99 protein-coding genes, 1 other RNA gene, 1 pseudogene and 1 riboswitch (1 of these 102 running past the window's edge) are annotated in these 115,343 nt (G+C 40.6%); of the genes and pseudogenes, 79 read left to right on the top strand and 22 right to left on the bottom strand.

Annotated features, from left to right (window positions below; all coding sequences use genetic code 11):
• The 3 genes from AC4J95_RS05505 to AC4J95_RS05495 form a co-directional block, all read left to right on the top strand.
• Nucleotides 1-1,095: the 3' end of a PBP1A family penicillin-binding protein gene (locus AC4J95_RS05505; RefSeq protein WP_494548963.1), read on the top strand. The gene continues 1,107 nt to the left of window position 1, outside the view; the window shows 1,095 of its 2,202 coding nt (coding positions 1,108-2,202); the start codon falls outside the window, past its left edge; its stop codon occupies nucleotides 1,093-1,095.
• Nucleotides 1,096-1,163: 68 nt separating this feature from the next.
• The gene (locus AC4J95_RS05500) at nucleotides 1,164-1,505 is read left to right on the top strand and encodes a YlbF/YmcA family competence regulator (RefSeq protein ID WP_494548962.1); all 342 of its coding nucleotides are present in this window, start codon (nucleotides 1,164-1,166) and stop codon (nucleotides 1,503-1,505) included.
• 185 nt (nucleotides 1,506-1,690) lie between these two features.
• Nucleotides 1,691-2,830 (top strand): serine hydrolase domain-containing protein, encoded by a 1,140-nt coding sequence (locus tag AC4J95_RS05495; RefSeq protein WP_494548961.1) that lies wholly within the window; start codon nucleotides 1,691-1,693, stop codon nucleotides 2,828-2,830.
• A 50-nt stretch (nucleotides 2,831-2,880) separates the two neighbouring features.
• Here AC4J95_RS05495 and AC4J95_RS05490 read toward each other — a convergent pair whose 3' ends face one another.
• Nucleotides 2,881-3,063: a hypothetical protein gene (locus AC4J95_RS05490; RefSeq protein WP_494548960.1), complete on the bottom strand. Its 183-nt coding sequence runs from the start codon at nucleotides 3,061-3,063 to the stop codon at nucleotides 2,881-2,883.
• A gap of 388 nt (nucleotides 3,064-3,451) precedes the next feature.
• On the opposite strand from AC4J95_RS05490, the gene AC4J95_RS05485 reads away from it, so the two are divergent.
• The 10 genes from AC4J95_RS05485 to AC4J95_RS05440 all read left to right on the top strand — a co-directional run bounded on the left by AC4J95_RS05485 (nucleotide 3,452) and on the right by AC4J95_RS05440 (nucleotide 16,273).
• A complete protein-coding gene (locus AC4J95_RS05485; RefSeq protein WP_494548959.1) occupies nucleotides 3,452-4,633 on the top strand; it encodes a metallophosphoesterase family protein in 1,182 nt (393 codons plus the stop codon).
• Complete coding sequence (locus AC4J95_RS05480) at nucleotides 4,623-7,253, top strand: ATP-binding protein (protein ID WP_494548958.1); 2,631 nt, start codon at nucleotides 4,623-4,625, stop codon at nucleotides 7,251-7,253. Before AC4J95_RS05485 ends, AC4J95_RS05480 begins: the two co-directional genes overlap by 11 nt.
• Complete coding sequence (locus AC4J95_RS05475; protein WP_316404132.1) at nucleotides 7,250-8,194, top strand: 3'-5' exoribonuclease YhaM family protein; 945 nt, start codon at nucleotides 7,250-7,252, stop codon at nucleotides 8,192-8,194. The genes AC4J95_RS05480 and AC4J95_RS05475 overlap by 4 nt, the downstream gene beginning before the upstream one ends.
• Before the next feature lie 248 nt (nucleotides 8,195-8,442).
• On the top strand, nucleotides 8,443-8,952 hold the full coding sequence (locus tag AC4J95_RS05470) for a GNAT family N-acetyltransferase (protein ID WP_494548957.1): 510 nt from the start codon (nucleotides 8,443-8,445) through the stop codon (nucleotides 8,950-8,952).
• Nucleotides 8,953-9,100: 148 nt separating this feature from the next.
• Entirely contained in the window at nucleotides 9,101-11,521 is a 2,421-nt protein-coding gene (locus AC4J95_RS05465; protein WP_494548956.1) for an HAD-IC family P-type ATPase, read from the top strand.
• Nucleotides 11,522-11,624: 103 nt separating this feature from the next.
• Nucleotides 11,625-13,118, top strand: coding sequence for a phosphohexomutase domain-containing protein (locus tag AC4J95_RS05460; RefSeq protein WP_494548955.1), 1,494 nt, complete (start codon nucleotides 11,625-11,627; stop codon nucleotides 13,116-13,118).
• A gap of 78 nt (nucleotides 13,119-13,196) precedes the next feature.
• Nucleotides 13,197-13,550 (top strand): iron-sulfur cluster biosynthesis family protein, encoded by a 354-nt coding sequence (locus AC4J95_RS05455; protein ID WP_494548954.1) that lies wholly within the window; start codon nucleotides 13,197-13,199, stop codon nucleotides 13,548-13,550.
• 71 nt (nucleotides 13,551-13,621) lie between these two features.
• Nucleotides 13,622-14,293, top strand: a complete 672-nt coding sequence (gene sapR, locus AC4J95_RS05450; protein ID WP_316404139.1) for a two-component system response regulator SapR — start codon at nucleotides 13,622-13,624, stop codon at nucleotides 14,291-14,293.
• 9 nt (nucleotides 14,294-14,302) lie between these two features.
• Entirely contained in the window at nucleotides 14,303-15,325 is a 1,023-nt protein-coding gene (gene sapS, locus AC4J95_RS05445) for a two-component system sensor histidine kinase SapS (protein ID WP_494548953.1), read from the top strand.
• 84 nt (nucleotides 15,326-15,409) lie between these two features.
• Nucleotides 15,410-16,273: a GRP family sugar transporter gene (locus tag AC4J95_RS05440; protein ID WP_494548952.1), complete on the top strand. Its 864-nt coding sequence runs from the start codon at nucleotides 15,410-15,412 to the stop codon at nucleotides 16,271-16,273.
• A 114-nt stretch (nucleotides 16,274-16,387) separates the two neighbouring features.
• Here the strand turns inward: AC4J95_RS05440 and AC4J95_RS05435 are convergent, their stop codons facing one another.
• A complete protein-coding gene (locus tag AC4J95_RS05435) occupies nucleotides 16,388-17,578 on the bottom strand; it encodes a toxic anion resistance protein (protein WP_494548951.1) in 1,191 nt (396 codons plus the stop codon).
• Nucleotides 17,579-17,641: 63 nt separating this feature from the next.
• Nucleotides 17,642-18,298, bottom strand: coding sequence for a 5-bromo-4-chloroindolyl phosphate hydrolysis family protein (locus AC4J95_RS05430; protein ID WP_494548950.1), 657 nt, complete (start codon nucleotides 18,296-18,298; stop codon nucleotides 17,642-17,644).
• 206 nt (nucleotides 18,299-18,504) lie between these two features.
• On the opposite strand from AC4J95_RS05430, the gene AC4J95_RS05425 reads away from it, so the two are divergent.
• The 4 genes from AC4J95_RS05425 to AC4J95_RS05410 are packed head-to-tail and all read left to right on the top strand — an operon-like array spanning nucleotide 18,505 to nucleotide 20,675.
• Nucleotides 18,505-19,080, top strand: coding sequence for an NUDIX hydrolase (locus AC4J95_RS05425; protein WP_494548949.1), 576 nt, complete (start codon nucleotides 18,505-18,507; stop codon nucleotides 19,078-19,080).
• A complete protein-coding gene (macP, locus tag AC4J95_RS05420; RefSeq protein WP_316404146.1) occupies nucleotides 19,077-19,361 on the top strand; it encodes a cell wall synthase accessory phosphoprotein MacP in 285 nt (94 codons plus the stop codon). The genes AC4J95_RS05425 and macP overlap by 4 nt, the downstream gene beginning before the upstream one ends.
• A gap of 37 nt (nucleotides 19,362-19,398) precedes the next feature.
• Nucleotides 19,399-20,091 carry a 5'-methylthioadenosine/adenosylhomocysteine nucleosidase gene (locus AC4J95_RS05415; RefSeq protein ID WP_316404147.1) on the top strand — a complete coding sequence of 231 codons (693 nt, stop codon included), beginning with the start codon at nucleotides 19,399-19,401 and terminating at the stop codon, nucleotides 20,089-20,091.
• 38 nt (nucleotides 20,092-20,129) lie between these two features.
• A complete protein-coding gene (locus AC4J95_RS05410) occupies nucleotides 20,130-20,675 on the top strand; it encodes a cysteine hydrolase family protein (RefSeq protein ID WP_316404196.1) in 546 nt (181 codons plus the stop codon).
• Between the two features lie 49 nt (nucleotides 20,676-20,724).
• On the opposite strand, the gene AC4J95_RS05405 is transcribed toward AC4J95_RS05410, so the two are convergent.
• The gene (locus AC4J95_RS05405; RefSeq protein WP_494548948.1) at nucleotides 20,725-21,399 is read right to left on the bottom strand and encodes an HAD family hydrolase; all 675 of its coding nucleotides are present in this window, start codon (nucleotides 21,397-21,399) and stop codon (nucleotides 20,725-20,727) included.
• Between the two features lie 138 nt (nucleotides 21,400-21,537).
• On the opposite strand from AC4J95_RS05405, the gene crcB reads away from it, so the two are divergent.
• Together crcB and AC4J95_RS05395 are read left to right on the top strand one after the other, a co-directional pair.
• Nucleotides 21,538-21,918 carry a fluoride efflux transporter CrcB gene (gene crcB / locus AC4J95_RS05400; RefSeq protein WP_494548947.1) on the top strand — a complete coding sequence of 127 codons (381 nt, stop codon included), beginning with the start codon at nucleotides 21,538-21,540 and terminating at the stop codon, nucleotides 21,916-21,918.
• A complete protein-coding gene (locus AC4J95_RS05395) occupies nucleotides 21,915-22,268 on the top strand; it encodes a fluoride efflux transporter FluC (RefSeq protein WP_494548946.1) in 354 nt (117 codons plus the stop codon). The genes crcB and AC4J95_RS05395 overlap by 4 nt, the downstream gene beginning before the upstream one ends.
• Nucleotides 22,269-22,434: 166 nt before the next feature.
• Here AC4J95_RS05395 and AC4J95_RS05390 read toward each other — a convergent pair whose 3' ends face one another.
• Nucleotides 22,435-23,400, bottom strand: coding sequence for an AraC family transcriptional regulator (locus AC4J95_RS05390; protein WP_494548945.1), 966 nt, complete (start codon nucleotides 23,398-23,400; stop codon nucleotides 22,435-22,437).
• Between the two features lie 121 nt (nucleotides 23,401-23,521).
• Between AC4J95_RS05390 and AC4J95_RS05385 the strand changes: the two genes are divergently transcribed.
• The 7 genes from AC4J95_RS05385 to fucO all read left to right on the top strand — a co-directional run bounded on the left by AC4J95_RS05385 (nucleotide 23,522) and on the right by fucO (nucleotide 30,844).
• Complete coding sequence (locus AC4J95_RS05385; protein ID WP_494548944.1) at nucleotides 23,522-24,532, top strand: purine-cytosine permease family protein; 1,011 nt, start codon at nucleotides 23,522-23,524, stop codon at nucleotides 24,530-24,532.
• Nucleotides 24,493-25,239, top strand: a complete 747-nt coding sequence (locus AC4J95_RS05380) for a hypothetical protein (protein WP_494548943.1) — start codon at nucleotides 24,493-24,495, stop codon at nucleotides 25,237-25,239. Before AC4J95_RS05385 ends, AC4J95_RS05380 begins: the two co-directional genes overlap by 40 nt.
• Nucleotides 25,240-25,250: 11 nt before the next feature.
• Nucleotides 25,251-26,705 carry a rhamnulokinase gene (gene rhaB / locus AC4J95_RS05375; RefSeq protein WP_494548942.1) on the top strand — a complete coding sequence of 485 codons (1,455 nt, stop codon included), beginning with the start codon at nucleotides 25,251-25,253 and terminating at the stop codon, nucleotides 26,703-26,705.
• A 224-nt stretch (nucleotides 26,706-26,929) separates the two neighbouring features.
• On the top strand, nucleotides 26,930-28,213 hold the full coding sequence (gene rhaA / locus AC4J95_RS05370; protein WP_494548941.1) for an L-rhamnose isomerase: 1,284 nt from the start codon (nucleotides 26,930-26,932) through the stop codon (nucleotides 28,211-28,213).
• A gap of 48 nt (nucleotides 28,214-28,261) precedes the next feature.
• Entirely contained in the window at nucleotides 28,262-29,095 is an 834-nt protein-coding gene (gene rhaD, locus AC4J95_RS05365) for a rhamnulose-1-phosphate aldolase (RefSeq protein ID WP_494548940.1), read from the top strand.
• The gene (locus AC4J95_RS05360) at nucleotides 29,092-29,367 is read left to right on the top strand and encodes an L-rhamnose mutarotase (protein ID WP_494548939.1); all 276 of its coding nucleotides are present in this window, start codon (nucleotides 29,092-29,094) and stop codon (nucleotides 29,365-29,367) included. Before rhaD ends, AC4J95_RS05360 begins: the two co-directional genes overlap by 4 nt.
• A 319-nt stretch (nucleotides 29,368-29,686) precedes the next feature.
• Complete coding sequence (gene fucO, locus AC4J95_RS05355; protein ID WP_494548938.1) at nucleotides 29,687-30,844, top strand: lactaldehyde reductase; 1,158 nt, start codon at nucleotides 29,687-29,689, stop codon at nucleotides 30,842-30,844.
• A 60-nt stretch (nucleotides 30,845-30,904) separates the two neighbouring features.
• Here the strand turns inward: fucO and AC4J95_RS05350 are convergent, their stop codons facing one another.
• From AC4J95_RS05350 to ssrS, 3 genes are all read right to left on the bottom strand, one after another.
• Nucleotides 30,905-31,375 (bottom strand): universal stress protein, encoded by a 471-nt coding sequence (locus AC4J95_RS05350; RefSeq protein ID WP_494548937.1) that lies wholly within the window; start codon nucleotides 31,373-31,375, stop codon nucleotides 30,905-30,907.
• Between the two features lie 176 nt (nucleotides 31,376-31,551).
• Complete coding sequence (locus AC4J95_RS05345; protein WP_494548936.1) at nucleotides 31,552-31,836, bottom strand: hypothetical protein; 285 nt, start codon at nucleotides 31,834-31,836, stop codon at nucleotides 31,552-31,554.
• Nucleotides 31,837-31,901: 65 nt separating this feature from the next.
• Nucleotides 31,902-32,095, bottom strand: a non-coding RNA gene (ssrS, locus tag AC4J95_RS05340) — 6S RNA.
• A gap of 393 nt (nucleotides 32,096-32,488) precedes the next feature.
• Here ssrS and AC4J95_RS05335 point away from each other — a divergent pair.
• The 3 genes from AC4J95_RS05335 (at nucleotide 32,489) to AC4J95_RS05325 (ending at nucleotide 34,379) form a co-directional block, all read left to right on the top strand.
• The gene (locus AC4J95_RS05335; protein WP_494548935.1) at nucleotides 32,489-32,674 is read left to right on the top strand and encodes a hypothetical protein; all 186 of its coding nucleotides are present in this window, start codon (nucleotides 32,489-32,491) and stop codon (nucleotides 32,672-32,674) included.
• Nucleotides 32,671-32,913: a hypothetical protein gene (locus AC4J95_RS05330; RefSeq protein ID WP_494548934.1), complete on the top strand. Its 243-nt coding sequence runs from the start codon at nucleotides 32,671-32,673 to the stop codon at nucleotides 32,911-32,913. The genes AC4J95_RS05335 and AC4J95_RS05330 overlap by 4 nt, the downstream gene beginning before the upstream one ends.
• 386 nt (nucleotides 32,914-33,299) lie before the next feature.
• The gene (locus AC4J95_RS05325) at nucleotides 33,300-34,379 is read left to right on the top strand and encodes a hypothetical protein (RefSeq protein WP_494548933.1); all 1,080 of its coding nucleotides are present in this window, start codon (nucleotides 33,300-33,302) and stop codon (nucleotides 34,377-34,379) included.
• 223 nt (nucleotides 34,380-34,602) lie between these two features.
• On the opposite strand, the gene AC4J95_RS05320 is transcribed toward AC4J95_RS05325, so the two are convergent.
• Entirely contained in the window at nucleotides 34,603-35,883 is a 1,281-nt protein-coding gene (locus AC4J95_RS05320; protein WP_494548932.1) for a replication-associated recombination protein A, read from the bottom strand.
• Nucleotides 35,884-36,306: 423 nt separating this feature from the next.
• Between AC4J95_RS05320 and AC4J95_RS05315 the strand changes: the two genes are divergently transcribed.
• The 14 genes from AC4J95_RS05315 to AC4J95_RS05250 all read left to right on the top strand — a co-directional run bounded on the left by AC4J95_RS05315 (nucleotide 36,307) and on the right by AC4J95_RS05250 (nucleotide 50,532).
• Nucleotides 36,307-36,933, top strand: coding sequence for a DNA-3-methyladenine glycosylase (locus tag AC4J95_RS05315; RefSeq protein ID WP_494548931.1), 627 nt, complete (start codon nucleotides 36,307-36,309; stop codon nucleotides 36,931-36,933).
• A 2-nt stretch (nucleotides 36,934-36,935) separates the two neighbouring features.
• Nucleotides 36,936-37,412 (top strand): DUF3013 family protein, encoded by a 477-nt coding sequence (locus AC4J95_RS05310; RefSeq protein ID WP_494548930.1) that lies wholly within the window; start codon nucleotides 36,936-36,938, stop codon nucleotides 37,410-37,412.
• A gap of 13 nt (nucleotides 37,413-37,425) precedes the next feature.
• Nucleotides 37,426-38,373: a 50S ribosomal protein L11 methyltransferase gene (gene prmA, locus AC4J95_RS05305; RefSeq protein ID WP_494548929.1), complete on the top strand. Its 948-nt coding sequence runs from the start codon at nucleotides 37,426-37,428 to the stop codon at nucleotides 38,371-38,373.
• Nucleotide 38,374: 1 nt separating this feature from the next.
• Nucleotides 38,375-39,118 (top strand): 16S rRNA (uracil(1498)-N(3))-methyltransferase, encoded by a 744-nt coding sequence (locus tag AC4J95_RS05300; RefSeq protein ID WP_494548928.1) that lies wholly within the window; start codon nucleotides 38,375-38,377, stop codon nucleotides 39,116-39,118.
• A 72-nt stretch (nucleotides 39,119-39,190) separates the two neighbouring features.
• Complete coding sequence (locus tag AC4J95_RS05295; RefSeq protein WP_494548927.1) at nucleotides 39,191-41,398, top strand: RelA/SpoT family protein; 2,208 nt, start codon at nucleotides 39,191-39,193, stop codon at nucleotides 41,396-41,398.
• 9 nt (nucleotides 41,399-41,407) lie between these two features.
• The gene (dtd, locus tag AC4J95_RS05290) at nucleotides 41,408-41,854 is read left to right on the top strand and encodes a D-aminoacyl-tRNA deacylase (protein WP_494548926.1); all 447 of its coding nucleotides are present in this window, start codon (nucleotides 41,408-41,410) and stop codon (nucleotides 41,852-41,854) included.
• 255 nt (nucleotides 41,855-42,109) lie between these two features.
• Nucleotides 42,110-43,492, top strand: a complete 1,383-nt coding sequence (fumC, locus tag AC4J95_RS05285) for a class II fumarate hydratase (RefSeq protein ID WP_494548925.1) — start codon at nucleotides 42,110-42,112, stop codon at nucleotides 43,490-43,492.
• The gene (locus AC4J95_RS05280) at nucleotides 43,479-44,648 is read left to right on the top strand and encodes an NAD(P)-dependent malic enzyme (protein ID WP_494548924.1); all 1,170 of its coding nucleotides are present in this window, start codon (nucleotides 43,479-43,481) and stop codon (nucleotides 44,646-44,648) included. The genes fumC and AC4J95_RS05280 overlap by 14 nt, the downstream gene beginning before the upstream one ends.
• Nucleotides 44,649-44,750: 102 nt before the next feature.
• On the top strand, nucleotides 44,751-45,266 hold the full coding sequence (locus tag AC4J95_RS05275; RefSeq protein WP_494548923.1) for a helix-turn-helix domain-containing protein: 516 nt from the start codon (nucleotides 44,751-44,753) through the stop codon (nucleotides 45,264-45,266).
• 18 nt (nucleotides 45,267-45,284) lie between these two features.
• Nucleotides 45,285-45,629 carry a DUF2200 domain-containing protein gene (locus AC4J95_RS05270; protein WP_494548922.1) on the top strand — a complete coding sequence of 115 codons (345 nt, stop codon included), beginning with the start codon at nucleotides 45,285-45,287 and terminating at the stop codon, nucleotides 45,627-45,629.
• A gap of 103 nt (nucleotides 45,630-45,732) precedes the next feature.
• The gene (locus AC4J95_RS05265; protein ID WP_494548921.1) at nucleotides 45,733-46,152 is read left to right on the top strand and encodes a hypothetical protein; all 420 of its coding nucleotides are present in this window, start codon (nucleotides 45,733-45,735) and stop codon (nucleotides 46,150-46,152) included.
• Nucleotides 46,153-46,447: 295 nt separating this feature from the next.
• Nucleotides 46,448-47,362: a CAP domain-containing protein gene (locus AC4J95_RS05260; RefSeq protein WP_494548920.1), complete on the top strand. Its 915-nt coding sequence runs from the start codon at nucleotides 46,448-46,450 to the stop codon at nucleotides 47,360-47,362.
• Nucleotides 47,363-47,595: 233 nt separating this feature from the next.
• Entirely contained in the window at nucleotides 47,596-48,213 is a 618-nt protein-coding gene (locus AC4J95_RS05255; RefSeq protein WP_494548919.1) for a hypothetical protein, read from the top strand.
• 21 nt (nucleotides 48,214-48,234) lie between these two features.
• Entirely contained in the window at nucleotides 48,235-50,532 is a 2,298-nt protein-coding gene (locus AC4J95_RS05250) for a MucBP domain-containing protein (RefSeq protein WP_494548918.1), read from the top strand.
• A 248-nt stretch (nucleotides 50,533-50,780) separates the two neighbouring features.
• Here the strand turns inward: AC4J95_RS05250 and AC4J95_RS05245 are convergent, their stop codons facing one another.
• Complete coding sequence (locus tag AC4J95_RS05245) at nucleotides 50,781-51,014, bottom strand: type II toxin-antitoxin system Phd/YefM family antitoxin (protein ID WP_494548917.1); 234 nt, start codon at nucleotides 51,012-51,014, stop codon at nucleotides 50,781-50,783.
• A gap of 159 nt (nucleotides 51,015-51,173) precedes the next feature.
• Between AC4J95_RS05245 and metG the strand changes: the two genes are divergently transcribed.
• Nucleotides 51,174-53,183 (top strand): methionine--tRNA ligase, encoded by a 2,010-nt coding sequence (gene metG, locus AC4J95_RS05240; RefSeq protein WP_494548916.1) that lies wholly within the window; start codon nucleotides 51,174-51,176, stop codon nucleotides 53,181-53,183.
• A 44-nt stretch (nucleotides 53,184-53,227) separates the two neighbouring features.
• Here metG and AC4J95_RS05235 read toward each other — a convergent pair whose 3' ends face one another.
• Genes AC4J95_RS05235 through AC4J95_RS05220 form a run of 4 tightly spaced genes read right to left on the bottom strand, consistent with a single transcriptional unit; the run spans nucleotide 53,228 to nucleotide 56,102 of the window.
• The gene (locus tag AC4J95_RS05235) at nucleotides 53,228-53,941 is read right to left on the bottom strand and encodes an Rv2686c family ABC transporter permease subunit (protein ID WP_494548915.1); all 714 of its coding nucleotides are present in this window, start codon (nucleotides 53,939-53,941) and stop codon (nucleotides 53,228-53,230) included.
• 15 nt (nucleotides 53,942-53,956) lie between these two features.
• The gene (locus AC4J95_RS05230) at nucleotides 53,957-54,658 is read right to left on the bottom strand and encodes a hypothetical protein (protein WP_494548914.1); all 702 of its coding nucleotides are present in this window, start codon (nucleotides 54,656-54,658) and stop codon (nucleotides 53,957-53,959) included.
• A complete protein-coding gene (locus tag AC4J95_RS05225) occupies nucleotides 54,655-55,512 on the bottom strand; it encodes an ABC transporter ATP-binding protein (protein ID WP_494548913.1) in 858 nt (285 codons plus the stop codon). Before AC4J95_RS05225 ends, AC4J95_RS05230 begins: the two co-directional genes overlap by 4 nt.
• 2 nt (nucleotides 55,513-55,514) lie before the next feature.
• On the bottom strand, nucleotides 55,515-56,102 hold the full coding sequence (locus AC4J95_RS05220) for a TetR/AcrR family transcriptional regulator (protein WP_494548912.1): 588 nt from the start codon (nucleotides 56,100-56,102) through the stop codon (nucleotides 55,515-55,517).
• A 289-nt stretch (nucleotides 56,103-56,391) separates the two neighbouring features.
• Here AC4J95_RS05220 and AC4J95_RS05215 point away from each other — a divergent pair, with 289 nt between their 5' ends.
• The 4 genes from AC4J95_RS05215 to AC4J95_RS05200 all read left to right on the top strand — a co-directional run bounded on the left by AC4J95_RS05215 (nucleotide 56,392) and on the right by AC4J95_RS05200 (nucleotide 64,179).
• Complete coding sequence (locus AC4J95_RS05215; protein WP_494548911.1) at nucleotides 56,392-56,889, top strand: hypothetical protein; 498 nt, start codon at nucleotides 56,392-56,394, stop codon at nucleotides 56,887-56,889.
• Between the two features lie 1,106 nt (nucleotides 56,890-57,995).
• A complete protein-coding gene (locus AC4J95_RS05210; RefSeq protein ID WP_494548910.1) occupies nucleotides 57,996-61,826 on the top strand; it encodes a SpaA isopeptide-forming pilin-related protein in 3,831 nt (1,276 codons plus the stop codon).
• A 2-nt stretch (nucleotides 61,827-61,828) separates the two neighbouring features.
• Nucleotides 61,829-62,542 (top strand): pilin N-terminal domain-containing protein, encoded by a 714-nt coding sequence (locus AC4J95_RS05205; protein ID WP_494548909.1) that lies wholly within the window; start codon nucleotides 61,829-61,831, stop codon nucleotides 62,540-62,542.
• On the top strand, nucleotides 62,542-64,179 hold the full coding sequence (locus AC4J95_RS05200; RefSeq protein WP_494548908.1) for a SpaH/EbpB family LPXTG-anchored major pilin: 1,638 nt from the start codon (nucleotides 62,542-62,544) through the stop codon (nucleotides 64,177-64,179). The genes AC4J95_RS05205 and AC4J95_RS05200 overlap by 1 nt, the downstream gene beginning before the upstream one ends.
• Before the next feature lie 43 nt (nucleotides 64,180-64,222).
• Here the strand turns inward: AC4J95_RS05200 and AC4J95_RS05195 are convergent, their stop codons facing one another.
• A complete protein-coding gene (locus AC4J95_RS05195; protein WP_494548907.1) occupies nucleotides 64,223-65,746 on the bottom strand; it encodes an AcpB/EbpR/MafR family transcriptional regulator in 1,524 nt (507 codons plus the stop codon).
• A gap of 437 nt (nucleotides 65,747-66,183) precedes the next feature.
• Between AC4J95_RS05195 and AC4J95_RS05190 the strand changes: the two genes are divergently transcribed.
• The 4 genes from AC4J95_RS05190 (at nucleotide 66,184) to AC4J95_RS05175 (ending at nucleotide 69,671) form a co-directional block, all read left to right on the top strand.
• Nucleotides 66,184-67,314, top strand: coding sequence for a tyrosine-type recombinase/integrase (locus tag AC4J95_RS05190; RefSeq protein WP_494548906.1), 1,131 nt, complete (start codon nucleotides 66,184-66,186; stop codon nucleotides 67,312-67,314).
• Nucleotides 67,315-67,643: 329 nt separating this feature from the next.
• Entirely contained in the window at nucleotides 67,644-68,348 is a 705-nt protein-coding gene (locus AC4J95_RS05185) for a winged helix-turn-helix domain-containing protein (RefSeq protein WP_494548905.1), read from the top strand.
• A 173-nt stretch (nucleotides 68,349-68,521) separates the two neighbouring features.
• Nucleotides 68,522-68,671 (top strand): hypothetical protein, encoded by a 150-nt coding sequence (locus AC4J95_RS05180; RefSeq protein ID WP_494548904.1) that lies wholly within the window; start codon nucleotides 68,522-68,524, stop codon nucleotides 68,669-68,671.
• 718 nt (nucleotides 68,672-69,389) lie between these two features.
• Nucleotides 69,390-69,671: a hypothetical protein gene (locus tag AC4J95_RS05175; protein ID WP_494548903.1), complete on the top strand. Its 282-nt coding sequence runs from the start codon at nucleotides 69,390-69,392 to the stop codon at nucleotides 69,669-69,671.
• Nucleotides 69,672-69,766: 95 nt separating this feature from the next.
• Here the strand turns inward: AC4J95_RS05175 and AC4J95_RS05170 are convergent, their stop codons facing one another.
• A complete protein-coding gene (locus tag AC4J95_RS05170; protein ID WP_494548902.1) occupies nucleotides 69,767-70,279 on the bottom strand; it encodes a type 1 glutamine amidotransferase domain-containing protein in 513 nt (170 codons plus the stop codon).
• A gap of 585 nt (nucleotides 70,280-70,864) precedes the next feature.
• Between AC4J95_RS05170 and licT the strand changes: the two genes are divergently transcribed.
• On the top strand, nucleotides 70,865-71,707 hold the full coding sequence (licT, locus tag AC4J95_RS05165; RefSeq protein WP_494548901.1) for a BglG family transcription antiterminator LicT: 843 nt from the start codon (nucleotides 70,865-70,867) through the stop codon (nucleotides 71,705-71,707).
• Nucleotides 71,708-71,803: 96 nt separating this feature from the next.
• Complete coding sequence (locus AC4J95_RS05160; RefSeq protein ID WP_494548900.1) at nucleotides 71,804-73,699, top strand: beta-glucoside-specific PTS transporter subunit IIABC; 1,896 nt, start codon at nucleotides 71,804-71,806, stop codon at nucleotides 73,697-73,699.
• 39 nt (nucleotides 73,700-73,738) lie between these two features.
• On the opposite strand, the gene AC4J95_RS05155 is transcribed toward AC4J95_RS05160, so the two are convergent.
• Complete coding sequence (locus AC4J95_RS05155) at nucleotides 73,739-74,656, bottom strand: MurR/RpiR family transcriptional regulator (protein ID WP_494548899.1); 918 nt, start codon at nucleotides 74,654-74,656, stop codon at nucleotides 73,739-73,741.
• A gap of 217 nt (nucleotides 74,657-74,873) precedes the next feature.
• Between AC4J95_RS05155 and AC4J95_RS05150 the strand changes: the two genes are divergently transcribed.
• From AC4J95_RS05150 to AC4J95_RS05100, 11 genes are all read left to right on the top strand, one after another.
• Complete coding sequence (locus tag AC4J95_RS05150; protein WP_494548898.1) at nucleotides 74,874-76,265, top strand: 6-phospho-beta-glucosidase; 1,392 nt, start codon at nucleotides 74,874-74,876, stop codon at nucleotides 76,263-76,265.
• A 16-nt stretch (nucleotides 76,266-76,281) separates the two neighbouring features.
• Nucleotides 76,282-77,712 carry a 6-phospho-beta-glucosidase gene (locus AC4J95_RS05145; protein WP_494548897.1) on the top strand — a complete coding sequence of 477 codons (1,431 nt, stop codon included), beginning with the start codon at nucleotides 76,282-76,284 and terminating at the stop codon, nucleotides 77,710-77,712.
• A gap of 420 nt (nucleotides 77,713-78,132) precedes the next feature.
• Nucleotides 78,133-81,345: a vWA domain-containing protein gene (locus tag AC4J95_RS05140; RefSeq protein ID WP_494548896.1), complete on the top strand. Its 3,213-nt coding sequence runs from the start codon at nucleotides 78,133-78,135 to the stop codon at nucleotides 81,343-81,345.
• A gap of 761 nt (nucleotides 81,346-82,106) precedes the next feature.
• Complete coding sequence (locus AC4J95_RS05135) at nucleotides 82,107-83,600, top strand: AcpB/EbpR/MafR family transcriptional regulator (RefSeq protein WP_494548895.1); 1,494 nt, start codon at nucleotides 82,107-82,109, stop codon at nucleotides 83,598-83,600.
• Nucleotides 83,601-83,917: 317 nt separating this feature from the next.
• Entirely contained in the window at nucleotides 83,918-87,235 is a 3,318-nt protein-coding gene (locus tag AC4J95_RS05130; protein ID WP_494548894.1) for a SpaA isopeptide-forming pilin-related protein, read from the top strand.
• 2 nt (nucleotides 87,236-87,237) lie between these two features.
• Nucleotides 87,238-87,963, top strand: a complete 726-nt coding sequence (locus tag AC4J95_RS05125; RefSeq protein ID WP_494548893.1) for a pilin N-terminal domain-containing protein — start codon at nucleotides 87,238-87,240, stop codon at nucleotides 87,961-87,963.
• Nucleotides 87,964-87,968: 5 nt separating this feature from the next.
• Nucleotides 87,969-89,609: a SpaH/EbpB family LPXTG-anchored major pilin gene (locus tag AC4J95_RS05120; protein WP_494548892.1), complete on the top strand. Its 1,641-nt coding sequence runs from the start codon at nucleotides 87,969-87,971 to the stop codon at nucleotides 89,607-89,609.
• Nucleotides 89,610-90,412: 803 nt separating this feature from the next.
• Entirely contained in the window at nucleotides 90,413-94,285 is a 3,873-nt protein-coding gene (locus AC4J95_RS05115) for a SpaA isopeptide-forming pilin-related protein (RefSeq protein ID WP_494548891.1), read from the top strand.
• Nucleotides 94,285-95,082, top strand: coding sequence for a pilin N-terminal domain-containing protein (locus AC4J95_RS05110; RefSeq protein ID WP_494548890.1), 798 nt, complete (start codon nucleotides 94,285-94,287; stop codon nucleotides 95,080-95,082). The genes AC4J95_RS05115 and AC4J95_RS05110 overlap by 1 nt, the downstream gene beginning before the upstream one ends.
• Entirely contained in the window at nucleotides 95,072-96,664 is a 1,593-nt protein-coding gene (locus tag AC4J95_RS05105) for a SpaH/EbpB family LPXTG-anchored major pilin (RefSeq protein WP_494548889.1), read from the top strand. The genes AC4J95_RS05110 and AC4J95_RS05105 overlap by 11 nt, the downstream gene beginning before the upstream one ends.
• 129 nt (nucleotides 96,665-96,793) lie before the next feature.
• Nucleotides 96,794-96,880 (top strand): hypothetical protein, encoded by an 87-nt coding sequence (locus AC4J95_RS05100; RefSeq protein WP_494548975.1) that lies wholly within the window; start codon nucleotides 96,794-96,796, stop codon nucleotides 96,878-96,880.
• A 268-nt stretch (nucleotides 96,881-97,148) separates the two neighbouring features.
• Here AC4J95_RS05100 and AC4J95_RS05095 read toward each other — a convergent pair whose 3' ends face one another.
• The 4 genes from AC4J95_RS05095 to AC4J95_RS05080 all read right to left on the bottom strand — a co-directional run bounded on the left by AC4J95_RS05095 (nucleotide 97,149) and on the right by AC4J95_RS05080 (nucleotide 99,839).
• Nucleotides 97,149-98,024, bottom strand: a complete 876-nt coding sequence (locus AC4J95_RS05095) for a PocR ligand-binding domain-containing protein (RefSeq protein ID WP_494548888.1) — start codon at nucleotides 98,022-98,024, stop codon at nucleotides 97,149-97,151.
• An 80-nt stretch (nucleotides 98,025-98,104) separates the two neighbouring features.
• The gene (locus tag AC4J95_RS05090) at nucleotides 98,105-98,719 is read right to left on the bottom strand and encodes an ECF transporter S component (protein ID WP_494548887.1); all 615 of its coding nucleotides are present in this window, start codon (nucleotides 98,717-98,719) and stop codon (nucleotides 98,105-98,107) included.
• The gene (locus tag AC4J95_RS05085; protein WP_494548886.1) at nucleotides 98,667-99,074 is read right to left on the bottom strand and encodes a DUF4430 domain-containing protein; all 408 of its coding nucleotides are present in this window, start codon (nucleotides 99,072-99,074) and stop codon (nucleotides 98,667-98,669) included. Before AC4J95_RS05085 ends, AC4J95_RS05090 begins: the two co-directional genes overlap by 53 nt.
• Nucleotides 99,075-99,269: 195 nt before the next feature.
• Entirely contained in the window at nucleotides 99,270-99,839 is a 570-nt protein-coding gene (locus AC4J95_RS05080; protein WP_494548885.1) for a cob(I)yrinic acid a,c-diamide adenosyltransferase, read from the bottom strand.
• Nucleotides 99,840-100,086: 247 nt separating this feature from the next.
• Here AC4J95_RS05080 and orr point away from each other — a divergent pair, with 247 nt between their 5' ends.
• From orr to AC4J95_RS05040, 8 genes are read left to right on the top strand one after another with little or no spacing between them, the layout of a single operon-like run.
• Complete coding sequence (gene orr, locus AC4J95_RS05075; protein ID WP_494548884.1) at nucleotides 100,087-101,163, top strand: ornithine racemase Orr; 1,077 nt, start codon at nucleotides 100,087-100,089, stop codon at nucleotides 101,161-101,163.
• Between the two features lie 14 nt (nucleotides 101,164-101,177).
• Nucleotides 101,178-102,599 carry an amino acid permease gene (locus AC4J95_RS05070; RefSeq protein ID WP_494548883.1) on the top strand — a complete coding sequence of 474 codons (1,422 nt, stop codon included), beginning with the start codon at nucleotides 101,178-101,180 and terminating at the stop codon, nucleotides 102,597-102,599.
• A 24-nt stretch (nucleotides 102,600-102,623) separates the two neighbouring features.
• Complete coding sequence (gene ord / locus AC4J95_RS05065) at nucleotides 102,624-103,679, top strand: 2,4-diaminopentanoate dehydrogenase (protein WP_494548882.1); 1,056 nt, start codon at nucleotides 102,624-102,626, stop codon at nucleotides 103,677-103,679.
• Nucleotides 103,680-103,701: 22 nt separating this feature from the next.
• Nucleotides 103,702-104,001: a 2-amino-4-oxopentanoate thiolase subunit OrtA gene (ortA, locus tag AC4J95_RS05060; protein WP_494548881.1), complete on the top strand. Its 300-nt coding sequence runs from the start codon at nucleotides 103,702-103,704 to the stop codon at nucleotides 103,999-104,001.
• Nucleotides 104,001-105,401 carry a 2-amino-4-oxopentanoate thiolase subunit OrtB gene (gene ortB, locus AC4J95_RS05055; protein ID WP_494548880.1) on the top strand — a complete coding sequence of 467 codons (1,401 nt, stop codon included), beginning with the start codon at nucleotides 104,001-104,003 and terminating at the stop codon, nucleotides 105,399-105,401. Before ortA ends, ortB begins: the two co-directional genes overlap by 1 nt.
• Before the next feature lie 12 nt (nucleotides 105,402-105,413).
• On the top strand, nucleotides 105,414-105,773 hold the full coding sequence (locus AC4J95_RS05050) for an ornithine aminomutase subunit alpha (RefSeq protein WP_494548879.1): 360 nt from the start codon (nucleotides 105,414-105,416) through the stop codon (nucleotides 105,771-105,773).
• 1 nt (nucleotide 105,774) lies between these two features.
• Nucleotides 105,775-108,000 (top strand): D-ornithine 4,5-aminomutase subunit OraE, encoded by a 2,226-nt coding sequence (gene oraE, locus AC4J95_RS05045; RefSeq protein ID WP_494548878.1) that lies wholly within the window; start codon nucleotides 105,775-105,777, stop codon nucleotides 107,998-108,000.
• On the top strand, nucleotides 108,000-109,397 hold the full coding sequence (locus AC4J95_RS05040; protein WP_494548877.1) for a GlmL-related ornithine degradation protein: 1,398 nt from the start codon (nucleotides 108,000-108,002) through the stop codon (nucleotides 109,395-109,397). Before oraE ends, AC4J95_RS05040 begins: the two co-directional genes overlap by 1 nt.
• Before the next feature lie 26 nt (nucleotides 109,398-109,423).
• Nucleotides 109,424-109,555: riboswitch (cobalamin riboswitch) on the top strand.
• A gap of 114 nt (nucleotides 109,556-109,669) precedes the next feature.
• On the opposite strand, the gene AC4J95_RS05035 is transcribed toward AC4J95_RS05040, so the two are convergent.
• Complete coding sequence (locus AC4J95_RS05035; protein WP_494548876.1) at nucleotides 109,670-110,557, bottom strand: LysR family transcriptional regulator; 888 nt, start codon at nucleotides 110,555-110,557, stop codon at nucleotides 109,670-109,672.
• A gap of 382 nt (nucleotides 110,558-110,939) precedes the next feature.
• Here AC4J95_RS05035 and AC4J95_RS05030 point away from each other — a divergent pair.
• The 6 genes and pseudogenes from AC4J95_RS05030 to AC4J95_RS05005 all read left to right on the top strand — a co-directional run.
• Nucleotides 110,940-111,089, top strand: a pseudogene (locus tag AC4J95_RS05030) (IS256 family transposase); the annotation flags it as partial.
• Nucleotides 111,090-111,112: 23 nt separating this feature from the next.
• Nucleotides 111,113-111,946: an SLAC1 family transporter gene (locus AC4J95_RS05025; RefSeq protein WP_494548875.1), complete on the top strand. Its 834-nt coding sequence runs from the start codon at nucleotides 111,113-111,115 to the stop codon at nucleotides 111,944-111,946.
• Nucleotides 111,947-112,982: 1,036 nt separating this feature from the next.
• The gene (locus AC4J95_RS05020; protein ID WP_494548874.1) at nucleotides 112,983-113,354 is read left to right on the top strand and encodes a hypothetical protein; all 372 of its coding nucleotides are present in this window, start codon (nucleotides 112,983-112,985) and stop codon (nucleotides 113,352-113,354) included.
• Nucleotides 113,354-114,022, top strand: coding sequence for a restriction endonuclease (locus AC4J95_RS05015; protein ID WP_494548873.1), 669 nt, complete (start codon nucleotides 113,354-113,356; stop codon nucleotides 114,020-114,022). The genes AC4J95_RS05020 and AC4J95_RS05015 overlap by 1 nt, the downstream gene beginning before the upstream one ends.
• A gap of 183 nt (nucleotides 114,023-114,205) precedes the next feature.
• A complete protein-coding gene (locus AC4J95_RS05010; RefSeq protein ID WP_104876116.1) occupies nucleotides 114,206-114,421 on the top strand; it encodes a hypothetical protein in 216 nt (71 codons plus the stop codon).
• Nucleotides 114,414-115,022: a Fic/DOC family protein gene (locus AC4J95_RS05005; RefSeq protein ID WP_494548872.1), complete on the top strand. Its 609-nt coding sequence runs from the start codon at nucleotides 114,414-114,416 to the stop codon at nucleotides 115,020-115,022. Before AC4J95_RS05010 ends, AC4J95_RS05005 begins: the two co-directional genes overlap by 8 nt.
• Nucleotides 115,023-115,343 lie beyond the last annotated feature (321 nt).

Here is a 115,343-nt window from a genome sequence, read left to right as displayed (position 1 = left end):
CAGTCAGCTTCTGTTGCACTTGACCCCAAAACAGGTGGTGTGCAAGCGTTAGTAGGTCGTCGTGGTGAGCATATTTTCCGTAGCTACAATTTTGCGACACAGATGCGGCGTTCACCGGGTTCTACAATGAAACCATTGAGTGTCTATTCTTCGGCATTAGAATCTGGCTATAAGCCGGATAGTGTTTTAAAGGATGAGCCGCAATCTTATTATGAAGCGAAAAATTATGATGGGACCTTCCAAGGAGAAGTGCCAATGTATCAAGCCGTAGCACAAAGCTTGAACCTGCCGGCGGTCTGGTTATTACATGAGATGGGATTAAGCAAAGGCTACAACAAAGCCGAAGAGTTTGGCATTCCTTTAAGCAAATCAGATAAATATTATGGATTGGCACTAGGCGGTCTGGAAAAAGGGACTTCACCGTTGAGGATGGCGGCAGCTTATGGCGCATTTGCCAATGAGGGAAAAATGTACGATCCGCATTTGATTACGAAAATCATTGATTCAACCGGGGCTGTGATCGAAGACAATAGTTCACCGAAATACGAACAGGTGATTTCAAAAGAAGTAGCGAACGAAATGACCAGCATGTTACTAGGAACTTTTTCTAATGGAACAGCGACTCAAGCTGCTCCCGCTGGATTTACCGTTGCCGGTAAAACTGGTACGACTGAAACAAACTTCGATGCGAATAAGGTCAACGACCAATGGATCATCGGCTATACACCGAATATCGTGATCTCAACCTGGTTAGGTTTTGAAAAGGTTAGTGAGACGCATTATTTAAGCGGGACAAGTGGTTCAGAAGTCGGACAAGTATTTAAAGCGGAAGCTGAATCAATCCTACCGTATGCTGGACAGTATTCCTTTGAGGTGGCGGATGCCTATGTCACAGGCGGAAAAGTTGTGGCGGCTGATCAGGTCAATCAAGGCGTGCAAAACGGCGATTCCAGCAAATGGCGGGAAGAGTTGAAGGATATTGGCGGCAAGGCTAGTGAAGGGGCAGCCAATTTCTTCGAAAAGGCCAAAGAAGGCGCAAATAAACTGAAGGACAAGGCCCAAGAATTGTGGCAGCAATACCAACCAGGAAATTAGGGTGTGAACCCGTTTCCATTCATGTTACAATAGAAAAGTAACTTTTATAGAAAATGAGGGAATAAAAAATGGCAAACATTTACGATTCAGCGAACGGATTGGAACGCGAAATCCGCGAGCTACCAGAATTTAAATCTTTAGAAGCAGCTTTTGCAGAGTTAAAGAAGAATGATGCAGCGTATGCAGCATTCAAAGATTTCCAAGCATTCCAACAAAGCTTGCAAGAAAAGCAAATGCGTGGCGAAGACTTCAGCGATGAAGATGCAGAAAAAGCGCAAGCGTTAGCTGAAAAGGTTCAACAAGAAGAGTTGATCAACGAATTAATGGTGAAGGAACAAGCTTTCAGCGTAATCATTAATGATTTGAACCGTATCATCATGACCCCAATTCGTGAATTATACGAAGGCTAATAAAATAAGACAAGAAGACTGAGCCAATTCCGATTGGTTCAGTTTTTTTTGCGAGTTGCTCTTCGTGCTTTAGTACGAAGAGAGAAATCGTATGCGAACGAACAATAATGTAAGATAGGAAAAAATATACAGTTTTTTTTCTTAAAAATTGCTATACTTCAAGCCATAAGGATGGCGAGAATAAAATGAAAAAGATCGTTATTGGAGGCAGCGGTATACTGCTGCTGTTAGTGACCTGTTTGTTGGCTTGGTATGTGCACTCACAAGCGTTTCAAGCTACAAAAACATCAGAATCTACAACCAAATCAACTATTACTACCAAGACTACATCAACTGAAAAAATTGAAGTGAAGCCAGAAAAGAAAGCACCAGTTAGTTTACCAGTGACCACCAATCAAGAGTTGGACAACTATTTGATTGGTCAGCATTTTTCAGGGACTGCTTTAGTAGTTCGCAAGGGTAAAGTGATTTTGAATCAATCATACGGCTTGGCTAATCAGGAAAAGCAGATTAAAAATACTCCGAACACACGATATTATATCGGCTCAGCACAAAAGGCAATCATCGCGACTGCGATTTTGCAATTAGAACAGGCTGGGAAAATAAAAATTGAAGATCCTGTTGCAAAATATATCAAAGATTTTCCCAATGGTCAGCAAATCACATTGAAAAATCTGCTCAATCACACTAGCGGATTGACAGGACGAACAGAGGGGAGTAAAGAAATACTTCCTCAACAGATCATTCAAGAAATTGAAGCAGCAGGCAGCGATTCAACCATAGGAACTTGGCATTATTCGGATAGTAACTATGCAGTGTTGGCTTATATCTTGCAACTTGTCAGCAAGCAAGATGCGCAGGAGTATATTCAAGAGCACATTTTTGAAGCAGTCAATATGCAGAATACAGGCTTCTTTCAAAACGATGCTGCGGTGGAGAATCTCTCAGAAAGCTATAAAGAGAAGAATGGTCAGATCGAAAAAGCGCAGCTGCCGAATCTTTCACAATTATTCGGGGCTGGCGATATTTATACTACTGCGACTGATTTCTATTTATTTGATCAGGCATTGATGCAGGGGAAATTGATCAATGAAGTCGAAAAAAACAAGATGATGACGAGTGGTAGTGACTCAACCTATGGAATGGGCTTTTATGTTAATCCCGGCAGTTATTCCAGTCATGGCGTCTTAGGAGGATTCAATACGATTAATACATTTACACATACCGGATTAACCTATATCATTTTATTGGCCAATACGAATCAAGTGCAGTCATTAGGACAAACGGCCGATGCTATTTATGGGATGCTTAATCAGATGGGATAAAAAAAGTTAGAGAGGCTTACTCGCAGGAGCAGCATCTCTAACTTTTTTGGTTAAAAGAATTTTTTGAATTGATCCATCAAACCGTCAAATTTCTCAGACTTCAATAAGACCTTGACTTTGTCGTAGTAATCGCCTAATTCGTCTTTATGGTCCTCAATAAATTCCTTGGCCTTCTCAATATTGCCTTCGTTCATTAAATCCTTGGCTTTCTTGATGAGTTCATCTGTGTTCATATACAAGTAACCTCCCTTTTACAGCCATAGTTTAAACGATTTTCGCTGTTTTGACGAGAATTAATACTCGAAAATTAAAGCTCCGAATAATCCATCAAACCATCCAGCATGATATGGACTGTTTCAGTCAGATGACTTTCGATCATCATCTCTTGATGAACGTTATAAAACCTAGAAAATGGCTATAATAGTATATCTCAAAGGATTTCATCCTGACCATGTAGCTATTCCATTCACACTGCTATTGATTTGAATAGTTGTATAGTTTTTTTTAAACGTATTAAGCAGAGTTGACGATATACGAACAAGCTTTCGTTTTTTTATGGTAAAATAAACGGGATTGGATTTATTGGAAATTAGTCCAATACTAGGATGAGGAGGGGAGAAAATGAAATTTTTACACGCAGCTGATCTTCACCTGGATCGTTCCTTTGAAGGCTTAACAAACGTACCCGAGTATTTTCAAAAGCAATTAGTGACGGCGAATCAAAAAATGTTGAAGAATATTGTTGATACGGCGATCACTCAAGCGGTAGATTTCGTTTTACTAGCTGGGGACACGTTTCATCAAAACCGTCCTACCTTGAAAACTCAGCGTTATTTCTTTCAGGAAATGGATCGTTTAGCTGAAGCGGACATTCCGGTTTTTATGAATTTTGGCAATCATGATTTTTATCAAGCAGACCGGTATTGGTTTGCTTTTCCAGAGAATATTCAGTTATTTGACGATGAGTGGGTGGAAACGAAGAAGCTTGTGACAAAGGCCGGTGAGCAGGTCGCCATCACCAGCTTTAGCTACCAGCATCCAACGATCGAAGCAGCGATGCTTGAAAGCTTTCCTCATAAAGGTGCGGTTGATTTTCAAATCGGAATGTACCATGGAGGGCAGCTGCCTTATGCGCCGTTTCAAGTAACAGAGCTGGCAGCAAAGGGCTACGATTATTGGGCATTGGGTCACATCCATGTGCCGCAGGTTTTATCTCAACAGCCCTATGTGATTTATCCAGGGACACCCCAGGGGCATACTCAAAAAGAAATAAATCTGGCTGGAGTGACGATTGTTGAAAGTCAGGGCAACCAGCTGCTTCCGCAAGCAATTCCAGTTGAAGTGATTCGTTGGGAAAGACGGACACTTTCTTTGGCAGGTATTCGGCAACCCCGTGAGTTATTTCCGCTAGTGCGAAGATTAGCGGTAGACAAGCCGACGTTGCTGCATTTAGAATTCAGTGATACTGAGAATTTAGGAGAAGAGCTGGCGTATCAAGTAGCTTCTGGAGAACTATTGGAAGCTTTGCAGGAGGAAAGCTCGCAGGAAATCTGTCTATGGCAATTAAGCTTAGCCGATTCACCGACAGAACGTCCTTATCTGACAGTTGATGAGAAATTAGTGGATCAGCTGATGGCGACGTATCAAACACCGGAGATTTTTAGTGAACTGCTGAATGAGCTGGAACAAAATCCGCAGCTCCACAGTCTGATGAATCAAGAATTTAGAGTCGATACGGTGGCGCTGTTAAAAGAGAAGATGGCACAAAGCTATCGGTTTAGGGGGAACGCTGATGTGGATTAAAAAAGCAGAGATTACCAGCTTCGGCAAATGGCGTCAGCAAACGTTTCTTTTTGAAGCGAAAAACCAATTAGTCTATGGGTTGAATGAAGCAGGGAAATCAACGCTGTATCAGTTCATTCAAGCGATTCTATTTGGTTTTCCTGCAAAACGGAAAAAAGGTCAAGATTATACACCGAATGACGGCAGCGGTTTTGGCGGACGCTTGCTAATTGTCCACCCGACTTATGGTGCGGTAACGGTTGAACGATATAAAGCCAAAAATAAAGGAAAAGCTCAAGTTTTACTGGAGGATGGACAGCGGGGGGAAGAAGATTTATTGGAAAAGATTCTCTATCCACTGAATCAACAGCTGTTTCGTCAGGTTTTCACCTTTCAACAGGAGCAGCTTCAGCAATTAGATGCGCTAAGTGAAGAAAATCTGCACGAAGCGCTGATTTCTTTAGGTTTATCCGGCAGTAATGAACTGTTTGAGCAGAGAATCCGGTTGAAAAATAATTATGAAGGAATTTATCGACCGCGGGGACGTAAGCAACCGTTGAATCAAGCCTTAGTGAGCTATCAAAGTTTACAGCAAAAGATCAAAGAAAAAGAGGCGCAAGAGGCAGGCTTTCAGCAGCTTGTTCGTCAAGCGGATAATGAAAAAAGACAGGTTACCCAGCAGGCCGCCCAGAATCGCAAATTGCAGGAACGGCAGCTAGTTTTGGAGCAGCAGCGGATGAATTGGTCAGGCTATGCAGAATATCTAGAACTGCAAAAGATGGACTTGCACCAATCCGCGACTGAAGCAGAACAAGCGGAACTTCAATCCTTCCATCAAGAGTATCAGCAGTTAATGAAGGAACAGGAAAAACTGCATACGGCTCTGCAGCAGCATAGCGGCAATCAAGAATCGGCCCGTTATTATTTTTATTTAGAAAATGAAGCACGGATCCAGCAGCTGCTAGCTGAAAAAGTCGCCATCACCCGTATGTTGGATGAAGAGCAGCGAATCGCAATCAAGCTAGCTCAAACGGATACAAGTCCATCAAATTGGCAACAAAACCCACCGCGGCCATTTGCTGATGAAGCCGCGCTTCAGAAACTTTTTGCGCCGCTTCAGTCCCAGCAAAAGGAGCTGGAGGAACAAAAAATACGTCTAGGCTTAGTCAAGGAGCAACGAGATCAAGCAGAGGCTAGTCTGAATGCTTATGAGCAAAAACATCCTGAACTGTTTAATAGTAAGAAGAATTCGCCGTGGCTGTTTATTGCAGCAGGTGTTGGACTGATAGCCGCTTTCTTCTTACCTGCACCATTGCGCTATATTTTGATAGTTGCGGCAGCTTTATGTGGAATTGGCGGTGCTCTTAAGCAAAACAAGCCGGCGGATAAAGACACATGGCAGGAAAAATTAGGACAATTAGATGTGTTTGAAGGCCAAGTAGCAGCAATGACAGAAAAGACTGTCAAGAACCAGCAAAAAGTCCAACGACTATTTGACCAGATTCAAAGTGAGCTGCGTCAAAGAAATCTTTCGAATGCTGAGAACGAATTTGCGGCGATCCAAGACAATCAGCGAGCACAGAATTATTTGGCGCAGCTTCAAGCTAGTAAAGAGCTGCAGGAGCGTCAATCGGTGTTACGCCAAAATCTGATGCAGCAGGAGCAGCGTTTTGAGTTTTTGTCAGAATGGTTGCCGCTGCAGGAGAAAAATCTGTCGGAAAAGTTCGAGACATTAGAGCAATTTGCCAAGGAAATGGAGCAGATTCGCTTTGCGCAAACCTATCAAGAGAATACTGTTCTGCAGCAGCGCATTCACGAAACGCAAAAGCAGCAGCAACAACTCTTAGATCGGTATCAAGCCTTATTGGAGCAATTCCGTTTGGCCTATCCATCAGAGATTCCGACCTTTTTACAGCGTGAGACAGAGGTTCGCCAAAAGCAAATGCGCTTAAAAGAGTTATCGGAAAGTGTTGCGCCGCTGTTTGAACAGGAGACAACACTTGCAGAAATTGAGGCTGCCTTACGTACCTTACAACAGGAGATTCAAACAGGTGAGCAGCAGCTCCATCAATTACAGGAGCAAGAGCAGCGATCCCGTTTGCAAATCCAGCAGATGCAAGCAGATGGCACACTAGATAGTCTTTACCAGCAAGCGAGTCAGCAGCGAGCATTGGTAGAAAAATTGATGACTGATTATGCGGTGGCGAAATTAGAGAATCAATTATTACAGGATATCGCGACAGAATTGTCAGAGCAGCAACTGCCGGAGCTATTAAGGCAGGCGACCAGCTATTTTCAATTGCTGACTAACAATGCCCATGGCCGGTTGGATTTTTCAGAAGGTCTGTTGACGGTCGATCAACTGAGTCTGTACAATCTTTCGACTGGAACGAAGGATCAGGTCATGATGGCTTTTCGCTTTGCTTATCTGGCTTTGCAGCAAAAGCATCCACTGTGTCCAGTGATCATCGATGATGGCTGGCTGCATTACGATCATCAGCGCAAGTATCAATTTGCCAAATTATTACAGCAATTTAGTGAAAAATATCAAGTCATTTGTTTGTCATCTGACCAAGAAATGGTAAGCTATTACCAAGAGCTTCACCAGCCAGTCTGGGAATTGAAGGGAGTCCAACGATGAAAAAAATCAAAGAGTTAACGGTCGATGAGCAGTTTGAGATGTATGTATTGATCAAAAATGCCGATGTTCGTTTAGCCAAAAACGGGAAAAAATTTATTGCCTTTACGTTCCAGGATACTTCTGGAACTGTCGATGGTAAGTTTTGGGACGCGTCTGAAGAAGAGATCAAGCGCTATAAAGCAGGACAGGTCGTCTTTCTGAACGGCAAGCGGGAAATCTATCAGGGAAATCCGCAGGTCAAGATTATGCACCTTCGCACAACAAAGCCAGAAGAGCCTAATGATCCTGCATTATACATGGAGCGTGCGCCGATCAAGCGGGATGAGATGGAAGAAGAAATCAACAAAACCTTGTTTGAGATCACGAACGCTCATTGGAATCGGATCGTCCGCTTTTTACTAAATAAATACCAAAAGGAATTTTTTGAGTTTCCAGCAGCAAAACGCAATCACCATGCGTTTGCCGGCGGACTCGCCTTCCATACATTGACGATGCTGCGACTTGGCAAAGCGATCGTGAAGGAATATCCGCAGCTGAATGCGTCATTACTTTACGCGGGGATCATTATTCATGACTTAGGTAAAGTGATTGAGCTGACAGGTCCTTCTTCAACTGAATATACTGTTGTTGGGAATTTAGTTGGTCATCTGGTTTTAGTGGATGAAGAGATCACCAAAGCCTGTGCAGAATTAAAGATCAGCGATGCGGATGAAGACATCGTGGTCCTGCGCCACATGGTGTTGTCTCATCATGGTTTGTTAGAGTATGGTTCACCAGTACGCCCAAGAATCATGGAAGCCGAGATCCTGCATCAAATCGATAATATCGATGCATCAATGCAAATGATGTCCAGTGCCGTGAAAAATGCCGAACCAGGCACCTATACGGAACGGATTTTCGGGATGGATAATCGTAGTTTCTATGTACCAAAAGATATATAAAGCCTAAGCCGCGAATTTTCGCGGCTTATTTGCGAGTCCAACTTTTCGCAGTTTATTCTGTTTGAGACAAGTACAAACTTTTGATAGCAAACTATAGAACACGAAGTATAGTTGGATCGTATGCGAAATGAAAATAAAAGTCATTTTTCTGGTGTTTAGAAAAATGAATACTTTAAAATGAATTAGCTGCTTTCTTGAGTTTAGAAAAATGGCTACTTTAAAATGAACTAGCTGTGAGGGGTGAAAAGATGATTATTGAAACAGAAAGACTTTATTTGCGGGAATTACAGCCATCAGATCTTGGCTCCTTAAGCAAGATTCTGCAGGATGATCAAACAATGTATGCCTATGAGGGAGCCTTCAACGATCAGGAGGTTCAAGACTGGTTAGAGAAGCAAATCGGAAACTATCGTCGCAACGGATTTGGTCTATGGGCTGTAATTCTAAAGGAAACAGAAGAAATGATCGGACAGTGCGGGCTGACCTGGCAGGATTTTGCTGGCCAGCAAGTTCTGGAGGTCGGCTATTTATTTCAGCGAGAGTATTGGCACCATGGTTATGCCAGTGAGGCAGCTATCGCCTGTAAGAACTATGCTTTTGAACAGCTAAAGGTGACCGAGGTTTTTTCGATCATCCGAGATACGAATCTGGCCTCGCAAAAAGTCGCTGAAAGAAATGGGATGACGCGTTGTGGTAAATTTATAAATCATTATCGAGGAGTGAAGATGCCGCATTATGTCTATTCCATTCGAAGCTAAGACGTCGATAACTGCTTGTTCCACATATAGAATCAATAGATTACGAGTTGCTTAAGTGAAACGTTCAGGCCCGATTAAAAAGGGGAGTAGTGGTAAGATAAACATAGAAATAAATTTTATTGTTGTAAATGAGATGAGGTGAAACCGGATGAAAAAAAAGAAAGACGTTCAAACGGTGGAAGAAAATTTTGATGAGGTGGAGATTCCATCTGACATTGAAGGGTTATCAGCTTCTGAAGTTCAACTAAAAATTGAACAAGGTCAGACCAATCAAGTTGAAGAAAACTTATTGAAATCAGATAAAGAAATTGTCAAAGAAAATACGATCAATATCTTTAACATTCTGAATTTAGTTTTGGCATTATTAGTGCTACTAGTCGGCTCACCCAAAAATACCTTGTTTTTCGGAGTAGTGATCATCAACACGTTGATTGGAATCATTCAAGAATTACGGGCGAAGCACACCATTGATAAATTATCAGTCTTAGCAAAGACAAAAGCGGTCGTTTTACGAGAGGGAAAATTAAAGCAGATCGATCAGGAAGCGATCGTTTTAGGCGATGTGCTCTATCTACGCAACGGTGATCAGGTTCCAGTGGATGGGAATTTGCTGGCTGGTGACGGCATTGAAGTCGATGAATCGTTGTTAACCGGCGAGGCGGATCGGGTTCAAAAAGCGAAGCGTGACAAGCTGTTTAGCGGCAGCTTTGTTACGGCTGGCGAATGCTTCTATCGAGCTACGGCAGTTGGGAAAGACAATTTTGCTGAGCAATTAACGAGTGAAGCAAAAACGAAAAAAACTGGCAGCTCCGAGTTGACCAAAGTATTGAGCCGTATGATCGCTGTTTTGACGATTGTGATCATTCCGGTGGGATTAGGATTGTTCTATAGTCAATATCAAGCTTCAGATTCCATCAAGCAGGCAGTATTAGGTACAGTCGCGGCATTAGTCAGTATGATTCCTGAGGGCTTAATGCTGCTGACAAGTGTCGCCTTCGCTGTAGGGGCGGCGAATTTAGCACGGAAAAAGGTGCTGGTGCAAGCATTGCCCTCCATTGAAACGTTAGCGCGTGTAGATGTGATCTGTTTGGATAAGACTGGCACGATCACTGACGGCACATTGAAGTTTGAAGAAGCCTTACTTGAAGGAATCTCTGATCATCGTCTGAACACGGTCATGGGAGCTTTAATGGATCAGTTAAAGGATCAAAATGCCACTGCAAAAGCCTTACGCGAAGCCTTTCCAGCTGTGGCTGATTGGCAGGCGGAAAAAATTGTTCCCTTTGCTTCTGCACGGAAATGGAGCGGTGTAACATTTAAAGAACAAGGTAGTTTTGCCTTTGGCGCCCCAGAGTTCATTTTTAAAAATATGTCCGCTGAAATGCAAACGAAGATTCAGCCTCACCTTGAAGCAGGTCAGCGGGTCTTGGTGCTAGTGGAATATCCCGGAACATTAGAAGAAGAGATGGTCTACGAACCGCGTTTATTGGCGACGCTGATTATTTCAGATAATCTGAGAGAAAATGCGCGGGCGACGTTTGGTTACTTTGCGAAACAGGATGTGCAATTAAAAGTGATTTCAGGAGACCATCCCTTGACCGTCTCAAAAATCGCTCAAAAAGCCGGCATAATAAATGCGGAAGCTTTTATTGACATGTCCAGCTTAGAAGAGCCGATTGATTACAAGGCTTTAGTGGATACTACTACCGTCTTTGGTCGAGTGACACCCAAACAAAAGCAATCCTTGATCCGCGCGTTAAAGGGAAATCACACGGTCTGTATGACCGGTGATGGCGTCAACGATGTGCTGGCATTGCGTGAAGCAGATATCGGTGTGGCGATGGCAAACGGAAGCAGTGCCGCACGCGCTGCTTCAGATGTAATTCTGTTGGATTCAGACTTTGCCCGAATGCAGAATGTGTTAAACGAAGGTCGGCGAGTGATCAACAATATTGAGCGTGTGGCTTCAATGTATCTAGTCAAGACAATCTATTCATTAATGTTAGCGGTGATCTTCATGATCCTAACTAGCCCTTATCCCTTCGAACCGGTTCAGCTAACGCCAATCAATGCATTGACGGTAGGGATTCCTTCCTTCTTCTTGGCGTTGAAGCCAAGCTATGAACGAATCAAAGGAGATTTCTTAAACAATATTTTGCGTGTCTCACTCCCCGGAGCGTTGACAGTCGTCAGTTCGGTAATGATCATCCAACTAGCAAATGCATTATTTGATTTGGATTATCAAGCAACTTCTACTATGTCGGTCTTTTTAACAGGCTGTGTTGGCTTGCTTGTGTTATACAAAGTTTCGTTTCCGTTAGATAAGAAGAAAATTGCTTTGATCGCTGTCTTGAGTACCGCCTATCTAAGCTGTTATCTATTCTTAAGAGCGTTTTTCGATTTTGACAAGCTTTGGAATCGAAATTTGTTCTTTGTGATTCCGTTGACCTTTGGGATTTACTGGCTGTTTAAAGGGTTAACGTTCGTAATGGATAAATTAGTAGATTGGCGAATTCGCTGGCAGAAGAAGCGACAAGCGAAAAAGAACCCTAAATCTCGTGTCATTTAAAACAGTAAGAATTACTTAAATTGATAAAATTTCCCGGAAAAGGCTTTCTTTTTCGGGATTTTTGGTATAATGAACTAAAAGTAGGATTGAAGGAGGTTCATCAATGGAGTTAACGAAATTGCAAAATGGTTCAGATATTCGTGGAATCGCTATCACGGCTGAGGATAAGGTAAAAAATTTAGGTGTGGAAGAAGCTCGCGTGATTGCACAAGGGATTCTTAATTGGTTAACAGATAAAGGTGTGCAACGTCCTTTTAAAATTGGGATCGGACATGATAGTCGGCTGACTGGACCAGAGCTAAAGGGGGCACTGGTATCCGTTTTTGAGTCAGCGGGTTGTGAGGTATTGGATTTCGGTTTAGCGACGACGCCGGCTTTGTTTATGGCGACGCAGTTTGACGAGTTTGCTTGCGATGCGGGGATTATGCTGACAGCGAGTCATTTGCCGTTTTATTTTAATGGTATCAAGATATTCAGCCAGGCAGGCGGCGCGGAGAAAAGTGATATCGCCTACATTTTGACCCATACCGAAGCAAGTGAAGCAGCGGCTGGCAGTGTGAAGCAAGCGGATTTGTTATCGCGTTATGCGGCTGACTTAGTTGAAAAAATCCAACGCGGCAGCGGTAGTGATCAGCCATTGAAGGGGTTGAAGATCGTTGTTGATGCGGGTAACGGGGCAGGCGGCTATTTTGCGGATAAGGTGTTGGCGGTTCTAGGTGCGGATACCAGCGGCTCACAATTTCTGGAGCCTGACGGGAATTTTCCAAACCATATTCCGAATCCTGATAATAAAGAAGCGATGGCGAGTATTAAGCAGGCAGTGCTTGAGAACAAAGCCGATCTTGGTGTGATCTTTGATACGGATGTCGATCGTTCGGCAATTGTTTCTAAAGATGGTCAAATGATCAACCGCAATAACTTGATCGCCGTACTATCTGCGATCGTTTTACAGGAACATCCCGGCAGTACGATCGTGACAAATTCGCCGACATCGGATCATTTGAAAAACTTCATTGAAGAAAAAGGCGGCAAGCAATACCGTTATATCTCTGGTTATCGCAATGTCATCAATAAAGCGATCGAATTGAATGAGGAAGGGATCGATTGCCAATTAGCGATCGAAACCAGCTCTCATGCGGCCTTCAAAGAAAATTATTTCTTGGATGATGGGGCTTATGTCATCGCGAAAGTTTTAATGCTGTTACCGAAATTACAAAAAGAAAACCGCGAGCTGACTGACTTGATGGCTGAACTGGAGCAGCCGGTGGAAACCTTAGAAATTCGCTATACGATCAACGGTGAAAACTATAAAGAAGTCGGCCAGCAAATGATCGAAAAATTCCGTAGCGAGCTGCCGAAGCAAGCTGGGTTTGCGGAGAATCCTGAGAATCAAGAGGGCGTGCGCTTTTCTGTGACAGAACCTTACGGAAAAGGCTGGATGCTGCTGCGTCTGAGCTTGCATGAACCATTGTTAGTGATGCAGGTGGAAAACGATCAAGCCGATCAAATACAAAAACAATTACCAATCTTTCGTGAGATTTTGGCGCAAGATTCGCAAATTGAATTAACGAAACTGGATCAACAATTGAATAAGTAAGAATCCTTGCAAAATAAGCCCCTTCGTTCGATGATAAGAGTCAGAACGAAGGAGCTTTTTTCAGGAGGAAAGATTATCATGAGAATTACATTTGATGAAGCAGCAAAAGAAAAACTTTCTACTTATTTAGGAGCAGATAAAGTATTTTTGTTAACATTTGAAGACGGGGTAGGTCCGTATTCGCAGCATGCCATGATTCACATGCAGACACAGTTTTCCATTAACATTATTTCCAACGAAATGAACAAAACCGACTATGATGAAAAAATTCCATCAGAGATCGGTGATTTTTGGATCAAAGGGTATTCGAAGGAAGATTTGCAGGAGGAAATGCGAATCAAATTTAATCCGCGTCTCAGCACCTTCAGCTTATCTGGTGAAGGCGGCATGATCGATGATAACTTAGGGGTTATCGATTTTACCAAAAATTAATTTATAAAGGATCGTCTTTCTTTTTTTTCTTGATTTTTGATATGATGAAAAGAAAAAAGCGGGGGAATAAAATGGCAAAAATCATGATCGTGGAAGATGAAGCAGTGATTCGTCAATTGATTGGTGAAGAGTTAACGAAATGGCGATTCGACGTTTATCAGACCACGAATTTTAATCAAGTCTTTGAGGAATTCGAACAAATTGCACCGCAACTAGTTTTGTTAGACATCAATCTGCCGGTGTATGATGGCTATTATTGGTGTCAGAAAATCCGTGAAGTCTCCAAGGTACCGATTATTTTTATCTCTTCCCGAAATACGAATATGGATCAAATCATGGCGATGAATATGGGAGCAGATGATTATATTACCAAGCCGTTTCAGGTCGATATCTTAGTAGCTAAGATTAACGCGTTGCTGCGGCGTTCATACAACTATGCGGAAAGCGGCGAAGAATTAGAGCACAACGGAATCACGTTAAATATCGACAACAGCAGTATGACGATCAATGAAGAGGTGGTTGATCTCAGTAAAAATGAGTACCGTCTATTGTTTATCTTGATGAAGCAGCATGGGAAAATCTTGAGCCGGGACAAGTTATTGCGTGCGCTTTGGGATGATGAACGCTTTGTTGATGATAATACATTGACGGTCAATATCAATCGGCTGCGTCGAAAGATCGAACAAGCCGGGATTGATGATTATATCCAAACGAAAGTCGGACAAGGCTATATCGTCCCATAAGGTGCTGCTATGACATTTATCAAGTATTTAAAAGATCGGCTGCTGGTCTTATTAGGCTGGGCAGTTTTGAGCTTATTGCTGGTCTTTATGGTTTGGCTGACGCCGGATTTGCATGGCTTTTGGGACAATCTCAGTTATTTGCTGATTCTGCAATTATTTTTGGTTTTCCTCTTTTTTACGATTGATTTTTATCGTCGAAAAAAGTGGTTCCGAACCTTTGATAAGCAAGAGGAGTCGCATCTGCAGCATTTTGTAGAATCTGCCGCCAATAACGAAGAACAGCTGATTCAGGAGTATGTAAACCAGCAAGTGCGCGAGCATCATCTAATGGTTGAGCAATTGCTAGACAGCCAAAAGGATCAGAAGGATTACATGGATTCATGGATCCACGAGATCAAGGTGCCGTTAGCGGCGGTTGATTTGATCTTGAACTCGATTGAATTTGACATTCCTGATGACAAGTTTGTGCTGCTGCAGAATGAGATTCAGCAGATTGACGAGTATGTCGAGCAGGTTCTCTATTATTCTCGTTCCGATGAATTTGTAAATGATTATTTGATTCAGGAGTATTCATTGAAAAAAATCATTCAGCCGATCATTCGCAGTCAAGCCAACTATTTTATTCAAAAAAATCTGCAATTAACCCTGACAGAAGAGGATGCAAAAGTACTGACGGATGCGAAGTGGATCGAATTTATTTTCCGGCAGCTTTTAAGTAATGCGATCAAGTATACACCGGATCACGGTCAGATCAATATCACGATCGAGAAGAAAAGCGGCGGGATCGCCTTGAAGTTGCAAGATAGCGGAATCGGCATCCCTTCAGAGGATTTGGGAAGAATCTTTGATAAGGGCTTCACTGGTGAAAATGGACGTAAAGCACAACAGCATTCGACAGGACTAGGGTTGTATCTAGCCAAAACGTTAGCAGGAAAACTTGGGGTCGAACTCTCCGTAGAATCGACGATGGATGTGGGGACGACGATGACTTTATTTTTCCCTCGATTAGATTATTATCATGAAGAACGGTAATTTTTTTAAATTTTTTGTTTTTGATTGCTAAATTTCCTTTTTTTCGCTAAACTATTCCAGTTGTGAATTGAAGGGAGTAAGTTTATGAGTATTTTGATTGCCCTAATACCGATGGTAGCATGGGGAAGCATTGCTTTGGTGAGTGGAAAATTAGGCGGCGACGCCAATCAGCAAACCTTAGGAATGACGATGGGTGCTTTTGTTTTTGCATTAGTGACCTATTTTATCGTACAGCCGGCAATGAGCGGTTGGATTTTGTTAATTGGTTTCTTGTCAGGTCTCTTTTGGTCAATCGGTCAGAACGGTCAGTTTCACGGGATGAAATATATGGGCGTTTCGGTTGGTCTGCCGATCTCAACCGGGTTTCAATTGATTTTGAATACCGTCGCCGGTGCCGTATTCTTTCATGAATGGACAAAGACCAAAGATTATGTTTTTGGTTTTATCGCATTAGCATTACTTGTCTTGGGTGCCTACTTAACAGCGCGTAAGGATGACGAAAGCGGTGTAGAGACAGAGGACACCATGTTGAACTTCGGCAAAGGTTTCCGATCATTGATCTTCTCGACACTAGGTTATGGCGTCTACACGATCATCATTACTTGGGCAGGTCTTGATCCGTTGGCGATCATCTTGCCGCAAAGCGTCGGCATGTTAGTCGGAGCCAGTTTCTTTGCCTTTCGTAAAGCGAAAGTGGATCGTTATGTTTGGCGCAATATGGCTTCCGGTTTATTGTGGGGCATCGGGAATGTCTGCATGCTTTTAAGTGTTCAAAATATCGGCCTTGCAATTGGTTTCTCCTTGTCGCAAATGGGGATCATTATCTCAACGTTAGGCGGGATCTTCCTGTTGGGCGAACGTAAGACAAAAAAAGAAATGTACTATGTCATTATCGGCTGTCTGCTGATCATCGTCGGCGGTGTCGTGTTAGGCTATATGAAAGCATAATGCAGCGGCAAATGTAGTTGCTGCTGAGCATTGACCTGTCAGCTTTGAGCCGGCGGGTCTTTTTTTGAAAATAAAAAAATCGGATACCTCCAGAGAGATATCCGATAAAGCTTTTTATTGTCCGGAATTCAATTCCATTAGTTTTTGCTTCAAGTCGTTTTCCATATGACCGATCTCGATCTCGGCCATTTGGCGACGTTCGCGACCTTCTTTTTGGATACGCAAGGTTTCTTCCAGTGTTTCCACCAGGTCGTTTTGAGTTTGCTGCAATGTTTCCAGATCGACGATGCCGCGTTCGTTTTCCTTGGCAGTCTCGATCGTCGAAATCTTCAGCATCTCTGAGTTCTTCTTCAACAAATCGTTGGTTGTTTCAGAAACTTGACGTTGCGCTGTAGCAGCGTCTTTTTGACGTAACAGGGTCAAAGCGATCGCTACTTGGTTCTTCCATAAAGGAATCGCTGTATTGATCGAAGCTTGGATTTTTTCAGCCAATGCTTGGTTGGTATTTTGGATCAAGCGAATTTGCGGTGCTTGTTGGATCGTAATTTGACGAGCCAATTTTAAATCGTGGGTTCTCTTATCTAAACGATCTAAGAATTGAGTATAATCATTAACGATTTGAACATCCATTTGGTCGCCAGTACTTTGCGCTTTTGCTGTTGCTTCTGGAATCGTCGTTAGCTTCATTTCTTCGACCTTCAATTCAGCTGCGGCGATATAGATGTTCAACGCATCAAAGTAATCTTTGTTCTTATTGTAAAGAGTTTCCAGCATTTGGTTGTCACGTAACAAACCGTCTTTTTCGACGTTCAATTTTGTTGCGATCTTGTCGATTTGTGCACCGATTTTTTGGTATTTCGTCGTGATTTCATAAATCGATTGCTTCACTTTACCAAACATTTTTTGGAAAATATTGCCTTCGCCAACACGTAATTCATCAGGATTGGCTTCATTTAAGCGATACATTAATTGGTTCAGTGAGTCGCCGATCGGACCGATGTCTTGTGAAGATACGGTATTCAACATTGATTGCGAGAATTCACTCAATTTGGTTTGAGCGGTTGAACCGTAACTGATTACGGCCTGTGAGTCGTTGACATCGATTTTTTTGGCAAGTTCCCGCGCTTGTGCTTGTCGTTCTTCAGGCAATTTATCCACTAAACGGTCTGCTTGTTCTTGCGACTGCAGGTGGGAGATTTCTTGTTGCTGAACGGGGGTTAAGGCGTCGGTGCCAAAAGGGTTGCTAAGTAGATCGTCTAAAGTGCTGTCGACCGGTTTGGTCTCTGGTTTATTTTCTGGTTCCACTATGTGTCCTCCTGTTCGAAAAAAATCTAGCTTAAGCTAGATTTTTTGTTTAGCTTTAATTTTTTATTTTGTGGTCAAATCAGGATCTTGGTCAAGATTTTTCTTCGCGATCGAGATTTCAACATCCATGTCTTCTAAATCTTCGGCCACGAATTGTTGATAGTCTTTTACGATTAAATCCGCCATCTGATCAATGATTTGAGCGCTTTCCTCTAGTTTACCATAAACTTCTTTTGACTTGACCTCATGTCCGTTAATTTCGACATAATTGTCCGTTAAATCCACGATGTTCGGCAAGTGCGTATAAAGAAACTGACTTGCTTCTGGTAAACGCTTTGGATCTTTTACCAATTCTTTAAACAAAGCTTTTGCCGCCTTCAATGTTTCATGTCGAAGGTCAATGGCTTTAAGTTTGGCATTTTTTTGGATATTTTGCTGCAATTGCAAGACTTGCTGCTTCGAAAGATTCATTGTTTCGCGGAACAATTCGATCTCGCGTTCACTCATACCCAATTTTTTATAATAAGCTTCTTTTTCTTTAGTAAGAAATGGTAATTCTTCTTTTTGTTGTGGACGGATTTTTCTTCCTTTGAATCCACGATAAATCAACCAAAAACCAACGACCAGCATTAATAAGACGATAAAGTCGCCAAAGTCTCCTTCAAAAAAGGAGAGAATACCGATTGCTGCGATGATGATAGGGAATATTTTCCTTCGCATAATAATCCTCCTAGTCTAGTAATAACCCTTCACATTATTTATTCAAATTACTTGATTTCTTTACACGCTCATCATAGCATGAATTTCTATAGAAATAGTATCGGACTAAAGATGGATTTTTCAGATTTAGAAAAAACATAAGAATTTTCTGTGATACAATAAGGCAGAACCGTTGAGTTAAGGCTACTTGGAGGAAAGGTGTCGCTATGTTAGAGTATAAAGATTTTGAAGAGAAGACGTTAAATCGTAAAGAATTGTTTAAGGGAAAGATTATTGAAGTTTATTTGGACGATGTTGCCTTGCCGATGGGCGGGACAGCAAAGCGTGAATTGGTTTTTCATCATGGCGGTGTGGGGATCATCCCGATTACTAAAGAAAATAAAATCATTATGGTGAAGCAATTCAGAAAGCCGTTGGAAAAAGTTGTTTTGGAGATTCCTGCTGGAAAAATCGATCCTGGTGAAGGTCAACATCCGGAAAAGACAGCGTTGCGGGAATTAGAAGAAGAGACTGGTTATCACACAGAGAAATTAACCTACATAAATGAAATGTATCTATCACCGGGATTTTCAAATGAGAAATTATATATCTATGCTGCGACCGATCTGGTCAAAGTAGAAAATCCGCGACCACAAGATGATGATGAAGTATTGGAGCTTTATGAATTAACGATGGAAGAAGCGAAGCAGGCGATTCAAGAGGGATTGATCTGTGACGCGAAAACAATCTTTGCAGTCAATTATTGGGAATTGCTGCAATTTAGAAGGGGAGATCACGCATGAGCCAATCACCCTTGGTGACGCGCAGCGAGTTGAGAAAACGAAAAGAAGAACAGGAACGTTTGGCAGAAGAACAACGCAAAGCTGCGGAACAAGCCTATGAAAAAAGAGAAAAAGAAATCAGCAACGTGTATCGCAAAGAGCTGAAAAAGAACAAACCAGTCACAAAATCCCGCAGCAGTGAGCGGGTAAAGCAAAAGGAACGCAGCAGCTTTTTGAACAAAGCGATAATCATAGTATTACTATTGTTGATCGTGGTCATGCTGGCTGTTTTCTTCATTTAAGCTGTAAAATGAAACTAAAAGAAATTGAGGGATAATTATGAAAATCGGTATTATTGGTGCAATGGAACCAGAAGTAAAGGCATTACGCGAAGTCTTGGAGCATCCATTATCTTGGGAACAATCAGGCGCACTGTTCATTTCAGGAAGTTTAGGCAACCATGAAGTGATCGTCGTGCAATCAGGGATCGGTAAAGTATTGGCTTCAATCACGACCTCTGTTTTGATCCAACAATACAAGGTCAATATGGTTATCAACACAGGGACTGCCGGCGGGATCGGTGCGGGTCTGGCGGTTGGAGATTTAGTTGTCGCGGATAAGGTAGCTTATTATGACGTGGATGCCACGACCTTTGGGTATAAAATTGGTCAAGTGCCGGGAATGCCGTTGTATTTTGAAAGCTCGACCTATCTGAAAAGCGAGATGCTCGAAGCTACCAAAAAAATGAATCAAACTGCCCACGTTGGGTTGGTAGTTTCAGGTGACACATTTGTCAGCAGCCCCTCAAAAATCTATGAGATCAAAGCGGCCTTTCCGGATGCGTTAGCCGTTGAGATGGAGGGAGCAGCGATTGGGCATACGGCTGCTCAATTTGGTATTCCATTCTTGATCGTGCGAGCGATCAGCGACACAGCCGACAGTGAAGCGACGGAAACCCATGAGGAATTTGTTAATCGCACGGGCGAATTGTCCGCTCAATTAGTGATTGAATTTGTTAATCATTTAGTTTAAGGATAAGTGAAATGTTTTAGATCAAGGAGGAGCTTATGATGCGTGCATTACTTTCAATTGATTACACGAATGACTTTGTTGCCACTGACGGGAAGCTGACTACAGGTGAAGCGGGTCAGGCGATTGAACAAGATTTAGTAGCTGTGACGAAGGAATATTTTGATCAAGGCGATTTCATCGTTTTTGCGATTGATGGTCACGATCCAAGCGATCAGTACCATCCTGAGAATAAACTTTTTCCCCCACATAATGTGATCGGTACGGCCGGTCGCGATTTATATGGATCACTAGCTGATTTTTATCAAGCAAACAACGCAGAGAAAAACGTTTATTGGATCGACAAGCGTCATTATTCAGCCTTTAGCGGGACTGATCTGGACATCCGGTTGCGTGAGCGGGGGATTACTGAGCTTTGCCTGACAGGAGTCTGCACGGATATTTGTGTGCTGCATACCGCGGTAGATGCTTATAATCTGGGGTATCAGTTAGTGATCCCAGAAAAAGCAGTTGCCAGCTTCGATGCAACGGGTCATACGTGGGCGCTGAGTCATTTCAAAAACACCTTGGGCGCAAAAATCGTTTAATAAAAGCCGTAAGAGTTAGATTTTGTAATCTTACTCTTACGGCCTTTTTCTATTTTAAATAGTCTGCTATAAAGGTGGTGAAATCCTCAATGATCCCATCCTGTGCTAAGCCCTCTGCTTTAAAGACTCCGCGGTTTTTTCCTTCTGGATCAATTGCGACGATCGTGCCGATCTTGGCATTATGAGCCGCCTGCAAGCCTGAATAAGAATCTTCGATCACGAGACAATTTTCCGGCTTCATCTTGATCTTTTCTGCTGCGATCAAGAACATATCCGGCGCGGGTTTGCCCGGAAATTCACCGTTGAAGTAAACGATTTTTTCATAATCGAACCATCTTCCTAAGTCCAAATAGTCATAATAGAAATCCAGATTGACCTTTGGCGATGCTGTCGCGATCGTCGTTGGGATTTTTTCTGCTTTCAAATAGTCCAATACTTCCTCAATCCCTTTCGTAAAATGTTTACGATCAGGAGCGGCGATGAGTGCTTCACGATAATAGCTCTCTTTTTCGTCCGATAATTTTTGAACCTCTTCGTTTGTCAGCGTTGACGAGACGAACTTACGCAAAATCACATCGTTGGTCTTGCCATGGAAATTTTTCATGATTTCTTCTTTGGTCACTTCTTTATCCGCATATTTCTGGATCAATTTCAACCAAGCTGCTTCATGTAAATCGGAATCTAAAAACATTGTCCCGTTAAAATCAAAAATAATGCCTTTCATAAATACCCCTCACTTTTTTCCAAAGATAACCCTAGTTTAGCATGTTTTGCAAAAAACAGATGAAAAAGATAGGTTTGTTTGCAACTTCAAATCAATCGTTTTATAGTAGGTAAGAATAAAAAGATGGAGATGAAAAGCATGTTGGACTACTTAGTCATTGCACTCTTTGCTTTTATCGGCGGTACAGCACGCTATTGGTTAGGCGTGTGGATTCCTGCTGTGAACGGTTTTCCATTAGGGACGCTGCTGGTGAACTTATTAGGGTGCTTCATTTTTAGCTGGATTGTCAAACATATCCTAAGTGATATCGATGTTTCGGCTCGTTTAGTTTTAGGAATCGGCGTTGGTTTTTGTGGTGCTTTGACGACATTTTCGTCATTTGCCTTGGATACGATGAAACTAGTCCAATCAGGACAAATCGGATTGGCGTTTCTTTATTTGGTTCTATCGTTTGTCGGTGGATTTGCCATGACCGTACTAGGTGAAGCAATCTACCACAGAAAGGTGGCGGATCAATGATCGAAACACTGTTAGTCGGCAGCGGTGCAGCGATCGGTGCGATGCTGCGTTTTACCTTAAATAATTACTTTGAACCGCAGACGAAACGCTTGCCCCGGTCAACATTCTTTATTAATTTGACGGGAAGCCTGTTATTAGGAATCTTTTTTGGACTGCACTTATCTGATCCAGTTTATTTATTTTTAGGCACAGGAATCATGGGTGGCTATACCACTTTTTCTACCTACAATTTTGAATTGTTTGTCTTATGGAAGAATGATCGTTCCATGTTTTATCGTTATTTTTTTGGTTCTTATGGATTAGGCTTGCTGTTGAGTTTTATCGGCATCGTGATTGGAACAGCAATTTGAAATAGTCGGATGAGAACAAGTTCATAGAGTTTTTTGAGTAGAGTAATCTACTCTTTTTTTGTTTTCTACTATTCGAAACAGTTACTTTCATTCTGTTTTTTTTGGAACTGAAAGAAGTCCATAAGAACTCTTTATTCTGCAATAATATAGAAAAGTTGGATAGTGATTACCGCATTTGGCGAACCTTTTGAGGCGTTTGATGGAAATAGTCTTTGAATTTCTGATAAAACTGGGTCTTGTTTGAAAAGCCAACGTATTCGCTGATCGCTTCGATGGGAACTTTGGTAGTCAATAGTAAGCGATGGGCTTCGTGAAGACGTTGTTCGATGATTAGCTGTTTAAAATTTTTCCCCGTCTCTTTTTTTATTAGATTGGATAAGTAGTTACGGTTATAGCCGAGCTCTTCAGCAAGTGTCTGTAAGGAAAGATTGTTTGAGTTTTCTTCGATTTGCTGAAGTATTTTCAACATAGTGACTGTACTTGTATCCTTCTGATAAATCGTTGATAATTGCGCATGATACACCCGGGAAAGCTGAAGAAACAATACCTGAGAGTGAGCATTCATGATTTCATTGCTCAAACGAGTGTCTAAGAAAAATTCACGAATCATCTGTTCAAAGGTTGCTTGGATCTCTTTATTATTGACTAAGTCAAGTAGTAAATAATTTTCGCTAAGATCAGAATCAAAAACACTATTGATAAGAAAATCATAAGTAACACCTGTATTTTCGACATCTATTCTAGTGAACGCTGAAAGATTGATGTCGGAGGTTTTGAATAAAAAATTGATCAGCAAATCTTGTTCACCCAGTGGCATCAATTCATGCTGAGAATTTGGATCCAAAAGTAGTAAATGTTTTTCTGGTAATAAGAGTTCTTCCCCATTAACAATCTGCTTTGATTCCCCTTGAAGCATATAGTTAAATTCCATAAATTGATGAGAATGTAGAGGATAGTGAGCGAAACGCCTGTGTTTTCGAATTAAGATCACTTTGTTTTCGAAAAAAAGTTCATTCTTGATTTTTAAATAGCTCGATTTTTCTTCGTTAAATTCATCCAGCCATTTTCCTGTTTTTTTTTGTACTTTTTCAGCCTCATCCAAAGGTAAAAAGTAGTCTTCAATTTGTTTCATTTTTTCATCACCTGTATTTTTGATACTCAGATACTAACATTTTGTCATTGTTTCGTAAACGGTATCATCGTATTCTAAGCCTGTAAGTTGCAGCGCAAGAAAACAATTAAAGGAGAGAGTCATGGAAAAACAGTATCTAGAAATGGCTAAACAGATTCCAATTGAGGATCGGCCGATTTCAAACAAAAAATTGTCTGGATTAGGAAATTTCTTTGGATTATACGGTGGGGAGCATATTGCAGCGACCGAATTTGTTATCGGCGCAACCTTGGTCACTTGGGGAGTCAGTGCAACGAATATTTTTATTGGACTATTAATTGGTAACTTGTTAGCGACACTCACGTATGCACTTGTTTGTGCGCCGATAGCTGTAGATACACGATTGACTCTATATTCCTATTTGAACAAAGTATTAGGACCCTACATGCAAAAAATATATAACTTCATTTGGGGAATTGCTTCGATTGCAATGGCGGCTTCAATGTTAACAGTATCAGCTTCTGCGGTGCGCGAGATTTTTAACGTACCTCTGCAGACAGAATGGTATCCAACGAGTATTACCTTTGTTTTGATCGTGATCGTTTTAGGTGTGATCGTGACAGTTGTTGCAGCTAACGGTTTTGATGCGGTAGCAAAATTTGCTTCAGTCAGTGCTCCTTGGATGATTTTAGTCTTTTTTGTAGGCGCTTTATTGTCGCTGCCGACATTACTTGAGACAGCAGGAACACAAGGAATACATTCCTTTGGCGACTTTATGAACTTAATGAATGCAACCGTTTGGACAGGCAATCCTCTGCCTGGTAATCCACAGTTGGGCTTACCCCATGTGATTGCTTTTGCTTGGATGTGTAACTTAGCTTACCATGGCGGTTTAAACGATATGTCCTTGTTCCGTTTTGCACGGAAATCGACTTATGGTTATGTATCAGCAGTCGGCATGTATATCGGTCATTTCTTTGCTTGGGGATGCGCCGGCATCATGGGTGCAGCTGCTGCATCTATGCTAGGAAAATCCTTGATGGTCTTGGATTCAGGAGCGGTAACAAACGCGGTTGTCGGCGGTATGGGCTTATTAGCAGTCATTTTTGCTGGGTGGACAACAGCGAATCCAAGTATTTATCGGCAGGACTAGCCTTCCAAACGATTTTCAATGTAGATTTGAAAAAATTAACTTATGTCGTAGGAATCGTCATGACACTGGCGGCTTGTCTGCCAATTACGGCTAACGTAATGACGATTGTTAATATTATTGTTTTAGTTGTTCCATCCATCGGGGCGATCGCGATAACGGAGCATTGGATTTTACCCAAATTAGGTGCGACGCGTTACTGGTCCATGTACCGTAAAGATCAAGTGAATAAAGCAGCGCTGATTGCATGGCTGATTTCGCTGGCCTTTGTAGTCATCATGACAGTGACTAACGTGATTCATTCGTACTTTTTGTTCTTGCCGACCTATTTGCTGGCAATGGGTGCTTATGCAATTTTAGCTTTATCAATGGGCGCGAAGGAAGATTACTCCGTAGAGGCAGCAGAAGAAGAAAAAATTCAGCAAGCCCTACAACAATTGATCCAAGAAGATGAGAAGGATATCGTGGACAATCGTCAGGTGAAAGTCCCTAAATTATCTCGGGCACTGCAAGGAATGTCCTTTGTATTCTTAGGTGTGATCCTTATCATCACGTTTATGCGCTCAAGCGGAACGATGGATGATCCAACCTTTAGAACGGTCTCTTTACTATTGACTTTATTATACTTTGTTTTTGGCGCAAGCGGCATGTACGTGAGAGAAAAGGCATTTGAAAAAGTAAACGCAGCACAGGTGAAAGAAGCATCATAAGGAGAAGACAAATGACTGAAAACTATATCGCCATTGATATTGGCGCATCCAGCGGTCGGTTAATGCATTCACAGGCGATCGACGGAAAAATATCATTGAAAGAGCTTCATCGATTTAAAAATGGTTTTTCCTCAATCGATGGAACGGATCATTGGAATGCCGATCATTTAGTGAAAGAAATTTTGCTTGGTTTGGAAAAGGCCAAGCAGAGTGGGATAGACAAGTGTTATGTAGGCATTGACACATGGGGAGTTGATTATTGCTTATTAGACGAAAAAGGGCAAGCATTGAGTCAACCGATCAGTTATCGTGATAGCCGTACAGAAAATGTACTAGAAGAATTTTCTCGTGAGTTTTCATTGAAGCAGTTGTACGAAAAAACAGGAATCCAACTGCAGCCATTCAACACTGTCTTCCAATTATTGAAAGAAGACCAAAAAAAGTTGGCGCAAGCAAAACAATTATTGCTGATGCCAGATTATCTTGGTTATGTTTTGACTGGGAATGCGGTATTAGAAAAAACCAATGCATCAACCATGCAGCTAATGAATTTGAAAACGCGCAAACTTGACGAAGATGTGTTGACAGCGATCAACCTTGATAAGACGCTATTTCCTAATACAGTTGAGCCGGGTTCTATCCTAGGTACGATCATAAAAGAAAAATTCCCAACATATGATTTACCAGATGCAACGTTCATCACGATTGCTTCGCATGATACGGCTTCGGCAGTCGTAGGGACGCCAGGAAAAGGTGAAAATTGGGCGTATATAAGCTCAGGTACATGGTCCTTGATGGGGGTTGAGATTGATGAGGGAATCTCGACTCCAGAAGCATTTGACGCAAACTTTACTAATGAGTGGGGCGTACAAGGAACGATTCGCTTTTTAAAAAATATTATGGGGATGTGGTTGATCCAAGAAGTGGCGCGGATGCAAGAGTATCAATATTCGTATCCGGAACTGGCGAAGCTGGCAAGTCAAGAAGAGGCCTTTGTAAGTGTGATTGACGTAAATGATCAACGATTCTTAAATCCACAGAATATGATCACAGCGATTCAAGAGTATTGTCACGAATCCAATCAAAAAATTCCGAAAACTCCCGGTGAACTCGCTCGCTGTATCTACGACAGCTTAGCACTTTGTTATGCGAATGAACTGGACAAGTTAGAAAAAATCACTGGACGAATAATCACGCAATTACATATTGTCGGAGGCGGTTCGAATAATGACTTTCTAAATCAATTAACGGCGGATATTTGTGGTGTCAATGTTCTAGCAGGACCGAGCGAAGCAACAGCGATCGGGAATATTATCGTTCAGATGGTAGCGACCAAGGGCTTTGGTACACTGGCGGAAGGCCGCGAGGGAATCAAACGTTCATTCTTAATAAAAGAATTTCAACCAAACAAAAATTATTTAGAAGCTGTGACAAAATTTCAACAACTAGCAAAGGTATTCGCGTAAGAATCTTTTTGCAAGGACATTAGTTGCAAGAACTGCTTTGCGTACAGGTATAAAAAATAATGAATCTACATGCTTAAAGGAAACTAAGAACTATGAAAAGGATAACCGTTCGGTTTTGAACAAGCCACAAACGAATTAGCGAACGGCGAGATGTTTTGAAAAATCAAAATAGTTTTTCTATATGGAAAACCAATACATTGAAATGAAAAGGAGAAAAACAAAAAATGACAAAAACAGTTGAAGAACGCTACGAAGAAGCAAAAGCACGCTACGCAGAGATTGGTGTCGATACCGATGCGGCTTTGAAGAAATTACAAGACGTAAAAATCTCAATGCATTGCTGGCAAGGTGATGATGTAAAAGGCTTCTTGAATCCAGATGGAGAATTGACCGGCGGGATCATGGCTACAGGAGATTATCCTGGAGCGGCTCATACCCCGGATCAATTACGCCAAGACATCGAAAAAGCCTTGTCATTGATTCCTGGCAGCCACAAATTGAATTTGCATGCGATTTATCTAGATACAGATGAACCAGTTGACTTGAATGAAATTGAACCAAAACATTTTGAAAACTGGGCTAAATGGGCCAAAGAGCAAGGCGTTGGTTTGGACTTCAATCCAACCTTCTTCTCTCATCCAATGATGAAAGACGGTATGACTTTGGCTCACCCCGATCAAGCTGTACGCGACTTCTGGATTGAGCATGGCAAACGCAGCCGCAAGATCGCTGAATACCTTGGGAAAGAAACGGGTCAAACATGTATCAACAACTTCTGGATGCCAGATGGCATGAAGGACAATCCAATCGATCGTTACAGTCCGCGGAAACGTATGATGGAGTCATTAGATGCGATTTTTGCAGAGGATTTAAACGAAGAATATACCCAAGAAGCCGTTGAAAGTAAATTATTCGGTCTGGGTGCAGAAGCTTACACAGTTGGCTCTCATGAGTTTTATATGGGCTATGGCTTGACTCGCGACAAATTGATCTGTTTAGATGCTGGTCATTTCCATCCAACAGAAGTGATCTCAAACAAATTATCTTCCCTAGCACTGTTCTCTAAAGGTATCATGCTTCACGTTTCTCGTCCAGTTCGTTGGGATTCTGATCATGTAGTGATTATGGACGATGAATTGCAAGAAATCGGTAACGAAATCGTTAGGAATGATCTATTAGATAAAACCAATATTGGGTTAGACTTCTTTGATGCAACCATTAACCGAATCGCGGCTTGGGTCGTTGGTACACGCAATACGCAAAAAGCTTTACTAAAAGCGATGCTTGAACCAATCACTGATCTAAAAGAAATGGAATTGGATGGTGATTATACGAAACGCCTAGCATTGACAGAAGAATTGAAGGACTTTCCTTATGCGGATGTATGGAACTACTTCTGTGAAATAAACAATGCACCTGTTGGTATGAACTGGTATGACGAAGTGATGAACTATGAGCGTGATGTATTATCTGCTCGCGAAAAAGAATTGGTCACATCAATCGGCTAATTCATTGGCGGGTCAGTAGTTGTAGATAAAATCTTGGAGGAATTAATCGTGAAAAATATTTTAGAAGCACCTTTTGTACAAGAAATGGTGGAAGTAACCAGCAATCTATATCGCTTAGGCTGGGATGAGAGAAATGGCGGGAATATCTCGTATTTGCTAGATGAAGAAGCTGTCAGCGCTTATTTAGATACAACGAATATTCTACGCAATATTCCAATGGCTTTTGACGGTTCGGCGCTTAAAGGGAGATACTTTATCGTTACAGGATCAGGCAAATATTTCAAAAATATAGCTGTAGATCCAGCAAATAATCTAGGGGTGCTGCGTGTGTCAGAAGACGGACAAAGTGTTGACCTGCTCTGGGGCTACACAGATGGGGGAGTACCAACGAGCGAATTACCCGCACATCTGATGAGTCATAGTGCGCGTTTAGAGGTTGATCCTGAAAATAGAATCGTGATGCATTGCCACGCAACGCATTTATTAGCGATGACTTTTACCCATGAATTAACATCTAAGGCAATCACCCGTACACTTTGGGAGATGTGTACGGAATGTCTAGTCGTCTTTCCTGAAGGAGTACAAGTTTTGCCTTGGCTCATTCCAGGCTCTAATGAAATCGGAAAAGCAACTGCCGAAAAAATGAAACAGGCTCGTTTGGTCTTGTGGTCGTTCCACGGTGTATATGGCGCGGGACGTACGATGGATGAAACATTCGGCTTGATCGAAACGGCGGAAAAAGCTGCTGAGGTCTATACTTACGTACAAGCACAAGGTGGTGTGAAGCAATCGATCACTGATGAAAACTTTATCGCGTTAGCAAAACAATTCGGTATCACGCCAAATCCTGAATTCTTTGAAGCGCAGGTTTCGACTGTATGATAAAAAAGGCTGTACGAATGAAACTATATCCAGGATTAAAAGAGGAATATGCGAAGCGTCATAACGAATTATGGCCTGAGATGCGCGCGATGTTAAAAGAACACGGAGCTCAAAGCTATTCTATTTTCTATGATCCAGAAACAGATTACCTTTTTGGGTATCTTGAAATCGAGGATGAAGAAAAATGGGCACAAACAGCAGATGACATTGCCATTCTTTCAAATGATGGAATGGTAATGTTCCAAAGGGGTAGGCAAGACTTCAATTTCTAAAAATATGTGAAAAACGGCACATAGGATAATAAGAAGCGATCTATGGAATATCTTGTACAAGTTATGAGGCTGACTGAAAAGAAACAGGAGAAAGATTTTTAAAATTACCGCGAAGTTGTATGCTCGCCTCAAATTCAGCAAAGGAATCCGGCCGGGCGGAGTTATTTACGAATTGAAGATTTAACTTTTATTATGGGAAACTTTTCTGCTAAATGAGTATTATTTCTTAGCAAGAATTTACAATTAGAAGTCATGGAAAGCAATTTCTTTTCGTGCGATAATCAATTGTGAAACAAAACACAACAAAAGGAGAGATACTATGGTAGTCAATCGAATGATTTTGAATGAAACGTCTTATTTTGGAAAAGGCGCGATTCAAGAGGTGGCCAACGAAGCCAAAAAACGTGGGTTCAAAAAAGCATTAGTTGTGACAGATAAGGATTTATTGAAATTTGAAGTAGCAACGAGAGTCACAGCGATTTTAGACAAGGCGGGGTTAAGTTACGAGATTTTTGACGGAATTGTACCGAATCCTTCTATTGAAGACGTTCAAGCCGGGGTCAAGGCTTGTCAAGCAGCCGGAGCAGATTATATTGTAGCCATTGGCGGCGGTTCACCAATCGATACAGCAAAAGCAATCGGAATTATTACGACCAATCCTGAGTTCTCGGATGTCATCAGTCTTGAAGGAGTAGCTGAGACGAAAAAACCATCTCTACCGATTTTAGCAGTACCGACCACTTCTGGGACAGCTGCCGAGGTAACAATCAATTATGTGATCACTGACAAAGCCAATTCACGTAAATTTGTTTGTGTCGATCCCCATGATATTCCAGTCGTAGCCTTCGTTGATAGCGATATGATGATGGGAATGCCAACTGCATTATGTGCCGCAACCGGTATGGATGCTTTGACGCATGCGATCGAAGGCTTCATTACCAAAGGGGCTTGGGAAATGAGCGACATGCTCCACATCAAAGCAATCGAAATCATCAGCCATGCCTTACGCGATTCTGTTGCTGGAAATCAAGAGGCGAGAGAAAAAATGGCGTTGGGGCAATATATCGCCGGCATGGGCTTTTCTAACGTTGGATTAGGTTTGGTTCACGGAATGGCGCATCCATTATCTGCTTGGTATGATACACCTCACGGGGTGGCGTGTGCGACCTTGCTACCATTGATCATGGACTTTAATAAAGATTATACTGGTGAAAAATACCGTGAGATCGCCGTTGCCATGGGCGTAGAGGGCGCAGCGGATATGCCGTTGGCAGAAGTTCGCGATGCGGCCGTTCAAGCAGTGAAGCAATTAGGGATCGATGTTGGTATTCCGCAAAGCCTGACTGAGATCGGTATGAAAGAAGCCGATGTCCAAAAAATCGCAGATGATGCTTTCCGCGATGTCTGCTCACCAGGGAATCCGCGGGATGCGACAGTGGAAGAGATCGTTGGACTTTACAAATCAATGCTGGATTAAACTTATATTCAAGAAAAAGAGGGTGTGCCAAGTGGCACACCCTCTTTGATCGTTTTAAAACTAATCTTCCTTTTCAGGAACCTTGTTGTCTAAGTCTGTCCGGACAATCAATACATCACAGTCAGCGTTGCGAATGACATATTCAGAAACTGAACCGATAAATAAGCGTTCAACAGCATTTAAACCAGTTGCTCCCAGCATGATCAGATCAATTTGATTGTTTTCAGGGATTTGATTGGCGATCATCACTTTTGGCGCGCCATATTCAATGACTTTACTGATATTTTTCACACCAGCTTTTTGAGCCTCAGCTTCATAATCATCTAAGGTTTGTTTCGCCATATCTGTGGCTTGTTCAGCAAGTACATTATCAAAAGAAGAAACTGTTTGAAACGCGCGTGTATCAATGACATGAGCAAGTAATAATTCCGCTTGGTTTCGCTTAGCGACATTCACTGCTTTTCTAAATGCTAATTCTGCTTCATTAGAACCGTCGACTGCTACCATGATTTTACTGTATTCTTGATCCATCGTTTCCAACTCCTTTTTCTTTTCAGAGTATTTGTTTTTCCGTTTAGAAAAATAAATCTCAAATTCAAGATGCATATCATTCAACTTTTTTACAAGTACATATGAAAATGTAAACAGTTAGTCTGATATTCTTTTCATATCTTTATTTTAAATCAAATTTCTTGAAAATGGTACTGTTAACCTTTTTTTGTTTTTGAACCCATCAACAAGGCAAAGACAGCTGCGACCACCAAGAGCAGGATTAAATACATCATTGAATAGGAGCGGTTATTTATTACGCCGACCAAAATTGCCATAATTCCTAATACGGCATAAATCATTCCGAATTGGCGCAAAAAGCTGCGGGACTCAGTTTGTGTCTCTTTACTGAAGAGAACGAGCAATCCCTGTGGCTTTTTAATCAAATAATAGCTGCAGAATAATAAAATAAGTGCTAGTAAAAATAATAAAATGCGGACCATTTTTTTCCTCCTATACAATAAAAAGCAATTTGCAGTACGCAAATTGCTTTCATTCCATAAAAATGGAAAATTCCGTCGATGCCGTTATTCACCCGATAGTATTGATCCCGCAAAATCTAGCAGGTGGGTTCCATGGTCTAAGCATTGAACTACCAAATGTAAAGGCATGTTACCAACTTTGACACAAGACAGATCCCAAGATATCAATAAAAATGTTCGGTCAACACTGAAATAGGCAACGCGCACATCACAGAATTTCCATCTCAATCATAGCACAGTCATTATTGAGACGCAACGAAGTGGCCTCCATCGATAAAATCGAATCAACTCAAACTACTTCCGTCTTCTATAGGTACATTGTATAAAAAAAGAGGCAAGTCTGTCAAAACAAATTACTTATTTTTCGCTTTGGATAAAAATCTTTTTGTTCGTTTTTTTTTGAGGCGAAATAGAAAGAAAAAATGTTACCTACTTGCGTCACTCCTACGGGCTATTATAGAGAGCGATGCTGGAGAATATTGAATAATTTTGTTGAAAAAGAAACAAAAACAATCTAGAATGGTCTTGCGCTTAATCGAGAAACAAAGCGGATAAAAGTTCGTTTGTTCTTTTTAGAGAAATAAATTCATTATTATATACTAGGAGAAAAATTATGAATAAAAAAAAGGAAGTCCTAGACGGTTTTGCTGAGGTGTTCAATAAGCGAGCATGGCTGGATAAGGTCAAGATGGAGAAGGAGTTAGCCGGATATGCAGCCTCCGAGGTTCATTGCATTGAGTTTATTGGGAAGCATAAAGATCCGAATGTCACGAAGATGGGGGAATCAATCTGCCATTGACTGATGAAGAGCTGCCGGATGCTGGCGTCGGCATCAATATTATCGAAAATCTAGGTTCAAGCTTCGGTTCAGCGATGATTGCAACAGTCGTGGCGACCGCATTACAGGGTACACAACCGACCATTGCCCACGAACTATCTGCTTATCATGCCGGCTTTTTCGTTTCAGTCGTTGTTCTGGCGTTGATTTTTATTCCTAGTATTTTTCTGACGAATAAGGTAAAAAGCATTTGTGAATGATGTCAATTTTTTTAATGTTTGAAGAGCCAGTAGAAGTCGACACTTCTTGAGTGATCATCTCTCTTGCGGATGATCACTTTTTTATCAAAAAAATTATAATAATCATGGATACATAGTCATCAGTACAGATGTAAAAAAATATAGTTAAAAAGCCACGATTACCAACTGTTAAAAATAGAAATGTTATTGTTAGTTATTTTAACTTTTATTTATCTGCACAAAAATGATAACAGTAGTCAGAGATAGGGCGTATTACCCAAAGCATTTAATTTTTCTAAAAATGTTTGCAAACTCAGGCTATTTACACATTAGTTATTTGGCGTTATTCTATTTATATAAAAATGTAATCGTTTTCTTATAGAGTGAAAGATGAAAGGATGTTCAGCATGGAAATAGTCAAATTGGATTTTATTCAGATTTTTGGAAGAATGACCAAAGAGAATCTTATGAAGAGAGTTCGCCAGTATTTCGAGCAAACTCAAAATGCCTCAAAAGTTGTGGAAGTTCTTGTTGCTATCCTACTGAGAGAAGCTGTGTGTCGTAAAGATTACTCTATTGACCTGCTGACAGACCTCATCCACCAAATTTTCCTTACGGCCGAACCCAATAATACTTTGCGGAAGCATTGTGTATATTTTGAAAAATTCTTTACGGGCAAAGCGGCGGATGGTAAGGGAGAATGGACAACTGTTATCGACCGACTTTTCGCTAATGAAGCAGAATATCGCGAATTTACCAAGGAATCGCGTAGATATAAAGAGCTTTTAGAGAAAATAACCAGTGAGGAACCTGGATCATCTGAATTTACATTCGATATCGTATCGACTTTTACAGACGCGAGTGGGAAAAAATATAAATGGATCTTGCGAGATACGAAGGAAATTTCCGAAGATTCACCTAATAAAGCTGATGAGGTTGCTGAATTATTGCCTATTATGACAACTTTAACGATCTTTCAGAATGCTAAAGGAATTCGTCGCTTTACGAATTTTTTTGAATATGAATGTCCTCTAAGACGCAGCGGCGTGAAGCGCAAAGCGAAAAAGGCGCAATCAGAATCGGAGGAATCTGCCCAAGATCCGCAAATTGCAAGCACGTCAGAAGAAACACATGCAACGCCAGATTCTACTATTAATACTGGCAATATGCTTCCAAAAGAAACTACTACCATAGCAAATGGCACAGGAAAAAGCACATTATCCTATGAGAAGTACATGAATAAAGCAGAGGCGATGTACCAGCTAGCGCAAGCAGCGCCGCACACGGAGCCAAAAGGATGTTCCGCCGCACCTAATCCAGCTGCAACAGAGCAGCCGCCTACCTCAAAAGTCGCCGACAAGCCGCAGAATAAAGCCTCCACTTCTCAGAGTAAGGGGAAAAGTAAAGGGCAGCCCCAGCTAGATCCTAAGAAGAAAAAGAGGAAAAAGAAAAACAAAAAGAATAAGAAAGGCAAGAAATGGAAGTGATACCTAGGTGTTAGTGCTTCTATAAGTGAATATTCAGAGTGTTCAGTGAAAAAATCGCAGGATGATCACGCTTATTTAGTATGGGTAAAGTTCGAATGCGCTAGGTTTATTTGTGCTGATCAAAAGCAGACATGATTTGAATAATGTGAAAAAGCGAGTATTCTGATACCCGCTTTTTGTAATGTATTCATATTTTGAGAAGGAAATCTAACTGACCGAACAATTACTTTTTCTTCTTCTTCCACTCTTCAATCCGCTGATATTGCTGACCAAGTGCTTGTTCATATTTACCAGTGGATTTTGGTTCGTAATAATGCGCGTCTTTGATCTTGTCAGGTAGATATTGCTGATCGACCCAAGCATTTTCAAAGCTATGGGGATATTGATACCCAACACCGCGATTCAAGGCTTGGGCTCCTTTGTAATGACTGTCGCGCAAATGATCCGGCACCTCGCCAGCATTGCCCATGCGAATATCTGTGATCGCCGCGTCCAATGCTGAGTAAGCTGAATTGGACTTGGGCGAGAGGCAGAGATCAACGACAGCGTTTGCCAGAGGAATCCGTGCTTCAGGAAAGCCTAATTTTTCGGCGGCTTGGACTGCTTGCACCGTTCGAGCAGCAGCGGCTGGATTTCCTAAGCCGATATCTTCATAGCCGATCACCATTAAACGGCGACAGATAATTGGGAGGTCGCCCGCTTCGACCAATCGTCCCAGATAATGCAACGCCGCGTTAACATCACTGCCGCGAATCGACTTTTGAAAGGCTGAGATCACATCATAATGGGCATCGCCATCTTTGTCATGGGTCAAGGCTTTTCGTTGGACACACTCTTCAATGATAGAGAGTGTCAAATGGATCTTACCTTCATCATTTTTTGGCGTGGATTTTGTTGCTAATTCTAAACCGTTCAAGGCACTTCGCAAGTCACCGTTTGTTGCCCGAGCTAAATGCTTCAATGCCTCTGCATCCAGTTCAACTGGATATTCTCCGAGTCCGCGTTCCTTATCTTCCAATGCCGACTTGACGGCTGTGATAATATCATCCTCATCTAAGGGTTTTACTTCAAAAATTTGTGTCCGGCTGCGAATCGCGGGATTGATCGTGATATAGGGATTTTCTGTAGTGGCACCGATCATGATGATCCGACCACTTTCTAAATGAGGCAGCAGAAAATCTTGTTTAGTCTTGTCTAAACGATGGACTTCATCTAGTAATAAAATGACTGTGCCGCTCATTTTGGCTTCTTCGGCGACAATCTGCAAATCTTTTTTGGTATCGGTTGCCGCATTCAGCATCCGAAAAGCGTAATTGGTTGAACCTGCAATGGCACTAGCGATACTAGTTTTTCCTGTGCCTGGGGGTCCATATAAGATCATGGAAGAAAGCATCCGCGCATCGACCATCCGGCGAATGATTTTCCCTGATCCAACTAATTGCTGTTGTCCGACAACTTCATCTAAGTTGCGAGGACGCATGCGATAGGCTAAAGGCTGTTGCATGAGGAACCTCCTATGTATTTAATGTATTCGATATAGTTTTTATATATATACGTCCTATTAATTGGCGGCTAGCTCAAAACTAAAGAAGATATTTTTCGGAAGAACTCGAAAAATATCCTAATCTTCGTACGCATACCATTCTGCTAAACAACGCAAGCTTAATACTTTCAAAGTTTAAAACTAAGAGATACTGATCAAGAAAACTGCGAAAAGCAGAGCCAACGACAATCAGAAAATTTGAAGCAAATTTTCTGATTGTCGTTGGCATACGATTCCACTAATCGTACTAGAAGTACGAAGTGGAACTCGCAATTAGCAAATGTATGTTCTCATTATAGCATTCTTCCTTTGTGTTTGCTGAGTTTTGATTGCTGGGCGTAGCGTGTGGCAGAATTATTGTGTATCATGGAGAAGGTGAGAAAAATGGAGCAGGTAATCAATTATTTTAAAACCGAAACAACTGAAAATATCGCCCAATATTTACTGGGAATGTATCTGGAACACGAGACACCAGAAGGAAAACTAGGCGGCTATATCGTTGATTGCGAAGCGTATCTAGGTCCTGATGATGAAGCGGCTCACAGTTATGGCATGCGTGATACGCCTCGGGTTCGAGCGATGTACGAAAAACCGGGAACGATCTATTTATATACGATGCATACACATTTGATCTTGAATATGATCACACAGCCTGTTGGGATGCCGCAGGGAGTGATGATTCGCGGATTCGAACCAGTGGAAGGCATTGAACAGATGGTTCTGAATCGTCATGGTAGAATGGGTGCTGCCGTTTCGGATGGCCCAGGCAAATTGGTTGAAGCGCTGGGAATCACTCGTGACTTATATGGCGAATCGATTTTTTCTAGTTCGCTGCATCTTGTTCCAGAAAAGAGACGGCTGCCTAAGGAAATTTTGGCACTTCCCCGCATCGGTATTCCCAATAAAGGAATCTGGACGGAAAAGCCGCTGCGCTTTGTCGTTCGCGGAAATCCTTACATAACCAATCAACGAAAGAGTTTAATAGAAGAAAACAATGGCTGGAGGAACTAAATATGGCAAAAGAGACCATGATTACTTACTTAGATAATTACTTGAACAAAAAGATTCCTGACTACGAATTAGCGTTAGACTGGGACATACGGAATCGCAGCTTTGAGATTGCTTTTCGAATTTACGGCGAAAATAAGGGACAAGTCGAAATCGATGATGTGGATGGCGTGGCTTCCGAAGAAGAGATCATTGAATTTGAAGACGCGATTTTACTAGTTGATCCTGACAAATCGAGCTACGATCCAGATGACTTTTTAGCGGTGATCCCTTATGAGGGCAAAAAAGGCATGAAGAAAAACGAACTGACAGCGGTTGTCGATTATTTGAAAGATGTGATCGAAGAAGGACAGAGTGATCTGCTGGACTTTTTGGCAGATGACAGCGACGATGCGATTTTTGAAATGAATTGGGACGATGCAGTATTCAAAGCGACGATTAAACCAACTGACAGCAGCTATTTACCTTATCCAAGCTATTAAAGGGGCGAAAAAGATGAAATGGAATGAAGTCAAAGTAACAACAGAAAGTGAAGCAGTCGAAGCTGTTTCGAATATTTTAATGGAAGCAGGCGCATCAGGTGTTGCAATCGAGGATGCTTTGGATTTTGAAAACTATCAAGAGGATCAATACGGCGAATTATTAGATAAGGAAACTTTTTCTAGTCTGGAAGAAGGGGCGGTCGTAATGGCTTATTTTCCAGAAACGATCTTCTTGCCGGAAATCCTACCATTCATTAAAGATCGTATCGCAGAGCTGCCGGAGTTTGGCTTGAATATCGGCAAAAATATCGTTGAAGTTAGTGAAGTGGAAGAAAGCGATTGGGCAACTGCTTGGAAAAAATATTATCATCCGGTTCGCGTGACCCGCTATTTAACGATCGTACCAAGCTGGGAGAAATACGAAGCACAGCATGAGGATGAAAAGATCATTACCTTAGATCCAGGGATGGCTTTCGGAACAGGCACCCATCCGACAACGAATCTGACCTTGCAGGCGCTGGAAACAGTTTTGCGCGGCGGTGAAACGGTCTTAGATGTGGGAACCGGCTCTGGCGTATTGAGTATCGCCAGCTCTATTTACGGCGCGAAAGATATTTATGCTTATGACTTAGATGAAGTAGCCGTTCGTTCAGCCCAAGAAAATGTCGATCTAAATGCGAATACTGAAAATATCCATGTATCGGCAAATGACTTGCTAGTTGGCGTAGAGCAAGAAGCCGATGTGATCGTGGCGAATATCTTAGCGGACATCATCGTTTTAATGATCGAGGATGCGTGGCGTTTATTGAAATCAGATGGCACATTGATTGTTTCAGGGATCATCGAAGATAAAAAAGATATGGTGCTGGAAGAAATGTACACGCAAGGCTTCGAAGTCGATCGGATCTTCCAACAAAAGGATTGGTTCGCGATCATCCTGAAGAAACCAGAGGAAGATTAAGATGCAGCGCTATTTTATTGATCAAGCCTATCAATCAACCATCGAAGTTAGCGGTGAAGCGCATCATCACATGTCGCGAGTAATGCGCATGTCCGTGGACGATCAAGTTTTTCTCGTTTTTAATGATCAAACGGCCATCAAAGCCAAGATCACTGCAATCGATAGTGACAAGGTAACGTTAGCCGAAGTTGAAAAAGAGAGCTTGCTGCGAGAGTTGCCGATACAGATTACGATTGCCAGCGGTTTTCCTAAAGGTGAAAAACTGGAACTGATCGTGCAAAAGGGAACGGAGCTTGGGGCACATGAGTTTATTGCCTTTCCTGGAGAAAGCTCAGTAGCAAAATGGGATACGAAGAAGCAGCAAAAGAAACAACAACGATTGAATAAAATTGCCCAAGAAGCAGCGGAACAATCCCATCGTCAAGCACTGCCTACAGTCAACTTCACTTCAGAAAAAGAATTGACCGCAAGCTTTGCTGACTACGATGCGGTTTTGATCGCTTATGAAGAATCTGCGAAACAAGGAGAGCAAGCACAGTTAGTCCAAACCTTGCAGGCGCTTGAGGCTGGTCAGAAGCTATTGGTCGTTTTCGGTCCAGAAGGCGGTTTAACACCAAATGAGATCGAAAAATTCCAAGCTGCTGGCGCGCTGCTTTGCGGTTTAGGACCACGAATTTTACGGACAGAAACAGCTCCATTCTATCTTTTGAGTGCGGCGAGTTTTTATTATGAATTAGAACACTGATTTGATTGAAAAAGCCTACTAGAGTTTGTATAATGAGAGCAATCATTTTCAGAAAACAGGGGGGAACGTCACATGGCAAAAGAAGTTGAATTGACCGGTCCTGACGTCATTAGGATGGTTAGTACCTACATGGGAAAAGAGCACGTGGCGTTTGTACAAAAGGCTTACGATTTTGCTTATGAAGCCCATAAGCCTCAGATTCGTAAATCAGGGGAGCCTTACATTATTCATCCAATTCAAGTAGCAGGGATTTTAGCAGATTTACATATGGACCCTCACACCGTTGCGACAGGTTTTTTACATGATGTTGTAGAGGATACACCTGTCACCTTAGATGATCTAAAAGTCGAATTCGGGGAAGACGTGGCCTCATTAGTCGACGGTGTAACCAAATTAGGGAAGATCAAATACAAGTCTCACGAAGAACAATTAGCGGAAAACCACCGAAAAATGCTATTAGCGATGGCCCAAGATTTACGGGTTATCATGGTTAAATTAGCCGACCGCTTGCACAATATGCGGACGTTGAAATATTTGCGGGATGACAAGCAACGCCGAATCGCTCGTGAAACACTGGAAATCTATGCGCCATTAGCGGATCGACTAGGGATGAGCCGGATCAAGTGGGAACTAGAAGATACCGCTTTGCGTTATTTGAATCCAAAGCAATATTATCGGATCGTTCACTTGATGCGCAGCAAACGTGACGAGCGTGAAGGCTTTGTCGCAGAAGCTGTGGATGAAATTAAAGAAGCCACGAAAGAACTGGGAATTGAAGGGGATATTTACGGACGTCCCAAGCATATCTATTCAATTTATCGCAAAATGCGGGATCAAAAAAAGCAATTTGATGAAATTTATGATTTGCTAGCAATTCGTGTGATCGTGGATTCCATCAAGGATTGTTATGCCGTCTTAGGGGCAATTCATACTAAATGGAAACCGATGCCAGGCCGCTTCAAAGACTATATTGCGATGCCAAAGGCGAACATGTATCAGTCACTGCATACGACGATCATCGGACCAAGCGGCAATCCTGTTGAAGTTCAGATCCGTACCCATGAGATGCATCAAATCGCTGAGTTCGGGGTTGCGGCTCACTGGGCTTATAAAGAAGGTAAAACAGAAAAAACGGAAGCAACACAAGACAATAAACAATTGGACTGGTTCCGTGAAATTATTGAGCTGCAAGACGAAAGCTATGATGCTTCTGAGTTTATGGAAAGTGTTAAAGGCGATATTTTCAGCGATAAGGTTTACGTATTCACACCAAAAGGCGATGTGACTGAGCTGCCAAAAGGTTCTGGTCCATTAGATTTTGCCTACAGTATTCATACTGATGTCGGTAATAAAACCACGGGTGCCAAAGTTAACGGCAAGATGGTGCAGTTGGATTATAAGCTGAAAAATGGTGATATCATCGAGATCATGACCTCAGCCAATTCCTTTGGACCAAGTCGTGACTGGCTGAATTTAGTCAAGACCAGCAAAGCTAAAAATAAGATCAAACGCTTCTTTAAGACTCAAGATCGAGAAGAAAATGTCACGAAGGGTCATGACGCGGTCGTTAAATGTATCAACGATTTAGGCTTTGTGCCGAAGGAAATGCTGACAAAGGACAAGCTTTCTGAAGTGTTGGACAAGTTCAATTTTCATAGCGAAGATGATCTGTATGCAGCGATCGGTTTTGGTGAAATGAGCGCGCTGACTTTTGCCAATCGTTTAACGGAAAAAGAACGCCGTGAGCAGATGAAGAAGAAGCAGCAAGATGCTGTGGATGAAATGGTCAACAATCCGAAAGAACCAGAAAAAATCAAGGTTCGTCATGAAGGTGGCATCGTCATTCAAGGAATCGACAATCTGTTGATTCGGATCAGTCATTGCTGTAATCCGGTCCCCGGCGACAATATTGTCGGCTATATCACTAAAGGTCGTGGAATCTCGATTCATCGTGCCGATTGTCCAAATATCACGAAGCAAAAGGATATCCAGCAACGCTTAATTGAGGTGGAATGGGAAGATACCTCCAATTCCGTTCAAGAGTACAATGCGAGTCTGGAAATCTATGGCTTCAATCGTGATGGTCTATTGAACGATGTCTTGAATATCGTGAGCGGTATGACCAAGAAGCTAGTTAGTGTTGAGGCCAAACCAACGAAGGATCGTTTGGCAGTCATCAATTTGACGTTTAAGATTCAAAACCTGAATCACCTGTATTCCATCGTGGATAAGGTCAAAACCGTTCCTGATGTCTACAGTGTGAAACGGATGAAAGGCTAGGAGGTTTTTATGCGAGCAGTTATTCAACGAGTGAGTCAAGCCAGTGTAACGATTAATGAGCAGGTCATTGGCAAGATCAATCGGGGATTTATGATCCTTTTGGGGATTCACGAAGAAGATACACAGGAAGATGCGGATTATCTGATTCGAAAAATCCCTTTGCTACGGGTCTTTGAAGATGACGAAGGAAAAATGAATCAGTCGCTGCAAAGTATCGGCGGAAGCGTATTGAGCGTTTCGCAATTTACATTGTACGCGGATACGAAAAAAGGCAACAGACCAAGTTTCATTAAAGCCGCTCGACCAGAAACAGCAATTCCCTTATATGAATATTTCAATGAGGGGTTACGACAAACAGGTTTGACGGTCGAGACCGGAGAATTCGGCGGCGATATGGACGTGGCGCTGGTCAATGATGGCCCAGTTACGATCCTTTTCGATACAAGAGATAAATAACGAACGAAAGACAAAAATCTACGGGTTTTTGTCTTTTTTTTCTACCTTTTAGATGAAAAATAAGGGATAATTGAACAAAATGAGAGAATAAGGATCTCAGTTCCTCTTTTCGCAGGATCGTGGCTAGATCAGTAAGTATCAAAAATGAAATAAGTTAAATCCACTGAAGTATAGAGGAATGATATACGGATGAAAATCGAACGATTTTTTCTGGAAGAAAAATTAATACATTAATATGAAGAAGGAGTCGAATGTATGGAAACGCGGATCGAACATGATTCAATGGGCCCAATTGAGGTGCCAAAAGAGGCCTGGTGGGGAGCACAAACTGAACGGAGTCGGCAAAACTTTAAAATTGGCGGGGAAAAAATGCCGCCAGAACTATTACGCGCTCTTGTATTAGTGAAGAAGATGGCGGCAGTTGCCAATCAAAGAACCGGCAAATTAGCTGCGGAAAAGTCTTTGGCGATTCAAAAGGCTGCTGATTTATTATTAAAGGGCGAAAATTGGGACGAGTTTCCATTAGTTGTTTGGCAGACTGGCAGTGGGACGCAAAGCAACATGAACGCCAATGAAGTGATCGCGCATTTAGCAAGCCAAAAGGATCTGGCAGTCCATCCGAATGATGATGTGAATATGTCGCAAAGCTCCAATGATGTCTTTCCGACTGCGCTGCACATTGCTGGAACGTTTGTGATCGAGAAGAATTTACTGCCAGCCATTCATGAGATGATTGGCGTGTTAGAAGAATTGGAAGAAAAGAATCAGCACGTAATCAAGATTGGTCGGACGCATTTGCAGGATGCGACTCCGGTAACCTTTGCTCAGGAAATCAGTGGGTGGCGTTCTGCGCTGGAGCATAATGAAAATATGCTGATCAATAGTTTAGCTGAGTTGCGTCAATTGGCTATCGGCGGGACGGCTGTAGGAACAGGTCTGAATGCTTCAAAAGCCTATGAAAGAGCTTTTATTGAAGCATTAAATGAAGAAACTGGGATTCATTTTATTGGAGAAACAAATAAATTTCATGCTTTAGCTAATCGTGATGCGGTCGTTTATGTCAGCGGAGCACTAAAAGCTTTGGCAGCGAATAGTATGAAAATGGCGAACGATATTCGCTGGTTAGCAAGCGGTCCTCGTAGCGGATTAGGCGAAATCACGTTGCCGGCGAATGAGCCTGGCAGTTCGATCATGCCGGGGAAAGTCAATCCAACCCAATGCGAAGCCTTGGCAATGGTTGCTGTGCAGGTGATGGGAAATGATACGGCGATCGGTGTTGCTGCGTCGCAAGGGAATTTTGAACTGAATGTTTATTTACCATTAATCGCTTTTGATCTATTACAAAGTGTTCGTCTGTTAACAGACGCGCTGCATTCCTTCAGCGATCATTGCTTGAAGGGCTTGGTGGTCAACGAAGGGCGAATGGCAGAATTATTGGAGCAATCCCTCATGCTAGTAACAGCCTTGAATACTCACATCGGGTATGACAAAGGGGCAGAGATTGCGAAGAAGGCATTTAACGAGGGAACAACCTTGAAGGAAGCCGCCTTAACTTTAGGTTATGTGACTTCAGAAGAATATGATGCATGGGTTCGACCGGAAAAAATGATTGGAGATAATATTGATGACTATTTATGATGAAGCAATCACAGCACACAAAAAATGGCGCGGCAAGATCGAAGTGACGAGCAAGGCAAAGGTACACAACAAAGATGATCTTTCTTTAGCCTATACTCCTGGTGTGGCAGAGCCTTGTCGCAGAATCGCCGAGGATAAAAATAAGGCCTATGACTATACTTGGAAGGGAAATAGTGTCGCAGTTGTGACCGATGGAACGGCTGTCTTGGGCTTGGGTGATATTGGACCAGAAGCCGCTTTGCCTGTAATGGAAGGAAAAGCGCTGTTGTTCAAAGAATTCGCTGATATTGATGCGGTACCGATTTGCTTAGATACGAAAGATCCGCAGGAAATCATTCAGATTGTTAAAGCGATCGCCCCGACATTCGGTGGCATTAACTTGGAGGACATCAGTGCGCCGCGCTGTGTTGAGATTGAACGTGCGTTGATCGAAGCATTGGATATTCCCGTTTTTCATGATGATCAACACGGAACAGCGGTTGTAGTGACGGCCGCCTTGATCAATGCGTTGAAGCTGGTTAAAAAAGAAGCCCAAGATTTGAAGGTTGTCATCTCAGGGACAGGTGCGGCTGGCAGTGCGATCATTCATATGTTAGTCGATCTTGGTGTGAAGCATATCATCGCTTTTAATAAGGATGGCGCGTTGAATGATGCGATGACGACAGCGACCTTTGTTGAAAAGGAAATCTTGGAATTGATTTCGCCAACCGATTTTTCTGGTACGATGGCAGAAGCTTTTGTTGGCGCGGATGTTTTCATCGGTGTCTCTGCGCCAAATTTAGTAACCAAAGAAATGGTCGCTTCGATGAATGACGGCAACATCGTTTTTCCAATGGCGAATCCAGAACCAGAGATCACGTATGCTGAAGCGATCGCCGGCGGAGCTTCAGTCGTTGGAACAGGTCGTTCAGATTTTCCAAACCAAATCAATAATGTTCTCGCCTTTCCAGGATTGTTCCGCGGCGCATTTACAGCTGAAGCGAAAAAGATCACACCGCGAATGAAATTAGCCTGTGCCCATGCGATCGCTGATTCGATTCCTTATGGTGAATTGAATTCTGATTACATTATTCCATCTGCTTTTGATGAAAATGTGGTGGATTTGATCACGATGAAAGTAGTCGAAGCTGCCAGAAAAGATGGCGTGACACGTTAAACAAAACGTTGTCATATCAAGGATGGAAAGAACTTTCTATCGACATTTACAGCCTGCAGCAGTAGTTTGGTATTAATAAATCCAATTATTGAAGGTGATCAAATGGAAATCAGCCAACGCATCAAAACAGAGCGTCAGACAGCAGAATGGACACAGGAGCAATTAGCCGATAAAATTTTTGTATCAAAGCGGACAATTTCAAATTGGGAAACAGGCAAGACCATTCCTGATATCGAAAGTGTCCTGCGCTTAGCAAAAGTTTTTCACGTATCGCTGGATGATCTGCTGTTGGAAAATTCAACTGTGGTGAAGGAAATCAAGCGAAAAGAGAAAATCGCGAAATTGTCAGCTTTATACTTTGTAGCTCCCATACTAACAGCGGCTATCTTATTAGTGATTATTTTTTTGCCAGAAGAAACTACTCATCGCGAATTGACTTATTTTGTTTTGGCGGCAGCTTCGGCGAATTTTGTTACGATGTTTGCCTTCAAATTTAAGCTAGATCGGTTAAAAGGAAAAGAAATTGACTCTGACAAACAACTTAAACAAGGACTCATTGTGGGAGTTGCTTTGTCAGTATTCTTTTGTATTTTTCTTGTGGTATTACATTTTATTTAGAAAAAAGGTGGTCAGTAAATGAGTAAAATATTCAAAATGAGTTTCGCCTCGATTTATCCCTTGTATCTTAAAAAAGTTGAGAAAAAAGGACGAAGCAAAGAAGAACTGGATCAGGTTATTTATTGGCTGACAGGATACGATGAGGAAGGCCTGCAAAAGCAAATTGATTCCGGCAATGATATGGAAACTTTTTTTGCGAAAGTTCCAGAACTGAATGAGAATGTTTCCTTGATCAAAGGTATGATCTGCGGCTATCGAGTGGAAGATATCGAAGATCCGTTAATGCAAAAAATTCGTTACTTGGACAAGTTAGTGGATGAATTAGCCAAAGGTAAAAAGATGGAGAAAATCTTACGAAAATAGTTATTACAGCGAGTCTATTAGGATTCGCTGTTTTTTATCCCTTTTTTGTCTAAAGGGGCGGTGGTAAAATGGATTAGGTAGATTTTGAGGAGAGAAGAGAAACATGAAGATAATACAAAAGTTTTCTGGGTTAATGCTTATACTAGTTGGTCTAATGTTGTTCTATTGTGCTTATTCCAATTGGCAGATGGATCAGGAGTTTGCAGCAAGCGCTAAAGGTCGTTCGTTGGGAACTGTTCATATTGATCGATCCGGTGTTCAAACCATCAATTTCCCGGAAAATAGTTATGGTGTTGCTATGGATGATAAAGAACGAAAGGAAGGAGAACAGGTTTATATTTACTATCAAAAGAATAAGCCTTATCGTATCTCCACTACGCCGGATCATTATGGAGCGAAAAGTGATATTTATAAACCAATCTTAGGCGGAATCTTTTTCATTTTCTATGTTTTTTTGACGGACGCAATACTACCACACCTGGCAAAGAAATTTACTAAAAAGAATCAATTATTGAAGAGCTAATTAGTCGAACGTGTATTTTAATTATTGAAAATCGACAACAAATAAATAGGTGATATTGAACAGCAGGTCGTCATGAGCTGCTGTTTCTTTATATGCTCTAGTAAAAGATAAAAATTAGGATAGATAGAAACGCTTTTTTTTGATAAATAAAACATTTATTGTTTATATCGATTTATTTACAATGTTGATTAATGTGAAAATATAAATTTTAATCTTTACAATTAAACGAAATGTATTTAAAATGAATAATAATATCTATTTTACAATTGTTAAAAAAACATAAGGAGGTAAGTTGATGAAAAAGGTTAAGTTGTTGGTCTTTTTGGTATTGTCTCTATGTTTTTCAGTTTTTGTCGCATCGGCAGAGGAAGCAAATGCGGCAGATATGCATCGTCTCTATAATCCAAATTCGGGTGAGCACTTTTATACGGCAAATGTGAATGAAAGGAATCATTTGGTAAAGGTTGGTTGGAAGTCAGAAGGAATTGGCTGGATCGCGCCCGAAAATGGAAACGCTGTCTATCGGCTGTATAATCCCAATGCTGGTGATCATCACTATACGCTTCATGCTTACGAGAAGAATCATTTGGTGAAAGTTGGCTGGAAATATGAAGGAATCGGCTGGTATTCTGATCCACAAAAGGCCGTTCCGCTGTATCGTGCTTATAATCCGAACGCCAAAGCTGGTTCACACAATTATACGGTGAATTATGCCGAGCAAAAGAATTTACTTCGAGTCGGATGGCGAGATGAAGGAATCGCTTGGTATGGGATTAAAAAGTCATCAAATACTAATACAGCCGCGGAAATGCAAAAAATGCAAAATAAGATCATTCAAAAAGTAAATGAACTGCGGCGCAAAGCTAATGGCTGCAACGAGCTTAAGTTAGATTCGACTTTGACTGCTGTGGCGAACATTCGTGCCAATGAGTTGGTCAAGAAGTACAGCCATGATCGGCCGAATGGAAGCGGATATATTACGGCATTAACTGAAAATAAACTTACGTTTACGATTTGTGGTGAAAATATTGCGATGCTGAGCTCATCAGAAACATCTGGCGATAAACTGGGAGAACAAATGTATAGCATGTGGTTCAACAGTAGAAACCGTTACTTAAATATGATAGATCCTAGATTTACACATATCGGTGTAGGGGTCGCTCGGTCTGGTTCGAATGTGTATGGCGTGCAGCTGTTCATCACCAAGTAGAATCACGATAATTTAAGAAGGTCTTAGATAAAATGAATCAGGGTGGTAAGGTCCTTTGCTTATCACCTTTTTCTCTTAACAAGCAGTGAAAAATTAATTTAGGTTGGTTGCCACAGGAATACATGTGATTATATTCACATCTAGAAAGGAAGGTCCTTTTATGAATGCATTCAAAAAGAAGTATCTCGTTTTAGTTCTTTCATTAAGCATGTTTGGAGTAGCAACAGGGATGTTTGCTACTACTGTGTCTGCTGATGCCCCCCCTGTTAAGAGTTTATAATCCAAACTCAGGTGAGCATCACTACACGATTGATGTCAATGAGCGAAACCATCTAGTTAAAGTTGGTTGGCGCAATGAGGGGACCGCGTGGCAGATTCCAGAAATTGGATTTCCCGTTCATAGGCTGTATAACCCTAATAATGGTGGAGATCACCACTATACCCTCGATACAAATGAGCGGGATCATTTAACACGTGTTGGCTGGCGCTACGAGGGTACTGCATGGAATTCTAATGGGGATTATCCTGTTTATCGCCTGTATAATCCGAATGCTAAAACGGGATCACATCACTATACACTGCATGCCTATGAACGTGATGACTTGGTTCGTGCGGGTTGGCGTTATGAAGGGATCGCTTTTTACTTAAGCAAGTCTGCGACAGATCCAGCTCCACGATACACGGTTTGGTACACCCCCGATAATTCAAGAGAGCACCATAATGACATCGCAAATGGCATCAATTTTTTTAAGAGCTATGCGGAGGCTGAAAAATGGATCAAAAATTATTCTAATGAATCATTGGCGCAAGGGATAAAAGGCACTTATGGAGTTACGAAAGTGAGTTACTAATCGTTACAAGGAGGTAAGGTAATGAAAAAGGTAAAAATGTTTGTTTTCTTGGTATTGTCTTTATGTTTTACCATTTTCATCGCATCGGCTGAGGAAGCAAATGCGGCGGACATGCATCGTCTCTATAATCCAAATTCGGGTGAGCACTTCTATACGGCAAATGGGAATGAAAAGAATCACTTGGTGAAAGTCGGTTGGAAGTACGAGGGCATTGGTTGGACCGCCCCGGCAACGGGAAATGCTGTGTATCGGTTGTATAATGCGAATGCAGGCGATCATCACTACACTCTAAATGCCAACGAAAAGAATCATTTGGTAAAAGTCGGCTGGAAATACGAAGGTATCGGCTGGTATTCGGACGTAAAGAAGACTATTCCACTTTATCGCGCCTACAATCCGAATGCAAAAGCAGGGTCACATAATTACACGGTTAATTACGCGGAGCAAAAGAATTTGATTCGGGTGGGCTGGAAAGACGAAGGTATTGCTTGGTATGGAATAAAGAAAACAACGCCAGTTACTAAATATTCTGTTACAGTGAAGCATGTCGGATCAGATGGGAAAACGTTAAAGACCTCTACAGCGAGCGTTGAAAAAGGAAAATCCTATACAGCAAAAGCAGGTAGTTTGAGCGGCTATACCTTGAAAGGAAGTAACTCTCAAACCGTCACAGTGAATGGAAATAAGACGATTACGTTTAACTATACGAAGAATGCGGCACCAGTGAAGTATAAGGTGACAGTCAAACACATGGGTTCGGATGGGAAAACGTTAAAAACTACTACAGATACTGTAGAAAACGGCAAATCATATACAGCTAATGCAGAGAGTTTCACAGGTTATACACATCCAAGTGATAAAACACAAAAAGTTACAGTAACCAAAGATATGACGCTCACATTCACTTATACAGTTAATAAATATAATGTAACCGTCGTGCATAAGGGTAGTAATGGAAAGATATTAGAGACTGAAAAAGCAGTGTCAGTCGAGTATGACAAAGAGCATACAGCGAAATCGAAGACCTTCACAGGATATACTCTATCTGGCAACAATACCCAGAAAGTAACAGTGAAAGGCACGACAACACTCACATTTACTTATAATCCAATCAAGTATAATGTCACTGTCGTACACAAGGGTAGTGATGGTAAAATTTTAGAAACCGAAAAAGTGGTATCGGTCGAATATGACAAAGAGCATACAGCAAATTCAAAATTTTTCGCTGGCTATACACTATCTGGCAATAAAATTCAGAAAATAACGATAAAAGGAGCAACAACACTCACGTTTAATTACACGAAAAATGTAGAAAATTACAACGTCACAGTCGTTCATAAAAGCAGCGATGGTAAAATATTGGAAACTGAAAAAGCAGTGTCGGTTGGAAGTGGAAAAAGTCACACTGCGAATTCGAAAACATTTGTTGGCTATACGTTGTCTGGTAATAAGACACAAACAGTGACAGTTACTGGCAACATGACGATTACATTCATTTACACACTCAATGATTATACGGTTACAGTCAATCACAAAGGCAATGACGGAAAAAATTTAAAGGCTGAAACGGCTACCATTAAATATGGTAAAGTCTATACGGCAACTGCAAAATCGTTCTATGGATATACGCTATCGGGAAACAACACTCAAGTTGTGACAGTCGATGGAAATATGACTCTGACGTTCAATTATAATTTAAACCAATATACTATTACGATAATCCACCAAGCTGACGATGGAACTATCTTGGAGGAGGAGACAGCAACAGTCCAACACGGCGAGAATTATACTGCTAGGTCAAAATTATTTACCGGTTATTTAGCAGTATATAACTCTTTAACAGCAATAAAAGTAAGTAGTAATAAAACAATGACTTTAGATTATTCGAAAATCGTTCCTTTGCCAGAGTCTGAATTAACAATCATGAAACAAACAATATTGGCAAAAGTAAATGAACTGCGTAGATCGCTTAATCTAAGTGAGTTTAAGCAGGATGCTAAATTAAATGTGGCTGTTAATATTCGCGCCAATGAATTAATGGAAAAGTATGACCCAAATCACCTAAGACCAGATGGAAGTAGTTGCTTTACAGTATTAGGAGAAGTAGGCGTTAGTTACAAAGGAGCAGCTGAAAACATTGCGTGGAGTCAGTCTAGAGAGACATCAGGGAAAATATTAGGAGAAAAAATGTATCAATCGTGGTTCGATAGCCCAGGTCATAAAAAAAATATGGTAGATCCTTCTCTCCAATATATTGGCATTGGTGTATCTAGCGACGGAGAAAAAGTGTACGGTGCTCAACTATTTATCAGTAGATGATTTTCCAATGAAAGAAAAAAATGTTCAAAAGCTAGTCATAGTTTTTGGACATTTTTTGTAGAAGTATTTCGATGGTGAATAATGATTTCATCGCTAAAGGTAATTTGAGAAGACTTGAGCTTAAAAAAACACATTCTAAACCAATTTTCGACTATTTAGAGAAAGTGTGAAACTCCTTTTAAATCATCTTAAGTGCTATTTGAACTTGTCTCAAATTTTCAGCATTAAAGTCAAAAAGCATAGTTAATTCATTTTCCATAACGTGCGGCGGCTTCTTGGATAGTGGCTACACCACTATCTTTTGCCTCTTTAACAATTTCTAAGAGTTCTAAGCCCGCTGTGAAACGTTCATATTCTTCTAAATTAATAACAGCGTATTTTCCATAACCGTTTTTAGTTAAGATCACAGGTTCATTCGGCTTTACTTCTTCCAATAGCTTTGAGTAGTTTCGTAGTTCTGAAATGGGTTTGATATTCAACATTTGAATCAGCTCCTTTTTTTTATTGTACATCATTCAATGTTGAATTTACAGCACGCATGTTTACCAGCTCTTCCCTGACAAATAAATACCCCCATGACTCAATCCATTCAGCATTTTATGGTATACTACGTAGGAATCTATTTTTAAAGGAGGAGCCTTATGGCAGAGAAAGAAACGTTTTATATCACCACGCCTATTTATTATCCAAGTGGCAAACTGCACATTGGGAATTCTTATACAACGATTGCCTGTGATGCGATTGCTCGCTACAAACGCATGATGGGCTTTGATGTGTTCTATTTGACTGGGGTCGATGAACATGGACAAAAAATTGAGAAGAAAGCCGATGAGCTTGGCGTGGACCCGCAGGAATATGTGGACAAGATGGCGACGGACATCAAGAAACTATGGAAGACGTTGGACATCAGCTACGACAAATTTATCCGCACGACGGATGATTACCACAAGGAAGCGGTCAAAAAGATCTTTGATCAATTATTGGATCAAGGGGATATATATCTTGGCGAATACGAAGGCTGGTATTCAGTTTCTGATGAAGAATACTTTACAGAAACACAATTGGATGAAGTTTATCGCGATGAAGAAGGCAATGTGATCGGCGGGAAAGCACCAAGTGGTCACGAAGTTGAGTTGGTTCGCGAGGAATCTTACTTCTTCCGTATGAGTAAATATGCGGATCGTTTATTGGCATATTACGATGAACATCCTGAATTTATCCAACCAGAATCACGCAAGAATGAAATGATCAACAACTTTATCAAACCTGGTTTGGAAGATTTGGCTGTTTCTCGTACCACCTTCAATTGGGGAATCCCAGTCAATGCGAATCCTGAACACGTCGTCTATGTATGGATCGATGCGTTATCAAACTATATCACGGCTCTAGGCTACGGCTCAGATGATGATAGCTTATTCAAGAAATACTGGCCGGCGGATGTCCAAATGGTCGGCAAAGAAATCGTTCGTTTCCATACGATTTATTGGCCAATCATGTTGATGGCTTTAGAGATTCCACTACCGAAGAAAATCTACGGTCACGGCTGGTTGATGATGAAAGACGGCAAAATGTCTAAATCAAAAGGCAATGTCGTGTATCCTGAAATGCTTGTTGAACGTTATGGCTTAGATGCGGTTCGTTACTACTTACTAAGAGCAATCCCATTTGGTTCAGATGGTGTATTCACACCGGAAGATTTTGTTGCTCGCGTAAATTATGATTTGGCCAATGACCTTGGAAACTTATTGAATCGTACAGTTGCCATGATCAATAAATACTGTGAAGGTGTTGTACCGGCATATAAATCGTTGGTTACGGACTTTGATAGCGAACTATCAACAACCGCTGCGAATGTGGTCAGCCGGTACCGTGAAGCGATGGACAAAATGGAGTTCAACAATGCTTTAGCAGAAGTTTGGACATTGGTCTCTCGTGCGAATAAATACATTGACGAAACAGAACCATGGGTATTAGCTAAAGATGAAGAACGCAAAGCGGAACTAGACAGTGTAATGGTTCACTTGGCAGAAAGTCTGCGGATCGTAGCGATTCTATTGCAACCGATTATGACTCAAACACCGAAACGTATTTTTGAACAATTAGGTTTGAATGCGGACCAGATGAACTTAGCGACGATTCATTTCGGCGAGTTCCCAGAAAATACAAAAGTAACACCAAAAGGCAAACCAATCTTCCCTCGTTTGGATATGGAGGAAGAAGTTGCGTATATCAAAGATCAAATGTCACAAGGCAGCAAGCCTGAAGAAGAAAAAATCAAATGGAATCCTGAAGAAACTGAACTTGTTTCAGTTAAAGATAAAGAAATCAAATTTGATGTCTTTGATAAGGTTGAATTAAAAGTCGCTGAAGTGATGGAATGCAAAAAAGTCGAAGGTGCTGACAAGCTATTGCAGTTCCGCTTAGACGCAGGCGATAAGCAAGACCGTCAAATCTTATCTGGGATCGCAGAATTCTATGCTGATCCAGAAAGCCTGGTTGGTAAAAAACTGATCATCGTAGCTAATCTGAAACCACGCAAAATGCGCGGTGAAATCAGCCAAGGAATGATCCTTTCAGCTGAAGCTCCAGATGGTACCTTGAAGGTCGTAGAAGCACCAAAAGATATGCCGAATGGTGCGGTTGTAGGCTAAATGAATAGAGCAAAGGTCGAAACTCTCGCGAGTTTCGACCTTTTTTAATGATTTATTTTTAGCAAAAATCTTTTAGTAAAGAAAGCGATCCAGAGTAGACTTGTCACGATTCCTAAAAATAGATTAAGTCCTAATGCTGCTCCTTGTGATAGTCCTCCTATCCAAAAAGTTGGGAGAATTCCAACGATCCATCGCCATGAGTCGGAAATGAACCAAGGGATCAAGGCACCGATTAATGTGATTCCGGTTAGTTTAGAGATGGCTAATCCTTCCACACGATTGGCTGCCAGGGTGACGATCATCATAGCAACAGCACAGCTAAATAAAGTAGCAATAGAGGAAATCGCAAGGATATTCAAAAAAGAGAGCGTTGATAAACCAAACATGTGCCCTATCACAACACTACATAAAAATCCCCAAAGTGAAGGAATTCCAATTCGTGCCATTAAATAATGCAGCCGACCTGCTGGTGTGATCTGATAATAACTGCTGATCCCTTCATCACTTTCTTCTAAGAGCAGGAAGGCACTCGACATAGTAAGCAATGTAGGTGATAAAAGGATCATCAAACTATCCGTCAGGGCATAATAGTTTTCAAAAGAAAACGCGAAACGCTTGGTCAGAATCAGATTCAGCCAGGGTAGTAAGAACCGAAAAGCAATTCCAACCAGAAAAGGTGCAGGAATCAAAACTAACATGATTGCATCCCGCAAAATGATTCGTAAACCAATCGAAAAAACGGTAAGTGTTGAGCGCATAATTTTCCTACTTTCTTAGTGAGCGGATATCCTTGAAGGTTCAAGATCCTTAGCGACACTTCGACAAACGCCCACGAATAGTACAACGGTCCAAAAGAATAAGCTGGCAAAATTTAGAAAAATAGATTCAGTCTGATTACTTAAGACAGCACTGATTAGATTAAAGACCAGCGTTCCTGGGATTATTGCAGCGAAAGGTACATTGATTCCAAACAGCGATAGAACACCTGGACTCAACAACACTAAAGCCGGTGGCACACTGATCATTAAGTAGCCGTTGACCGTTTTCGCCAAAGTCGCTAAAAGCAATCCGATCAAGGTAAAGAAACAAGAAGATAGAAAGACAGTGCCAGTGAGTAAAAAGAGATTGACCCAAGGCATAGTGATTCCAGTGATGATTGTTGCAGAACAGGTTGAAACGAATCCTAAAGAGATTATCTTGCTTAAGACATACTCCGAATTTTTCAAAGGAGCAATCGCGGTATAGCTGTGCAGTCCCTCTTCTTTTTCAAGTAGCCAAATACCACCGATAAAGAAATAGCCTAATACAGCGGGATCGCTAAGAATGATCAGGGTTCCGACAAAACTCTTGATCACTGGATCATTTATTTGATGAAGGATTAAAATATACACGACCGTCAGAAGGAAATAAATGAAGTAAAAACCGTACCGAACTTGATAGCGGATATCATTTTTGAGTACATGCAGTCGTCTCATTGTAGCCGCCTTCCTGTTAATGAAAGAAAGATATCCTCTAGATTCGTTTCTCTGGAATGAATTCGAGTGATTCTTTTCTCTGTCAGTAAACGCAGAAAATGTTGATCTGTATGCAGCTCATCCAACGGTACCTGATAATCTTCTTCAATCTTTTCCTGATTGAAAAAAGTACACGTGACCAGATTTTTCTCGCTAGAATGGCGAAAAGCCGCCGGAGTATCCAGCGCTCGAATCTCGCCATCGACAATGAAGGCGACCCGATCACAGAGTTCTTCTGCATCATGCATATTATGCGTCGTCAGGATGATTGTTTTTCCTGCCTGTTGCAGTTCCTTCACCATATCCTTAAGTATTCGTGCATTTGATGGGTCCAGCCCGCTCGTTGGTTCATCCAGAAACAAAAGGTCAGGATCATGGAGCAGACAACGGATAAAACCCAATCGCGTTTTCATTCCTTTAGAAAACCGATTGACAGGCTTTTTAGCATCCTCCAACAAGTTCATTTGTTCCAGAAAAGGACGAGGATCTAAAGTCTTTCGCCTATACAACGAAGAAAAATAAGTAAGATTTTCCAAAGCAGTGAACTTCCCATAAAAATTTGGAAACTCAAAATCAACGCCGATTTTTTCATAGTAATCTTCCCCTAAATGCCTGAGAGAATGATCCATCACTGATACCTTTCCGCGATAACCAGTCAGAGTTCCCGTCAAAATCTTCTGCAGCGTGCTTTTTCCCGCACCGGATGGACCTAAGAATCCAAAGACCTCGCCTTTCTTTACTTCGAAATGAATATTTTTCAACGTGTCTTTGTCGTTCTTGGGATACTGATAAAAGAGATTTTCAACACTAATCATCGTTATTCCTCCACTAGTTCATTGACCAGACCATTCATCATGACAGACAAAACTTGCCAACGCAGCTCCTCATTCTCCTCATCTAATAGAACGACTACGCCATAAAGAGCTTGAAAAGCTTTCGCGACAACTTCGATTGGTTGGGTGAAGCGTACCCCGTAATTTATAAAAAGATTCAACGCTTCCGCATCTTCGCCAGAATGCTTTTCCACCACATCTGCAGGCAACTTGCGGAACAAGACAGCCATTGTTTCGCTGTCTGTTTTTTGTATAAGGGGGTAACGCTGCATTAGCTCAAGCATATAAACCATCGTCTTTTTTACTAAATCTCTAGGTTTTAAGGTACTGTTTTGTGTCAAATAGCTGTCCATCTTTTGCCACATGTCCTTCTGACAATTCACTAAGATAGCAAAATAAAGTTCTTCTTTACTGGGATAAAAAGCATAGAAAGATCCTTTAGCAATCGCTGCTGCCTTTGCGATCTCTTCAACAGTGACTTTCTTGAGTCCATATTCACTAAAAAGCTTTTCCGCGGCAGTCACTAATTTTTGAGCGATAACTAGGCGTTCCTGTTCACTAAATTTTGGCATATCATTCTCCTGTATATTTATATGACTAATAAAATCATTTGGTCATATAAATATATCTTGTTTTAATCGTGTTGTCAATCCACGGTGAACAGAGCAAGTCCTTCTGCTACTAATCATTATGATCGGTTATCACGGAAAGGAATACACTGGCTATTCGTATTAGTCGTAATCATCTTCCTGTTCCTAGATGAACGGATGTCATTGATCTTGCCTTTTATTCCTTTGTGTATTTGAAATGACCAGCCCTACAATGCTAAAATAATTAGACTATGATAAGTGAGGTGTGGTAATGAAATTTAGAATGATTGAACTTCCTTCCTTTAAAGCTGCTTCATCCGGTTCTGATCCTGAATTTGATTTTTCCGAACAGGGAATTCTTGGCCGATTTGACGCTTACTTCTCAAGGCTCTCACCTAGTCCGCGTGATGCTTTCATGCCTAGAGACTTCTTGTATTTTGATCCATCAAAAGGTGGGATGGTATGGATCTATGCATTGACGGACGACATGGAGGCAGAAGATCATGAGGTCATTGATTTTGAAGGCGGTTATTATTTGACTTATGCCTATAAAGACGGCGATGAGGAAGTCGGTCAAAGATTATTCGAAGAAGCGAGAAAATATATTGAAGATCATGAACAGCTTGAGTTAGACGTTACGGACAAACGTTTTTTAATGGGACACATCATTACACCCAAAGAGATTATCGAGCAGCAGGGCTGGGCACAAATGGAGAGCTTTATCCCGATAAAATTATTAAATAATCGGAAAGAATCGGAAAATCGCTGATTTCAACATTATTATTTACTAAAAAAGTATGTTATAGTATAAGAACACGAAAAATATTTTTATGCGACACTTTAACTCATTTTGATGAAATTTAATCAAACTGGCGTAACTATAGGGTTACAAGGATGTATTAGAAGGATTTGGGAATACATCGTTTAAACGAGAAATAGTTAATTTTTAGTAATAGTCAACACCCTCAACTTTAGAATAATAAATATTGATTAGTTAGATAGCCCGCTCTTAATTGAGCGGGCTATCGTTCATTTAACGATGGATGAGGTGGAGCCTTTACATAGCATGCAGATTGTTGTAAATATCGAACAGGTAGCTAAAGGATTTTTTGCAATTGTTCGTGCATCGACTCGCTTTCAAAATAAGAAATGGTTTGGCCATTGAAGCCTCTTATATAATAGAAGCTTTTTAGGTCTTACAGTAAAGTAATTCGTTGAACAACTCAACTTGTGATCGTTCAAGGTTGATTTGAGAGATACGCAGGATAGAACGTATTTGGAATGAGTGACGGGCCTCAAGGTTTTTCTTGAGGCTCTTTTTTGTTCCATAAAATGGGATGAAAACAAAAATAAAAAACGATATTAAGCGTTTTTTGGAGTTGGAAAAATAAATGGAATTACAAAATAAAAAAACGATACGATTATTTTCGCGCAATGTAAACTACAATTTTAGAATAACGTAAAAAAATAAGTTTTCGGTATCGGAATATAAATTATATCGTGTTTTCGTACCATAATCCGACTATATTATTGAGTGAAAAAACCTAATGAATAAACCCTGGTTTATTTTGTTATAGACATAAACCGTAATATATAAGCGTTTATTTACGTTTCTTCTAAAAAAGCTTGCTTATAAAAACCATATAATTAACTTAATTTAAACTAAATAAATAGTCATTATTTTTAAGGGGAATAAAAGAAATGGGTCTAATAACGATGGACAATAACAAACATATATGATACTACGCATTTCTTTGTCATTTTAGCCTTAATAAATAACTAAAATTGAATTAATTTTAAATTTGAAAAGACTTATTTTATTTAATAGAATGATAACACCGATGGAGGTATTTTCGGGTGAAGGGAGGTTAAAAGATGCTTAGGGGAAAACTACAGTTTCTAATTGTGTTAGGGGTCATTTTTTCAAGCTTAGTAGGTTTGTTGGATGTGAAAACACAGACATTTGCAGAAACAAGTTCAAACGTGTTAATTGACGAGCCATTTCTGAATGTTTCTTATGATACAGAGCAAACGGAAGAAGGAAATGTTTTTCGAGTCAATTTAAAACGAGAAGCTGACGGTGAGCAGAAAGAAAGTCGTTTGAAGTTAAAGCTACTAACGGAAAGCAACGAAGTGATTGAGTATCCTATGGTCAACGGGATGGAAAAGAAGGATGACTGGTTCATCGAAAAAGAATTTACCTCTTCAGCAAAATATGTTTTAAAAGTTGTGCTTCCTAAGAAAGAGAAAAAGCTTCAATTGTTCATCGAACTAAATGAACAAAGTTTGAACAATCAAACAAAAGAAAAAAGTCCAAAGGAATCGAATACGGATGTTCTTGGGCTAACAGAGCCTTTAGTGTTGGAGATGGGAAAAACAGAGAATTCAAAAAGCTCTAAAAAATCGGCTTCTAGTAGTTCAGCTAATCAAGAAGCTCCAGTTACGGCAAACAGTTTTTCGCTCTATTCTGATCAGAATAGTCAATCACAATTGGCTGGTGTATCAGCTGCAAGAAGTTCTAGAAATTTAGTTCATGAAAATTTTTATACCAACAAAGTACCAAGCTACAAAACAGATAATGGGAAATATCCGGAATATTCATGGCAGCCGACTGGACAGACCAACGTCATCAATCATCAAGGGGGAAATGAAAGTGCTGCTGGCTGGGATGGGTTAACCAGCTGGAATGTCCAAAGCGATGATCGAACGAACTCTTATATCCATTATGGTGATGCGAGTAATCCCAACTTATCATTGCGGAAGCTGGCAATGGAAACGAACAAAAAGGACGAATTCGATGTTCGGTTAAATGTTCGCGGAAATTACAATTATAAACCGGGTGTTGATATTGTTTTTCTACTGGATGATTCAGGTTCGATGACTACCAAGAAAAAGAGTGACGCTGTAGCTTCGATCGAAAAATTAATTACTGAAGTGAAAAAGATCCATGTTCCAGATGCCGATAATATCCGTATGGGGGCACATGTCTTTTCAGATTATCTACCTGGCAGTCCAGATGCCACAGTAGCGATCTCAGGTCAGGAAAGCGATTGGGACAATATTGTTAATCAATACAGGAATCTTACACCAAGTGGAGGGACATTTACCGAGCGTGCCTTGATGGTCGGTAAAGATATATTGGATGCGGCTGATCCTAGTGGGACAGATGGTCGAAAAAAATTGATGTTTATTCTGACAGACGGGGCACCGAATCTCAGCTTTTATCCAACGAACTCAGTAGCGGATACAAGTATGTATTTTGATGAGGTTTTAGTTACTGAGAATATTCCAAAATATACAACAGGAGCAAATGCAGGGCAATACAGAGGTGGTGACCAATTAGGAAATTGGGAATATTCTGTTGGGCTTAAAGAACCGTGGAGAGTTGGTAGTTTGGATATCACAAGTCACATTACCACGACTAATTCAACCGCACGAAAACTCAAAGATGCAGGAGTAGAGATTCATTCGTTAGCCTTCAATATCGGGCCAGAAAGTACAGAATATCGTCATACAAAAGCAGATATGATCAAGGGCCTATATAAAATGTCTTCGAAAAAAGCTAACGCTACTGGCGAAACGCAAAATGATTACTTCTTCTATGAAACGGATAATAGTGAGGAATTAACGGAATATACCAAGAATTGGTATCATACGATTCTGCGAACAGTCGATGCAGGGAAAATCAATTTTTCTATCGGGAATATGGTGGAACTTATTAGTACCCCCGTTGCGAGCTCAGTCGGAGAAACATCCGTTGAGTTACCGACAGTGACCAGCAGCAATGGAAAAATTGAAGTGAGTAATATCAATTTGTTCGGCGGTCAGGAAATTCAGCTTGATTACAAAGTTCGCCTGAAAACTGAGGATGCAAGTTTTGTGTCGGGAAGATGGTATCCGGTCAGTACAGATTTTGTTGAATTGACACCTACGCCAACACGTACAACTGATTTATTGCATTTTGGTATTCCTTCGGTTCGAGCTGTTAATGAAGATTTTGTCGTTCCAGTAAAAAAGGTTTGGTCAAATGATTCTGAAAATTACTGGCAAAAACGTCAAGAAGTAACTGCTGTTTTACAAAAGAAGAATGATAGTCAATGGACAGGTGTCCATCAAGTCAAATTGAATGCAGAGAATAATTGGACTGCTAATTTTCCGGCAGTTGATGGGAAGACAGATATTGTTTATCGCGTGATTGAGAAGGTTGGCAATCTGGATAAAGTACCAGGCTATGCGAAGCCGGAATACAGCAAGACAAGTTTCAGTTCCAATAATTTAGGAACCAATGGAATCGTCATCACCAACCGCTTAATGACCACGGACTATACGTTTACCAAGTTGAAAGAAGATGGAACAGCCTTTACGGGAACAAACAAACCTGAGTTTACGGTTGAAGATGCTAAGGGAAATAAACTCACGGGTATTAAACCGAATGATGCCGGCTTAGTTAAGATTGAGGGTTTGCCAATAGGGACTTATACAGTGAGTGAATCTGTTGTTCCTACCGGCTATAAGAAGATGGCTGATTTTACGATCGTCGTCACGGAAAAAGCGGATGGAACTGGTGTTGTCGCCAAGGTCAATGGCAAAGAAGAAAGTATCACTGTTATCAATGAGCTTAAAGAAATCGTTATTCCAGTCGAGAAAAAATGGGTAGATGAACGAGCTGGAACAGCGAATTTCTGGAAGTTGCGGCAAACGATAACTGCCGTTCTGCAAAAAAAGGATGGAGAAAATTGGATCGATCTTCATCAAGTTTCATTGAATGCTACAAACAGTTGGAAAAATTCTTTTCCAGCGGTGGATCGAGATTCCAATATTACTTATCGAGTGATTGAACGAGTTGGAAATGTCGAAAAAGTGTCAGGGTATGAAAAACCAAGTTATAGTCAAACCTCTTTTCAATCAGCAACGCTGGATGCAAAAGGAATCCTTATTACTAATAAACTGATGACCACTGATTATTCCTTTAAGAAAGTGATGGAGAATAACCAACCTTTTTTCGGTGATAGTTTGCCAAAATTCAAACTTACAGAAACAACAAAAAACATTGAAGTTATAGACAATGTTGCGCCAGATGCAAGTGGAATCGTTGAATTCAAAGATCTGCCGATCGGCACGTACCGAGTAAGTGAAACCTTTGTTCCAGAAGGCTTTAAAAAGATGGATGATTTTACGTTTTCAGTGACTGAAAAGGCCGATGGTACAGCGGTTGTTGCTGATTCAACGAATAAAACAGTCGTAAATAAGTTGGATGAGTTCAAGTTGAAAGTCATAAAGACGAACGAGCAAGGAGCAGAAATCGAAGGTGCTGTCTTCCGCTTGCGAAATTTATCAGGCACTTACAATAAAACAATCTCTTCAGGATCGACCTTTACTTTTACTGGTTTGAAGTCAGAGCTCTATTTCTTAAAAGAAGTCACTGCACCAGACAGCTATGTCGGTTTAGAAAAAGAGATTGCTGTTGATATTTTTGAGAGTGGTCATGTAGGGGTCGAAAGCCATCCTCTGGTAACGAGTTCAACCAAACTAGGTGAAACAGAAAATGTAATTACTTTAAAGGTGAAAAATCGCAGACAAACGGGTGTACTCCCTAGAACTGGAAGTTTCGGGAATCGGTACTTCGTTCTATTTTCTATTATTTGCTTAGTAGCAGGCAGCGGATTGGGTGCAGTCTACTTATACATTAATAGAAGGAGGGACTAGACATGAAAAAAAAGCGACTACTTTTCTTGTCCCTTCTAGCAGTCTTGATTGGAGTTAACATGTTGACGAGTTCCGTTTCAGCAGTTACAACAAATGAGAAAGTCGAAATCATCATCAATACAAGACCAAAAGAGGGAGAAAAAGTTCAAGGAACCGATAATTTGAACTTTACGATCTATGATTTAACGAATTGGCGTCACTCAAATGTGATGACAGAAAAAGAAGCTAAGGAATTCTTGCTAGATAAAAATGCAACCAAAGAAGAGATGCAGAGCTTTATTCGAACAGAAGGATTGAAACCATTAAGTGAAGAGGTATTGACAGTCAATAGTGAAGGGGAAGCTAGGACCTCACTTCCACGATATCAAGAAAACAAGGATGCGGCTTATCTGATTTTAGCTAATGGAGAAACCGGAAAATTTCATTTTCTGCCAGTTGTTTTATTCTTTCCGCAACACGATGTTGACTCGGAGTTAGAGATATTCAAAGTGATGATTTATGGAAAGTATGCAGAAGAAAAAGAACCGTTAGTAGTCACACCGCCAACTGAAACGACTGAGCGACTGGTGGTTCCTAAAACACCAGTAGATACTTCCGGTAAATCATTTCCACAAACGAACGAGCTTGTAAATAGCTACTCAGTGCTTGGCGGTCTCATTTTTATTCTGGCAGTTATGGGTCTAAAAAGACCCAAAAAAAATAGGGGGGAAAAATAATGAAACATAAAGTAAAATGGACAGGATTATTAACAGCAATTGTGTGTCTCGTACCACTATTAACAGGGTTGTTTGGTTTGAGTGAGAATGCGGCAGCTGCAGAAACAGTGGCAGTAACCTTGCATAAAAAGAAAATGGATGAATTTCCAAATGAGGCAATTACAAATACTGGTAAAGAAATGAATGAATTCAGTCATTACGAGGGCTTACCAGGTGTGGAGTTTACCGCGTGGGATGTAACTGCAGATTTTTATGCTAAACTGGCATTGACAGGAAATGAATCAGAAGCCGAAGTAAAAACAAAAACGGAAGCATTGATGAAATCTTTTACTTTAGATAAATCAAAAGCCACTGAAAAAGGAAAGCAAACAACTAACGGTAACGGCGATGCAACGTTTGATGCATTGGAGAAACGAGCAGCTGACGGAACCTATAACGTCTATTATTTTGAAGAGAAATTACCAACAGGCTATCAAGGCTATTCAAATCCAACCATTCTGATTTTGCCAGCGATGGATGGAGCGACTGAGTTAAGCACGATCCACTTGTATCCAAAAAATAAAATCGTTGATAAAGAAGTGCCTGAGAAAATCTTAGTAGATGAGAACGGAAATAAATTACCTGATGTTCCTGCAGGAGAAAGTTTCTATACTTTTGAAGTTGGGAAACAGATCAACTACAAAGCGTCATTTACTTTCCCAAGTCAAATCGGTGAGATTATTACTGATAGTGCAACGAGCACACAACAAACTCGTTACAATAGATTCGCATTTGTCGATCAGTTGACCAAAACAGGAGTAAAATTCGAAGGAATTTCAAAAATTGTGATTGATGGCCGTACAATTGAGGGCAATGATTTAACTGAATTCTATAGCCATATGACATTGACACCGCAAAACACTGCTTCTCCTTATTCAGACTATGCCGGCTTTACTTTAGCCGCTAATTTCAATGCTGAAACAAGTGTTTCTAGTGCGGCTGAATTTGCTAAGTCGAAGGCTACAGCTGATTATTTAAAACAATTTGCCGGCAAGAAAATTGAAATCACTTATGGCGTCAGTATGACAGAATTTACGCCTGTCGATGAAAAAATTGACAATGATCTAGTTGTAGAAATCACACGTGATGGTGATGTGAATGATGACCGTAACATTCTTAATCCGCCTCCAGGTTTCGGAACCGGTGGTCATAGATTCTTGAAACATGAAAGCGGCAAGGAGACTCAAACGTTAGGCGGAGCAGAGTTCGTCGTAGGACGTGATAACGGTGGTAATGATGAGTATCTAAAACAAGATGTGGAAGGTGGAACTCCGGTCTGGGTAAGTGACCTATCTGCTGCAACGAGATTCAAATCAGGCGCTGATGGGAAAATCAAGGTAACTGGTTTGGAAATGGGCAGCTACTTCTTGAAGGAAACGAAAGCACCAAACGGTTTCGTTAAGCTAGTAGAGGATACTTCATTTGAAATCAAAAATGGTTCTTACGCTGAATCAACAACACTGAAAATCCCGAATGCGCCAAAAGGCTTCTTACCATCAACCGGTGGAAAAGGGATCATCGCCTTCCTAATCGTAGGTTTAGGCTTAATGTTGATCGCAATCACTAAGTATCGTAAAGTTAGCGAACAAGCAGTATAATCCATAGAAGGTGTCGTATCAGTGATGATACGGCACCTTTGTATTATTTTTGCGAGTCTAAACTCTCAATATACTTGGTTAAAATGTCATTGATTTTGGTGATATCAGAAAGCGTGATCTGTGGTTGGAAAGTATATACTGGAACACCTTGATAAGGACTATCTTCAACATTTTGAATAATCGAAGAGAAGACCATGTCGAATTTGTGTTCTTCGTTTTTTTCCACTTCAATAAATGACAGAAAACGAACGTTGAAGAAATTCTGAAAGATCTGTTCCAGCTTTTGAGCCAAGATATATTCCAATGCCATCGTTAGGTTGGTATCAATTTTTACAACGATCTCCGGTTCAAACTTAGTAAAAATATTAATGGCCGAGAAGGCTTCGCAAAACCTTGGAATGAGAAATTCGTCATTCTCCAACACGGACGATTCCGACTGGTCACGCATTTTTTTTAGCGTGTCTTCCATATAAGTATATAGATGAGGATATTTTGTCTGATAAAAGAATAAAAGATCGTAGCCAGAAGCGACAGAAATAAAATTTTTAAAAAAAGTCGCATGTAAAAAGGTCGATAAAATGATCGCATGGCAGAGTTTTAAGTTCAGTTCTTCTTTGACTGGCGTATACATGACGTTGGTTTCCTCGGTGAAGAGGGTGTATAGCTGATAGATCGGCGTATCAAGCTCTCTGTGTAGCTGAATCACCTCTTGGAGATTATCCTTGCGAATATAAAACTGTGGTCGACACTGAAAAAGCAACCCGATATAATTGATCTCGTGTTCCGATAGGAAAAACTCTTTTTGAAAGTCCTGATAAAAGGCCGAACGTGGAAAAAGCTGCCGCTGATTGATCTCTTTGACATAAGCTGGAATATCTTCCGGTGTTATCGGATGTTTAGCATGAAAGCGCGAAACATTCAGTGCAAATAAGTAAGAAAATTCCAACGACAAAGTATTCTTTTTAGCTAGATCATAATTTTTCAGTGCGTATTTCACATAGTGATCAATTTTTTTTTGTTCAACATTTTTGAAGGGCCAAGTGATGCCAGTATAAAAAGTCCAGAAAAATTGATAGCCCAAGTATCGGATATTGATTTCTTTACCAGTGATTTTTAGTTGTCTGGCACTATACTTCAGGGATAAATGATAACTCTCGATAAAGTTGTTAATTTGTAACACCTTGCGTCTCAATGTGCTCTCACTAACAAAGTAATTGTTGAGGATAGCTGACGTCGCTAATTGATTGTTGAGAAACAATTCCTGTAGTAGATTAAAAATCAAAGATTGTTTCAAAATATATAATGAAAGTTTTTTGTAATTAAGTTCCTCTCCATTGAAAAAGAATCCTTTTCCCTTGATAAAATCAATCGTTCCAGAAGCTTCCCCTAAAAGATTCATTTGAATCAAATCTTCCTGCAATTCTTCCAGATACTTCACGACATTTTTCTCGCCTATATCCGTTTTAAAGCATAACGTTGGTAATTTCACCCAATCCCCTGCACGATAGAGCAGATCTAACAATGAAAGCTTGTTTTTGATCGTTGGTTCAAATAATTCGTAATCCAAAAAGACTTCCCCCTATTCTTATGCTTTATCACTTGATTATAGCATCTAGAGAGTAAAACGTAGTGCTTGGTGACCCAAGACGCTTCAGAATTGACGGGATTAACCAGTCGATTTTGAAATATTTGTATCCTTTTATTTGCTATACTTTTGCCAATGAAAAAAAACCTCTTTTTTCTGATTAGATTAACTAACGAGAAAAAATGAGGTTTAGATTATATTTTAAATATGTTATTTATTTTCAAGTTAATTATATTAACAAAAATGGTGAAGGTCAAACGCAAAAAAATTTTATAATATTAAGAAAAAGAATATTTAACGGGAAATTCGCTATATTTCTTAAAAATCTATTTTTAAGTATTGGAAGAAACCTTGATATCAAGGTGTTTCTTTTCTAAAAAAATAAGCCGTCAAAATCACCGTCAGAAAGGAAGAAAATAGTGTCCCGCAAAGGAGAAAATATTTATAAACGAAAAGATGGACGCTGGGAGGGACGTTATATTAAATCTCGAGATTTGAACAATAAGATTTCTTATGGTTATATCTATGGCAAAAATTATCGAGAAGTAAAGGAACGTTTATTAATTGTAAAGGCGAAGCATCTTGAAACAGCCTTGATCAGAAGTCCTAAAAGTAACGAAACGTTAGAAATATGGATTCGGGAATGCATGACCACAAAAATAAAAAAAGAGGTTAAACCCTCTACCTACGCCAACTATTCTCGTTTATTGGTTAATCATGTTTTTCCAGCTTTAGGAACTATCAAGGTCGGAAAATTGACCAAAGAGAATGTTCAGATGTTCATCGATATGCTCAGTTTTAAGGGCTTATCTGTTGGAACGATCCACCTGATCTATACGATTTTAAACTGTCAGTTGAAGCTAGCTGTAGAGGAAGGCTGTCTGTTGAAAAATCCCGCTGAACACGTTGTGTTGCCGAAGAAAATCAAAAAACGGGTGCATGCTTTGACCGTTCAGCAACAAAAAGAAATGGAAAAGCTGTTCATAGGAACACCGGTGGGGGTGCCGATCATCATAGCGCTATATACCGGTATGCGCATCGGTGAAATCTGCGGACTAAAATGGACGGACATCGATTTTGATGAACGGATCATTGAGGTTCGGCGGACGATTGTGCGGATTCCTGATGAAAATTCCTCCCAACAGCGAACGCAAATTATTGAAGAGCGGCCTAAAACAGAGGAATCAAATCGCGTGATTCCAATGGCAGAAAAACTATGTACATATTTGTTTCAACTAAGTCAAGCTAAGAATTCCGAGTATGTCGTGAATTATCATGGCAGACGTGTTGAACCAAGAACCGTCAATTATCGCTACAAAAAGGTTCTTGCTGGTACAGGGCTAGAAGACTATCATTTCCATGCCTTGCGTCATACCTTCGCTACCCGTTGTGTCGAAAATGGCGTGGATATTGCCAGTGTCAGCCGCTTATTAGGGCATTCATCGATCAAGATGACCTTGGATACATACACCGATTCAATGATGGAGAAACGACGAGAAGCGGTTCAAAAACTGGATTATCTCTTTAAAAATAACTACGCAGCAAGTTAAAAAGCTCAAGCCGAGCTTTTTTATTTGGAGTTATAAGCCGTCACAAACAACGTCACGCTATTCCATTAATGCTGAATTCTCAAGTATGCGCGAGTTTTTTTCTTATTAGTTAATCTAATAGGAAATAAACTGTCTAAGTTAGTTATTATAGTGAAGATTTTAAAAAAAACAATAAAAATGAAGGCAGACTTGATAGAAATAAAGAATGAGATTAAAGAGAGATTTTGAAAGTCTTTTAAATATTTTCGTTATTTTTTGAAGAGCAGATGAGCACGCCACTAAAAGACCACAGACTAGCCGCAAAGTATTAATAGAAAGAAGTGATAGGGATGAAACCATTCTTGATTTTAACGAAAAATATACTGTTTGAACAAAAGCTGCAGAATCAATTGCAATGCCTAGGTTATGAGGTATATTGTTCAAAAGTTGTTTTCGAGAAGCTGCTTTATAAAATGGATGTAGATCAGATTGATGAAAAATTTATAGCAGTCATTATTAGTGAAACGATCAGTGATAAGGAAGCCCAGCAATTGTTCCAAAAGCTGAACAAAACAAGCTATTTCTTCCGTAAAACATCCTTTGAACCAGAGGAAGAGGCGCAGAAAATGCTCAAGGAAATCGGTTTTTGCGGGTGGATCAGTGACGGCCAGTCGATTGATCGCTTAAGAGAATACTTAGAGACTCATTTGGCCAGCGCGAATAAAAAAGAGAAGCAGCCGAAGCTGATCTTCAATCAAAATGGAGAATTGAAACAAGAAGAATTACACGCGATCTTACGTATCCTCTCTAAAAAAGAAATGGCCTTTTTTGAAAAGCTGATTCAGTCAAATGGTGAAATGGTTTCTAGAGTGGAAATGTCTTATGCAATCTGGGGAGCTGCCCCAAACAGCTCGCAGTTGGCACAGATGTCTATTTTAGCGAAGCGAATCAGATGGAAGCTCAAAGAGATGGGGATCGAGGAAGAATTAGTTGAGACGATCTGGGGGAAAGGTTATCGTTTAAACCAAAGCCATGTCGGTGATGAGGCAGTTTGAACCGAGGAGTGAATCAAGAACGGAGAATATAAATAGTCATTTATATAGTTAAGTTATATGTTCTGGCTCACAGGAATTCTCTGTGGGTCTTTGCTGATTACTAGTAGCTACAGAAAAGGTTTTCATGTATCATGAAATTGAGTAAAAAAAACGGAAAGAAGGGAAGTTCATCCATGAAATTCAAGCGTATCGTCGTTTTTTCAGTGAAGGATTTCAATAAGAACAAAGAAAAGGATGGCTACTTGCCGCAAGATGGCACTATCATTAATGCCTTTGTAGGTTCAACCGGCCTAAATTGTGTGGCGGTAGGATACGATCGCTAAGCAGACAGCCTGTTATGGGCTGTTTTTTACTTTTTTACTGTAATTATTTACGGACTTCAACAAATTCATGGCTAGTGGTAGACTATCTGTAAGAGATGGATAAGTCATGAAAACGAATAAAATGAATCCAAATTATGTAGGAATAGTTATAGTTGCATTTTTATACTTGCATTGCTGCTCCTTAAAAACACGTTGCTTGGCAGCCTCGACATCAACTATCCAGCTGTTATCTGTTTGGCGCTGGTTCTTCTGACGCTCATCGTGAGTCTGATTGTTATTCCTAAAGGAGAAAAAAGCTTCTTGCTTCCTAAGGCACAGGGGGATGGCTGGTCAGTCAATCCTAGAAATCGGTTTGGACTGCTTTTTTATTTGGTGTTCATTGGAATTCTTTTAAGCGCGATTGTTTGAAAGCGGGGAGATTGGAATGGATAGCTACTTAATTAAGGAAATTGCATTTGCCGGTATTAGCTGCACAGGGCTCTTATTGTGTATTGCTCTGATTACTCGCTTGACGAATGGCCTCTTTTTCTCTAGATTTCCGTGGGAGTTCGTTAGGCACAGAGAAGATCCAAGGTTTGAAGCGGAGCGCAGAGCAGGAAAAGCTTATAGTCAGTTCGTATTTAAATACGTGCCGCCATTTTTTATTGGGTTTGTAGTGATATTTTTACTTGCGCTTTTTTGTTCATGAAAATCGCATAGATAGATGAAGGAGTTAGTTATGAATTATCGAGAGAAACAAGCTTTTTTAAAGAAACAATTGGCTGATTATGAAAAAGACAATCCAATGACTAAAAAAGAGCGAAAAGAGTTGCGTGAATGGGTAAAACTTGGGAATAGTCCATATGATAATCCCTTATCATTTATAGACGAACAGTACATGCAAGAAATGGATTTTCTCGCTTTTCAGCGTACAGAGCCTGAGGAAAAAGGATTAACTTTGGAAGATGAAATATATGAGGAAGAAAGCAACGAGATAGATGCGGATGATCTGCCTTTTTAATAAGGAACATCTTCCTAAAAATAAAAATCCGAGCAATCAGTTATGCAATAACTGATTGCTCGGATTTATTTTGTCATTGATCTGTTGGTTAGAAATTAAGCGTGCAGAATTTCGACAATCTTTTCATTGAACTCAGGAAGATCATCGGGTGTCCGGCTAGTTACCAGTTTATTATCGACTACAACAGCTTCGTCTTTGACGATCGCGCCAGCGTAACCAACATCTGGTCGAACAGTCGTATAGGCAGTCATGGTGCGCCCTTTAGTCAGTCCTGTTTGGATAAATAGCTGCGGGCCGTGGCAAATAGCGAATAGCGGTTGATCTTTATCTAAGAAATAAGACACGAAAGAAACAAAGCGTGAGTCTCCGCGTAATTGATCTGGTGAAAAACCGCCAGGTATCAATAATGCGTCAAAGTCTTCTGGTTTTACTTCGTCGATGCCTTTGTCGCTTTTGAACGTAGCACCTTTTTTGCCTGTGATTTCTTGATTGGCTTCAAAGCTGATGATTGTGACTTCGTTGCCGTCCTTTTCAAGTGCTTCTTTTGGAGAGGATAGTTCAACATCCTCTACTAAATCCGTAACGATTGCTGCAATTTTCTTGGTCATTGAATGTCCATCCTTTCTTTATGTATCCACTTTCACCCTAAAGGATAATCCTGGGGAATTCAAATTATCTGTTTGGTGGCATGTGATCAATTCTGTTGTTTTATCTAAGATAATAATTGAGATCATTGTCGAAATACCTGCGAAAATTAGAAAATTTACAACGACTGGATTTACGCTGGAACCATCAGCTGGAAATACTTGATTGGATCGTTGATTTGAAGCGAAAAGGCTGTGTTGTTTATTGCTGATTTTTTGAGATGCTCCATTTACAAAATTGAATTGTCAAAAAAATTCTTTTTGTAAAACCTGTTGACAGCGCTTTCTGAATTTGTTAAGCTAATTTTGAATTAAATAGACCAATTGATGGATAGTGATTGTTTAAATACAAGCTAAACCTGATGAGATGTGTACGATTATTTGTCGTGCCCTCATTGGGTTTTTTTGTTGCTCTAAAATAGGAGGTGCTTTATAAAAAACAACAATCTTGGGTTTGACAATGATTACAAAGCTATCTATCATTTTAAGTGAACGAAGTCAGTGGAGAAGATTTCTAGTAGCGAATGTCGCAGAACGGAGGAGCATTGGATGCAGATTCAAAAGATTTTGAATAACAATGTAGTCATCACGACCGATCAAAAAAATAACGAGATTGTCGCGATGGGGCGTGGTCTAGCCTTTCATAAAAAAATAGGGGATGAGATAGCCGAGGAGGCAATCGACAAAACCTATCACCTTGCGAACAGTGATTTGTTTCAGAAGTTTCAAGAATTACTAGTCGATGTTCCAATCACTTATGTAGAGATCGCCAATGACATTATTGATGAGGCGAAAGTTACATTGAAGAATCCGTTGAATGATTCGCTCTATATATCGATCACTGATCATTTATATGCGGCGATCCAACGAGTCAAGGAAGGTGTCCGTGTTCGTAATTTATTATTGTGGGATGTCAAACGGTTGTTTCCCGATGAATTTTCGGTCGGCGTCAGTGCTGTAAAGAAGATCAAGGAGAAATTCAAGATCGACCTCGGTGAAGACGAAGCAGGAAATATCGCGCTGCATTTAGTAAATGCACAATCCGATAGCGAGAATGAAGATGCGTATATGATCGCGGAGATGATGCAGGAGATCATCCAAATTACCAGCTATTATTTTAAAGTTCAACTGGATGAAGAATCTGTCTACTTCTATCGCTTTACCACGCACTTGCGTTTCTTCGCTTCAAGAATCATGAACCGGCGTCAATTGACCGATGAAACTGATGATGAGCTGTTGCTGATCATTCAAAAGAAATACCAAAACGCCTATCAATGTGTTGAACGAATTGCTGATTTTATTCGGAAGAAATATGTATACGAAATGTCAAATGATGAGAAATTATACTTAACGATTCATATCGCACGTTTAGTGCAAAAAGTCAATCAATAGAAATTAGGACCCGCCCGCTTTTCACGTTTATCCCGGGTTGTTGATTAGTGGAAGGGCATACATTCAAAACCTATTTAAGTTTAAGGAGGAAAAACAGTGGGTAAATATCATGATTTAGCTGAAAAAATTGTCGAGAATGTCGGTAGCAAAGAAAATATCAATAGCTTGACGCATTGTATCACGCGTTTGCGTTTTAAATTGAAGGATGAAAGCAAAGCAAATGACGATGTGTTGAAAAATATGGATGGCGTCGTGACGACGATGAAGAGCGGCGGCCAATACCAAGTGGTCATCGGAAATCATGTACCGTTAGTTTATGCGGATGTGTTGGAAGTTGCAGGGATCACCGGCGAAGCTAGTGAAGATGTAGAGGAAGAAAAGGGCAATTTATTTAACCGTTTGATCGACTTGATCTCAGGCTGTTTCCAACCGTTCTTGGGAGCATTGACTGCTGGCGGGATGATGAAAGGGTTCAATGCCTTATTCCTATATTTGAAATTGTATGAAGCAGGTACTGGTACGGATCTATTCTTTACTGCTGCCGGCGATGCTATCTTCTATTTCATGCCGATCGTTATTGGTTTGACAGCTGCTCGTAAATTTAAGGTTGCTGACTTTACTGGTATCGCGATTGGGATGGCGATGGTCTATCCAACGATTCAGGCCTCGGCTTTAGGCGCTGGAAAACCGATCATGACACTGTTTGCCAATACGATATTAGAAAGTCCGGTGTTCATTAAGGTGTTTGGTTTGCCGATTATCGCCAACAACTATACGAGTAGTGTAGTACCCGTAATCTTGGTGATTTGGTTTGCTAGTAAGATCCAGAAATTGGCGAAAAAAGCCATTCCGGAAATGCTGCAGACTTTCTTAGTACCGATGTTTACGATCATGATCTCTGTATTCTTTGGCTTCTTGGTCATTGGACCAGTCATCACGTTCTTGACGAATATCTTAGGTTCTGGATTTACAGCGTTGTACGAATTTTCACCAGTCTTAATGAGTGTTGCGGTTGGTTTCTTCTGGCAAGCGCTGGTAATCTTCGGATTACACTGGAGCTTGATCCCATTGGCAATGATCAATCTGTCAACGCTAGGCTTCGATATTATTTTAGCAGCGTCATTCTCAGCAAGCTTTGCGCAAACAGCTGTCGTATTGGCAATGTTCTTCAAGCTAAAAGACAAGAAATTAAAAGAATTAGCGATTCCAGCGGTTATCTCAGGCCTATTCGGTGTTACTGAACCAGCGATTTACGGTTTGAGCTTACCGAAGAAAAAACCTTTCTTCATCTCAATGATCGGTGCTGCTGTTGGGGCGTTGATCACAGGCTTGTTCGGAGCGAAAATGTACATGATGGGCGGTTTAGGAATCTTCGGTTTTGTTAGTTACATCAACAAGGGCGACATCAGCAGCATGATCACTCAATTTATCGCAGTTGGCGTAGCGATGGTCTTCAGTTTCGTTGCGACAATGCTATTCTGGAAAGACGAAGAAGTAACGGAAAAAACAGAAGTTCAAGATGCAATGGGCGTTCGCAAAGAAGTCGTGACTTCACCAGTTCAAGGCAACATGATGCCATTAGAAACAGCGAAAGATGAAGCATTTGCGCAAGGCGCATTAGGTAAAGGTGTATTGATCCATCCAACAGTTGGTGAAGTCGTAGCACCATTTGACGGCACAGTCATGACCTTATTCCCAACGAAGCATGCGATCGGTTTAGTATCAGATAACGGGTTAGAATTATTGATCCACATTGGGTTAGACACGGTTCAATTAGATGGAAAATATTTCGAGTCATTTGTTGAACAAGGCGCGAAAGTAAAACGTGGCGACAAGCTGGTCACATTCGATATTGAAGCGATTGAAAAAGCAGGTTACAGTGTGGAAACACCAGTCATCGTAACGAATTCAGCAGATTATCTTGATATTATCGAATCTGATCAAAAAGACGGTGTCTGCAACAGTGATGAATTATTAACCGTATTAGTTTAATTAGTAAGTCAAAAAAGTTCGAGGCATTTGCCTCGAACTTTAATTTGGTCGAAAAGATTCAGCAAACTGGATCATCGATTCTGGTGATTCTGCCATGATAGCAGAACTGGTCTTGCGCTTATCGACTAATTCACTGATCTCAATCAGGTGATTCAGATTCTTTTGATAGTCTTCCGCAAACACGCAGCTGTACAACACATCCAACAAATAACAGATCGATGAGTTGATCGTAAAGTTTCCGATTTTGGAGTACAGACGTTCACGTGTTGTCATTCGTAAAACGGCTTGACTGACAGAGGCTAAAGTATTTTCACCAATACTAGTCAGCGCGATGATTGGAATATTTTGTTGTCGCAGGATTTTCGCGATTTGCATGATAAAGCCGTTCTCGCCAGTATAAGAAATTAAAATGGCGCAGGTGTCCTCTTGGCTGTTAAAGGCCTCATAGGCATCTTCACCCATTGTTTGACTGGTCACCACATTTTTCTGGATTCGCCGCATTTTTAAGGCGAAATCCTGGGAGATCAATAGATTGGCGTTACTGCCAAAGATCTTGATTTGTTTCGCATTCAATAGAAGCTGTTTGGCTTTTTGCAGGTCATCGTGATTCAGCAAACTCAAGGTATCATCGATCGTCGTTCGTTCCAATGAAGCCATCTTATTGGCGATCGTCATTAGACCGTCGTTGCTTTGGAAAGGAAAGTTGGCGTCGACATCTTCAAAGTACGTTTGTAAATAGGTTTGTTCATCTAAAAATTCATTGCGCAGCTCTAACCAGCCTTTATAGCCCAGCTTTTTAGCGACGCGAATCAAAGTAGAAGGGTGGACAAAGTTCACCTCAGCAATCTCTTTGATCGTTAGCGGTTCGATCGCTGTTCCCTTAGCTAAGATGAATTCTACCAAGGCGCTTTCCGCGTTCGAAAAATCCGTTTGCTTCATTTTTTCTGATAATAACATAGCAGGCCTCCTCTTGTTTACATCTATTATAGAATATTTGTAAACTTCTGTATGTGGCTAATTAAGGGTTTGTGAAAAAAATCCATCGATATTTACAAAATAAACCGTTTTCAACCGCTGTTTTGTAAATTAAAGTGGAATGGTTTGTAAATCCATTGTATTGGAATTTTACATCGTAGATAATTGAATTGTAAATAAAACAGAAGGAGTCGATCAAATGGCAAAAGGAATTAAAATCGCGACAATTGGCGGAGGCAGCAGCTACACCCCCGAATTAATGGAAGGTTTTATCAAACGTTATGACGAATTACCAGTAAGTGAAATCTGGTTAGTTGATATTGAAGCAGGTCGTGAAAAAGTTGAGATCGTTGGTGCAATGGCACAACGGATGTGGGATGCTTCTCCTTATGATGTGAAAGTCCATATTACTTTAGATCGCGAAGAAGCCTTGAAAGATGCAGATTTTGTTACGACGCAATTCCGTGTTGGCTTGTTAGAAGCTCGGATCAAAGACGAGCGTATTCCTGCTTATTACGGCATGTTAGGCCAAGAAACGAATGGTGCCGGCGGAATGTTCAAAGCGTTCCGGACTGTTCCGATCATTTTAGAAATCGTTGAAGACATGAAACGTCTATGTCCAGATGCTTGGCTGATCAACTTTGCCAACCCAAGCGGCATGGTAACAGAAGCGGTTGTTCGTTATGGTAAATGGGATAAAGTCATCGGCTTGTGTAACGTTCCAGTTATGGCACAAATGGTTGAACCAGAAATGTTAGGCAAACAACCAGATGAATTGATTTACAAATTTGCTGGCTTGAATCATTTCCATTGGCATAAAGTAACGGATGTTCACGGTAAAAATGTGACACAAGACATCATTAATAAAATGTATGAAGGCGATGAAACAGGAATGCCCAAAAATATCCATGACATTCCGTTCCCAAGAGAGATTTTGGAACAAATGCAAATGATCCCTTGCGGTTACCACCATTACTATTATCAAGAAGAAGAAACACTTAATCATGCCTTAGAAGAATATAAGACAATCGGTACACGTGCGCAGCAAGTGAAGCAAACAGAAACTGAATTGTTCGAATTATACAAAGATCCTAACTTGGATTACAAACCAGAACAATTAAGCAAACGTGGCGGTGCCTATTACTCTGACGCCGCATGTGAATCAATCGCTTCAATCTATGCCAACAAGAACACACAATTGGTTGTTTCAACCAAAAATGATGGCGCAGTACCTGATCTGCCAGCGGATTGTGTTGTTGAAGTTTCGGCTTATATCGGTGGACAAGGCGCCCGCAACGTGGCCTTTGGTGAATTGCCAACAGCAGAACGCGGCTGGTTGCAAGTCATGAAAGCAATGGAATTATTGACGATCGAAGCAGCAGTAACTGGTGATTACAACACAGCGTTACAAGCATTCACGATCAACCCAATGGTTCGTTCAGGTAAAACAGCGCAACGGATCATGGATGAATTATTTATCGCACACAAAGATCACCTGCCAAACTTCAAAGAAACCATTGAACGCCTAGAAAAAGAAGGCATCGAAGTGCAAGACGAAGTGGCACGTGAATTAGACATGGAAAAAGTATAGAAAGCGGGATTGATTAATGGGATTTAGAAAAGACTTTTTATGGGGCGGCGCAACTGCGGCCAACCAATGTGAAGGCGGCTATAACGAAGGCGGACGCGGTCTAGCGAACGTTGACCTTGCACCAGTTGGCGAAGACCGCTTTGCAGTTATTGCCGGCAAAAAGAAAATGTTCGATTTTGATGATGAGCATTTTTACCCAGCTCAAAATGCCATCGACATGTACCATCACTGGAAAGAAGATATCGCGTTATTTGCGGAAATGGGCTTTAAAACGTACCGCTTATCATTGGCATGGAGCCGAATCTTTCCTAAAGGCGATGAAAAAGAACCAAATGAAGCAGGCTTGAAATTCTACGAAGACATCTTTAAAGAATGTAAAAAATATGGCATCGAACCATTAGTTACAATCACGCACTTTGACTGTCCAATGCACTTAGTAGAAAAATATGGCGCATGGCGCAGCCGTGAACTAGTTGGTTTCTATGAAAACCTATGTCGTGTGATTTTCAACCGCTATAAAGGGTTAGTAAAATACTGGTTGACCTTCAATGAGATCAATATGATTTTACACTTGCCATTCATGGGTGCTGGACTGTATTTTGAAGAAGGCGAAAATGAAGAACAAGTGAAATACCAAGCGGCTCACCACGAGCTGGTAGCTTCTGCGATTGCGACTAAGATCGCCCACGAAGTTGACCCAGAAAATCAAGTGGGCTGTATGTTAGCAGCAGGTTCTTACTATCCGTATACGCCAAAACCAGAGGATGTCTGGGCAGGACGCCAAGACGAACGTGAAAACTACTTCTTCATCGATGTCCAATCGCGTGGAGAATATCCAGCCTATGCTTTGAAGCAAATGGAGCGCAAAGGGATCGAGATGAAGATGGAAGAAGGCGACAAAGAGTTATTGAAGGAACACACAGTCGACTTCATCTCATTCTCTTATTATTCGTCTCGCACAGCGACAGCAGATCCAAAATTATTGGAACAAACAGAAGGCAATGCTTTCGCATCTGTGAAGAACCCTTACTTGGAATCAAGTGAATGGGGTTGGCAAATTGATCCATTGGGATTGCGTATTACAATGAACGACCTATACGATCGTTACCAAAAACCATTATTCATCGTAGAAAACGGCTTAGGCGCTGTCGATACACCAGATGAAAACGGCTATGTGGAAGACGACTATCGGATCGACTATTTAGCAAAACACATCCAAGCGATGAAGGATGCGGTTGAATTAGATGGCGTAGACCTATTAGGCTACACCACTTGGGGCTGTATTGACCTTGTATCTGCTGGAACAGGTGAAATGAAGAAACGTTATGGCTTCATTTACGTTGACCGCGACAACGAAGGAAACGGAACCTTGAAACGCAGCAAGAAAAAATCCTTTGACTGGTATAAAAAAGTTATCGCAACCAACGGCGAAGACTTAAGTAATTAATTTAAAAAAAGGCGAGGCTTGTTTCAAACAAGCTTCGCCTTTTTTTTTGCTTTATTTATGTAATGAATATTTACTATAATTCAGATTTTTTGACTTTTATTTCTTAATAATTAGCGAGAAAATCGTCTATTTCGATCCCAAATACTCAGTATTATTATTTTTTTGAATCGAATTGAGTATTCGAAAAAACTAATAAAAATAAATAATTTGAGAATAATAACATGAAGAGGAAATTTCTTTCCATAACAGCGATATTTATTCAAAGTTTAATAACTTTAGCTATAAAAAAAGGAAAAAATGAAGAAAAATTGAATTCTGTTATGATAGACATATAAATTAATAATGATAAATAATTAAAATATAAATTATTTTTTATTTATTTTATATGTATACTTTTTAATAGAATTGAGGATAAATCAAATGAAAAAGACAATCATGGTTCTGATGACGCTAATGCTTATCTCTGTCATTACAGGATTCGTAACTTCAATAAAATCAGTCTATGCCGAAACAGGTGTGCTGGAACAAACGAAGCTAATCAATGAGAAAGGGTTAACACTGTCTTACCAAGGGAAGAAGGTGAAGGATAAGACACAATGGATAGTGGAATTTAATCGTCAGGTACAAGAAGGTTCTTTTGAACAACGAATAAAACTTCGGATAGCTGATGATGAGGATCAGACGATCGACTACCCTGAGGTAGAAAACCTGACGGAAAAAGATGGTTGGCTAATGGAAAAAGTTTTTTCCAAACAGGCTGATGGACAGATAGTTTTGGAATTGCCGAAAACACTGAAAAAGCTTCATTTATATGTTCAGCTGGAACAGCAATCACAGGATGGAACAGAGGAACTATTAAATCAGAAGACACCCTACATCCTTGAGCTAGACGCAGAGGAGGTATCCGCAACGACGACTTCTCAAAAGCAGAAAACACAAACGAGTTCTGCGCTTGCAAAGGTGAGTTCCACAGAATTTGTCGGACCCAAGCAAGTAGCAGCTCCAGCCAGTGCTGATACAACAAAGCAGAGCTACAATCCTTTATATACAAATAAGGTGACCCAGTACACCACCGATAACAGCGGAACCTATCCCGCGTATGCTTGGCAGCCGGAAGGACAAGAAAATGTTCTGAACCATCAGGGAGGGGTCGAAAATCAAGCAGGCTGGGATCAAGTGACTAATTGGAATGTAACGGCAGATAATCATGATCAATCCTACATCAAGTATGGTGAAGACGTGGCGAATCCCAATGTTCAATTGAGAAAATATGCTCAACAAACAGCAGTCGAGGATGAGTTTAAGATCAAGCTGAATGTTCGAGGTAATACGACGTATAAGCCGGGAGTAGACATTGTTTTTCTATTAGATAATTCGGAGTCGATGGATAATAAAGAATCTGGTGAATCAAAAAATCGTAAGACTTATGCGGCGGAAGCTTTAGACAAGATTATTACTGAGTTGAAAAGTGTTTATGTTCCTTCGGCAAAAAATATCCGCATCGGTGGAGAGATTTTTTCTGAGTATAATTATTATCAAACATGGGGCAGCGGCTATCGTCCAGGCGAAATCCGAACCTTTCAATTATCTGATAATACGGCTAATTGGGATAAGTTGAATAGTGAGTACAAAAGATCAACTTCACAGGGTGTGACATTTACTCAGCGGGGATTAATGGAGGCGAATGACGTTTTTGCGAATGCGGCAGATTCTGAAGGTCGTCACAAGCTGCTTTTCGTATTAACTGACGGCGCTCCGAATCGCAGCTGGCTGCCGCTTGATAATGGTACGTTTAATAACGATATGTTTGTCGATAAGCTGCATTTTGAAAATTTTGACAAAGGAACTAAGGGAAGCTACAAGGAAGGCGACAGATTAGGTACATCCGGAAACAAAACAACCATTGTTCCAGCTTATAAAGGCTTGATTAACAGCCATATCACCACCACAAATTCAACAGCCATGGACATGAAGAATGCAGGGATTCAAATTCATACGATTGCGTTGCAGATAACGGTCAACGTGAACGAAACGAATAAACGGGATGAGCTGCTGCGGGGGCTTTACAAAATGTCCACGAAAAAGGCCACTGGGGAACAAGATCCGGATAAAGATACTGCTGAAGACTTCTTTTTCTACAATGTAGATAAAGGGTCTGATTTGACAGAATACTTTAAATCCTGGTATGAGACGATCATTCGAACAGTGGATAAGGGACAGATTATTGATCCGTTAGGAGATATGGTGGAATTTGTGACAGACGCAGATAAGCAGCCGACAGTCACTCAAGTCGAGAATGGCGCGGAAAAAATCAGCGCAGAAGATATGCCGACCGTCGCTATCGTTGATGATAAAATCAAAGTGGATACTATCAATTTGACCGGTAATCAGGAAATTGAAGTGGAATATACCGTTCGATTAAAAACCGAAGATCCTAGCTTTGTGTCAAATCAATGGTATCAAACCAATAAAACGACCACATTAAGTCCTACACCAGAAAGAACCACTGACTTGGTCGAGTTCGGTATTCCTTCGGTTAAATTGCAGACCGCTGATTTTGTCATTCCGGTTAAAAAAATATGGTCAGATACGTATAAGGAAAAAGCTGATTATTGGAAGCTGCGCGCCAACGAAATTACAGCAACGTTGCAGAAGAAAACTGGCGGAAGTTGGGAAGACGTTGAATCGGTTGTTTTAAACAAGGAGAACGATTGGGAAAACACCTTTTCAGCGGTGAAAGGTGGAGCAGAAAACACGTATCGTGTTGTAGAGGGGATACGGACAACAGGCTATAAGGAAGCGACAGTCAATCAAACAGAATTCACTTCGGAGACAATGGAGGCTGGTGGAATCAAGATCACCAATGAGCTATTAACAGGAAGCTATTCCTTTAAGAAGCTCATGGGGGACGGCAAAACGCTCTTTACGGCTGATTTGCCAAAATTCCAAATCAAGCGTAGTGATGGCACGCTCCTTGAAGAGAATGTTGTACCGAATGACAAAGGGGAAGTCATTCTTAGTGATCTACCTATTGGGGACTATATAATAGAAGAAACCTATGTACCACAAGGCTTTCAAAAGATGGAAAATATCACGCTGAATGTCACGGAAAATTCTTCGGCAACTGGACTTGTCTTTAAAGTGAAGGGCAGTACCGAGGCCTATACGGCGCTTAATAAATTAAAGGATTTTTCATTGAAGCTTGAAAAAGTGGACCCATTAGGGAAGCCACTTGAAGGAGCCACCTTTAAGCTGACTGGTCCAGAATATGAGGAAACAAAGCAGAATGGGCCTGTATTCATTTTTGAAAACTTAAAGCCAGGAAGCTACACCTTAACAGAAACGAGGAGTCCCTCTGGGTACCAAAGCATGAAAGAGCCGATTCAATTTGAGATTGCGATTGATGGAAAAGTAACGGTAACACCCCATGGGAATGTTAGCGGATCAGGCGGTGTTACCGAATCCGGGAATCAGATTGTTTTAACGGTGACAAACAAGAAGGAGAGAGAAGGGGTACTTCCCCAGACAGGTGGGGTGGGTCTCCATTATTTATTTTTATTCGCAGGGATTTTTGTTAGTCTAGGATTTTGTTTGAGCGTGGTTTATGTTTATTACAATAGAAAACATCCTTAATGAAATATCGGAATGAGACTGAAGGATAGTGAGACGATCACTAGCAGTTTGTGACAACGTATTCTATTTTAATTGCGTGTCGTTTTGTCTTGCCACCTCGTATCTTAATAGGAAGAAAAAGTAAAGTTTTAAAAAATGAACATAATTATTACTCATAAAGAGTCTAAAAGCTATGAAAAAGCTTTTAGACTCTTTTGTCAATTAAAATTAAAAATTGTTTTATTCAAATGTTTTAAATACTCTTTTTAAATTGAGTATTTAAAATCTTTATTGTCTGTAAAAAAAATGATTTAAATAACGGTACATTATGATCATCTTATTATCTATAAGGATTTTAAGTGTTTATAATAACTATAAGTAAAAAATTAACAAAAAAGCATCCGAAAATAAGATTCGCTATGATGTATATATAAAGGAAAAAAGTTAAATAATTGGGTCATTCGAATAAGAAATAGCATAAAAAACAGAGTGTAACAAATTAAAAACTAATCTTTTTCAAAATATTTAAGTACATAAGTTGGCAGAAGAAAAACGTTTAAACAAATGAACATTGATTCTAAAGAGGCAATCTTTTTCACGACTTCTTATGAATATGCCATGGAATATGGGGGTATTTCAGGCAGGGACATATGAGGGGACACAATTGGTAGGGAAAATTAGTTTGGGTATGTTTTTTTTGTGTTGATACGAATGCTTTTTTGACTATTGAGAGAGTAGATGGACCACATTAAAGGGAGTAAGAAAGAGAAGGGGATGAAAAAATGGATTTTAGAGAGGTTTTGGGAGCAAGCAGTTTGCGACGTTTGCGTTTTGTTGAATTACTCTATGCAAGTCAAGTCGGCTTGCCAAGCGATCAACTGCTTGAGGAACTGGAGTGTTCATTGCCTATCTTGTTGAAGGACGTCAAGCTGATCAATGATGAACAGGATGATTTTCATATTGAAAAATTCAAAGGGTTGTATCAGATCCAAGTCAAACCTCATGTAAGTATCAACCGTTTGTATGCCGATGTTCTTCAACAATCACCGGAGTTTCAGATTATTGAAGAGTTACTATATGAAAAATGCTCAAGTATCAGTGATCTAGCTGAAAAGCTTTATTTGAGCGCTTCAAATACGCAACGCTATTTAAAGAAGATTGAGACTGCGTGTAAAAAAGCTGGAATTAAGTTAGACTATCGGCCACTACGGATTGAGGGAAAAGAAAGTGTCATTCGACATTTTTACTATCGTTACTTTTTGGAGAAATCCGATCGATTAGAATCATTGTTTGTTGATTTAAAAGATTATCAGATCAAGGCAATCACCGATCTCGTGGATCAATTTATCCAAGTTAACCACTTGGAGAATCGTCATATTTTTAGGAAACGACTTAGTTACAATGTCTATATCAGCTTATGGCGTATCAAGAACGGCCGCCGTTATCCAGAAAATGAATTGACCAGTCCCTTGAGCCTACCCGATGAGGAGACTTTAGAATCCTTTGAGCGGATGGCCCTGGAGGTCTTTCGTGTTCGTCTGACCGAAGAAGAGGTCAAGGACTGTCTATGGTTGTCTTATGCCGATATGCTGATCTTTAGCGAGGATCAATGGAAGTCAGCGATGAAGCAAAGTCGCAATTATCGCGACCTTTATCAAAAGCATTCTGAATTGGTAGAAGAGTTCAATCGTTTGATCGGTCATTCACTTTGTGAACTGGAACGCAATGATTTGACGATCATTTTGGTCAATGATCAGCGAATGTATGCACCGAAAGGCAAATACATCGATATCTTATATCGCCAACGAGGGATTTTTTTGGAAAAAATGATGGAAACGCATTACCAAGCAGTGAAAAAAGTCTTGAAGATCGCCGAAGCCTTCGTCAAGAAATATCGAATCTATCAAGAAAATGATTTCGTTTGGAACTACGCGTATCTGCTGATAACGATGGTTCCTCAAAGTTTGAATCTCTTAGCGAGTAACGACCATCCTTTGAAGATTTTGCTGCTTTCTGAACTGTCGCCAACAGAAGAGGTCTTTCTGGCAGAACAGATCGAAGAGCGGATTTACGGAAATTTCAAGATCCATTTTGTGGAAGAACGTTCAAGGGATACACGGATTGATCGGCATGAATTGAAGAAATACGATGCGCTGATTACCTCCAGCAGTGTCGAAGAGGTACCTTATGATTACCCTACTGTGATCATTGATCCTTTTTTGACCAGTCAGAACATTGTCCAGCTGCAACAATTGATCAGCGATCTTTCTGGTTGAACTTGAAAAATAATTTACAATAAAAAGAGCCTCATAACCGCACGGTTATGAGGTTCTTTTTGCTTTCAAGGCGTTTTCAATCAATTCTCTTTCTTTTTTTTAAAACATTTGAAGTTTATTTAGTTAAAAATAATATTAAGTAAATGGGTGGAATAACATCCATATTAGTTTTTAAATATTTATAAACCCGTAAATAATAAATAATTAAGGGGTTTCGATAACAAAAATAAATTATATTTTGATGAAACAGCGAAAAATAATATCCGCTATTATTGTCTATAGGAAAGGCACCAGAAGAAATGAAGGGAGGGGGAAAAATGAAAAAAGCAAATCTGCTCATGATTTTTGTGATGCTTTTTTCCTTTGCTGTTAATTTAGTTCCCTTATTTGAAACCGCTTATGCTGAAACAATAAAAAACGAAGTGATCGATGAAACGTTTTTGAAGCTTTCTTACAGTAGTGAAGAAAAGAAAGACTCGATTGAATGGCAGTTGGATTTTGAGAGAAAAAGTGAAGATCCTGAGATGGAACAGCGCGTAAAGTTTAAGCTGATGGATGAAGAAAATCAGCCAATCACTTATCCAGAATGCAAAAACATGGCGGAGGACGGGGAGTGGTTCGTTGAAAAGGAATTCTCAGACACGAAGGAAGAGGCGATCACGCTTCACTCAGATAAGTCAGTGAAGAAGCTTCGGCTATATGTTCAAATGGACCAGCAAGATAAATCAGGGGAAGAATTACAAGAAGATATTTTAGAACGAAAGAAAGCATATACGCTAACGGTTGGAGAGGAAGCTAAGAAGGAAACAAGCGAACCAACTAAAGAAACTGAGAAAACGGAGAAGAAGTCAGCTAGTAAAGAGAGTCAGACAAGTTCAGAGAAAAAAGGAAAAACAGCGGAGTCATCAACAAAAGCTAAAAGTAAAGCAACCACGGCCACTAGTGAAAGCGAAGGATTTATCGGTCCCAAACTAGCAGCGGCAAATTCACAATCCACGAGAGCAAATCGGATGTATAGTCCGCTATATACAAATAAGACACCACAATATGTGAGAGATGCTGGAAATGTGTTGCATCCAGAATACTATTGGGAACCAGTGAATCAAACAAATGTTAGAAACCATCAAGGAGGAGTTGAAGGTGCATCCGCCCAAGCTTGGGATGGGATCACAAGTTGGGACGTTACTCAGCCGAATTACACCAATTCATATATCAGTTATGGGAAAGAACCAGCAAATCCCAATATCTGGATTCGTAAATATGCGCAACAAACAGATAAAAAAGATGAATTTAAAGTTAAGTTGAATGTTCGTGGAAATACCATTTTCAAACCTGGCGTAGATATTGTTTTTCTATTAGACAATACAGGATCAATGACTGCTGGTGGGTCACCTAAAAAGAGCCAAAGTTTATCGGCTTTAAGAAAAATTATTGATGAGTTATCAAATGTTGCAGATCCCAATACGAATGGGATTCGAGTTGGGGCACATATTTTTGCCAGCTATAATCCAAGTATTGAAGGAATGTGGAATTGGACAAGAGATAAAACACATCACAAATTATCAAACAAGCCGGCAGATTGGCAAAAGATAAAAACTTCTTATGAAAACCTAACAGCCGCCGGAGACACATTCACTCAAAGGGGGTTACAAGAGGCTCAAGATATTTTTGAAGACCCTACAACGAGTTTAGGAGAAGAACGCTATAAGTTATTGTTTGTACTGACTGACGGAGCACCAACAGCAAGTTGGCAACCTAGTGCGGCGGAATACAACAGTGCATTATACTATGATCCCACTTTGATCACTAGTTTTAGTTCAGGTTTAAAACCAAACTATTCACAAGGCTTATCGTTAGGGGCAACGAGTAACAGAACCAACTTTAGTACGGCAATCAATCTAAATGGACAGCGGATATCTAGCCATTTAACTACCACTAATTCCACGGCGTATAGATTGAAAAGTGAGGGGATTGAAATCCATAGCTTAGCTGTTCAAATCACTTCACCTGGTAATGGAGAGCACTCGACTACAGAGTTGCAAAAAGGTCTTTATAAGATGGCAACTAAAAAAGCGAACGCCACAGGAGACAACCGAGAAGACTATTTTTTCTATCATGCGTCAAATCCTAGTGAACTTACAGAGCGATTTAAAGATTGGTACCAAACAATTATTCGAACGGTAGATAAAGGGAAGATCACCGATCCGCTGGGAGATATGGTGGAACTGGTGACTGATAATGGCAAATGGCCTTCTGTCAAACAAGTGGACAATGGAGCCGAAACGATTGCGTCTTTAGACATGGTTAACAATGTGGTGCTTACGAACAACAATCGGCAGCTTGAATGGAATAATATCAATTTGACTGGTAATCAAGAGATTGAGATCGAGTACACAGTTCGTTTGAAAACAAATGATCCGAACTTCGTCTCGAATCGCTGGTATCCCGTCAATGGACCAACGATTTTGCAGCCGACACCTGAACGGACATCAGATAGTTTGGAGTTTGGTTCACCATCGGTGCGAGCACAGACGGAAGATTTTACGATACCAGTGGAAAAAGTTTGGTCAGATACGATTAATGGAACGGAAGATTTCTTAGGGAAAAGGCCGAGCAGTGTGACGGTTTCGCTGCAACAAAAGGAAGGCAATAACTGGCAAACGATTCAAACGCTAACGTTATTTAAGAACAAAGACTGGAAAGGTGAATTTTCCGCAGTGATGGGTGGCGCGGAAAACGAATATCGGGTGATCGAACCAACGCGAATAAACGGCTATAAGAAAGCGACGATCAATCAGGCGATCTTTACTTCGGAGAATATAGCTAGCGGTGGGATAAAGGTCACAAATGAACTATTGACCGGTGAGTACACATTTGGAAAATTCTTTGAAGATGGAACAACGAAGTTTACAGGCGATGATTTGCCAGAATTTACGGTGAAACTAAAAGGGACGAGTAAGATTCTAGCAGAAGGGCTGACGCCTAATGAAGCTGGTGAAGTTACTGTCAGCGGATTACCGATTGGTAATTTTACGGTGACTGAATCGTATGTGCCAGATGGGTTTCAACAAATGACCTACTTCGACATCAATGTCACGGAAAATACGGCGAATGATCCACCGACTTCGGTGATAGTCAAAGTTGGCGGCAGTACGACACCTTACAAGGCTATCAATAAATTGAAAGACTTCACTTTACGGATCAATAAAAAGGATGCGCTCGGTGATCCGCTTGAAGGGGCGACCTTCAAGCTGAACTATCCGAATGGCAATGAAGGAACACGATCAACGGGTTCGACCTTCGAATTTACTGGCTTACGACCGGGAGAGTATCAATTGACGGAAACGAAAGCTCCAGATGGTTACGACGTATATAAAGATCCTGTTCGATTCACCATCAACCAAAATGGGACCATCACGATCCCGTCACATTCAAACGCGACTGGATCAGGTGGGATCAACGCAGGAGCTAATACGATCACGCTAAATGTCACAAATGAGAGAGCCAAACCGGGGGTTCTTCCACAAACAGGTGGGAAAACTGCGCAGATGCTACTGATCATTGCGATCGGGCTGGTAACGACAGGTATTTGTTTAGGTAGTTTCTATGCAATCCGAAGTAGAAGGGAGGGCTAGAGATGAAAAAACTATTCTTGCTCATTCTCGTTCTGCTTCTCGGATTTCACACTTTTGGGGTTACCGCAAAAGGAGCAGAGGAAACGATTGATCTATGGATTCATACATGGTCTGAAGATGGAAAAAAAGTGGAGGGGACTGAAGAACTGGCATTTGATGTGTACGATTTGACGGAATGGCGAACAAAACGCGGGGGGGATGAAAAAGAGGACAAAGAATTTCTATTAAACACGTATTCAACGAAAGAAGAGTTGCAGGCATTTGTCAAAGAGGAGCAGTTGGTTAAATTAAATCAAACGCCCTATCTAGTGGATGGCAGCGGGAATGTCGCATTCGAGGTTCCACGCTATCAAGGAGAACAAGACGCAGCGTACTTGATTTTAGCCGATGGCGAAACAGGAAAATTCAATATGCTGCCGATCATCTTGTACTTCCCACAGATCCATCCGGAAACACAAGAAGAAGCACAACGTTTATTGATTTACGGCAAGTATCAAGATACGACCAAGGGGCCTATACCGCCGGAGGAATCATCGGATTCAGAGCCTAGTTCGGACTCAGGATCGGATTCAGGCCGCAGCGGGATTGAGAAGCGTTTTCCTTCATCAGGCAAAGAATACCCGTCCACCAATGATTTGGTTCGGGATTACACCGTTCTTGGTTTGATACTTATGAGCATTGGTTTTATTGGAATTAAAATAATAAAAAGAAAAAAACAAGGGGGATAAGAAATATGAAAGGCAAAGGAGTTTTGGTTCGATTAATGATGGCAATGGTATGCTTGCTGTCAGTCGGAGTAGGGTTGTTCAGTTTAGGTGATTCAGCACTTGCAGCGGATTATGTGAATATCACATTGCACAAGAAACAGATGGATGATTTTCCCAATGATAAAATAGACAATACAGGTCAGGTAATTCAAGATTTTGAAGACAAGTATGACCCATTGGAAGGGATCACCTTCAAGGTTTGGAACGTTACTGAAGATTTCCATGCGAAGCTAAACCCAACTTTGACAGGTAATGAAACTGAAGCAGAGTATAAAACAAAAGTAAAAGCATTTATGGAAACCTACGCGCTTGATAAAGCAAACGCGACAGAAGCACAAACGCAGCAAACAACAGATGCTGGTGGGCTAGCGACCTTCTCTGGCTTGCCACTGCGGAATAGCAAAGGAATCTACAATGTTTATTATTTTGAAGAACTTGCAGACAGCCGAGTTAATGAGAGTCAAAAACTAATTTTGACGTTACCGGCAGTTAATCCAGCGGATCCTTCTGAGCAATTAGAAAATATCCATCTTTATCCAAAAAATAAAATGAATAAGAAAGACATCGTAAAAGAAATTATGAATGACGATGGTACAGCAGCATTGCCTAATGGAACCTATGACTATGATATCGGCAAAAAAATCCAATTCCGGGCAACTTACAGAATTCCGAATCAAATCGGCGAATTGATCACAACAAATCCTAGTACAGGCACTCAAACCACCCGTTATACGAAATTAGAATTCAAAGATGAGGTAGATCTAGGCGGGGTTAAATTTGAAGGAATCGATAAAATCGTGATGGATGGTCAACCAATCAATATGAGTGATTTCATTGGTAAACATACGTCACCATTAACTACTAAAGGGGAAACCCCTGATATTAATGTTAAGGCTGGTTTTGAAATTAAGACAAAACTTAATGGTTCTACTTCACCTAGTCAAAACTTTAATAATTCTAAGGATTGTGCCGAGTATTTAGCAAGATGGGCTGGTAAGGATATGCAGATCTACTACTCAGTTTCATTAACTGAATTGACTCCGATCGATCAAGAAGTCAACAACAAATTCACTGCAACCTTTACGAATAAGGGCCAAACAGATACGTCGCAAAACAAAGAAGAGGATACGCCAAAAGTCTTGACCGGTGGTAGAAAGTTCTTTAAATACGAAGATCCAAGTGGAGTCGGTTTAGGTGGCGCGAACTTCGTAGTCATCAAAAAAGATGGTGCGAACGAAAAATATTTAACCATCTCTAATAACAAGGCTGAATGGAAAGATGTTAAAGCAAATGAAACTTATGCAGACGCAAAACGCTACATTTCTGAGGATGCTGGTAATTTCCAAGTTATCGGGCTTGAATATGGAGACTATTTCTTGCGAGAAATCAAAGCACCGGACGGGTTCCAAAAATTACCAGATGATCTTCCTTTCGTAATCAACAAAGGATCTTTCGAAGAAAATATGCGCGAACGAGTAGCGAATACTTCTAAAGGCGGCGTGTTACCATCAACCGGTGGTATCGGTATCGCGATCTTCCTATTAATTGGGGGAGCATTGATGAGCTTCGCAATTGTACGTTACCGCAAGACACAACATGCAGTGTAGATGAATAAGTGAATAGCTATGAAGATGAGGTAGACGCTTGCCTCATCTTTTTTTGTTTTTTAAAGGAGTATAAAATTTTCACATGCAAAAAGCTTATGAGAGCAAGGGTAACCATGTCCGGCTTCACGAACTAGCTTTATCGGCAATAAGCAAAAATATTTCGAAATTTGAGAAGCAATTTAGAAATATTTTGGTCTTATTGCTCAAAAGCTGAGCGAGTTCGTGAAGCCTTTCTTACTTTCTATACAATAGAAGAAAGTTTGCTCTCAAAAGAAACTATTATCAAGTTTCTAAATACAGCTGTAGGAGATGTCTCTTCTTTACTATAGAAGAAAAACGATTCTGTTCTAAAAATCTTGATGACGTGGATCAAACAGAGGAACCGTTTCAAATAGTTTCAGTATCAATTCTTCATAGTTGCCTTTTTCATGAAGAAATAGGCTGAAATCATTTGATCATTCAATAAAATAAAAGGGAATTCACTCATTTTCTACCCAGTAAATTCATAGATACCTCGGAAAATCGTATTTCCGGGGTTCTTTTTTTGCTTTTTTGATGATTAATTCAAAAGGCAAATTTTTTTTGCTACATTCAAACTTTATTATTCTTTATTTGATTTTAAAAAAATGGATGGAATAACATTAGATGTCATAAAATATCAGAAAACAACCTAAATATGACTGGTTAGAATAACTAGATATTATAAAAAAACACATTAAGCGGAGAAAAATATTATAAGCTATCATATTGTTACGTGGAAGGGAGAGTGGGTGAAAAATTGGATGAAAGGAGGAAAACATGAAATGAAAAAGAAGCACTTACTCATGTTAGTTGTTCTGCTTTTTGCTTTTATTACAGAGACGATACCTTCACTGGTAACGGCGCATGCTGAGACGACAAAAACAGAACTGATCGATGAAAAGTTCTTAAAGGTCTCCTACGATTACGAGGAGCAAGAAGATTCGAATCACTGGCGGATCACCTTCAGCAGGCAAAGCGAAGAAAGTGATAAAGAACACCGTCTCAAACTGAAAGTAACAAATGAGAAAGGAAATGTGATAACTTATCCGACAATAAAGAACATGAATGAGAAAGATGGATGGCTCATCGAAACGAATTATTCATCTTCTATGGAAGGACAACTTGTTTTTGAACTGCCAAAAACAACCAAAAAGCTCAACCTAGATGTACAGATGGATGAGCAGACGCTTTCCGATAAAGAGGACGCTAAAGTGAAAGAAAATATTTTAGATGTCAAAGAATCTTTTGTTCTTAAAGTGAAGGATACAAAAAAAGAAGAAAAAGAAGAAACGAAAACTTCTGATAGTAAAGCCGCGGTCAAATCAAGTTCAGAAAATTTTATTGGACCGCCAGAGCCAGAAGAAATAGTACCGGTACCAGCAACTGCAGTACCTGCCAATGGGCTACTTAGGATAGATCCACCGAAATACACCAATAAGACGCCAATCTATACAAATAATAATGGAACGTATCCTACCTGCTATTGGACACCAACAGGGCAGTCGAATGTTCGAAATCATCAAGGTGGCTATGAGGAAGAGCCAGGCTGGGATGGTGAAACAAGCTGGGATGTTGCAAATGATGATTACACGAAGTCGTATATCAAATATGGTGAGAATAAAACAAAACCTAACATTGAATTACGGAAGTACGCGAGTGAGACAACTAAAGAAGATGAATTTGATGTTCGTCTAAATGTCCGAGGCAGAACAATTCCAAAACCTGGGGTAGATGTTTGTTTTGTGTTGGATAATTCCGCTTCAATGATTCAATCACAAGGAAATATTGGCGGGATGACGAGAAAAACATTAGCAGTCAACTCGTTACAAAAATTGATTGATAAGTTCAAAGCGGCTAATCCGGATACTGACAGTCTTCGAATTGGAGGAGTAATTTACTCTTCACCTGATTATTCAGGAAACCAAATTGTTCCTATGTCTGCCAACTCGACAGGCTGGCAAAACGTCGTTGACAGGTATAAGAGCATTACCTCAAACGGGAACACGTTTACACAAAAAGCATTAATGGATGCACAAACAATGTTGAATAATGCTAGTGGGACCAATCGGCGAAAAGTCATTTTCCTTTTGACTGATGGCGCGCCGAATATGAGTGAAGTACCGTTATCAGGTCATTCGGATTCAAGTATCTATTACGATGGGCTGCGAATTGATTCAAACCATCCTAATCCAGCAGATATTTTAGATGGTCAATATCGTTATGATGGACGCTATTGGGGTCTTCCGTTAAGAGAGCCTGCGGGTGATAGATATTTTACAGTGTACAAACCTTCAGGTATCAGGTTAGGAATAACAGGGCAACGGATATATAGTCATTTGACCCCTGCCAATTCGACAGCTGCGGATATCAAAGATCAAGGGATGGAAATTAATTCCATTGCCATTAATATCCAAAAAAACTTTACAGTCGAACAGCATTCAAGAGATGAATTGGTTACAGGATTGTATCGAATGGCTTCCAAAAAAGCTAATGCCACAGGAGAAACACAGAGTGATTATCAATTTTATCATGCCAGTACGACCGGGGACTTTGATCTGTCCTTTGAAGATTGGTTTACCTCGGTAATCCAAACGGTAGATAAAGGAATTATCGAAGATCCAATCGGCGATATGTACGAATTAGTAGGAACTCCTAAGGTAAAAGAGATCAAGAAGAATGGCGTACCTGCGATAGAAACAGATAAATTGCCTAAAAATCCTGTTGTCTCAAACGGTAAGATTACCGTCGAGAATATCAATCTATATGGTAGTCAAGAGATTCAATTGGATTACACGCTTCGATTGAAAACGGACCATAAAGACTACAAAGGGGATACATGGTATCCGACAAATGGAAGAACGACATTGACACCGACACCTGAACGCACGGCAGATAAGTTAGACTTTGGCGTACCGTCAGCGCGAGGGAAATCGAATAAATTCGAGATTCCAGTCGAGAAGAAATGGTCCGATTCGTTTAAGAGCACAGAGAACTATTGGGGACTCCGGGCAAACAGTGTCAAAGTAGTATTACAAAGAAAAAGTGGCAATTCATGGGTAGATGTTGAAACGAAGACATTGAATGCGGCAAACAATTGGAAAGATACATTCACAGCGGATGGCGGGAACAACGTTTATAGGGTCGTTGAGCCTTCGCGAACGACGGGGTATGGGAAACCAACGTCGAATGTGGATGAGTTTACCGCGAAAACAGTACCGAGCAAAGGAGTTCAAATCACAAATAAACTGCTGACGGGTGCGACAGTTTTTTGTAAGTACAAAGAAGATGGCAAGACACCATTTACCAGTGATAAACCGAGATTTACTGTAAGGCGTAAGTCGGATGGTAAAGTATTGATCAGCGACCTGGAGCCGAATGCAAGAGGTCAAGTATTGATCACGGATATTCCGTTAGGCGAATTTGTCGTAGAAGAGACATATGTGCCTCAAGGTTACGATAAGATGGCTGATGTCGAGCTGAAAGCCGTCGAAAATGCGGCGGGAACAGAGCTCACTATCACAGTAAATGGAAAAACTTCATTACTTGAAGTGACCAATAAATTGACTAAGGATCTTGAGATTCCAGTCGAGAAGATCTGGTCAGACAGCTATAAAGGAACCGAAAATTACTGGGGACTTCGAACAAGCTATGTGCGCGTGACGTTGCAGAAGAGAGTAGGAAGTACTTGGGAGGATGTCGAGACCTTAACATTGACACCGATCGATAGTTGGAAAGGGGTATTCCAAAATGTCGAAGGTGGGAACACGGTTTATCGTGTCGTTGAGGAATCACGAACAACAGGATATGCCAAGCCGACGTACAATTACACTACAAGCTTCACCGCTGCAACGAAGCCAAATGAAGGGATCAAGCTGACCAACAAATTATTAACCGGGACAGCAGTGATCTGCAAATACAAAGAGGATGGCAAGACACCATTTAGTAAAGACAAACCGAAATTCACCGTGACACGTAAATCAGATGGCAAGGTACTAGCTACAGATCTAGAGCCCGATGCGAATGGTCAAGTGACGATCGATAATATTCCGCTGGGAGACTTCATCATTGAAGAGCCCTATGTGCCAGAGGGTTATGAAAAGATGGCAAACATTGAGCTTCGAGCAGTGGAGAACTCGGCTGGAAATGGTTTGAACATCACACTGAACGGCAAATCTTCGCCATACAAAGTCACCAATAAGCTGAGGGATTTCGTTCTGAAGATCAAGAAAGTCGATCAAGCCGGCAATGAACTTCGGGGAGCGAGCTTCAGATTAGTCGGTACCAGCTATGATCAAACGAGGGCTGGGGGACCAAACTTCGAGTTCACCGGCTTACGTCCTGGGGAATACAGCCTATCTGAAACGGTCGTTCCAAACGGGTATCAAGGAATGAGCGGGACACTAAGAATCACGATCTTACAAGATGGACAAGTCACCATTCAGTCGAATTCAAGCGTCAGCAGTTCATGGAGTCTGGGGAATCCGAACCTTATTCAATTAACTGTCACAAATAAGAAGCGCGGAGCTGGGCCGATGCCTAGTACAGGCGGATCGGGAACGGCGATGTTCTTCAAAGTAGCTATTGGTGTTATCTCTACAGCTGGAGGACTGTTAGGCAGCCTCTACTGGCTTCACACTAAGAGGAGGGGATCGTAATGAAAAAAGTGATTCTTCTCTTGGGACTTATTCTGGGAATTTGTAACATGGGGGTTACTGCTTTTGCAGAGGAAAGTCTAGTAGAAGTGCAGATTGATACACGACCGGAAGGAAAAATTGTGGAAGGGACCGACTCGCTCACATTGGACGTCTATGATTTGACAAAATGGCGAGAAAAACGGTCAGGTAACGAGAAGGATGACAAAGAATTTATCTTGAACACGTATGGTAGCAAAGAAAATTCGGCGAAATTTGTTCAAGATGAAAACTTGACGAAAGTGAACCAAGCGCCAATTTTATTGGATGACACGGGCAAGACTTCCTTTACTCTGCCTCGTTATCAAGATGGACGCGATGCCGCCTATTTGATTCTCTCTTCGGGGGAAAAGGCGAATCATTATATGTTGCCGATCGTCGTCTATTTGCCACAACTGTTTGCAGCGGATTCGACAAGGGAATATACCAGTTTACTATTTCATTGCAAATACGATGAGATCCCGAAGCCACCGCCGCCGACAGATACAACGTCATCAACGACGGATACAACAGATACGACAACAACTACGACAACTAAATCGACAGAACCGCCGATAACAGATAGCTCAGGACCAAGGAAAGACTTACCGAAGACAATTGGAACGCCAAGTAACGGAGGGGAGGGACCGAAAAGTTATCCAAAGGAGCTTCCTTCTACAAATGAGTTGATACGTAATTATTGTTTTCTAGGGTTGTTGCTGATGATTGTTGGTTTAGTTGGATTGCACAAAAACAAGGGGGAAAAAAATTATGAAAAATAAGAAGAAATGGGTAGCATTGTTAACGACATTGCTGTGCATGATTCCGTTACTAGCAGGGGTGCTAGGCGGAGGAGAACGTGCTTATGCCGCAGATTCAGTGAACGTGACATTGCACAAGAAAAAAATGGATGAGTTTCCAAATAGCAGTATCGAAAATACTGGGGAGCTAATGCCAGGCTTCGATCGCTATGAAGGATTACCTGGAATCACCTTTACTGCTTGGGATATTTCCACAGATTTTTACGCGGCATTAAATGCTACATTGACAGGTAATGAAACAGATGCTGAATACAATACAAAAGCCAAAGCTGTGATGGATGCATTTGTTTTAAATAAAACAACAGCTACTCAAGTACCCGGCGATCAAACCACTGATGCAAATGGTGAAGCAAACTTTGCGAACTTGCCAACGAAAAACGCTGACGGCACATACAAAGTATACTACTTTGAAGAACATGCTTCACCAGATGTAGAGATTGGCTCATACAAATTAATCTTGATGCTTCCATTAAAAGGCAGCAATGGCCAAGATTTACAAACCATTCATTTGTATCCTAAGAACAAAGTAGAAGGCGAAGATCCTGAGAAAGAATTAGTGGATGAAGATGGCAATCCATTGCCACCACGTCCAGCAGGAGCGTACGACTTTGAAGTTGGACAACAAATTCACTACCGTGCGTCATTTGTTATGCCAAGCCAAATCGGTGAACTTGATAATGGCGTTCCTCGTTACAGCAAATTAGAATTTAACGATGCGGTTGACCAAACAGGCGTTAAATTTGAAGGAATCGATCGTATTCTAATGAATGGTACACCAATCGATGTGGGCACTTTCACCGGTCAACCATATGCAACATCGACATTCACGAATGCCGGCACAGATTTCTCTGGTTACGCTGGATTCAACATTGCTATGAACTTAACTGGTGCAGGTGGTCCCGCAACCGCACAATACTTGAGTCAATATGCTGGTCAAACAATCGAAATCTTCTACACAGTTTCGTTTACAGATGAAACACCAGTAGACTTGGATATCAACAATGAGTTCTCTGTTACGATGAATCATGATGGTGGACAAGACGACAAAAAAACAAACCCACCAATTGATCCAATCATTACCGGTGGTAAGAAATTCTTCAAACACGAAGATGGCGAAACAAGCGGATTAGCTGGAGCTGAATTCGTAGTTATCAGAGTAGTGAACGGAGTAGAACAATATCTAACTGAAACTGCGAACACGAAAACTTGGACTCCAGTTGGACCAAATGAAGACTACACAAATGCGACTAAATTTATCTCTGATGCAAATGGTAATTTTGAAGTAACTGGTTTAGAATACGGTAACTACAAATTACGAGAAACCAAAGCACCAAACGGCTTCTCAAAATTAACTGATGATGTTGATTTCACCGTAACAAAAGGTTCTTACGACAATGCGCAAACATTACAAATTATGAACAAATCTAAAGGTGGCACATTACCATCAACTGGTGGAATGGGTATCATTGCCTTTATCGTCATTGGTCTTGGTTTGATGGGAGCAGCGATCGTTCGCTACCGTCGCGTACGCTTTGAAATCTAATTAAATACAAAAAGAGCAAACGGCAATCTGAGGGTTCTTTCTCAAGTTTGGGTTATAAACTTGAGAAAGAACCAATATGAATTATTTTGCTCTTTTTTTTGGGGAGGTTGTATTAAACCATGCTAAACTATAAGGCGCTTACTAAGACGCGCTTGGAGGATAGATTTTTTATTCTCTTTTTTAGACACTGAGATTACAAAAGTAAACGTCACATAGTAACCTTGCTGAACATAGTAGGGTTTTTCATTTACCCAGAGATTGTCCCAGACTCTTTCCATTTTCACGTAATTTCCAAAAATATCGGACTCCCCCAACTAATTAGTGAAATGAACTAGATTTAGTAAGAAGTTCACGGAGTACTATTGAAGAATCCTAAAGTCTAATAATAAAAAAATGAAGGAACAGGTTTCTATCAAGCTGATAGCTCCTGTTCCTTTGGTTTTTGCTGAAATTTGGGTTTTAGATTTAAACATTTACACTCGTTCTAACTGATTATTTTTTTTCGATATTTAGCGGGGGTTGTACCCACAAACGAACGAAATATTTTACAGAAATAGCTTGTCTGTGAGAAGCCAATTTCTTTTGAGATGGCGTTTACGCTTAAACCTGACTGCGTTAGGAGATTTTTTGCTTGTTTAATCCTTTGTTGATTCAAGTAAGTATTAAAGTTCACGTGAATCTCATTTTTAAATACACGACCAAAATGGAACGGGCTTAGGTAAACGTGATCTGCGACTTCCTTAATCGTTAAGTCCCTTGCATAATTTTTATTTATATAGGAAATAGCCTTACAAATTTCTTCTTTTTCTGAATGACTTTCTTGATGCGTCTCTGTTTTAGCTGTTGGCAACCAAAATTCTATCTGCCCGTGAATCTCGTTGTTAAAATGATGATCTATGAGTGTTTTAAGCAACGATGCAGCCGCTTCAAGCTGAAGCTTGGAAGCCGTTTTTACGGTTCTTTTTGCCAATTGTAATTCTGGCGAAAGCTCGCTGGGAGGATTAACTGGATATATGTGGGGAATTTGATTTTCATTACCATCAAATCGCTCCACCTGTCCAATTGATACAGAGCCAACCAACTGATTGTTTTGAATAATAGGCACGGAAATATTTATGAGTCCCATATGACAATAATTATTACAGCGAGGCTTGGTTGCATCTGTTCCTCCAAAGGCGTGACAATCTTGACATAAAGCTTTAAGTGCTGGTTTTGAACGAACTATTTGGCAAAAATAGGAGAAGCTAGAGAGATCAGGAACGATATTCCCGTCTCTATCAACAACGATCACATCCAAGCTAGTTGCTATAGAAAATTCCTGAAGCTTTTTGAAAAATTCAAGAGTGCCATTTATATTCAATGTACCACCTCCGGATAAATGTCTTCGATTTAGCCTTTTCAAAATAATAGTCATTTAATTGTTCGATTTTTTATGAAAGATCAACTCTTTTGATTTTGCTTCTGGCGTGAGCTTCGCCATTCGCCTAATTTATGAGTCAACAGTCTCCTTAGAATAGGCGCCAGCAAAAGATAAAAGACAATATTCCCAAAGCCATGCATAACGTCAGTCGGAAGCCCCGCCAAGTAATAGGGGAGAAAGGCCGAAATGCCGAAAAACGGCGCCTGTATTGCAGAAATAAAAAAGCCAAAGAGAATTCCTGAAATTCCGGCATAAATGGCCTGCAACAACAGACTATTTTTAAAGATAGGGATCATTTTTAATCCACCGGTTAGAAAAATAATCAAACTGTAGGTAACAATTTGCGCAATTGTCCAGACACCCATTCCCATGTAGAAATTTGTGATAAAAATGGAAAAAATACTGACTAAAAGCCCTTGATAGCTTCCCCAATAAATGGTGATGATTAATAGGATAGCAGTTACTGGCTGGACATTTACGATAAATTGGAAGAAGGTCCGGCTAACCACACATAAAGCAATCATCATTGACAGCAGGCTTAACTCTCTTACCCCAAGTGAAAAGAAGACAGCCGCTTTACTATTAGAATTGTTCAAGCTTGAACACCACACGATCACCTTCCTGCAGCACAACATCCTTCGCCCCGGAATTTACTTGCTCATCGTTTATTGTAAATACCCAATATTTATTGTTTTTATCATCTTGAGCTTGACCGTCGATAGAGGTAATCATCCCATCATTATCTTCAACAGTATAATTTTTCTTGAGTACATCAAATAGTTTTTCTCCCTTATTGAAAGTTACGTCTTTTTTCGATATTTCCTTTTCTCCATCCAATAACGTAATGGACGCCTTAATTTCTGTTTCTTGACTGCTGGAGATCGTTTCCTTCGGCGTTGAGCTAGCTGTCGAATCAGCTTCTTTCGTTGTGCAGCCACCAAATAGCACAAGGCCTACTGCTAATACAAAAAAACAAATTTTTTTCTTCATAGTTATCTATCTCCTTTTGTAAAAAAATAAAGACACCCCAAAATATAAGGGTGTCTAAAATGATTGAAACAAACGACCCTGATATTGCTTGTTCTTATCAATCAGGATTAGTGTCTGACTTTGCCTAAAGCATTTACAGTAGAAAGGGGCTGTAAAGGAATTTCACCTTTTTCCTAATAGCTGATTGAAATCTATTTAGTTTTTAAAAACACGATCACTGTTGCGATAAAACACTTCCTCTTTATTTTTCAAGGTATTGGCATAACGAGCTGTCACAAACAAATAATCCGATAGACGATTAACAAACACATAAGCATGAGTGTTGATTTCTTCCTGTTCCATCAGAGTGACGATGCGGCGCTCGACTTTACGACAGACGGCACGAGCATAATGCAGCCAGGAGGCCAAGGCGTTTCCGCCAGGCAAAATAAATTTTTCGATCGCTGGGGTTTTATCGGTGTACCAATCGATTTGTAGCTCCAGCCATTTTGTTGGTTTTTCCGTGATTCGCAGGGGAAGCTCCCCATCTATATTTGCTAGATCTGTTCCGACATCAAACAATAAGTGTTGAATTTCAGTCAGTTCCGTAGCTAGCTTGCTGAAGGCTTCTTGCTTTATTTCTTCTTGACTATTGATTAAACCAATGAGTGAGTTTAGTTCGTCGACTTCTCCGTAGGCTTCAATACGGGGAGAGTCTTTCATCAGACGAGGTCGCCCGATTGCACTGGTTTTTCCTTTGTCACCGCTACGCGTATAAACTTTCATTGCAACAAAACCTTTCTCTAAAGTATTGGAAACGTATACAAATAAAGTAACAGATTAGAAAGAGAAAATACATGCCAAATACGAATGTTTAGTATGCCAATTTTTATTTCATTTTAGTTATTTCAAAAAAAGCTTCAAAATAATCAATTTTCGAATAGTAACTATGCAAGTTTGTGAATTCCCCTTTGGAAAGAAAAAGTATCATATTATTGAAAGCGCTTCATAATAACACGGAAGGACGAATGCTATGAAAAATCCGAGAATCGTTGTTGATCGGACAAAGTTAAGAGAGAACATTTCATTTATTGTAGCGAAATTAAAAGAACATGACTTAACGATAACGGCTGTAACAAAAGTATTCAATGCGCATTCACAAATTATTGCTTTATATGAAGAATTTTCTGACATTATTTATTTTGGAGATTCCCGCATTGAAAATTTAATGAGCTATTCCCACTCAAAAAAGCAGAAGATTTTGATTCGGATACCGATGATCAGTGAAATTCCTGAAGTGATCCAATACGCGGATATTAGTTTTAATTCGGAGTTAAAAACGATCCGGCTGCTTGATTGCGAGGCACAAAAGCAAAAGAAACTGCACAAGATTGTCTTAATGGTAGATCTGGGTGATTTGCGGGAAGGTTTTTTCGAAAAGGAAGAGCTGTTTGACTGTATTCGCGAAGTCATGAAACTGAAAAACATTCAAATTTATGGTCTAGCGGTGAATTTGACCTGCTATGGCGCCATCATACCTAGTTCGAAAAATCTTGGAAATTTGGTCGCTATCCAGGAAGAAATCAAGGAACGGTTTGATTTGTCTTTAGAGATGATTTCTGGCGGCAATTCTAGCTCACTGTATCTGCTGGATTCACCAGAGAATCAGCTTCCTAGCGGGATCAATAATTTGAGAATTGGTGAAAGCTTTGTATTAGGAAGAGAAACAGCCTATGGCGCCGACTATCAAGCAATGCATCAAGATGCTTTTACTTTGGTGACAGAGGTGGTCGAAGTAAAGCAAAAGCCTTCCTATCCGATTGGCGAGATTGGCGTGGATGCCTTTGGTAAAAAGCCTCACTACGTTGATAAGGGAAAGATGCTGCGGGGCATAGTGGCGATTGGTCAACAGGATATTGCATTAGAGGATATTTCGCCAAAGGATTCGCAAATCGAAATCTTAGGGGCCAGCTCAGATCACCTACTGTTAGATCTAACACATACTGAAATAGAGTATGAAGTGGGAGATGAGATTGAGTTCTCAGTATCCTATGGATCGGTGTTAAGCACATTTACGAGCAAATACATTAAAAAAGAGTTCATTAATTAAGAGGGGGAAAAAGAATGTCACTCAAAGAACAGCAGGAGAACCAATCAACAGATTCAGCTTCGCTGAAGCGAGGGATGAAGATTCACCACGTTGCGATGCTGAGTGTAGGGGGAACAATTGGAACAGGATTGTTTCTGGGAACGGGATATGTTGTCCAGCAATCTGGTCCCGGTGGAACCTTTGTCGCCTATGCATTTGGTGCATTAATCATGGTTCTTATGATGTTAAGTATGGGAGAAATGCTGGTGCAAATGCCTGTTGCCGGTAACGTTCAAGCCTATGCGACGCAATTTCTAGGCTACGGCGCGGGCTTTACTGTTGGCTGGGTAAAATGGCTGCAGCTAGCAGTCACTGTTCCAACGCAGATTGTGGCTTCAGCGATTATTATGAAAAATATTATTCCGCAGGTGCCATCGATTGTTTGGATCATCGGTTTTGGTCTGCTGCTATTTTTCTTAAATTCGCGATCCAATGAAGAGTATGGCTCCTCTTCGTTCTTTTTCAGCAGTATCAAGGTGATCTTAATCGTTGTTTTCGTTCTGGTTGGTTTAGGGATGATTTTAGGTGTTGGTGGAACTGGTGTGGGCTTAGCGAACTACACCAATGACGGCGGACTATTTCCGACAGGCTTTCGTCCCATTATGATGTCGATGATGACGGCGGTTTTTGCTTATAGCGGCGCAGATATGTTCGCGACAGCTGCTGGTGAAAGTGAAAATCCCGAAAAGAACCTGCCGCGAGCAATCAAAATCAGCTCTTTAAGTATCATCGGCAGCTACGCCTTGACATTGTTTGTTCTGGTTGCGGTTTTACCTTGGCGTGAAGCGGACTTGATGGGCAGCCCGTTTGCCTATGTGTTTGGAAAACTTGGTATTTCTTCAGCAGAAATGATCGTGAACCTGGTTGTTGTTACCTCGGCACTGTCTTCAGCGAACGCCCATGTTTTCGCGGCCGTTCGTACTCTATGGTCAATGGGGCATTTTGAACAGGCTCCTAGTTTCGTAAAAACAGTGAATAAACGCAAAGTGCCAATCAATGCATTGATCGTAACGATGATTTTCGCCGTATTTGCGGTGGCATCAAGCTTCATTTCGCCAGATGTTGTGTATTTATTTTTAACATCATTTATCGGAGCGGCAGAATTGGTGGTTTATTCGATTACCGGAGTCTGCGCCTTGAAGCATCGGAAAGCCTTTTTAGCGAAAGGGAATACGGTAGCGGATCTGAAATTTAAGATTCCACTGTTTCCAGTTGTCCCAATTTTATTAGTCATTTTATGTATTTTAGTGGCAACGGGGATGATTCTTGATCCGACTCAGCGTGGCGCGCTGACAACAGGCGCACCAGTCTTTATCGCCTTATTTGTTGGAAGTACCTTATGGGCGGGGATGAAGAGAAAAGATAAAGGAAAAGCACCAGATAAATCAGTAGAATAAAAAAATTACTTAGGAGGATTCAACTTGAAAAACGTAAAAGTCATTATTTGGGGAATGGGTGCCATGGGAAGCGGCATGGCAAAAATGCTAATGAAGAAAAAGGGTGTCGATGTTGTCGGCGCGATTGATATCGGTGAGAAGATCGGAAAACCAATCTTTGAAGTGTTGGGAGAGGATTTTCCTAACAATGAAAATATAAAAATTAGTACGGCAGAGGATGCGATTACAGAAAAAGCAGCGGATATTGTTCTATTATGTACGGATTCCTTTACAGTAAAGGCCTTCGATAAGATTAAAAAAATCGTCGAAAACAAGATCAATGTCATCACCAGCGCTGAAGAAATGGCCTTTCCAATGGCACAAAATCCAGCGTTAGCAGAGCAATTAGATAAATTAGCCAAAGAAAATGGCGTGTCCATTCTGGGAACAGGCATTAATCCGGGATTGATTATGGATGTATTGGTACTGGTAATGACGGGTGCTTGCGAGGATATCAAACATATCACTTCTCGTCGCGTAAACTCCCTCTCTCCATTTGGAAAAGCGGTAATGGAGGAGCAAGGAATCGGTATTTCTGTAGAAGAATTTGAACAAGGAAAGAAGGATGGCACCTTGGCGGGTCACGTCGGCTTCCCAGAATCGATGCTAATGATTGCGAAGGCTTTGGGAGTCGAGTTAGATACCGTTAAACAATCCATGGATGCGATTGTAACAGAGGTTGATCGTGTGGCTCCACACGGCGAAGCAAAAGCAGGCACGGTTGCCGGTGTTTCCATGAAGGCAAGTGGAATCAAGGATGGCAAAGAGCTGATCGCCATGGACCATCCGCAACAGATCGAGCCAGAGCAGGTAGGGGTCCAAACGGGAGATTATGTCATTATTGACGGAAATCCTCAGGTAAATCTAGTGAATTCACCAGAAATTGAAGGCGGAGTTGGAACGATCGCTATGTGTGTCAATATGATTCCCCAAACAATTAACGCGCGTCCAGGTTTAGTCAGCATGATTGACTTGCCGGTTCCTCATGCGATTTTAGGAGATTTTAGAGATCAAATCCATGAAGAGGCAAAAATCGTTTAAGAGACAGGAAAGGGTAGAAAAGATGATAAAAAGCGGAAGTTGGGTGCAGATTCATTCAGTTGTGCTAAAGACGAATGAACGGGCACCGCAAGTACCAGATAGCACCAAAAAAGTCCCGCTTGAAATGTGGGTCAAGGGTTTTTTACAAGAGGATGGCGACATCGGAGAAGAAGTAACGATCAAAACCGTCACCGGTCGGATAGAAACGGGGCGCTTGGTTCAGGTTGATCCGACATTTACTCATAGCTTCGGAAATTTTGTTCCGGAGATTGTCGAGATTGATCAGATGCTGAGAAGAGAATTATTTGGAGGTGCAGATTAGTGAGAGACGACAGTTATCAAGCCGTCATGGCACGTCGCGGAGAGCTGATGGAGGCCTCATTGCAAATCAACTATGAAGAATTTGAGCTAGAAGGTGTAGCCTTTGATTACGAGAAAATGATGTCAGAGGCTGCCTATTCGATGGAGGAAATGATTGAGATTCAACGCTCGTTAGGTGTGGGGAATACACCCATTGTCGAGCTGAAGAATGTAACCCAGCTCGCCAGAAAATATGCGCCGAAAGGAAACGGCGCGCGGATTTTTGTAAAGGATGAAGCGGCCAATGCTTCAGGAAGCTTCAAGGATCGACGCGCAGCCATCTCGGTGTATCATGCCAAGAAATTAGGCTACGAAGGTGTGGTGACCGCAACTAGCGGAAACTACGGTGCGGCAGTCGCGTGTCATGCCGCAAAACTTGGCTTGAAGTGTATTGTTGTTCAGGAATGCTTTGATTCAAAGGGGGTCGGACAGCCAGAAATCGTTGAAAAGGCTCGTAAATGTGAAGCTTTAGGTGCGGAGGTTGTCCAGCTGACAGTTGGACCGGAATTATTTTATCAATTCCTAAAACTAATTGAAAAAACCGGCTTCTTCAATGCTTCCTTATATACCCCCTTTGGAATCGCGGGCGTTGAGACCTTAGGCTATGAAATCGTCCAGCAGTTCAACCAGCTTGGTCAACAGCCGGATATCGTTGTGGCTACAAATGCGGGCGGTGGAAACCTGACTGGTACTGCTCGGGGAATGCGCAAAGCGGGAAATACAGAGACGAAAATTGTTGGCGCTAGTGTCGATTTGCAGGGACTGCACATGGCATCAGATGTAGATTTTAATCGGAAATCATTTACGACTGGACATACCGGCTTTGGTGTACCTTTCACGACTTCACCAGATCGGTCAGATGTTCCGCGCTCGGCCGCGCGTCCACTGCGTTACATGGATCGTTACGTGAAAATTCGTCAGGGTGAAGTGTTCTTTATCACCGAAGCTTTAGCCAACTTGGAAGGATTAGAAAAGGGTCCAGCAGGAAATACGTCCTTAGCCGCTGCCTTTGTCTTGGCGCAAGAGATGCGGGAGGATCAAATCATTTTAGTTCAAGAAACGGAATATACCGGCGCTGGCAAGAGTGTTCAGCCGCAGCTATCTTTTGCACGAGAAAATGGGATTGATGTTCGTTTTGGTAATCCAGCAGAGGAGATCCCAGGAAAATCGATCATCTTACCTTCTTCACCGGAAAAAATCTCAGTGAACGATATTGATTTGGCTTACTTGAAGCAATCACTGGTGAAGAATGTCTTAAAGACGACTGATAAGCCATTATCCGAGGGTGAACTGGAGTACTTAGCTGAAGAGATCAACGGGACTGTTGAGCAGGTCCAACAACTCATTAAAAATTTGAACTAAGAGGTGACGGAAGTGGAAAAGATAAAATTTGAGGATGCGAGAAAGCATTTAGCTGATTTAAGCGATGAGGAATTGAAGGCACGTTTTTGGCAACTAGCAGAAGAGGTCGTTGAACCGATGCTGGACATGGGGAAAAAATACACCTCGCCGTCAATTGAACGTTCTGTCTTATTACGAATGGGCTTCTCATCCATTGAAGCGACAGAAATTGTTAAACGCGTGCTGTCTCATGAGCTGATGGGCAAAGGAGCCGGACACATCGTTTATCGAATCGCCAAAGAAAATGACATGAGCGTCCGAGCTGCCGGATTAAAACTAGCTGATGGCGAACTTTGGGAACAAGTAGATCGTATCTTCAAGGAGGCAAACTAAGATGTCAAAAGAGATGAAGCTTGATGAAAATAAAAAGTTAGATATACACGAAATTTTAGACGATTTAGCCAATTATCGTCCAAGACGTCGCGGCTGGTCATGGCGTACGCCAGTTCCACGCTACAAGATGCACAGCTTTGAATACCATGACATGGCAGAATCCTTAAAAAAATATGTTCCCTTACCGTCCGCAAAATATTTTGACAATATTGATCCTCAAGGAACCTCTTCAATTACAACGGAAATCGCTTCAGGTCGTTTTGAAGATGATATTCGCAGAATGCGGATGGCCGCATGGCATGGCGCCGATCATCTGATGGTGATTCGTACGGCGGGCCAGTCTCATTTTGAAGGGCTGATTGAGGGCACACCGCAAGGAATCGGTGGTATTCCCATTACGCGGAAACAAGTTCGAGCACAAAGAAAAGCGTTAGATGCGATTGAAGACGAAGTCGGTCGTCCAATTAATTATCATAGCTACGTTTCAGGAATCGCTGGTCCAGAGGTTGCGGTAATGTTCGCCGAAGAAGGAGTTAACGGCGCCCACCAAGATCCGCAATACAATGTATTGTATCGCAATATTAATATGATTCGTTCATTTGTCGATGCCTGTGAATCGAAAAAGGTGATGGCTTGGGCAGGAATCGCCCAAATTGACGGGGCGCACAACGCGAATGCAACGGCACGCGAAGCCTGGAAGGTTATGCCTGAGCTGATGGTCCAGCACGCGATTAATTCGATCTTCTCCCATAAAGTCGGAATGGAAAAATCAGACATCTGCTTGTCCACCGTTCCGCCAACGGCACCACCAGCACCGTCAATGTACCTAGACCTGCCGTATGCTGTTGCTTTACGGGAATTTTTCAGCGACTATCGGATGCGTGCACAGCAGAATACAAAATACATGGAGGCCTCAACCCGTGAAGCGACGGTGACCCATGTACTGAATCTATTGATCTCAAAATTAACCAGTGCCGATATCCAATCAACTATTACGCCAGACGAGGGTCGAAATGTTCCTTGGCATATTTACAATATCGAAGCCGTGGACACCGCGAAACAGGTTTTCCAAGGGTTAGATGGCTTTGGTGATATGGTGAAGCTGCTTGATGATGGCCCGTTACGAGAAACCGCTCGTGAAATCAAAGAAAGAGCGGTCCTGTTCTTTGAAGGAATCATTGAAGCTGGCGGCTACTTCCAAGCAGTTGAAGATGCCTTCTTCGTAGATTCTGGAAATTATCCAGAGCGAAATGAGGACGGCATTTCTCGCAAAATTAATGGCGGTGTTGGAGAAAATACAGTCTATGAACGAGATGAAGATTATTTAGCGCCCGTTACTGCCCATTATGGCTATAATAATGTTGCGCAATACGATGAAGGTGCGGTAGAAGATCCTGCGAGTCTAATTGGCGGCTCTACTTTTGAAAAACCGGAGAAAATTATTTTTATCGATGAACTGGATGAAAATGACAACGTCAATGTTCGTTTAGAAGAAAACAAAGAGCTTAGAGAAAAGGGATTGATCAAGCCAGAAGCAGAATGGCAGGGCGATGGGATTATCCTGCTAACAATGATGCTCCCAGAATCAAAACGCGTGGCAGAATTTGCGGCGCTAGAAATTGGGAAGAAGATGGGGCTGGTGGATTGCGAAGTGATCAACAAGGAAGTGATGCAGGCCGCCGAAGGAACACGAATCGAGCTAAAAGGTCGGGTACCATTTACGATTGATAAAGCCACGCTAGTCATTCCTGAAGAACCAAAAACATTATCGGACGATGAAATTCGCGAAGAAGTAAAACGCAAAAAAATGGTGATTGTCGCAGGAACAGTAGGCGAAGATGAGCACTCTGTAGGATTGCGGGAAATCATCGACATCAAACACGGCGGAATTGAAAAATACGGTATGGAAGTCCATTACTTAGGAACGAGCGTACCAGTCGAAAAATTGGTAGATGCGGCGATTGAATTAAATGCCGATGCAATCCTAGCGTCAACGATTATCAGTCATGATGATATTCATTACCGCAACATGAAACGGATTCACGAATTAGCGATTGAAAAAGGTGTTCGTGAAAAACTCATGATCATGGCTGGCGGAACTCAAGTTGTTCCAGAGATCGCTGTTGAAAATGGAATGGACGCTGGCTTTGGACGGGGAAGCAACGGGGCAAATGTCGCAACAGCGTTAGTAGAGCGCAGGAAAGAAATGGAAAGAGAAGAAGTCTAATGAAAATTGATATCTTAGTAGCAGAGATCGGGTCGACGACAACCGTGGTTAATGCTTTTCAAGGTATCCATGGAGCGCAGCCTGTCTTTTTAGGACAAGGACAGGCTGCAACAACGGTGTTAGAGGGTGATGTTCGAATCGGTCTAGAGAACAGCATCAAGGATCTGCAGGAACAGCTGGAGGTGGATCAGCTCTCCTATGACGAGATGTTCGCCACATCCAGTGCGGCCGGTGGGCTAAAAATGACTGTTCATGGGCTGGTCTTTGATATGACTGCACGCGCGGCCAAAGAAGCGGCGTTGGGAGCAGGAGCGATTGTTCATATGGTGACAGCTGGAAAATTACGGCGAACAGATATGAAAAAAATTGCGGATGCTTCGCCAAACATTATTTTGATTGCCGGCGGCGTGGATTATGGCGAACGTGAAACGGCATTAGACAATGCAGAAAAAATCGTTGACTTAGGTCTGTCGATTCCCGTGATTTACGCGGGGAATGTTGAAAACAATGAAGAGATCAAGCTGATTTTTGAAAATAGTCAACAGGAGCTGTACATTGTTGAAAATGTTTTTCCAAAAATTGACGAGCTGAATGTCGAGCCGACACGCAGGGTGATTCAAAATGCCTTTGAAAAGCACATCATCCACGCGCCTGGAATGGAGCATATTCACGATCTGGTAAATGAAACCATTACACCAACTCCCGCGGCGGTAATGAATTTAAGCCAGCTAATCTATGAAAAAATCGGTGATGTCTTAGTCGTCGACGTGGGTGGCGCAACAACGGATGTGTATTCTGTCACCGAGGGAACCGATGCTATTTCAAAAATTCAAGTTGCTCCTGAGCCAGTAGCCAAGAGGACGGTTGAAGGTGATCTGGGTATGTTTGTCAATATGGAGCATGTCATCGAGATTGTTGGTGAAGAGCAGCTTGTCAAAGAAGGACATCATCTGGAAAAGCTGCGGCAGGAGTATCATTCGATTCCTAAGAATAAAGAAGAAAGAGCATTTGTTGAACGATTGACCGAAGTAGCCGTGAAGACGGCGGTAGATCGGCATGTTGGCGCTCTGCGCTATGTTTATGGGCCTTCCGGTAGAGATACCCTAGCCCAAGGGAAGGATCTGTCGAATATTCGCTATGTCATTGGAACCGGAGGCGCATTGACACGATTAAAGAATGGTCCAGACATTTTGAAGAATATCCGTAAAGAAGATTCGGATACCAAACTATTGCCAACAGGCATTCCGAAGGTTTTGATTGATCAAGATTACATTATGTCCTCATTGGGAGTCTTAGCCTGTAAATACCCCGATGAAGCCTTGAAGCTGCTAGAATCTTCATTAGGCTATCCGCTGTTAAGTGAGGAGTTAATTTCTAGTGCTGCTGCTTCTCAATAAGAAGCTTCTATGCTAAACTAATGGTAGTTTAATACAATTGAGTGCGTAATAGTCGTTACGACTAGGATGGAAGTTGGTGAAAATCCAACGCTGTACCCGCAACTGTAAGGATCGTAGTATCCAAGTCAGGAACATCGTGCGTGCTCAATCACTTTTTCGGGAGTAAGAAAGTGGCTATAAAACCATGAAAGTAGCCGCTTTGTCTCATAACAAAGCGGCTTTTTTGTTGTTTAAAAAGATTCCCCAATCTTTTTAAAACATGTAATAAGAGATCAGATCCATTGGACTTTGGCGGTCTTCGAGTGGGCCTGACTTTGCTGACAGATAAGTGAATACAAATTTTGAATACTTTCATGGTTGCTGCTTGCTTTATTAATTACCACATTAACAGGTTCATTTGTCGAAAGCTCTTTGATGATTGAAATTTGTTTTGATTCAATCAAATGGCGAATTCTTCCGGCTCGAACGATTCCCAGCATGCTATTGTTCAAGACGGCTTCTTGCACCACTTCATCACTTGTCGAGTCAATGATTTGTGGCGTGTTCAGGGATTGCTTAAAAGAGTTGTGGTAGTTATAATATTCAGATTGATCTACAACGATTGGATAACGTTCAAAATAGTCCTCCAAATGGAAATTAGGACGATAATACTTTGTGTTGACACATAAGATAACGCTTTCATAATCGATCGTTTCATAACTCAAATCAGAAGATGCGATATTGCCTGAAATAATTCCGATATCGATCTCATTTTTTAACAGCCGACTAATTGTTTCTTCATTGCTAGAGCCATGCAACTGAAAAGATACCGTCGGATTTTTTTTGCTTATTTGACGAATTGCCGGTAAAAAATAGCGGAAGCAGTAGTAGTCGTGACCTTGTAAATGAATTAAATGATTCTTTCCATGTTCGCTAGGAATTCCCTCGATTAGATTCACTTCTCTTAGAATATTGATTGCACGTTTATATAACTGTTCTCCTGCATAGGTTAATACATATTTTCCTCCACGTTTCTCTAATAAGATGGTTCCTAGATGTTCTTCTAAGCTGCGTATATGCTTTGTAACGGTTGGCTGTGAGTAATTCAATTTAATAGCAGCTTTCGTAAAATTCAATTCCTCAGCAACGACTTGAAACGTTTGCAATGTTCGAAACTCCATAATCTCCCTCCAATTATTTTTATTCAAAAAATAATTTCCACAAAAAGCATTTTCGTTAAAAACTATTTTTAACATTACTACTATTATAATAGAAACAAAGCCCATTGTATAGGGAACGAACGGTATTAAGCCCATGGATAAATGACGATAAAAAAACAGGTGTTGTGAATATCGTGGTGTTATGGCTCCGATTGCCCTTGACAATGAACCTCCTCGTATCTGATTCTCTCCGGCAGAAGTGTAATCATTTAATCATGCTGCCTCTCCATACGAATTCCAACAAATTCTTGACGCAATCTGATAAGTGAAGAACTAGAACTATTTGATTAGCCACGCCATAATGAACCTGCGAAACGAAATAAAGTGAACATTTTTACACCAACTCCTAAAACTACTTTATTTACGCACGAAAGAATTACATGCGAAGTGGGCAGGTGTTCGAATCCAGAACTGGGCTATGGTGCTTAATCAATTAATGATCAACGAGACCTTCTCCTCTAGAATTGAAAAGTATGCGATTTACCTTCCGTAACAACGGTAGGTTTATTCAACTATGTGTCCCATCAAAATTTAGCTGATTTCAAATTTGATCGTGCATCTATAAAGTTAGAACTAAAAGAAAAATCTTCTATTGGGATTTTGTGTACATTTCCAATGGCTTTGTCAGTATTGTCCACTTATACAATAAATCGTTCATTTCTATTTTCCATCATTCTATGGGGAGCTGCTGTAACTATCCATTTCATACTATTACTTCACTTTTCAATATTAATAAGAAAATCATTTGTCTTAAAAGATTGTTCTTCAAGCTATTTTATTGTTTATGTTGGCTTTGCAGTGAATGCATTTATTGCTCCGTCATACCTGGAAAATGATTTTTTTGCTAAAATGGTCTTTTTTATTGGCATAATGGGCTTTATCGTGTTATTGCCTATACTTTTTTACCGCTATATAGTGATTAATCATATTCCAAGGGCTATGTTTCCTACAATCGTCATTTTCGCTTCTCCAGCAAGTGTACTGTTAAACGCATATGTAAAAATCTGGGGAGAGCAAGTTAATCTCTTTGTTTGTCTAGTTTTATTGGTAATCGTCATAGTATTATGGCTATTTTCCATTATCCAAATTCCGAAAATAGTCAAGAATGGTTTTTTTCCTAGTTTTTCTTCCCTAACGTTTCCAACTGTAATAACAGCCGTTGCTACAAATTCGGTATATGGAATTTTTCAGGCACAGGATTATGAGATGAGTGTGATTGAATCATTTTTGATGTTATCTAAGGTAACCGCATTTTTATTAGTTATGTACGCGGTTATCAAATATACTGAGTTTCTTTTTAGGAAACTCCTCATTAGTGTTGCAAAGAATTCCCAATCACTGAAGCCTTAACTTCCAGCTATCCAACTACAAGGAAGTCCTTTTTACTATTCTTGGATGACTTATCTAGGACCAATAAAAAGGTCCAACGCATGGACTCTTGCGCATTGTGACCAATCGTTTTGATGTTTCGTCCACTGAAACCGCTAAGAAGCATTTCATAATAACTGACCAAGCAAAAGATCAGTAGCTAAATAATGAAAAACCAACCTTGCTGAACATAGCGGGGTTTTTCATTTACCCAGAGATTGTCCTAGACTCTTTCCATTTTCACGTAATCTCCAAAAATATCGACGGTTTCTTCTTTACCTTCCTTCAATCGAATCAACTAGCAAGATTATTTTATTCATTAATCAAGTAATGTAGGTGAGATTCATTAAGTGGTAAAGGATAATCAATCAGTCATATATAGGATTAGTGAGAATATGAAAGTTGTGTATGTGGTGAGTGTAATTGTTGAATAATATTAGAAAGTTCGTCCGTGTTAATGGCTTTTTTGGTATACTAATAAAAAAAGATGATCGATTAAGTACTGTTGAAACTGCTAGTAGATGCGGATAATGTTGCTACTTATTTTAGAAATGATGATGCCAATTTTTTCACTAATAGGATAAATGAAGTGTGCGATTGGTTGCGAAATTCAAAACTTCTAACATTAGAACCGATTGATTTATATCAAGTTTTGGAAGATTTTAAAAAGAAGAAATTGAGAGTACTCCGCAAGTTTCTGCGCAAAAAATGTTATTAGTGTCGGGTTCACAAGCTACTCTAGATTCTGCAGATTCAGAGACGATAATTTTACCAATTTTGGGTGAGTTGAAGCAACTGATTGAGGATAACGATGATCTATTTTCACAATCCCCTGATATCAAACTGCTACTTGAGAATTTTATAGTAGAAACTGAAGAAGAAGCGCATTTACCATGGATAACATTTACTTGGAATAATAGGATTAAGAGCAAGAGAATTCAAATTAAATTTGTACTGTCAGATCAAGAATATACCTTGTTGAACTATTACCACCATTCAAGAGGGAGGGGCGGGATGTATGATGCCACTAAATGCTTACTCGAAAAGTATTGCGAAATCCAAAATTGCTAAATTTGATTCTGTGAATGCTGATCAAGTGGATGTTTTTTTGTCTAAACTAGACGACTATAATAATAAAAGGTTATATGCTTCCTATATTCAAAAATTCTTTAATATCAATCAAAAGGAAACATTTTTCATTATAAACTCTCTTTTGGATTCCAATATCATTGATCCGCGTTTTCAAATTAAGGTTGGAGATCGTTTTTTATCAGGCGAGTTCAAAAAACTATCTGATGTTCCTGAGACCATCTTCGATGAAGAAAATGGACACGATATATCGATAAAATATAAAGATAATATATTTGTTTTTTATAGGGTGAATGTCTAATGGACGAGATTAGTATAGATAATGTAATATCTTTATTAACCGATAGTCTAGAACGCTTCAAAGACGAAATACGTTTTTCTAAAGAGCAATCTGATCAAATTAATAATACAATAACCCAATTAATAGATGGTACTTTTCCCTCTGAGAAAAGCAAAGGGGAAGCATTTGAGAAAGTTATTGAAGATATTTTTTGCGTTCACAAGCTTTTTAGAGTAGAAACGAATATACGTACTTCAACAAATGAAATTGATCTTTTGCTTATTCCAACATTGTATGGAACAAGTTTAATAGAGTTTGTATTTAATAGATTTTTAGTTGGAAATATTATTGTAGAGTGCAAAAACTACAATAAGAAAGTGGATGTTACTTGGATAGGCAAATTAGCTTCTTTATTAGATATCTCCAAAGTTGGTGTAGGTTTATTGATAACCAAAAAAGGTATTACGGGAAGAGGCAATTGGGACGCGGGTAAAGGATTGATTAGAAAAGTTTCTCTTAGAAAGAATATTATCATTATTGATTTAGTATTAAATGATTTTGTCGATTTAGAGGGGAAAACGTTACTAGATATCATAAAAACAAAAATTGATTCTTTAAATCTGGACATCAGTTTTGATAAACTTTGGACCAGTCACCCATTAGAAAGTCAATTTAAACTTCAGGATTGATTTTTAAGTAGAACTATTTGTGTTTTCTCAAGGTAGTTAGAAATTGTTGTTTTTTAAATTTCTCATCTATCCTTCATACTAAATGAGAATATTAAAATAAACGCTGAATTTGATTATACTTAGAAACACTTAAAACATGATATAATGTACATCAGTAAGCATTCTAAAAGGAGTTGACGAGATATGTCTGATTACAAATACTCGGTAAAAAATACGACTAAAATCGAGCGTGAGAAGCTCCGCAATGTTGCTTTGAGCTATTCAACTTTAGATGCTGCGGAACCTTCTGATGATACTATGAAATTAGTGGAGGAGTATGTGGCAGGTAATATGGAAATTGCGGATGCCTTAGAAACGGTTATTGAAAAATATCGTGCAATGGGTCTAAAAAATGCTTGATCCTTATTTGATTCCAGATACTGATGTCTTGCAAAATAAACTAGGTATAGCGGATAAGGATCTTCTTGAAAAAGCTGAAGCGGATATCACGTATTTAAAATTGTTAGATATTGATGCTTGGTTTGAAAATAAGCCGCTCAACTACGAAACATTTCTTGAAGTTCATAAATACATTTTTGGTGATCTATACGAGTGGGCAGGGCAGATTAGAACGATAGATATCTATAAAGAAGAAGCTGTTTTGGGCGGCGTGTCGTTAACATACGGTGAAATCTCATCAATTCAGTTTCAAATTGAAACGATTATTGATAATCTGAACCAAGTGGAATGGTCCAATATTAGTGTGGAAGATATGATTCCGTTGTTTTCAGACTTGATTACTCAATTATGGTTAATCCATCCGTTTAGAGAGGGAAATACCCGAACAGTTATGCGCTTTGCCGGTCTATTTGCAAATGCTAAAGGATTTCCGTTGAACTCAAAACTTTTACGAGATCATGCCAGCTATGTAAGAAAGTCATTGGTTTTATATTGTGTTGATGAAGCACCTGAAAAAGAATATTTTTTAAAAATCATGACAGATGCAATCAATGATTTTTAGTTCTATTATAAAAGTAGTCATGTTCTGGTTTGCAAATGATTTCTAGGTACGTTTTTAGGTACGAATACTTTAAAATTGGTTAAAATTCATTGAATTAGTATTTTTATAAAATCGCTAATTAATATTGGTATTACAACGAATTTTTGAATATATGTTATTTTATGTGCGGAACCAGGTCTTAAGAAAGCACGTAAAGCTTCACGGTTCTCAAAACGTTAATATATCCTTATATATCAACATTTCAGACACTTTCCAATTTTTGGAGAGTGTCTTTTTTATGCCGCTTGTTTTCTAAATTCGTTTGGTGAAAGTTCGTTCAAC

Source organism: Enterococcus sp. GPZ-007 (genome assembly GCF_059374735.1).
Note: the sequence above shows the minus strand (reverse complement) of the source record. Positions and strands in the feature narration are given on the sequence as shown.

Bases quoted from the DNA above. Each gene is read 5' to 3' on its own strand.
- AC4J95_RS05500 (WP_494548962.1), top strand. From the start codon at position 1,164: ATGGCAAACATTTACGATTCAGCGAACGGATTGGAACGCGAAATCCGC.
- AC4J95_RS05495 (WP_494548961.1), top strand. From the start codon at position 1,691: ATGAAAAAGATCGTTATTGGAGGCAGCGGTATACTGCTGCTGTTAGTG.
- AC4J95_RS05490 (WP_494548960.1), bottom strand. From the start codon at position 3,063: ATGAACACAGATGAACTCATCAAGAAAGCCAAGGATTTAATGAACGAA.
- AC4J95_RS05485 (WP_494548959.1), top strand. From the start codon at position 3,452: ATGAAATTTTTACACGCAGCTGATCTTCACCTGGATCGTTCCTTTGAA.
- AC4J95_RS05480 (WP_494548958.1), top strand. From the start codon at position 4,623: ATGTGGATTAAAAAAGCAGAGATTACCAGCTTCGGCAAATGGCGTCAG.
- AC4J95_RS05475 (WP_316404132.1), top strand. From the start codon at position 7,250: ATGAAAAAAATCAAAGAGTTAACGGTCGATGAGCAGTTTGAGATGTAT.
- AC4J95_RS05470 (WP_494548957.1), top strand. From the start codon at position 8,443: ATGATTATTGAAACAGAAAGACTTTATTTGCGGGAATTACAGCCATCA.
- AC4J95_RS05465 (WP_494548956.1), top strand. From the start codon at position 9,101: ATGAAAAAAAAGAAAGACGTTCAAACGGTGGAAGAAAATTTTGATGAG.
- AC4J95_RS05460 (WP_494548955.1), top strand. From the start codon at position 11,625: ATGGAGTTAACGAAATTGCAAAATGGTTCAGATATTCGTGGAATCGCT.
- AC4J95_RS05455 (WP_494548954.1), top strand. From the start codon at position 13,197: ATGAGAATTACATTTGATGAAGCAGCAAAAGAAAAACTTTCTACTTAT.
- sapR (WP_316404139.1), top strand. From the start codon at position 13,622: ATGGCAAAAATCATGATCGTGGAAGATGAAGCAGTGATTCGTCAATTG.
- sapS (WP_494548953.1), top strand. From the start codon at position 14,303: ATGACATTTATCAAGTATTTAAAAGATCGGCTGCTGGTCTTATTAGGC.
- AC4J95_RS05440 (WP_494548952.1), top strand. From the start codon at position 15,410: ATGAGTATTTTGATTGCCCTAATACCGATGGTAGCATGGGGAAGCATT.
- AC4J95_RS05430 (WP_494548950.1), bottom strand. From the start codon at position 18,298: ATGCGAAGGAAAATATTCCCTATCATCATCGCAGCAATCGGTATTCTC.
- AC4J95_RS05425 (WP_494548949.1), top strand. From the start codon at position 18,505: ATGTTAGAGTATAAAGATTTTGAAGAGAAGACGTTAAATCGTAAAGAA.
- macP (WP_316404146.1), top strand. From the start codon at position 19,077: ATGAGCCAATCACCCTTGGTGACGCGCAGCGAGTTGAGAAAACGAAAA.
- AC4J95_RS05415 (WP_316404147.1), top strand. From the start codon at position 19,399: ATGAAAATCGGTATTATTGGTGCAATGGAACCAGAAGTAAAGGCATTA.
- AC4J95_RS05410 (WP_316404196.1), top strand. From the start codon at position 20,130: ATGCGTGCATTACTTTCAATTGATTACACGAATGACTTTGTTGCCACT.
- AC4J95_RS05405 (WP_494548948.1), bottom strand. From the start codon at position 21,399: ATGAAAGGCATTATTTTTGATTTTAACGGGACAATGTTTTTAGATTCC.
- crcB (WP_494548947.1), top strand. From the start codon at position 21,538: ATGTTGGACTACTTAGTCATTGCACTCTTTGCTTTTATCGGCGGTACA.
- AC4J95_RS05395 (WP_494548946.1), top strand. From the start codon at position 21,915: ATGATCGAAACACTGTTAGTCGGCAGCGGTGCAGCGATCGGTGCGATG.
- AC4J95_RS05390 (WP_494548945.1), bottom strand. From the start codon at position 23,400: ATGAAACAAATTGAAGACTACTTTTTACCTTTGGATGAGGCTGAAAAA.
- AC4J95_RS05385 (WP_494548944.1), top strand. From the start codon at position 23,522: ATGGAAAAACAGTATCTAGAAATGGCTAAACAGATTCCAATTGAGGAT.
- rhaB (WP_494548942.1), top strand. From the start codon at position 25,251: ATGACTGAAAACTATATCGCCATTGATATTGGCGCATCCAGCGGTCGG.
- rhaA (WP_494548941.1), top strand. From the start codon at position 26,930: ATGACAAAAACAGTTGAAGAACGCTACGAAGAAGCAAAAGCACGCTAC.
- AC4J95_RS05360 (WP_494548939.1), top strand. From the start codon at position 29,092: ATGATAAAAAAGGCTGTACGAATGAAACTATATCCAGGATTAAAAGAG.
- fucO (WP_494548938.1), top strand. From the start codon at position 29,687: ATGGTAGTCAATCGAATGATTTTGAATGAAACGTCTTATTTTGGAAAA.
- AC4J95_RS05350 (WP_494548937.1), bottom strand. From the start codon at position 31,375: ATGGATCAAGAATACAGTAAAATCATGGTAGCAGTCGACGGTTCTAAT.
- AC4J95_RS05345 (WP_494548936.1), bottom strand. From the start codon at position 31,836: ATGGTCCGCATTTTATTATTTTTACTAGCACTTATTTTATTATTCTGC.
- AC4J95_RS05335 (WP_494548935.1), top strand. From the start codon at position 32,489: ATGAATAAAAAAAAGGAAGTCCTAGACGGTTTTGCTGAGGTGTTCAAT.
- AC4J95_RS05325 (WP_494548933.1), top strand. From the start codon at position 33,300: ATGGAAATAGTCAAATTGGATTTTATTCAGATTTTTGGAAGAATGACC.
- AC4J95_RS05320 (WP_494548932.1), bottom strand. From the start codon at position 35,883: ATGCAACAGCCTTTAGCCTATCGCATGCGTCCTCGCAACTTAGATGAA.
- AC4J95_RS05315 (WP_494548931.1), top strand. From the start codon at position 36,307: ATGGAGCAGGTAATCAATTATTTTAAAACCGAAACAACTGAAAATATC.
- AC4J95_RS05310 (WP_494548930.1), top strand. From the start codon at position 36,936: ATGGCAAAAGAGACCATGATTACTTACTTAGATAATTACTTGAACAAA.
- prmA (WP_494548929.1), top strand. From the start codon at position 37,426: ATGAAATGGAATGAAGTCAAAGTAACAACAGAAAGTGAAGCAGTCGAA.
- AC4J95_RS05300 (WP_494548928.1), top strand. From the start codon at position 38,375: ATGCAGCGCTATTTTATTGATCAAGCCTATCAATCAACCATCGAAGTT.
- AC4J95_RS05295 (WP_494548927.1), top strand. From the start codon at position 39,191: ATGGCAAAAGAAGTTGAATTGACCGGTCCTGACGTCATTAGGATGGTT.
- dtd (WP_494548926.1), top strand. From the start codon at position 41,408: ATGCGAGCAGTTATTCAACGAGTGAGTCAAGCCAGTGTAACGATTAAT.
- fumC (WP_494548925.1), top strand. From the start codon at position 42,110: ATGGAAACGCGGATCGAACATGATTCAATGGGCCCAATTGAGGTGCCA.
- AC4J95_RS05280 (WP_494548924.1), top strand. From the start codon at position 43,479: ATGACTATTTATGATGAAGCAATCACAGCACACAAAAAATGGCGCGGC.
- AC4J95_RS05275 (WP_494548923.1), top strand. From the start codon at position 44,751: ATGGAAATCAGCCAACGCATCAAAACAGAGCGTCAGACAGCAGAATGG.
- AC4J95_RS05270 (WP_494548922.1), top strand. From the start codon at position 45,285: ATGAGTAAAATATTCAAAATGAGTTTCGCCTCGATTTATCCCTTGTAT.
- AC4J95_RS05265 (WP_494548921.1), top strand. From the start codon at position 45,733: ATGAAGATAATACAAAAGTTTTCTGGGTTAATGCTTATACTAGTTGGT.
- AC4J95_RS05260 (WP_494548920.1), top strand. From the start codon at position 46,448: ATGAAAAAGGTTAAGTTGTTGGTCTTTTTGGTATTGTCTCTATGTTTT.
- AC4J95_RS05250 (WP_494548918.1), top strand. From the start codon at position 48,235: ATGAAAAAGGTAAAAATGTTTGTTTTCTTGGTATTGTCTTTATGTTTT.
- AC4J95_RS05245 (WP_494548917.1), bottom strand. From the start codon at position 51,014: ATGTTGAATATCAAACCCATTTCAGAACTACGAAACTACTCAAAGCTA.
- metG (WP_494548916.1), top strand. From the start codon at position 51,174: ATGGCAGAGAAAGAAACGTTTTATATCACCACGCCTATTTATTATCCA.
- AC4J95_RS05235 (WP_494548915.1), bottom strand. From the start codon at position 53,941: ATGCGCTCAACACTTACCGTTTTTTCGATTGGTTTACGAATCATTTTG.
- AC4J95_RS05230 (WP_494548914.1), bottom strand. From the start codon at position 54,658: ATGAGACGACTGCATGTACTCAAAAATGATATCCGCTATCAAGTTCGG.
- AC4J95_RS05225 (WP_494548913.1), bottom strand. From the start codon at position 55,512: ATGATTAGTGTTGAAAATCTCTTTTATCAGTATCCCAAGAACGACAAA.
- AC4J95_RS05220 (WP_494548912.1), bottom strand. From the start codon at position 56,102: ATGCCAAAATTTAGTGAACAGGAACGCCTAGTTATCGCTCAAAAATTA.
- AC4J95_RS05215 (WP_494548911.1), top strand. From the start codon at position 56,392: ATGAAATTTAGAATGATTGAACTTCCTTCCTTTAAAGCTGCTTCATCC.
- AC4J95_RS05210 (WP_494548910.1), top strand. From the start codon at position 57,996: ATGCTTAGGGGAAAACTACAGTTTCTAATTGTGTTAGGGGTCATTTTT.
- AC4J95_RS05205 (WP_494548909.1), top strand. From the start codon at position 61,829: ATGAAAAAAAAGCGACTACTTTTCTTGTCCCTTCTAGCAGTCTTGATT.
- AC4J95_RS05200 (WP_494548908.1), top strand. From the start codon at position 62,542: ATGAAACATAAAGTAAAATGGACAGGATTATTAACAGCAATTGTGTGT.
- AC4J95_RS05185 (WP_494548905.1), top strand. From the start codon at position 67,644: ATGAAACCATTCTTGATTTTAACGAAAAATATACTGTTTGAACAAAAG.
- AC4J95_RS05180 (WP_494548904.1), top strand. From the start codon at position 68,522: ATGAAATTCAAGCGTATCGTCGTTTTTTCAGTGAAGGATTTCAATAAG.
- AC4J95_RS05175 (WP_494548903.1), top strand. From the start codon at position 69,390: ATGAATTATCGAGAGAAACAAGCTTTTTTAAAGAAACAATTGGCTGAT.
- AC4J95_RS05170 (WP_494548902.1), bottom strand. From the start codon at position 70,279: ATGACCAAGAAAATTGCAGCAATCGTTACGGATTTAGTAGAGGATGTT.
- licT (WP_494548901.1), top strand. From the start codon at position 70,865: ATGCAGATTCAAAAGATTTTGAATAACAATGTAGTCATCACGACCGAT.
- AC4J95_RS05155 (WP_494548899.1), bottom strand. From the start codon at position 74,656: ATGTTATTATCAGAAAAAATGAAGCAAACGGATTTTTCGAACGCGGAA.
- AC4J95_RS05150 (WP_494548898.1), top strand. From the start codon at position 74,874: ATGGCAAAAGGAATTAAAATCGCGACAATTGGCGGAGGCAGCAGCTAC.
- AC4J95_RS05145 (WP_494548897.1), top strand. From the start codon at position 76,282: ATGGGATTTAGAAAAGACTTTTTATGGGGCGGCGCAACTGCGGCCAAC.
- AC4J95_RS05140 (WP_494548896.1), top strand. From the start codon at position 78,133: ATGAAAAAGACAATCATGGTTCTGATGACGCTAATGCTTATCTCTGTC.
- AC4J95_RS05135 (WP_494548895.1), top strand. From the start codon at position 82,107: ATGGATTTTAGAGAGGTTTTGGGAGCAAGCAGTTTGCGACGTTTGCGT.
- AC4J95_RS05130 (WP_494548894.1), top strand. From the start codon at position 83,918: ATGAAAAAAGCAAATCTGCTCATGATTTTTGTGATGCTTTTTTCCTTT.
- AC4J95_RS05125 (WP_494548893.1), top strand. From the start codon at position 87,238: ATGAAAAAACTATTCTTGCTCATTCTCGTTCTGCTTCTCGGATTTCAC.
- AC4J95_RS05120 (WP_494548892.1), top strand. From the start codon at position 87,969: ATGAAAGGCAAAGGAGTTTTGGTTCGATTAATGATGGCAATGGTATGC.
- AC4J95_RS05115 (WP_494548891.1), top strand. From the start codon at position 90,413: ATGAAAAAGAAGCACTTACTCATGTTAGTTGTTCTGCTTTTTGCTTTT.
- AC4J95_RS05110 (WP_494548890.1), top strand. From the start codon at position 94,285: ATGAAAAAAGTGATTCTTCTCTTGGGACTTATTCTGGGAATTTGTAAC.
- AC4J95_RS05105 (WP_494548889.1), top strand. From the start codon at position 95,072: ATGAAAAATAAGAAGAAATGGGTAGCATTGTTAACGACATTGCTGTGC.
- AC4J95_RS05090 (WP_494548887.1), bottom strand. From the start codon at position 98,719: ATGTTGTGCTGCAGGAAGGTGATCGTGTGGTGTTCAAGCTTGAACAAT.
- AC4J95_RS05085 (WP_494548886.1), bottom strand. From the start codon at position 99,074: ATGAAGAAAAAAATTTGTTTTTTTGTATTAGCAGTAGGCCTTGTGCTA.
- AC4J95_RS05080 (WP_494548885.1), bottom strand. From the start codon at position 99,839: ATGAAAGTTTATACGCGTAGCGGTGACAAAGGAAAAACCAGTGCAATC.
- orr (WP_494548884.1), top strand. From the start codon at position 100,087: ATGAAAAATCCGAGAATCGTTGTTGATCGGACAAAGTTAAGAGAGAAC.
- AC4J95_RS05070 (WP_494548883.1), top strand. From the start codon at position 101,178: ATGTCACTCAAAGAACAGCAGGAGAACCAATCAACAGATTCAGCTTCG.
- ortA (WP_494548881.1), top strand. From the start codon at position 103,702: ATGATAAAAAGCGGAAGTTGGGTGCAGATTCATTCAGTTGTGCTAAAG.
- oraE (WP_494548878.1), top strand. From the start codon at position 105,775: ATGTCAAAAGAGATGAAGCTTGATGAAAATAAAAAGTTAGATATACAC.
- AC4J95_RS05040 (WP_494548877.1), top strand. From the start codon at position 108,000: ATGAAAATTGATATCTTAGTAGCAGAGATCGGGTCGACGACAACCGTG.
- AC4J95_RS05035 (WP_494548876.1), bottom strand. From the start codon at position 110,557: ATGGAGTTTCGAACATTGCAAACGTTTCAAGTCGTTGCTGAGGAATTG.
- AC4J95_RS05020 (WP_494548874.1), top strand. From the start codon at position 112,983: ATGATGCCACTAAATGCTTACTCGAAAAGTATTGCGAAATCCAAAATT.
- AC4J95_RS05015 (WP_494548873.1), top strand. From the start codon at position 113,354: ATGGACGAGATTAGTATAGATAATGTAATATCTTTATTAACCGATAGT.
- AC4J95_RS05010 (WP_104876116.1), top strand. From the start codon at position 114,206: ATGTCTGATTACAAATACTCGGTAAAAAATACGACTAAAATCGAGCGT.
- AC4J95_RS05005 (WP_494548872.1), top strand. From the start codon at position 114,414: ATGCTTGATCCTTATTTGATTCCAGATACTGATGTCTTGCAAAATAAA.